Raw genomic sequence first — 111,482 nt, 5'->3', positions numbered from 1 at the left:
ACCTGGCGGGCACCGTCGCCGAACTCGGCGCGGACGTGACGGGTCCGGAGGTCGGTGACCGGGTCGTGGCGATGCTGCCCCTGGACTCCGCAGGCGGCGCCGCCGAGTACGCGCTCGTCGCGGCCGAGTCGCTGGCCCCTGCACCCCGGACGACCGAGCTGGCCGACGCCGCCGCGCTCCCGCTGACCGGCCTCGCGGCCTGGCAGACGACATTCGAGCTGGCCGAGCTGAAACCCGGTCAGACGGTCCTGGTCAACGGGGCAGGGGGCGCCGTGGGCAGCCTCGTGGTCCAGCTCGCCGTCGACGCGGGAGCACACGTCACCGCTGTGGACGCGCCTCAGCACGCCGACCGCCTCCGGGGTTACGGCGCACACCGGGTCGTCGGCCCCCTCGCGCTCGCCGACGGGCCGGCCGCCGTGGGCGGTCCGTTCCAGGTCGTCGTGAACCATGTCCGCGTCTCTCCGGAGGAGCTGGCGCAGCTCACGGACTACGTCGCCGACGGCGGGGTCGCCGCCAGCTCGGCCGGCCCGGTCCCCGAGGACCCCGACCGTGGGGTGCGCAGCGCGAACCTGTGGGTGCGCAGCGACGGAGCCCAACTGGCCGAGCTGGTGGCCAAGGTGGATGCGGGCAGGCTACGGGTCCACGTCGCCGCCCACCGGCCGGTGGCCGAGCTGGCCGCCGTGCACGAGGACGCCGGCGCAGGGCGGCTGCCCGGAAAGACGGTGGTGCTCGTTCCCGGGGTATCACCGAGGTAAGTCCGAAAGGTGCCGTGGGACGGCTCTGAAGCCGCGAGGGGCCGGGGTTCGAGCCTGCTCCTGCCGGGCGGTCGATGTCCTCACGCACTCGATGCGTACCGCAAAACCGCTGTCCGATTGTCGGAACGCGGTGATAAAGAGGCGAGGTGACAACGACACTTGAGTTCCCCGCTCTGCTGCGCCTGATCGACGAACGGTCGACCGCCTTCCGCGCCTCGGTCGCCTCCGCGCCCAGCCTCGGCGTACAGGTGCCGACCTGCCCCGAGTGGACGCTGTTCGATCTGGCGCAGCACATCGGCGAGGGGCGCCGCGACTGGGCCGCCACCGTCGCCGCAGGGCCGGCTCCGGCCAAGTCCGCAGCGCAGGGCGCCCCGGCCGCGCCTCAAGAGCGGGAGGCCCTGCTGGCCTGGTTGGCGGAGTCCACGGAGCAACTGCTGGACGCATTGAGGAAGGCCGGTCCGGACCTCGGTTGCTGGACCTGGTGGAGTGACTCGCAGTCGCCGCGGACCTCCGGCGCCGTCGCCCGGCACCAGCTCCAGCAGATGGCGGTACACACGTACGACGCCCAGATCACCGTAGGTGCCCCGCAGCCGCTCCCGGACGACGTGGCACTCGACGGTGTCGAGGAGTTCCTGTTCACCTGCGTCGCAACGACGAGTGCCTGGCCGCACAAGCCCGCTGCCGTCGACTTCCACGCGTCCGAGGGCCGCTCCTGGCGCCTCTCCCTCTCCGCCGACGGCGCCCGGACCGCCCCTCTCCCCGGGCCCGGCGCCCGGCCGGCCACCGCTGCGGTCCAGGACCCGGACGCGGCCGACGTCTCCGCCCGGGGCACGGCGAGCGAACTGGTCCTCATGCTGCACGGCCGCATCCCGTTCGACTCCGTGGAGCTCGGCGGCGAGCAACGCATCCTCGACCAGCTCGGCTCCTGGGACCCGGATGAGTAGGACGTGACGGCGCGCCACCTCGTACGCCCCGAGGCTTGCTCCCGCCCGTAGATGACTCGGTCAGGTACGGCGATTCAAGACGAACACGTACGACACGAACACGTACGACACAAACGCGTACGACGCGAACGCGTTCGGTCCGAACTTGTTCGCCCTCAGGCCGTTCATTACGGTGGGCCGCATGGGAACTGACAGCGGCCCACCGCGACGCAGCCGCCGGGAGCGGCCCGCCAAGCCCGCCCTGTCGCGGGACGGGATCGTGGCCGCGGCGGTCGGGATCATGCGGTCCGAGGGGCTGGGCAAGGTGACCATGCGCCGCCTGGCGCAGGAGCTGGACACGGGTCCGGCCTCGCTCTACGTGTACGTCGCCAACACCGCCGAGCTGCACGCGGCGATCCTCGACGAGCTGCTGGGACCGCTGCGCGTCGCGGACGGCGGCGACTGGCGCGAGCGGCTGGAGGGGCTGCTCACCTCGTACACCGCGACCCTCTTCGCGCACCCCGGCCTGGCCCGCGCCGCACTGGTGATCCGGCCCACCGGCACGCACTACCTCCGGCTGGTCGAGTCAGTGCTCGCGCTGCTCGACGAGGGCGGCATCGCGCCCGCCCAGGCGGCCTGGGGCGTGGACATACTGCTGCAGTACACGACGGCGACGGCGGCCGAGCAGGCGACGCGGGACCAGTCCGCCGACACGCAGGCCGAGTGGGACTCCCTCACGGACACCCTGCACGGCACTTCCGAGCGCACCCACCCGCACATCGCGGAGCTGGCCTCGCAGTTGGTCTCCGGCACGGCCGAGCAGCGCATGGCGTGGGGCATCGCGACCCTGATCAACGGCATCCGGGCCACCCCCGTACCCGCAGAGGACGTCTCCGCCGAGGGCACGGGGATCTGACCGCGTCGGGCACGGGGATCTGACCGCATCGGGCGCTGGGGTCTGGCCGCGTCGGAGGGCTACCCTGCGGCGTGCTCCCTCAGCACGCAGAACTCGTTGCCCTCGGGATCCGCCAGGACCACCCACGACTCGTCCCCGGACTGGCCGACATCCGCAGGGCGGGCGCCGAGCTCCAGGAACCGTGCGACCTCCGCAGCCTGGTCCTCGGGGCGGAAGTCCAGGTGGAGGCGGTTCTTGCCGGCCTTCCCCTCCGGTACGCGGATGAAGAGCAGACCGGGCATCCGGTCGGGCTCCGGCCTGATCTCGTACTCCTCGAACGTGTCGGTCACCACGGCCCAGCCGAGCGCCTCGGCCCACCAGCGCCCCAGGGCGCCCGGGTCGGCGGCGTCAACGGCGAGCTGTTCCCAGATAAGTCCCATGCGACCAGAGGCTATCCCCGAGACCGTAACGGACGGGAGGGACGCGGCGGGAGGCAAGTTGCCCGCATGCGGCGTTCTTGACGCTGCCCGCTCTCCTGGGTGACGCTCGTGCAACAAGACGCAACCGAGTAGGCAGGGGTCACGGTCATGGCTCTACTGTTCTTCGGCAAGGACCCGAACACCAACGGCGACAACTGCCCCACCGTGTGGGTGGACGAGACGTCGGCCGACATGGTGTTCCAGGGGTGGAAGGCGGACGACGATACGGAAGCGGAGTGCCTGACGATCGGGCACATCCCCGACTCCGAGGCAGTGATCCGTGTTCCAGCGAGCATGGTGCATCTGATCAGGAAGGCGTGCGATGAAGCCGAGCAGCGTTCCACCGTTCAGTGAGCTGATCGGGGACTGTCACCGCTCCGCCGTGCACCTCGAACTGCGGGACACGTACGAGGGGTACGACGACGGGGGCCGCTTCGCCGATTGGAAGCGGGCAGGCGCGATCACTCCAGCCTTTGCCGAGGACTTCCGGTCGTGGACCGATCTGGTGCGGGGAGCAGTTGACCGTGGCGTGGAGATGCGCCGGGCACGAGTGATCTCCGAGCCAGTCACGGACTACATCCGGTTTGAGCACGAGGCGACGCATCTCAACCAGGAAGCCGGGGAACAGGTGCGGTGGCTGGCGCGCAGGGACGCCGCAACACTTCTCCTGCCGGGCGCTGATCTGTGGATCTTCGATGACCGGTTGATCAGGTTCGGGCATTTCACCGGAAACGGCGCGCTGGACTGCAACGAGATGTGCGATGACCCGTCAGTGATCAAGAAGTTCAGCGAGGCGTTCGAAACCGTGTGGCAGCGCGCCACCCCGCACGAGAGGTACGCGGTCTAGCCGTTCCAGCTCATGCCCCGGTACCAGTCATCAAGTGTCGAGAGTGCCCGCAAGGCTGTTGCGGCACGGCTCCGGGAAGTGCGCCTGGATGCCGGCTTGAAGGGGCATGAGCTGGCAGCCCGTTGCAACTGGCACAAGTCCAAGACCTCTCGCATCGAGAGCGCTCGTACGCCCCCGTCCGACGCGGATGTCCGCGCATGGTGTGCTGCCTGCGGGGTGAGTGATCAGGCGGCCGACATAGTGGCCGCATCGCGTACGGCGGACTCCATGTATCTGGAGTGGAAGAGACTGCAGCGCACCGGCCTGCGTAGGCTGCAAGAGGCCCGCATCCCGCTGTACGAGCGCACCGAGCTGCACCGGGGCTACGCCTCGCACGTCGTGCCGGGGCTCTTCCAGACGCCCGCCTACGCCGCTGCTCTGCTCTCGTCCATCAGCCGGTTTCACGGCACCCCCAACGACGCAGAGGAAGCGGTAGACGCCCGTATGGCCCGCGCCCGCGTCCTGCACGAGGGAACGCACCGGTTCGCCCTGTTGGTCGAGGAATCGGTGTTGCGCTACCAGGTGGGCAACTCGGAAGCCATGGCAGGTCAGTTGGGGCATCTACTGTCGATCATGTCGCTACCCTCCGTCTCGCTGGGGATCATCCCGTTCACCACGCGAGAGCGGAGCATGTGGACACTTGAGACGTTCGACATCTTCGACGACCGGCGCGTGCACGTGGAATTGCTGACGGCTCAGGTGACTCTCACCGCACCGGGCGAAGTCGGGATGTACGTCAAGGCGTGGGCAGATCTCAAGGAGCTGGCAGCATACGGCCCGGACGCTCGCGTGCTAGTGACGGCCGCACTTGATGCTGTGCGGTAGAAAGTCGCGTGCAACAAAGTAGAACTGACTAGGAGCCGGGGCTTCAGTCGCCCTAGCGTGGCCGTCATCGGACCACGCTAGGGGGACGCAGGCATGAAGACGCAGACAACACAGGGAAGTCCGGTACACCTCCCCTTGAGACTGGCCCCTGACCCCACACCCGTCGCTGGGTGTGTGTTCACTGCGATCACGTCACTATCGATCGAGACCGGGCCCAGGCGAACGGCGACGGTAGCGGCGTGAGTGACTGCAACGTCAAGTTGCGGCGGCACCTTGAGGACGCGCACTGATGCGGGCCGTGCTGCGGTACGTGGACCACACGATCACACACGCGCCCGAGGGCGGCGTCACGGCGGAACTGCACTGCACGGCCTATGGGTGCGAGAAGTCGTCCGGCCCCCAGGGCGGCCCCGAGGACGCGCAGGACTGGGCACTGCGGCACACGGGCATGAACCCCGGCCACGATCTCTACCGGCGCGAGTACACCGACCATGCGCGCGTGACCCGCGCCGGCTGAGACTCCGGCGTGTGGCCCGACCCGGCAGCCGCGCCGAACGAGTACCCGGACCGGCTCCGTCGGCAGGCCGCAGGAGGGCGACTTCAAGGCAGGGGTCCATGTGCAAGAGACGGAGCGCAGAACAGATGACGCAGACACCCGCACCATGGGGCACGCAGCGAATGGGCCCATATGCGGCAACCAGCTCGGCTCCACAGTCCACACCCGTGATCGACCCCGAGACGCAGATCGCGGTGATCGTGGACGCGCACGGCCGGACGGTCGAACTGGGCAGCCACGGAACCAGCACGAGCGGGCTGACGCCCACGACGACCACGCCTGGTGACGGGGCAGGTCCGGGCGGCGCGACCGACGCGGACAGCACCGAGTCCTACGACCAGGACCAGAGTTCCGGCTGATGACTGATGGCTGACAGCAGATCCGCACTGGTGCTGACCAACCCGTACGACGTCACAGCGGACATGGTGTTGCGGCTCCTCTCCGAACGCCAGGTCCCCGTAGTCCGCCTCGACCCCGGCGCCGACCTGCACGCGGGTGCCTCGCTGACCGCCACGTACCGCACGGGCGAGCAGCGTGGCACCCTGCGCACGGCAAGCCGGATACTCGACACCACCCGGGTGCGGTCGGTCTGGGTACGTCGACCCTCGCCCTACGGGCCGCCGCCCCGGTTGTGCGACCGGTTGGGCGACCAGGACCGCCGGTTCGCGGCAGAACAAGCGCTCTGGGGCGCGGGGGGTATCCTCGCGTCCTTGCCCGGAGCACGCTACGTCAACCACCCGTGGAACAACCGGGCCGCCGAGTTCAAGCCGGCGCAGCTCGCCATCGCGCAGCGCTGCGGCTTCCTGGTACCCAGCACCGTGATCACCAACGAACCGGAAGAAGCACGGAAGTTCGTCGCTTCGCACCACGGCGGAGTGGTCTACAAGCCGCTGTGGAACACGGAGTACCGTGTTGACGACCAGCCGCACAGCATCTGGGTCCGCGACGTGCACGGGGACGAGATCACCGATGCCGTGTCCGCGTGCCCCCACTTGTTCCAGACCAGGGTGGACAAAGCATTCGACGTACGGGTGACCGCCGTGGGCGACCGGACGTTCGGGGTCCGGATCGACAGCCCGGATCTCGACTGGCGCCGCCGCCAGGATCTGATGACGTGCACACCGGTCGAGATACCGGCAGCGGTCACCCGGGCGGTCACCGCCTACCTGACCGAACTTCGTCTGGTATACGGCGCGTTCGACTTCGCCGTCACCGCCTCCGGCGACTGGTACTTCCTTGAGTGCAACCCGAACGGCCAATGGGCGTGGCAGCCGGGCGGGACTACCGCAGCCATCGCCCACGCCATCGACGACCAGTTGGAGAAAGGGCCCCGCACGTGAACACAGCGATTCAGCTCCGCGCCGCTCTCGTGGACAAACTCACCGAGAACGGCACTCTCACGGAGCCCGAGTGGATCAGCGCCGCCAGGGCGGTGCCCCGCGAGCTGTTCACGGGTTCCTACTTTGTGGCGGTCGCCGGCAGTGTCCCGACCGCCTACCGCCCCGTCCGCGAGGGCCTGCCCCAGTGGTTGGAGGGGGTCTACTCCGACGAGACCCTGATCACTCAACTCGACGGGCGGACCAGCCCCGGTGACGTGGCAGAGACCACCGTGACCGGGTCCCCCTCGTCTTCGTCCACCCTGCCGTCGCTCGTACTGCGCATGTGGCATCAGCTCGGTGCCGGGGCCGGACACCGGGTGCTGGAGATCGGCACGGGCACGGGCTACTCGACCGCCCTCGGCGCGCATGGCCTCGGGGACGCCTACCTCACCAGCATCGAGTACGACCCGGTGGTGGGTGGCGGCGCGGCCACCGCCCTCAAGGCGGCCGGTTTCGCGCCCCGGCTGATCATCGGTGACGGGCTGCGCGGCGACCCGGACGGCGGACCGTACGACCGGCTCATCGCCACCTGTTCGGTCCGGTACATCCCGCTCCCGTGGCTGCACCAGGTGAGGCCGGGCGGACGGATCCTGACCACCCTGTCCGGATGGGGCTACGCCAACGCCCTCGTTCTGCTCGATGTCACCGGCCCCGGGCTGGCCACGGGCCGGTTCCTGCCCGGGTACACCAGTTTCATGATGGCCCGGACCCACGACCGACCGCCCCGCCCCGCACCGGCCCTGCTGCCCGGCGAGGAGCGCCCGAGCCGGATCGACCCTGCGAAGCTCGACAACTGGACCGGCGGCTGGGTCGCACAGCTCGCCGCGCCCTCGGCCGAACGCATGGGGGCGGGAGCGGAACAACTCCTCTGGGACGTGTCCACCGGCTCCCAGGCCCGGACGGTGCCCAACGCCTGCGGAGGTTGGAACGTCGTGCAGCGCGGGCCCGTACGCCTGTGGGATCGAGTCGAGGGAGCGGTACAGCACTGGCAGGACGCCGGCGAGCCCCACCAGGAGGAATTCGGCATCACGGTCTCGGCCGCAGGTCAGCGGGTGTGGCTCGGCACCGAGGACGGGGCCGGCTGGGACCTGCCGATCTGACGCCCCGGACTGACCGACGTCCGCAGGGGCGGGCGCCGAGTGCCAGGAAGCGTTCGATCTCCGCGTCCCAGTCCTCGGGGCTGAAGTCCAGGTGGAGGCGGCTCCTGCGCGGCGATCGCACCAGGAACCGCCCCGGCCGGCGCGGCGTCCCCTCACATGACAGGCATGGGAGGGGAGGCAGCCGTGATGGTTGCGATGTCACTGCTGGCAGGTCTCGCCGTCCTCGGGTTCGGCACCTCCGAGGCCGTGTTGCAGCACCGCCTCCGGCGCAAGGGCATCCGCGTCGGCGGCCTGGTGGTCCGCCACAACTTGCGCGGCGCCGGAAAGGAAGGGGGCCCTCCCTCCCGCTTCGCGGTGATCGAATTCGTTGACGCGCACGGCAGCCGGCACACGTTCCAGGCCGGTGCCTCCGGAGTCAGGGGCCTTCCCGTGGGCGGCGGCGTCCCGGTGAGATACCTGCCGCACGACGTTCCCAAGAGCGCGCGAATCGACCTCACCCGGCGACGGATCTGGGATATCGGGGGGCTTCTCGCGATCGGCACCCTGTTCACGGCCATCGGGATCTGGATGCTGGCCACCGGCCGTTGAGCCCGGGGCTCAAGCGTCGAGTTCCGAGCCCTCTTTCAGCGGAATGGGTGGAGGGTCTGAATGCCCACCCACCCACCCTGACCGGCAAGTTGACCGTTTGTGACCGACTTGCGACGGACGGTAGCAACGCTCTAGCGTCAGCCGAATCACGTCGGCCCCCACCGGTGCGATAACACCGAGCAGGGGCCTGACCACTTCGATCGTCAGGACCGATCTCATGGCTGTCAGCCAGCTTAACGCCGCCCCCTCCCCCGTTCCCGTACCGCCGCCCACGCTTGACCACCCGATGGCCAATCCCGGGTACGGCAAGCGCTCCGCGCCGGGCCAACGTCCGCGTACCACCTCGGATTTCGCCCATCTGCTTCCCCGCGACGCCGCCGTCGCCGCGTACGTCGACGGCTTGTGCGACGGCGCCGACATCTCCGTGAATACCCTGGCCAAGACGCTCCCGTACGGCCAGTGCGCCCTGCGGACCACGCTGAACCGGCTCCAGGAGGCTGGTCATCTGCGCAGGGGCAGCGAGTGCGTCGCGACCGAGGAAGCGCTGATCTGGGTCACGCGCACGTTCTTCTCCCGTACCTCGCGCGGCGACGAGTGGTGGGACGCCTTCACCCGGGGCGACGTACCCCCAGAGCAGGCGCCCCAACGCCCCACCCGTTCCCGGTCGTTCATCCTGCTCGCCGCCCTCGGACGCCACACACCCGCGCTCACGCTCTCCCAGGCCGACTGCGTGACGCTCGAACCACAGGTCAGCGAATGGTTCGAACGCGGCGCCACCGAACCGGAGATCCTGCACGCCCTGACCGAGGGCCTCCCACCCCGCATCCACCACGCCGCCGCCCTCGTACGCCGACGCCTGCTGGACAAGCTCCCGCCCACCCGGGTCGCCGCTCCGCCGCCCCGCGCGGTCGTGCTGCGGACCCTGGAGTGCGGCGAATGCCGTGCACCGGCCGCACCGGAGGCGTTGACGGGCGGGATGTGCGGCCCGTGCCGGGGCAGCGGTCCCGACCCCTCCGCCACCAGGGGCCCCGAGGGCGCCGTGCCCGTGCAGGGCGTACGGGCCAGGATGAGCGCCGTACGCGCGGGGCTGGTTCCCCGGGCGGACCGCACCCGGCGGTAGCGGTAGGAGTCGGCGGTGAAGGCGGTACGCCGACTGCCCGTTGCCCCCGCCGGCGATGGTGTCCGGCGGGGTACGCGTGGCCGGGCCGCGCCGCCCCTCAGTCGAGGACCGCGGTGGCCTCGATCTCGACCAGATGGGCGGGAACGTCCAGTGCCGCCACGCCCAGCAGGGTGGCCGGTGGGGCCGAGGTGATCGCCAGCTTCGCAGTCGCCCGGGAGATCCCTTCCAGGAGCTGGGGCATCTTGTCGGGGGTCCAGTCGACGACATGGACGGTCAGCTTCGCCACGTCGTCGAAGGTTCCACCGACTCCGGCCAGAGCGGCGGCGACGTTGCGGTAGCACTGCTCGACCTGCGCGGCGAGATCTCCTTCGCCGACCGTGGCCCCCTCGGCATCCCAGGAGACCTGTCCGGCGACGAAGACGAGCTTCGACCCGGATGCGACCGACACCTGCCGGTAGACGTCGACCTGGGGCAATCCATCGGGGTTCACCAGCGTGATGGCCATGCTGCCGCCCGCCTTCCTGTCGTGATCGCGAGAGACGCGTTCGCTCTCTTGTGGTTACTCAGGAACCGTAGGAGAGTGTGCGCTGACTTGGAAGAACGCACTTTTCGGTGACTGGGGAACCTCATGGTGACCAAGCAGTTCAAGGGCTCGCCCAAGGACGAAGCGGACCTGACACGCGCGGACTCGCTGGCGCGGGAGATCTTCTCGGACGTCGCCAACAAGTGGGCGCTCCTGATCATCGAAGCCGTCGGGGAACGCACCCTGCGCTTCACCGAGCTGCGCGACGCGGTCGACGGCATCAGCCACAAGATGCTCACGCAGAACCTGCGCATGCTGGAGCGCAACGGCCTGGTCGACCGGTGCGTGCACCCCACCGTCCCGCCACGCGTCGAGTACACCCTCACGGAGCCGGGCCGGGCCCTGCGCGCGACGGTGGACGCGATGTGCGACTGGACCCACCGGTACCTCGGCCACATCGAGACCGCGCGCCGCGGCTTCGACGCCTGACAAGGCTCGGTCTCGACGCCTGACAAGCCGCCCGGAGAGCCGCGCGGCCCGGTCCGGGCGTGGTCCCTCGGCAGCGGCAAACCACTGGCGGTCACGCCCCCTCGCGGACGACCATGGAACGCATGAGCGACCAACCCGCACGATGGACCCAGGCCACCGTCTACCCCGACATGTGGGCCGACCCCGACGACGACCCCCGCAACAGCGAAGGAGTCAGCCCGGACGGCGAACTGGCCACACTCCAGGACTTCATGAAGGACTACCGGCTCACCCTGCGGATGAAGTGCGAGGGACTGGACGCCGAACAGCTGGCCCGCAGGGCCGTTCCGCCGTCGACCATGTCGCTCCTCGGCCTGGTGCGGCACCTCGCCGAGGTCGAGCGGGACTGGCGCAACTGGATCACCGACGGCGAACCGCAGCCGAAGATCTACGGCAAGCGCGACGCCGACTTCGAGGGAGCCGTGGCCGACCCGGCCGTGGTCGACGCCGCCTACGCCGACCTGGCCCGTGAACAGGCCGCGACCGACGCCGCACTGTCCGGACATCCGGACCTGGGCACCCGCCTGGGCAAGGACGGCATCGCGGTACGGGAGTTGCTGGTCCACCGGATCGAGGAGTACGCCCGCCACTGCGGCCACGCCGACCTGCTGCGCGAGTGCGTCGACGGGCGGGTGGGGCAGTAACGGCCGGCCCGTAGCGATCGTTCGGCCGACGGCGGCCGGCCGGCCGGCAGCCGTGGCCGGGTGCGGCTTCAGCCCTCGTTGATGGCGCAGGCGAGGTAGAGGTCCACCCGGTCGCGGGCGACCGCGAGATCGCGGCCGGTGAGCTGCTGGACGCGGCCGATGCGGTAGTGCAACGTGCTGACGTGCAGGTGGAGTTCGGCGGCCGCCCGGCGCCAGGACCCGTTGGTCTCCAGGAACACCCGCAGGGTGTGGACGAGGTCCGCGCCGTGCTCCGCGTCGTACGCCGCGATCGGGCCGAGCAGCCGCTGCCGGTACGCGGCACGGACCTCGGCCGGGACGCCCGCGAGCAGCAACAGGTGCGAGTCCAGCTCGTACGCGGTGACCAGCGCGAGCCGCTCCGGCCGCAGCGCAGCGAGGCGGGCGGCGTGCTGGGACTCCTCGACCGCGCGCGCCAGTCCCGTCGCCTCCGGGGCCAGGGCGCCGAGACCGAACGCGATCCGCCCCCCGTCCACGGCCGGTTCGAGCCTGGCGAGCCGCACCCGCAGCCGCTCGGCCAGCCGTACGTCGTCCAGCCCCGGGGCGGGTGAGGCGAGGATCGTGAGTCCGTGTTCGCCGCCCGCCACGACGGTGGTGGTGCCGGGGTTCTCGTCCAGGGCGCTCTCGACCAGGTCGGAGGCCAGGTCCCAGGGCTGCGGCGCTCCCCGGGTCAGTGCGGTGACGGCCAGCAGCGGCCGGCCGGGGGCGAGCCCCGCGGTGCGCAGCCGGGCGGCCAGGGCGGCGGCCGGGACGCCCTGAGCGATGAGTTCGACGAGCTCGGCGTGGAACTTCTGCTCGGTGCGCCGCCGTTCGTCGCGACGGGCCCCGCCCAGGGCCATGAGTTCCGCCGTCTGTTCGGCGGATTCGCGGGCGGCCGGGTCGGTGAGCGGATCGCGGACGACGAGAAACCCGGCTCCGGCGCTGCGGCGGCCTATCGGCAGCACGGTGCAGCCGTCGGCGGCCTGCTCACCACGCCGGAGCGCGGCGGGGAGCGAGGCGGCGGGACCGGCCAGCGGGCGGCCCGCGATGCTCACGGCCCAGCAGTCGTGGCCGAGTTCGGCGGCGAGCATCGCGACGAGCCCGCCGAGGTCGGCGCCCTCCACCAGGGCGGCGACGAGCCTGCGGTGCCGGCCCAGCACATCGACGAGTTCCTGGCCGCGCTCACGGTTGACGCGCTCGATGACCGTGCGGGACAGGGTGCTGTAGCTGATCTCGGGCGCGGCGGCCAGCACGGGGATGCCGAACCCGGCGCAGGCCTCGACCAGGGCCGGTGGCACCTCGCCGAGCAGGATGTCCCCGGCCACCAGGGCGACCGCGCCGCCCGCGGCGAGGGAGGCGGCGAAGGTCACGCAGTCGGCGGGCGTGCGGTACCAGCCCTCGCTCGTCAGCACGAGCTCTCCACCGTTGAGGAACGCGGCGGGCTCCAGCAGATCGGTGGCGTACACCCACCGCACCTCCCGCTCCAGCGCCTCGCCGGTCCCGGCGCCCTCGGTACCGCGTTCCCCCGTCAGCAGCGTGAGTCCCAGCTCCGGCATACCCAGCACATCGGCCACACGCATACGTCACCCTCCTCGGCTCTCCGACGATCGTACGAAGCCACGGCGTGATTCGGCCGCCCTTTCGCATTCTGCACGCCTGCCTGAGGGCGGCAACAGGGGTGTGTACTGCCGTTGCTGCAGCATTCCCGCCTTCCCAGGCTTCCTACGAATGATGGGAGGGGGCTCGTCGTGACCCAGCCCCAGACCCAGAACCAGAGCCAGCCCCAGAACCACCCGCACACCCCACCGCGCACCCACACCAACCGGCTCGTCCGAGTCCTGCGGAACGCCACCGCCGTGGAGACGTCCGGGATCGAACCCATCGCCGCCGACGCCCGCAGCGGCGGACCCGGATCGTCCTTCACGCTCTGGTTCAGCTCGAATGTGCAGTTCTCCAGCCTCTCCAGCGGCATGCTCGCCACCGCGGCCTTCGGCCTCGGCTGGGTGCAGGCGCTGCTCGCGATCATGCTGGGCAGCGCGGTCGGCGCGGCCGCGATCGGGGCCATGTCCACCTTCGGCCCGCGCTCCGGCGTGGGCCTCCTCGTCCAGACCAAGGGCCCGCTCGGGCGGATCGGGGCCGCTGTCCCGGCCGTCCTGGTCTTCTTCAAGGCGTGCGCCTGGTTCGCCGTGAACTCCGTACTCGGCGCGTTCGCCGTGCAGACGCTGCTCGGTACGGGCTTCGGGCCGGCGTTCGCGATCGTCACGGTCAGCCAGGTCGCCATCGCGCTCGTCGGCTACGGCTTCATCCACCTCGTACAGAAGACGATGGCGGTGGTACTGCCGCTGCTGTTCATCGTCGTGTCCGCCTACGCCCTCACCAAGAGCGACCTCGGATCAGCTTTCGACGCGGACCGGGCCGGGGCGCTCGGCTTCGGCGGAGCCTTCGCCCTCACCATCGCCGTCCAGGCGGCTCGGGCGCTGAGCTTCTCCTCGTACGCCGCCGACTACACCCGCTACATGCCCGTCGACACCTCGCCGCGCAGGCTCTTCACGTACGCCTTCACCGGCACCTGGCTCGGTTCCGTGTGGATCGCCGGACTCGGCGCGGCGATCGGCACCATCGCGTTCATCGGCACCCCGACCGACCTGGTCGGCCAGGTGCTGCCCGGACTGTTCGCCACCGTCACCATGCTGGCGCTGGGCATCTCCACCATCACCTCCAGCTGCCTCGACTGCTACTCCGGCGCGCTGGCCTGGCTCATCGCGGGCGTCAGGATGCGGCGCTGGCAGGCCGTCCTCGTCGTCGGCGCCCTCGGCGGGACCCTCGGCTGGCTCGCGGGGCAGGGCGACTACTGGAAGTCGTTCGAGAACTTCCTGATCCTGCTCGGCAACTGGATCGCCCCCTGGCTCGCCGTGATGCTCGTGGACCGCTACCTGGCCAGGCGCCCCGCCGGACCGGCCGGCCCGGGGGCAAGGTTCGGCCCCGGCTTCCTCTCCTGGCTGCTCGGCCTGGCCGCCGCTGTCCCCTTCATGAGCCAGCCGGGCATCCTCGTCGGCCCCATCGCCAAGGCGCACCCGCCACTCGGCGCGGCCGCCGCCGCAGTCGCGTTCCTGACCGCCGGACTCATCCACTACGCGCTCACCCGCCGCACCGGCGGGCGGGCCCTTCCCGCCGCACAAGACCCGTCCCACCCCACAGAGGAGATCACCGCATGACCAGCACCACCGCTCAGGCGACCACCCCCCGGGCCGCGGCGGCCGCCGTCGCCACCGACGCCGACACCGCCCACCTGCACACCGCCGTCGCCGTCGCCCGCCGCTCCCGCGCCGCCGGCAACCACCCCTTCGGCGCGCTGCTCGTCGGCCCGGACGGCACGGTCCTGATCGAGGCCGAGAACACCGTCACCACGGGCCGGGACGCCACCGGGCACGCCGAGACCAACCTCGTCCGCCTCTCGACGGCGAAGTACGACACCGAGTTCCTGCGCACCTGCACGCTCTACACCAGCACCGAGCCGTGCGCGATGTGCTCCGGCGCCATCTACTGGTCCAACATCGGCCGGGTCGCCTACGCCCTGGGCGAGGACGAGCTGCTGGACATGACGGGCGCCAACGAGGAGAACCCGACCATGGCGCTGCCCTGCCGCGTCGTCTTCGCGGCCGGACAGCGCGACCTCCCCGTCATCGGCCCGGTGGACCTGCCGCAGGCCCGCGAGGTCCACGAGGGCTTCTGGAACTGACGGGACCGAGAACCCCGGTCCTGACAGGGGTGAGCGGCGGGGGGGGGGGGGGGGGGCGGGGGCCCCCCCCCCCGGGGCGGGGGGGGGGGGCGGCGCCCCCCCCCCCCCCCGGGGGGGGGGGGGGGGCGGGGCGGCCGGGGGGGGGGGGGGGGGGGGGGGGGGGGGGGGGGGCGCGGGGGGGGGGGCCCCCGCCCCCCCGCCCCCCCCCCCCCCGCCCCGCGCCCCCCCCCCGGGGGGGGGGGGGCCGCCCCCCCCCCCCCCCCCCCCCCCCCCCCCCCCCGCCGCTCCGTCGTACGGCGTTCAGTCCTGCCTCACCACGCGCCCGGCGCCGGCGGCGGGACGACGTCCGGCCGGTCGTCGCAGGTGATGGTGTTGGGGAGCAGCCAGGGGGCCAGCCAGTCCCCGTCGTTGCCGCCCAGGTCCGTCAGGGCGAACTCCGAGCCCGTGGAGGGGAAGTTGAACGAGCCGCAGTTGTTGACGCCGACCGCGCCCACGTTGCGCGCGTCCACGTTCTCGAACGTGGCGCCGCCCGCCGCGCGGGCGCTCAGCACCGAGGTGCCGGTGCCGTCCACCTTGATGTCCTTGAAGTGGACGCCCTTGATGACGTACTGGTCCTTCACGGCCCAGTCGGAGACGAGCATGATCGCGTTGTAGGTGCTGTCGAGGAAGTTGTTGCCGGTGACCCGGATGTCCGCGTCGATGCTCTTGTCGAGGGCGAAGATCCAGAGGGCGCCGAGGCCGATGTTCCAGTTGAGCTCGTACGTACCGGCGCGGACCGTCGTGTTGGCCGTGAGGTTCAGCTTCCCTGCGAACGGCTCGGCGCCGAAGCGGGAGCCGACGTGCAGCGCGCTGCCCTCGCGGATCGGGTCGGCCACCAGGTTGTTCGAGACGGTGTTGTCGGTGCCGCCGTAGATCGCGATGCCGTTGGCCAGGACCGGGGTCTGGACGGTGTTGTGGTCGAAGGTGTTGCGGGCGTTCGCCGTCTTCTCGGACCACATGGCCAGTCCGTCGTCGCCCGAGTTGCGTACGAAGGTGTGAGCGACGCGTGAATCGGTGACGCCCGTATGGAAGTTGATGGCGTCCGCGATCTGGTCGACGATGATGTTGCCGGTGATCCGCAGGTTCTTCATCGGACCGTCGAACCACATGCCGACCTTGGTGTGGCTGATGTGCAGGCCCTCGATGGTGGAGTCGCTGAACGCGCCGCCGATGCCGTTGACCTGGTCGGTGTCGACGCGCTCGCGCACGTCGCCCTCGATGGCGAAGCCGGACAGGTGGACGTTGCGGCTGCCGCCGTCCGCCGCGTCCTTGCCGTAGAAGCCGACGCCGGTGTGGACCGAGCCGTCGGCGGCCGGGGTGTCGAGTGCGACCTCGTGGCCCTTGATCTTCGTGTACCAGTTGCCCGCGCCGACGATCGTGACGTCGTCGACGACGATGTGCCGGTTGACCTGGTACGTGCCCGGCGGGATGTACACCTTGAGGTGGGTGCGCTTCGCGAAGGCGATGGCCTTGTCGATCGCGGTCGCCGAATCGCGGCGGCCGGTGGGATCGGCCCCGAAGGCGAGGACGTTGGCGGCGAGCAGCTCGATACGCGGGAGGCCGACCAGCTCCGAGTCCATCAGGTCGATGGTCGTCGTCGCGGCCCGGCTGCCGGCCGGGACGGTGAGCCGTACGGTGTCGCCCGCGCGGTAGGTGCGGCCGAGCAGGAGGCGCTGCTCGTCGTAGAAGTGGCTGGGCCGGTACGGCTTGGCGATGACCGGGGCCGGGGTCGTCTCGCTGGGTACGCAGGAGCACTCGGTGATCCACCAGTCGGGGTGGAGCAGCCCGGCGCCCGGATCGTTGGAGAACGGGTACTGGTTGTACAGCCAGGAGTACTGCGAGGTCAGCGTCATGGTGGAGCGCTTCTTGCCGTTCACCGAGACGTCCAGCGGTGCGGTGATCCCGCCGCCGTTCGGGGCGTCCGGGATGCTGTAGCGCACGGTGATCGCGTTGGCGGCGCGCGGCAGCCTGAACTCGACGTGCCGGCCCGGCTCCAGGCTGACCGCCTTGCGGCCGGACGCCTCGGCGGGGAGCGTGTACGCGGCCCGGCCGGGGCCGATGACCGTGCCGTTGGTCGCGGCGCTCTCGGCCTCCTGCTCGACGAACGGCACGTCCGCGCCCCGGCCCGCCACGAGCGCCGGGTCGAGGGCGGCGCGGGTGACGGCGGGAGTCGCGGCGGAGGTGGCGGAGTCGGTGACCACGGAGGCGCGCTGGGCGGCCGGTGCGGGCGTGCCCGTCAGCACGCCCAGGCCGACAGCGGCGACGGTCATCGAGGCGACCGCCGCCGTGTGCCACGCCGTTCGCCGCGGTCTTCGCGGGCTCACTTCATCAGTGCCGGTGATCTTCCGTGACATCGCAGGCCCGTTTCTCTGAGGAGCGGCCGGAGTGGCCGGAGTGGCCGATTTCGGCCGGAGCAGCCGCCGGGGAGGTGAGGCGACAGTAGGACCCGGACATCGCGGGCCACAAGACTCCTGCGAGACGTTTCCGTCAGATTGCCGTTCAAGTACAGATCTTCGTAGGAATTTTGCGTAGCCAGGGCATTTCATTGCGGGATCGCAACCGGCTCACCGGACCCGGTTCAGCGGACCCGGCTCAGCGCGCCGCCGCCTCCGCACCGCGCCGCACCGCCCCGTGCGCCAGCAGGCTGCGGCCGCAGTCGACGACCGTCTCGCGGGCGGGCCTGGGCCACCACTGAAGGATCTCGGCCGCCTTCGCGGTGGTGTGGCGGTTGCGGCGCCCCAGGGCGGGGGTGATGTCGCGCAGCGACGGGTCGCGGAAGCGGGCGGCGAGGCGGACGGCGAAGTCGGGGATCTGTCGGGTGGAGACCCGGTCGGCGTCCTGGCCCAGCTCCTCGCGCAGGGCGCGGGCCATGTCCCGCATCCAGGTGAACTCGCCGGTGGCGAGGAAGCGTTCACCTGCGGCCCGGGGCGAGGTCATGGCGCGGATGTGGATGTCCGCGAGGTCGCGGACGTCGACGATCTCCAGGCCGATGCGCGGCACACCGCTCATGGATCCGGCGAGCATCCGCTGGACGATGCCGACCGACCCGATGGTCCCGGTGGCGAGGATCGGGCCGAAGACGGCGCCGGGCAGGACCGTGGCGAGCTCGGTGGGCCCGTCGTAACCGGCCATGAAGTCCCAGGCCGCCCGCTCGGCGAGGGTCTTGGAGCGGCGGTAGGGGATCAGTGTCGGGTCGTCGGGGTCGGTCCACAGGGTCTCGTCGGTGACGCCCTCGGTGGCGTAGGACGAAGGGCTGGCCGTGTTCGCCGCGGACGTCATCACCACGCGCCGCACCCCCGCCCCGGTGGCCGCGCGCAGGACCCGGAGCGCACCGTCGCGCGCGGGGGCGATCATGGCGTCGGACCCGTCGGCCACGGCGCCGCCCAGGGGGGAGGCGACGTGCAGGACGTGGTCGACGCCCGCGACGGCCGCGTCCCAGCCCTCGTCCGCCGTGAGGTCCGCGATCGCGAACTCCAGCCGCTCTCCCGGGTCCACCTCGGCGGCGACGGCCTCGCGCACCGCCCGCGCCCTGCCGTCGGCGCGCACGGTGGCGCGGACGCGGTAGCCGCGTCGCAGCAGCTCGACGGCGCACCAGCCGGCGACATAGCCGCTGCCTCCTGTGACCAGGACCGTTTCTGACATGGCCGTCCTCCGTGAAGGTGTGGCAAGATTAAACGGAAGCCCTTCCGTATTGCTTTTCGAACGTAACGGAAGCCCTTCCGCTTTGCAACCGGACCGATCGGACCAGCCATGACGCCGCCCCCCTCCCGTGCCACCCGCACCGACGCGCTGAACAACCGGGCCCGCATCCTCGCGGTGGCCGCCGAGGCCTTCGCCGCTTCGTCGGGGGCCTCCATGACGGCCATCGCCAAGCAGGCCGGGGTCGGCGTGGGGACGCTGTACCGGCACTTCCCCACCCGCGAGGCGCTGATCGTGGAGCTTTACCACCAGGAGATCCAGAAGGTCATCGACCTCGCCCACGCCCTCGCGGCCGACCTGCCCCCGCTCGACGCGCTGCGCCGCTGGTTCGAGGAGGTCGCGCACTACGGGAAGCTCAAGTACGGCGTGTCCGAGGTCATCCACGCGGCGACGAACGGCGGGCTCGACGACGAGAACTACCAGCCCTTCCTACGTGCCATCGCCGTCCTCCTCGACGCCGGCGCCGCGTCCGGCGACCTCAAGCCGGGCACCGACCCGGAGGACGTCCTCCTCCAGCTCAGCGTCCTGTGGCGCATCCCCCCGGGCGACGACGCCGATGCCCGCGCCGCCCGCATCCTGAACCTCGTCCTCGACGGACTGCGCACCCGGCCCGCCGGGACCTGAGCCGACGGGCTCCAAGACCGGCCCAGTTGATGCTCAGCCGCTCGGCGTTCCGCCTGCGGCCCGGAGGTGATCGGATGGACGGCATGACGATCCTGTCCGCACTGAACGCCGCCGCCTACCGCTACGTCCTCGTCGACGGCCGCCACCTCGAACTGCTCCACGGCAACCTTCAACGGCAGGAACCAGCGGCACGCACCGCGTTCCTGCGCGAGCTCATCGCGGACTCCGGACGGGCCGACGACGAGGAGTTCACCACACTCCTCGGAATCAGCGCCGGCTGGCGCGAACGCCTCGTCGCCGCCTGGATGGCCGGAATCGGCGGACGTACGCGGCAACGCCGACGCATCGGCGAGCTGCTCATCGACAGCAGCCAGACCTTCGCCGGTCAGGGCCACTGCTTCGCGCTGGCCTGCTTCGCCACACCGGCGGACGCCCGGATCCTGTCCGACTACCTCGACACGTACCTGCCTCGGCGGGACCTCACCTACGACCAGGACTGGGCGATGGGGGCCCTGCTCGACATCGACACGCAGCTCGGCAGCGACTACGCCGGACGCTTCACCGCCCCGGACGGGCCCTGGTGGCGGTGGACGCACGACACGTCTCCCGGCCATCTCGAATCCCTGGGGGCCCGTATCGGCGAACTCCGCGCGCTCGTCGAGAACGCACGACAGGCACGCCCGGCAGTAACCGACATACGGGCCGTCCGCCTGCCGGCCGGCTGGACCCCCGCCTCTCCCGCCGACAGTGCCGCCATCGAGGCCGGACTCGCCGCGGCACTCGCAGCCGACCCCGACGAGCGCCTGCCGCTCACCGACCGCCCCGTGACCGTGGTCGCACACTGCGGCCGACGCGACCACGCGCTCCTCGAAATCACCGGGGACCCGAACCGCTGGGTACTGTCCCGGCCGCTCGACCCGTGGCACCCGGGCCACGACACCCGGCTCGACTTCGTGTTCTTCGCCTCGACCGAGACCGCGGCGGCCGGGCTTCGGGAACACCCCCGATAGGGCTCTCGGCTTCGTTCACGGCACGAGATGCCAAGGGCCGCCCCTTGGGCCGGCCGCGAGTCCAGGACCGCCCGGGGCGGCCGACGACGATCACGCAATCGCTTCCGTCACGCTTTCCAACTTCATGGTTGGAGTTTCGTGGTCGCGCGTGCTAACTTCCAACCCATCAGTTGGAAATGATCAGTGCTCGCCGCCCCGACAAGGAGTTCGACGTGTCCCACACACAACCCACCGAACCGTCCCGGCTGTCCGAGGGTCTGGACGTGCTGAAGGTGATCGGCGGCTCCGCACCCACCCCGCTGGAGGCGCTGTCCGACATCGCTCCGGACCTCGCCCGCTACGCCGTCGAGTTCGCGTACGGCGATCTGTACACCCGGCCCGGACTGACGCTGCCCCAAAGGCAGTTGGTGACCGTCGCGGCGCTCGCCGCCCTCGGGAACGCCGAACCGCAGCTGCGCTTCCACATCGCGGGCGCGCTCAACGTCGGCTGTACCCGGCGCGAGGTCGTCGAGGTGCTCATGCACACACTCGTCTACGCCGGATTCCCCGCAGCCCTCAACGGGATCGCCGCCGCGCGCGCGGTGTTCGCCGAGCACCCGGCCGCGCCCGGCACCCCTGACGCTCCCGGCGCCCCCGAACCGGCCGCCGAGGGTGCGTCCGAGCGCTTCGCCCGAGGGCTGCGCGCCCTGGCGGAGGTCGACGGACACTCGGGGCAGCAGGTGGTGGACTCCCTCAACGACATCGCCCCCGAACTGGGCCGCTACCTCGTCGAGTTCGTCTTCGGCGACGTCTACCAGCGCACCGGGATCGACCTGAAGACCCGCGAGATGGCCACGATCGCGATGTGCACCGCCCTGGGCACCGCGGGCCCCCAGCTGCGCGTACACATCCACGGATTCCTCAACACCGGCGGCACCCGGGAGGAGGCGACCGAGGTGATCACCCACCTGGCCGCCTACGCCGGTTTCCCCGCCGCACTGAACGGCATCACCGCCGCACGCGAGGTCTTCGCGGCACGGGACGCGGCACGGGACGCCGCGTAAGGGCACGGGCAAGAACACCGACAACGACAAGGATCCGGACATGGCCTGGGACACCGCACGCACCAAACGCCTCCTGCTCGAAGCCGCCGTCGAGGAGTTCGCCGAGCACGGCCCGACCGGCGCGCGCGTCGACCGCGTCGCAGCGGCGGCGAAGGTCAACAAGGAGCGCATCTACCAGTACTTCGGCGGCAAGGAGAAGCTGTTCACCGCCGTACTGGCATCCGAACTGGCCAAGGCCGCCGAGGCCGTGCCCCTGCCCGCCCCGGGGGAGGGCGACCTCGGTGACTTCGCCGGACGGCTGTACGACTACCACGGCGCCCACCCGCACCTGCTCCGCCTGCTCTCCTGGGAAGGGCTGCGCGACGGACGGGCACCGGTGGCCGCCGAGACGGAGCGCGCCGCCCACTACGCCGACAAGGCCGCGCAGATCGCCGCCCTCCAGCTCGACGGCGCCGTCACCGCCGACTTCGAACCGGGCCGGCTGTTCGGGGCCGCCTTCGCCCTCGCGACCTGGTGGCTCACCATGCCCCAGCTCGCCCGCATGGCCCTGAGCGGTGCCGACGGCTCCCCCGAGGCAACGCGGGACGCGCTCGTGCGGATGGTCCGGGCCCTCACCGACCCCGGTGCGCCATCGCGGTGACCGCCCGGACCGGCGGAGCGCCTGGCATCCGGGGCAAACCCGCAGCTCAGGCGTTTACGCAGGTCAGAATGGGTGGCGTAACTTCGGCGTAACCTCGCGCGGGGTGCCCGGCGGGTAGCGTGGGGGCCGAGAGGAGGTGACGAAACGCTCATGCGAGACGAACCGCCACCGCACCGCGAGAGGCCGCCGCTCCCCCGCGCCGAACGCGCGCGACAGATCGCGGACACCCTGCGCCAGCGGATCACCTCCGGCCGCTACGAGGACGGCATGCTGCCCGACGAACGCGCCTTGGGCCAGTTGCTCGGCACCTCCCGCAACACCGTCAGACAGGCCCTCGGCCTGCTGCGCGACGAGGGGCTGATCACCCGCAGGCGGGGCATCGGCACCCAGATCGTGACGGCGAAGTACGGGCACGGCCTCGACCGCCTCACCGGCCTCGCGGAGACCCTCATCGACTACGGCACCGTGGCGAACACGGTCCGCGCGGCCCGCGTCGTACCGCAGGCGCCGAAGGCCGTCACCGAGCGGCTCCAACTGCCGGACGGCTCCGAGGCGGTGTACCTGGAGCGGCTGCGCAGCCTGGACGGGCGCCCGCTCTCCGTCGACTCGACCTGGCTCGCCCCCGACATCGGGCGCCCCCTCCTCGACTGCGACCTCGCCGGCCGCGACGTCTTCACGCTCATCGAGGAGACCACCGGGACCCGGCTCGGCAGCGCCGAGGTCACCGTGCACGCCGTCACCGCCGAACCGGACACCGCGCGGCTGCTCGGCATCCCCGCCGGCGCGGCCCTGTTCGTGATCGACCGGCTCACCCGGCTCGCCGACGGGCGCCCCGTGGACACCGAGTCCCTGCGGGTGCGCGCCGACCGGTTCGCCCTGCACACGCTGCTCCACCGAGGCGACTCCCCGCCCAGCGCCCTCGCCTGACCGAGGCGACTCCCCTCCCCTCGCACCGCCCTCGGAGGCACCCCCATGTCCTGGACCCCCGACACGCTCACCCTGGTTCTGCTCGCCCTGTTCGGCCTCGCGGGAGGCATCGGGATCACCGCGATCGGGCCCGGCGGTGTGCTGCCCACCATCGGCATGTTCCTGCTGACCGGCCTCACCCCGGCCGGCGTCGCGGGCACCGCCATCGTCACCCACGTGGCGACCGGCGTCCTCGGCACCGCCGCGTACACCAGGTCCGGGCAGCTGCGGGACCCGGACACGCGGCGCACCGCCGTGGTCCTCGCCGCGAGCGCGCTCGCCGGCACCCCCGTCGGCGTGCTGCTCAACACCCACGTTTCGGGGCGGCTGTTCGGGATCCTGCTGGCGTGCGCCGTCACGGTGACCGGCCTGCTGGTGTGGCTCCGCGAGCGCCGCGCGGCGACCGCGCCGACGCCCGGCACCCCGGTGCGGGTGCCGCTCGCGCTCACCGTCGCGGTGGGGGTCACGGTGGCCGTCGCGGCGGGGCTGTTCGGGCTGGGCGGGCCGATGCTGAGCGTGCCGCTCCTGGTCGTCTGCGGGCTCCCGGTGCTGTCCGCGCTGGCCGCCGCGCAGGCGCAGTCCGTGGTGATCGCGAGCGTGGGTACCGTCGGCTACGTCCAGCACGGCTCCGTCGACTGGACGCTGGCCGCGGTGGTCGGCGTGCCGGAACTGGTGGGGGTGATCGTGGGCTGGCGCATCGCCCGTTCGGTCCCGGCCCGCCGCCTCAAGTACGCCATGGCCGCCATGCTCCTGGCGCTGGCCCCGTACCTCGCGTTCCGCTCCTGAGGCGGGGGTACGGATCCCGCCCTACCGGACGGTCTCGATGCTCAACTGCGCGCCCAGTTCCGTGAAGCCCAGTGCGGCCGCGACCCGCCGGGACGCGAGAGGCCGCGCACGCCACTGCGGCAGCAGCCCGGCGGCTCCATGCCCCCGGAAGTCCTGACGGCGGCGGCGATCCCCTACCCGGGTACCAGTCGCCACGCCTCCGAATGAGCACCTGGGTATCACGCGCCGGGCGGGAGCCGGGAGGCATCGTGGAGGCGTTCGCACACGTCGCCCGCCACCCGCGGCACCGCAGACCGTGCCGTGCGTGCCGCACCGCCCGAACGGGGAGTTCCAGGTGCTCGCTGTCCCGCGTACCCGTACCCACAACCGCCGGCAGGTCCTCACCACCGCCCTCGCCGCGTCCGCCCTGCTGGCCACCGGCGCCATCCCGTCCTTCGCGGCCGGCGGCCGGCGGGCCCGCACCCCCCTGCCGACCGCGCGACTGCCCCGGCCCACCGGACCGTTCGAGGTCGGCACCACCGTGCACCACCTCGTCGACACCTCCCGCGCGGAGCCCTGGCTGCCGGGGACCGCGGCCCGCCGCGAGCTGATGATCAGCGTCCGCTACCCGGCCGCGCCCGGCGGACCGGCCCGGCGCGAGCCGCAGATGACGGCCTCGGCCGCCGCGCACTTCGGTGGGCCGGAGGGGGCCGCCGCCCTGAACCTGGGCATGGCACCCGGGTCCGTCGACTGGGCCGCCACGCTCAGCCACGCCCGCCGCGACGCACCCGTCGCCGCACGGGCCGGCCGGCTGCCCGTCGTGCTGTACTCCGGCGGACTGGGCGACCCGCGCACCTGGAACACCGCCCTGGTCGACGACCTCGCGAGCCACGGGTACGCGGTCGTCACGATCGACCACACCTACGAGGCGACCGAGGTGGAGTTCCCCGACGGGCACCTCGCCACCATGCGGATCTTCGACGGCGCGCCGCCCAGCGATCCGGACGCGGTCAGCGCCCTGCTGCGCAAGGTCATGGCGGTCCGGGTGGCCGACACCCGGTTCGTGCTCGACCGGCTCCCGGAACTGAACCGGACGCGCTTCGCAGACGTACTCGATCTGCGCCGGACCGGCATGTTCGGCCACTCCGCAGGCGGGTTCACCGCCGCCCAGACGATGCACGACGACCGGCGGATCCGGGCGGGCATCAACATGGACGGGCAACTGGACTACGTGGGCGGCGCACAGCCGGACGGCAGCCGGCTGAGCACGGTCGCCACGGACGGGCTTGACCGGCCGCTGCTCCTGATGGGGACGGCCGGCGAGGGCTCGGGCGACTACCGGCAGCAGCCGTCCTGGGCGGCGTTCTGGAAGAACACCCGAGGCTGGCGGGCCGACGTCACCCTGACCGGCTCGCGCCACGCCTCCTACACCGACGCGCAGTCGCTGCTCCCTCAACTGGCCCGCCAGGGCGCGGAACCGGACGGCGGACTGGCCGGGGCCGTCGGGACGGTGCGGCCGGACCGGGCGGCGGCCGCGAGCCGGGCGTACACGGCGTCGTTCTTCGAGCGGTGGCTGCGCGGACACGACGACTGCCTGCTGCACGGCCCCTCGGACCGCTTCCCGGAGATGGTGTTCACGCCGTGAACGGGACGGCCCGAGAGCTCAGCCCACCTGCTTGTGCATGACGACGCAGGGCCGGCCGTGCCCCCGGTCGGCGCGGCGGTCGATCTCCTGCCGGACCGGGGAGCTCAGGCAGGGCGTGGGCGTGCCCTCGTCCACGAACGACGCCGGCCCCCGGGGAGCGATCCCCGGGGGCCGGCGTTGTAACGCTGTGCTGGAGCTACCGATCCGTCAGGATCAGAAGTCCATGTCACCGCCCGGCATGCCGCCCGGAGCGCCGCCGGCAGCGGCCTTCTCCGGCTTGTCGGCGATGACGGCCTCGGTGGTGAGGAAGAGCGCGGCGATGGACGCGGCGTTCTGCAGGGCGGAGCGCGTGACCTTCGCCGGGTCGAGAATGCCCTCGGCGATCATGTCGACGTACTCGCCGGTCGCGGCGTTGAGGCCGTGACCGATCGGCAGGTTGCGCACCTTCTCGACGACGACTCCGCCTTCGAGACCACCGTTGACGGCGATCTGCTTGAGCGGGGCCTCCAGCGCCAGCTTGACGGCGTTGGCGCCGGTCGCCTCGTCACCCGAGAGCTCGAGCTTCTCGAAGACGGCCGAGGCCTGGAGCAGAGCCACGCCACCACCGGCGACGATGCCCTCCTCGACGGCGGCCTTGGCGTTGCGCACCGCGTCCTCGATGCGGTGCTTGCGCTCCTTGAGCTCGACCTCGGTGGCGGCACCGGCCTTGATGACGGCCACGCCGCCGGCCAGCTTCGCCAGACGCTCCTGGAGCTTCTCGCGGTCGTAGTCCGAGTCGGAGTTCTCGATCTCGGCACGGATCTGGTTGACGCGACCCTGGACCTGGTCGCTGTCACCGGCGCCGTCGACGATCGTCGTCTCGTCCTTGGTGATGACGACCTTGCGGGCACGGCCGAGCAGGTCGAGACCGGCGTTCTCCAGCTTGAGGCCGACCTCCTCGGAGATGACGGTGCCACCGGTGAGGATGGCGATGTCGCCGAGCATGGCCTTGCGGCGGTCACCGAAGCCCGGGGCCTTGACGGCGACGGACTTGAAGGTGCCACGGATCTTGTTGACGACCAGGGTCGACAGGGCCTCGCCCTCGACGTCCTCGGCGATGATCAGCAGCGGCTTGCCGGACTGCATGACCTTCTCGAGCAGCGGAAGGAGGTCCTTCACGTTGCTGATCTTCGAGTTCACGATCAGGATGTACGGGTCGTCGAGCGACGACTCCATGCGCTCCATGTCCGTGGCGAAGTACGCCGAGATGTAGCCCTTGTCGAAGCGCATACCCTCGGTGAGCTCGAGCTCCAGACCGAAGGTCTGGGACTCCTCGACGGTGATGACGCCTTCCTTGCCGACCTTGTCCATGGCCTCGGCGATGAGCTCGCCGATCTGGGTGTCAGCGGCGGAGATGGAGGCGGTCGAAGCGATCTGCTCCTTGGTCTCCACGTCCTTGGCCTGCTCCAGGAGGGCGGCGGAGACGGCCTCGACGGCCTTCTCGATGCCCCGCTTGAGAGCCATCGGGTTCGCACCCGCGGCCACGTTGCGCAGGCCCTCGCGGACGAGCGCCTGAGCGAGAACGGTGGCGGTGGTCGTACCGTCGCCGGCGACGTCGTCCGTCTTCTTGGCGACCTCCTTGACCAGCTCCGCACCGATCTTCTCGTACGGGTCCTCCAGCTCGATCTCCTTGGCGATGGAAACACCATCGTTGGTGATCGTGGGGGCGCCCCACTTCTTCTCAAGGACGACGTTGCGACCCTTGGGGCCGAGGGTGACCTTGACGGCGTCGGCGAGCTGGTTCATGCCGCGCTCAAGACCGCGCCGGGCCTCCTCGTCGAACGCGATGATCTTGGCCATATGAAGTGGTCCTCCCGGACAGGGGTGGATTTCTCCGGACCGAGTGGCGCCCGCGACGGACGGCCTGCCGCCTGCCGGTTCCTTGCCCCGACAGACCTGCGGGCCTCACCGGCCCGGTCCAAGTTTCTGTCACTCTCACCCGGAGAGTGCTAAGCCCAATGATTAGCACTCGACCCCCGAGAGTGCAAGCGTCCCCCTCCGGAGTGTGGACAACGAGCGCCCCTGCGGAGCGTGGACGACCGGAGGGCCGCAGCGGGCTCCGGACGCACGGAGGGCCCGTACCCCAGGGGTACGGGCCCTCCGTGCGTGAGTAGTGTCGTTGGCCGACCGCGCCGAACTCAGCCGACGGCGAGCTTGACCATGTCCGCCTGCGGCCCCTTCTGGCCCTGCGAGATTTCGAATTCAACTCGCTGACCCTCTTCGAGGGTGCGGTATCCGTCCATCTGGATCGCGCTGTAGTGGACGAAAACATCCGCACCACCGTCGACCGCGATGAAGCCGTACCCCTTCTCCGCGTTGAACCACTTGACGGTGCCCTGAGCCATGCCTAACTCCCCTATTACTGGCCCTTGCACAGGACCGCACTTCGCGGGCCCGGGTCAGAACTCACCCTCCGACAGGAGAGGGTGCGTGCGCCGGAACGCGTCGACCGCGGCCGAATGTATCTGCCCAACTGCCCTCTGCAACAGGTCAATCGGACGAGAATTCTGGGCATCGCCGAACGCCCGAATATGAGGAACTCATGAGATTCCAGGGCAAGTCGGGCCAGGCAAAGGCGACTTATGGCGCAAGAGGCTCAGGCACTTTGGCTGCATCTTGTCGTGGCCGGGCGCATTCTCATATGCGGGGGGCACGGGCAGCGGAGGGGGCTTCCCACACTCTACCGCGCTCAACCATGCAGAATTGCCCCCTCCGCTTCTGTCGCGGAGAGGGCAATCGCGGTGACTCGTCGAAGCGGGACCGCTCGGGTCCCGGGGCTCAGCAGCCGCCGGCGACGGCCGGGATGATCGAGATGCCGGCGCCGTCCGGGGTGACCGCTTCCAGGCCTCCCTGGAAGCGCACGTCGTCGTCGTTGACGTACACGTTGACGAAGCGGCGGAGCTTGCCCTGGTCGTCCAGGACGCGGGCGGCGATGCCCGGGTGGTCCTTCTCCAGGGACTCGATGACCTGGGAGAGGGTCGCGCCCTCTGCCGGGACCTCGGCCTGGCCGCCCGTGTAGGTGCGGAGGATGGTGGGGATACGGACCTTGACGCTCATGGTGGGAGCCCTTCCTGGAGTCACGGGTGGCCGGAGGCTGCGGCAGCCTCTCAGCTGGTGCGGCGGACCGCTCAGGCGGTACCGAGGCCGGCGGCACGGAAGGCGTCCAGGCTCGGCCTGATCGTCGCCGTCGCCTGCGAGGTGGCGGCCACCGCGTCGAGCGTCTTGAGGCCGTCACCGGTGTTCAGGACGACCGTGGTGAGCGACGGGTCGAGCAGACCCGCCTCGATCAGCTTCTTCGTCACGCCGACGGTCACCCCGCCCGCGGTCTCGGCGAAGATGCCCTCGGTGCGCGCCAGCAGCTTGATCGCGTCGACGACCTGCTCGTCGTTGACGTCCTCGACGGCGCCGCCGGTGCGGCGGGCGATGTCCAGGACGTACGGGCCGTCGGCCGGGTTGCCGATCGCCAGGGACTTGGCGATGGTGTTCGGCTTCTGCGGCCGCACCACGTCGTGACCGGCCTTGAAGGCGGTGGAGACCGGCGAGCAGCCCTCGGCCTGGGCTCCGAAGATCTTGTACGGCCTGTCCTCGACCAGACCGAGCTTGATCAGCTCCTGGAGACCCTTGTCGATCTTCGTGAGCTGCGAGCCGGACGCGATCGGGATCACGATCTGGTCGGGCAGCCGCCAGCCGAGCTGCTCGCAGATCTCGTACGCGAGCGTCTTGGAACCCTCGCCGTAGTACGGGCGCAGGTTGACGTTGACGAAGCCCCAGCCCTCACCGAGCGGGTCACCGATGAGCTCCGAGCAGAAGCGGTTGACGTCGTCGTAGTTGCCCTCGATGCCGACCAGCTCACCGCCGTACACGGCGGCCATGACGACCTTGCCCTGCTCCAGGTCGTGCGGGATGAACACACAGGAGCGCAGGCCGGCGCGGGCGGCGGCGGCGCCCACCGCACCGGCGAGGTTGCCGGTGGAGGAGCAGGAGAGCGTGGTGAAACCGAAGGCGCGGGCGGCTTCGACGGCGATCGCGACGACACGGTCCTTGAAGGAGTGCGTCGGGTTGCCGGAGTCGTCCTTGACGTACAGGCCACCGGTGACGCCCAGCTCACGGGCGAGGTTGTCGGCCTTGACCAGCTTGGTGAAGCCGGGGTTGATGTTCGGCTTCTCCGCGACGTCGGAGGGGACCGGCAGCAGCGGCGCGTAGCGCCAGATGTTGTCGGGTCCGGCCTCGATGCGCTTCTTCAGCTCGTCCGGGGAACCGGTCGGCAGGTCGTAGGCCACTTCGAGCGGTCCGAAACAGCTCGAACAGGCGAAAAGGGGACCGAGTGCGAATCGTTCTCCGCACTCGCGGCAGGAAAGTGCCGCGGCGGGACCGAGGTCCACAGAAGATTCGGTAGATGTTGCAACAGTCTCAACAGCCATGATGGCGAGGCCCTTTCTCCTCATCTTCCTCGTGACGCGTTTCGCCACAAGACGGAATTGGCACCTTCCCCACCCGACCTCGCGGAAGGGGGTCCCCCCTGCTCGAGCGAAGTCGAGAGCTTGGGGGTGGGATGGTTGCCGGGACTTCAACGGGCCGTTCCCTCTGTCCCTCTGGATGAGCGCTATGGCACTGGATCATCGATCCAGGCGTTTATCGGCGGACGGACCCCGGCATGCCACGGCCATCTGCGTTGTTCAAGACTGTAACCGAAGCACCGGACTGTTGAGATAGTCGTCCGAACCGCGAGATGGATCACATACAGGGAGTATCGACCGTGCTGGAAGAGGTCGAACGCTGGCTGACCAGGCGTTCCTGGTCGTGCGCCGACCGCCCGCTGGAGCAGCTCCTGGCCGCCAGGGGAGGCGACCCGAGGCGCAGCCGCGTGAGTGTCGTACTGCCCGCGCTCAACGAGGAGGCGACGGTCGGGGACATCGTCCGCACCATCCGGCGCGAGCTCATGGAGAAGGTCCGGCTGGTCGACGAACTCGTGGTGATCGACTCCGGCTCCACGGACGCGACCTCCGAGGTCGCCCGCGAGGCGGGCGCCCGGGTGATCCACCGGGACGCGATCCTGCCCCGGCTGCCGGCTGTCCCCGGCAAGGGCGAGGTGCTGTGGCGGTCACTGCTGGTGACCGGCGGTGACATCGTCTGCTTCGTCGACGCCGACCTGAAGGACTTCTCGGCCGACTTCGTCTCCGGCATCGTCGGCCCGCTGCTGACCGACCCCTCGGTGCAGTTCGTCAAGGCGATGTACGACCGTCCCCTCGGGGACACCGCCGGTCAGGGCGGGCGGGTCACCGAACTGGTGGCACGGCCGCTGCTCAATCTGCACTGGCCGCAGCTGGCCGGCTTCGTCCAGCCGCTGGGCGGCGAGTACGCCGTACGCCGCTCGCTGCTCGAACAGCTGCCGTTCCCGGTCGGTTACGGAGTGGAGCTGGGGCTGCTCGTCGACGCCCTGCACACCGTCGGACTGGACGCGCTCGGCCAGGTCGACGTCGGCGTCCGCGTCCACCGCCACCAGGACGGCCGGGCGCTCGGCCGGATGGCGGCGGCCATCTACCGGACCGCCCAGCTGCGGCTGTCGCGCGGACATCTGGTCCGCCCCGCGCTGACCCAGTTCGAGCGCGGCGAGAACGGCTTCGTGCCGCACACCTACCCGGTGGACACCGAGGAGCGGCCGCCGATGCGCGAGATCGAGGAGTACGTCGCACGCCGGGCGGCATGACGCGGGACGGCGCGAAGCGGCGGCGGCTCTGCGGGACGACACCGTACGCACGTTTGGACGGTTCGGGATCGGGCTAGATTCCGCGCATGGTCTCCGAGCACGCCCCCCAGTCCGCCGCCCAGGTTCTCGTCGCGTCCAACCGCGGCCCGGTCTCGTACACCCTGCGCGACGACGGCTCGCTCGACGCGAAACGGGGCGGCGGCGGGCTCGTCTCGGGGCTGAGCGCGGTGGACGACAAGATGTGGGTCTGCGCCGCGCTCGGTGACGGCGACCGCGAGGCGGTACGGCGCGGGGTCGGTGAACCGGGCGTACGGATGCTCGACATCGACGCGGGCGTGCACGCCGACGCGTACAACGGCATCGCCAACTCGGTGCTCTGGTTCGTCCACCACATGCTCTACCAGACCCCGGTGGAACCCGTCTTCGACGCGGAGTTCCGCCGCCAGTGGGCGTCCTTCGAGGCCTACAACCTGGCCTTCGCCCAGGCGCTCGCCGAGGAGGCGGGCGTGGGCGCGGCGGTCCTGGTGCAGGACTACCACCTGGTGCTGGTGCCCGCCATGCTCCGCGACCTCCGCCCCGACCTGCGGATCGGCCACTTCTCGCACACCCCGTGGGCGCCCGTCGACTACTTCCGGATGCTGCCCGACGACATCGCGGAGCAGGTGCTGCGCGGCATCCTCGGCGCCGACCGGGCCGCGTTCCTGACCCGCCGCTGGGCGGACGGCTTCATCGGCTGCTGCACGGAGATCCTGGGCGGCACCGGCCGCACCCGCGTCGGCGTGCACGGGCTCGGCGCCGACGGGGACTTCCTGCGCCGGCGCGCGCACGAGGCGGACGTGGACGAGCGGATGGCGGCGCTGCGCGAGCAGGTGGGCCCCGGCCGCAAGACGGTCGTGCGGGTGGACCGCACGGAGCTGTCCAAGAACATCGTCCGGGGGATGCTCGCCTACCGCTCCCTGCTCGACGAGCGGCCCGAGTGGCGCGGCCGGGTCGTCCACGTCGCGTTCGCCTACCCCTCGCGGCAGGACCTCGCGGTCTACCGGGAGTACACCGCCGAGGTCCAGCGTGTCGCCGACGAGATCAACTCGGTGTACGGGACGCCGGACTGGACCCCGGTCGTCCTGCACGTCAACGACGACTTCGCCCGCTCGCTGGCCGCCTACCGGCTGGCCGACGTGGCGCTCGTCAACCCCATCCGGGACGGGATGAACCTGGTCGCCAAGGAGGTCCCGGTCGTCTCCGACCACGGCTGCGCGCTGGTGCTGTCGCGGGAGGCGGGGGCGTACGAGGAGCTGGCCGACGACGCGATCGCGGTGAACCCCTACGACGTGTCCGCCACCGCCGACGCCCTGCACGAGGCGCTGACGATGGCGGACGACGAGCGCGCCGAGCGCACGGAGCGCCTGGCCGAGGCGGCCACCGCGCTGCCGCCGCAGCAGTGGTTCCTGGACCAGCTAGAGGCGCTGCGCCAGGGCTGACAGGAATCCGACGACCGCTCCCGGCCCCGGCAGCAACAGGTCGGCGCGCGATGCCAGTTCGGGCACCTCCGCCTCGCCGCTGCAGATCAGCAGGCCGGGGGTGCCGTCGGGGCCCTCGGTGCGGAGCTTCTCCACGGCGGCGTACGCGGCCAGGTCTCCCAGGTCGTCGCCGGCGTACAGCACGGACTCGGCGCCCGTCTCGCGCACGTACTGGGTGAGGGCGACGCCCTTGTCCATGCCCGAGGGCCGCAGTTCCAGGACCATCCGGCCCGGTTCGACGATCAGGCCGTGCCGGGCGGCGAGCTCACCGAGGGGGCCGCGCAGGGCGTCGAAGGCGGCCTGCGGGTCCTGGGCGCGGCGGGTGTGGACGGCGAGCGCCTGCCCCTTCTCCTCTATCCAGGTGCCGTGCCAGGAGTCGAACCTGTCGAGGAAGCCGGGGAGTTCGGCCCGCACGGCGGCGACGCCGGGGTGCGGGGCGGGGGCGTGGACGGTGCCGGACACGGCGTCCCAGCGTTCGGCGCCGTAGTGGCCGAGGACGACGAGGTGGTCGAGGCCCGGCACTCCGGCGAAGCCGCCGTAGCGGACCGCGACGCCGGCCGGGCGGCCGGTGATCACGGCGATCGACGCGACCTTGGGGGCCAGTGCGGCGAGCGCCTCGACGGTCCCGGCGTGGGCGCGGGCCTGTTCGGGGTCGGGAACGATGTCCGCGAGGGTGCCGTCGAAGTCGAGCGCGATGACGGCGCGGTCGGGGCGGCCGAGGAGAGCGGCGAGGCCCTCCCGGCCGGCGGGGGTCGTCGGGGTCGGCAGGGATGGGGTGTGCGGGTGGCTGCCCATGGGCCGAGCCTATAGGCGGCGGCCCGCGCGCGCGGGCCCGACCGGGGCTCCGCCCCGCACCCCGCTCCTCAATCGCCGGAGGGGCTGGAAATGGCCGACCCCTCCGGCCCGCCACCCCCGCGCTCATCGCCGGCCGCGGCGCGCCTCTCGCACCCGACGCAGGCGGTTGACGGTGACCGGGTCCTCCGCCAGGGCCCGCCGGTCGTCCAGGAGGGCGTTCAGCAGCTGGTAGTAGCGGGTCGGGGAGATGCCGAGCCGCTCCCGGATCGCCCGCTCCTTCGCCCCCGGGCCCGCCCACGACTGCCGCTCGACCGCGAGCACCGCGCGGTCCCGGTCGGAGAGACCGGGGGCGGGCGGGCCGGGCTCGTCGGGGGCGTCCGGGGGGAGGGCGGTCATATCAGCCAATATATGGGGCGCCCGGCGGACCGCTACTCCGCGCTCTCCGCCGCCGTGGACTCCTGGGCTATGCGCTCCAGCACGCTCTCCGGCTTCGCGCCCGGCTCGACCGCCTCACCGATGTTCTTCTTGATCGACTCGCTGGCCTTGGCCCAGGACGTCTTGCCGACCGGGTAGAACTGCGCGTTCGGCAGAGCGTCCAGGAACTTGTACAGCGGCTTGTACTTGGGGTTGGTCTCCATCGAGGCCGAGGCGCTGTCGGTGACCGGCAGCAGGTCGTAGGTGTCCGCGAAGTCGATGACGTTCTTGTCGCTGAACATGAAGTCGAAGAACTTGCCCAGCTCGACCCGGTGGTCGTTCTGCTTGAAGCCCATGATCCAGTCGGCGACACCCATCGAGCTGTTGGTGGGCCCGGTGACACCGGGCAGCGGCACCATGCCGACGTCCACGCCCTTCTCCTGGGCCTCCTGCATCAGCGTCGGATGGCCGTTGAGCATGCCGACGTCACCGCTGGTGAACGCGGCGAAGGCCTTCGCCCGGTTGAGCTTGCCGGGGGCGACGGGGCCGACGAGGTCCTTGTCGACGAGGTGCGACTTCAGCCAGTCGAACGTCTTGATGTTCTCTTCCGAGTCGATGTTGTACGAGCCGACGTCGTCGGTGTAGCCACCGCCGCCGCTGAGCAGCCACATCAGCGTCTCGGCCTGGGACTCCTCCTGGCCGAGCGGCAGCGCGAAGGGGTACTTCACGCCGCGCTGCTTGAGCGCGACGGCGTCGGCGTCGATGTCGTCCCAGGTCTTCGGGGCGTTCAGACCGGCCTGGCTGAACAGCTTCTTGTTGTAGAAGAGCAGCCGGGTGCTGGCCACGAACGGCAGCCCGTACTGGATCTGGTTGACCCGGCCCGCGTCCGCGAGGACCGGCAGGAAGTTCGCCTGGGTGCGGACGCTGAGCATCTGGTCGGCGGAGTAGAGCTTCCCGGCCTTGGCGTAGTCCGCGTACGCGCCGATCTGCGCCATGTCGGGGGCGTTGCCGGCCTTCACCATCTCCGCGACCTTGCGGTCGATGTCCGTCCACGGCAGCACGGTCACGTCGACCTTGATGCCGGGGTGGGACGCCTCGAAGCTCCTGGCGACCCCGTCCCAGTACTTGTCGGACTTGTTCGCCTCGCCGGTGCCGTAATCGGCCGCGACCAGCTTCAGCGTGACATCGCCCCCGCCGCTCCCGCCGCCGCAGCCCGCCAGCGTTGCCGTCATCCCCAGAGCGGCGACAGCCGCCGTAAGTCCCAAGTAACGCCGCTGCACAGCCCAGTCCGTCCTCGTCGATCGCGTCATCCGTGGCACCCACGTCCGCGTGGGTGCGCTCCGGATGAGCTGCGATTTTGCCCCACCGCTTCCGAGGAGGTCTACACCACCCCGGTATCGCTTCGGCAACGCAGCAGCATTGCACGGGACGCAGAGTCACTGCTAAGTAGGTCTCGGTCAACCAGGGCCCGCCGCAAGGCCCTTAACCCTCTAATGGTCCAGACCTTTATACGCGCCCACGCCGCGAGGAGCCGTACCGCATGTCCCGTACCGCATCAGAAATTGCCACCCAGCCCAGCTGCTGGCGGCGTGCCGCCGAGGCGGGCGCGGTGGCCGAGGGGCTGCCGCGTCCGGGCGAGCGGGTCGCCGTCACCGGGTGCGGCACCTCCTGGTTCATGGCCATCGCCTACGCGGCGCTGCGTGAGGCGGCCGGGCAGGGCGAGACGGACGCGTACGCCTCTTCGGAGTTCCCGGCCGGGCGGTCCTACGACCGGGTCGTGGCCATCACCCGCTCCGGCACCACGAGCGAGGTACTGGCGCTGCTGGCCGCACTGCGCGGGAAGACGCCCACCCTCGCACTGACCGCCGACCCGGCGACGCCGGTCATGGACGCGGCCGACACGGTGGCGGTCCTGGACTGGGCCGACGAGGAGTCGGTCGTGCAGACCCGGTTCGCCACCACCGCACTCGCCTTCCTGCGGGCCGGCCTCGAAGCGTCCGGCCCGCTCCCGGCCGGCGTGAAGACGGTGGCCGAGGCCGCCGTGGACGCGGAACTGGCGGTGACCGAGCCGCTGGACGAGGCGGTGGTCGCGGCCGAGCAGTGGACGTTCCTGGGGCGCGGCTGGACCTACGGCCTGGCGCAGGAGGCCGGGCTGAAGATGCGCGAGGCGGCGGGCGCCTGGACGGAGTCCTACCCCGCGATGGAGTACCGCCACGGCCCGATCGCGATCACCGGGCCGAACCGGGTGGCCTGGGTGTTCGGCACCCTGCCGGAGGGGCTGGCGGGCGAGGTCGCGGGGGTCGGCGGGACGCTCGTGGCCCGTACCGGCACCGACCCGATGGCAGACCTGATCCGGGCCCAGCGGCTCGCGGTGGCGCTCGCGGAGTCGAAGGGCTACGACCCGGACCACCCGCGCAACCTGTCGCGCAGCGTGATCCTGCCGGGCAACCCGTAGGGGGCCGTCGGCCCCGTCGCCGCCGGGCTGCGGGGCCGATTTTGTATGGATGCGCAACAAACAGCGATAGTGGACTAGACCTTTTGGGGTCCGTCGGGCGAAACTGTTTCCCGTGAAACACGTCATCGCCCTCGATGTGGGCGGCACCGGAATGAAGGCCGCACTGGTCGGGGCCGATGGCGCCCTGCTCTACGAGGCACGGCGCGCGACCGGCAGAGAGCGCGGCCCCGACGCCGTCGTGGAGTCGATCCTCACCTTCGCGGCGGATCTGCGCGCGTACGGCGAGGAGCACTTCGGTGAGAGCGCTCTCGCCGCCGGTGTCGCCGTGCCCGGCATCGTCGACGCCGACAACGGCATCGCGCTCTACGCGGCCAACCTGGGCTGGCGCGACGTCCCCCTGCGCCGGCTGCTCGGCGAGCGGCTGGGCGGCGTCCCCGTCGCCCTCGGCCACGACGTCAGGACCGGCGGACTCGCGGAGGGCCGGATCGGGGCGGGCCGGGGCGCCGACCGCTTCGTCTTCATCCCGCTCGGCACCGGGATCGCCGGGGCCATCGGCATCTCCGGCTCCATCGAGGCGGGCGCCCACGGCTCGGCGGGCGAGATCGGCCACATCGTGATCCGGCCGGACGGCCCGGACTGCCCCTGCGGCCAGCGCGGCTGCCTGGAGACGCTGGCCTCCGCGGCCGCCGTCAGCCGGGCCTGGGCCGCCGCGTCCGGCGACCCGAAGGCCGACGCCGCGGACTGCGCCAAGGCCGTGGAGTCGGGCGACCCGGCGGCCCTGGCCGTCTGGCGCGACGCCGTCGACGCCCTCGCCGCCGGGCTGGTCACCGCGCTCACCCTGCTGGACCCGCGCACGCTCATCATCGGTGGCGGTCTCGCCGAGGCGGGGGAAACCTTGTTCACACCACTCCGTGCGGCCGTCGAGGAACGCATCACGTTCCAGAAGCTGCCCCACATCGTCCCCGCAGCCCTCGGGGACACCGCCGGATGCCTGGGCGCAGGGCTGCTCGCCTGGGATCTTCTCTCCACGGAGGTATCCGCCTGATGGCCGGACGCGCAGACAGCACGGTTCTCGCAGGTGCCCGGGTGGTACTCCCCACCGGCACCGTCGAGAACGGCCGGGTGATCGTCGAGGGCAGCCGCATCGCCGGCAGTGCGGCGGACGACGCACCCAGCATCGACCTCTCCGGCCACTGGATCGTCCCCGGCTTCGTGGACATGCACAACCACGGTGGCGGCGGCGGCTCCTTCACCTCCGGCACCGTGGAGGACGTCCTCACCGGCGTCCGCACCCACCGCGAGCACGGCACCACCACCCTGGTCGCCTCCACCGTCACCGGCGAGATGGACTTCCTCGCCGAACGCGCCGGCATCCTCTCCGAGCTCGTCGAGCAGGGCGACCTGGCCGGCATCCACTTCGAGGGCCCCTTCATCTCGCCGTGCCGCAAGGGCGCCCACAGCGAGGGCCTGCTGCGCCACCCGGACCCGGCCGAGGTCCGCAAGCTGATGGACGCCGCCCGGGGCACCGCGAAGATGTTCACGCTCGCCACCGAACTGCCCGGCGGCATCGAGTCCGTACGGCTGCTCGCCGAGCACGGCGTCATCGCCGCCATCGGGCACACCGACGCCACCTACGAGCAGACCGTCGAGGCGATCGACGCGGGCGCCACCGTCGCCACGCACCTCTTCAACGCGATGCCGCCCCTGGGCCACCGCGCGCCCGGCCCGATCGCCGCCCTCCTGGAGGACGAGCGGATCACGGTCGAGCTGATCAACGACGGCACGCACCTGCACCCGGCCGCCCTGCAACTGGCCTACCACCACGCGGGCGCCCACCGCGTCGCCCTGATCACCGACGCCATGGACGCGGCCGGCTTCGGTGACGGCCAGTACCAGCTGGGCCCGCTCGCCGTCGAGGTCAAGGACGGCGTCGCCCGGCTCGTCGAGGGCAACTCCATCGCCGGCTCCACGCTCACCCTGGACACCGCCTTCCACCGGGCCGTGACCGTCGACCGCATCCCGGTCGCCGACGTGGTGCGGTCCATCTCCGCCAACCCGGCCCGGCTGCTCGGCGTGTACGACCGGGTCGGCTCGCTGGAACCCGGCAAGGACGCCGACCTGGTGGTCCTGAACGCCGACTTCACGCTCAAGGGCGTCATGCGCAAGGGCGAATGGGTCCGGCAGCCGGTGCCCGTGGCGGTGTGACGGCCACCGGCCCGAGCCACTGACCCGAGCCGGCGGCCCGAGCCGGCGGGCCGGAAGCGGCGGGCTCATGCGGCGGTACGTAACGAAGAGACGGCGGTTGTCCCCCGGGTCTGGGCCCGCCGCCGGCTCTTTGGCATGATCGTCCGCGAACCAACCAGGAACAGCGCATTCCGCAAAGGAACGCGCGCGCAACACGTATCGAGGGGGCGGCCGAGGTGATCCTCACGGTCACGCTGAACACGGCACTCGACCTGACGTACGGCGTTCCCGCCCTCGTCCCGCACGCCAGCCACCGGGTCACCGATCTCTCCGAGCGCCCCGGCGGCAAGGGCATCAACGTCGCCCGGGTCCTCACGGCCCTCGGTCACGACAGCGTCGTCACCGGCTTCGCGGGCGGCGCCACCGGCTCCGTACTGCGCCGGCTCCTCGCGGACCTCCCGCCCGGCCGGGCCAAGCTCACCGACGCGCTCGTCCCGGTGGCCGGCGACACCCGCCGCACCCTGGCCGTCGTGGACGGGACGACCGGCGACACCACCCAGTTCAACGAACCGGGACCGCACGTCACCGCCGACGAGTGGACCGCCTTCCTCCGCAGTTACGAGGACCTGCTCACCGGCGCCGAAGCGGTCGCCCTGTGCGGCAGCCTGCCCCCCGGCATCCACGTCGGCGCCTACGCCGAACTGATCCGGCCGGCCCGCGCCGCCGGCGTCCCCGTCCTCCTGGACACCAGCGGCGAACCGCTGCGCCGGGGCATCGCCGCCCGCCCCGACCTCATCAAGCCGAACGCCGACGAGCTCGCCCAGCTCACCGGATCCCGCGAACCCACCCGCGCCACCCGCGACGCCCGCCGCCGCGGCGCGCACACGGTGATCGCCTCGCTGGGCCCGGAAGGCATGCTGGCGGTCACCCCCGACGGCAGCTGGCAGGCGTCGCCGCCGGCCGCCGTCAAGGGCAACCCGACCGGAGCCGGCGACTCCGCGGTGGCCGGACTGCTGTCCTCCCTCGTCGAGGGCCTGAGCTGGCCGGACAGGCTGCGACGGGCGGTGGCACTGTCGACGGCGACCGTGCTGGCCCCCACAGCGGGTGACTTCGACCGCGCGGCCTACGAGGAGCTGCTGCCGCGCGTCGCCATCGAGGAACACGCAGACGGAGCGGCCTGAGCGCCGCGCCCCCACCGGACCCTCACCGGGCCCGAGGAAACAACAGAGGTCAGCAATGCCGCTCGTCAGTACCGGTGAACTCGTCTCCGCCGCACAGGCCCAGGGACGCGGGATCGCCGCCTTCAACGTCATCACGCTGGAGCACGCGGAGGCCATCGCCACCGGTGCCGAGCGGGCCGGGTCCCCCGCCATCCTCCAGATCTCCGAGAACGCCGTGAAGTTCCACGGCGGCCGGCTCTCCGCCATCGCGGCCGCCGCCGCGGCCGTCGCCCGCACCTCCACCGCCCCGCTCGCCCTCCACCTCGACCACGTCGAGTCCGTGGAGCTGCTGCACCAGGCGCACGACGAGGGCTTCGGCTCGGTCATGTTCGACGCCTCCAAGCTCAGCTACGAGGAGAACGTCCGGACCACCGCCGAGGCCGTCGCCTGGGGCCACGAGCGCGGGATCTGGATCGAGGCCGAGCTCGGCAAGGTCGGCGGCAAGGAGGGCGAGACCCCGCTCGACGCCCACGCCCCCGGCGTCCGCACCGACCCGGCCGAGGCCGCCGCGTACGTCGCCGCGACCGGCGTGGACGCGCTCGCCGTCGCCGTCGGCTCCTCGCACGCCATGACCGAGCGCACCGCCGCCCTGGACCACGCCCTGATCGGCCGGCTGCGCGACGCCGTCCCCGTACCGCTGGTCCTGCACGGCTCCAGCGGCGTCCCGGACGACGAGATCCGCCAGGCCGTCGCCGCCTCCGGCATGGTCAAGATCAACGTCGGTACGGCCCTGAACACCGCGTTCACCGGCGCCGTCCGCGCCCACCTGGCCGAGAACACCACGGGCGTCGACCCCCGCAAGTACATCGCCCCGGGCCGCGAGGCGATGGCCGCGACGGTCGCCGGCTTCCTGGCCCTGATGGGCTGAACCCGTACACACGACGGCCCCCTCACCCGAAGGCGAGGGGGCCGTCGTGCGTACGGGTGGGGCGAGTCAGCGCGTCTGGTGACCGGCCTTCAGCGACAGCTGGTCCAGGTTGGCATCGCACTGGTCGCCGTCGTTGCAGGAGATCATCAGGGTGTTCGCACCCTTGCTGAGGTTGACGTAGGCGTACGTCTCCGTCCAGCCCTTCTCCAGATCGCCCTCGGGGGCGTTGGCGAAGTTCTTCATGTTGATGTCGCGGGGGTCCTCGGCGTTGACCGTGAGGGACGTCTTGGCGTCCTTGCCCGGCACGCCGTACGTCACGAACAGCGTGTACTCACCGGCCTCCGGCACCTCGACGGACCAGGTCGCGGACCGGCCGACGGCGTTGAGGTTGATGTACTGCCCGTTGTTGCTCTTGGCGCCCTTGACGGTGTTGTCGAGGCTCGCGTCGCCGCCGAGCTTGAGCGACGCCGCGTCCTGCTTCGGGAGCTCGGGGGGCGCCTCGGAGGTCTTGGACTGCTCGGGCTTCGGCGACTCCTCGACCTCACCGGCCGCGCCGGAGGAGGAGGACGCCGTGTCGTCGTTCTTCTTGTCCTTGTCGCCGTCGCCCGTCATCAGGGCGGCGGCGATGCCGATGAGCACGACCGCGACGACCGCGACGGCGCCGATCAGCAGGCCCTTGGTGTTGGGGCCGCCCTTGCCGGGACCGCCGCCGTTGCCACGGCCGCCCTGGTGCGGGACCTGGGTGGTGGGGGCACCGGGATACGTCTCCGGGGCCGCGTACTGCGCGTTCGGCTGGCCGTACTGGCCCTGGCCCTGCTGTGCGTACTGGCCCTGCTGCTGCCCGTACTGGGCGTTCTGCGCCTGCGGCGGGTAGCCGTAGGCCCCCTGCTGCGGCACCTGCTGGCCGTACTGGCGCTCACCGACGGTCCGCACCTGGTTGTACGAGGTGCGCGGCACACCGGGCTGCGCGGCGGGACCCGGGTAGCCGTAGCCGCCCTGACCCGGCGGCTGTGCGCCGGCCGCCCGCCCGTCCTCGTAGAGGTAGCCGAACGGGTCGTCGTCCTCGGGTGTGCTCGCGCCGTTGTTCCCGGCCATCCCTGGGTCACTCCTCACCATGTCGTCGGCCACTCGCCGTATACCGTCAGCCCACGCCGACCGGCCGAGCCTACCCCGAACGGACCAGCCCAAGAATTGCCGGAGGCGCCGCGGGAACCTGGGTGGGGTAAGCGCGCGACGGCCCGGCGAACCTCAGCCGGCCCTGCGGTGAACCTTCGACCGGGACCGCTTCTCGATGTACATCCGCTGGTCGGCGGAGCGCAGCACCTCTTCCGCGGTCATCCCGCAGGCGGCCCAGCCGATGCCGAAACTCGCCCCGACGCGCACCGCCCGGCCGTCGACCCGAATGGGCGGAATGATGGCGTTACGCAGGCGTACGGCCAGGTCCGCGGCGTCCGCCGAGCCCAGTCCGTCGGCGAGCACGACGAATTCGTCACCCCCGAGCCGGGCGACGGTGTCGCCGTCGCGGACACAGGTGGTGAGCCGGCGGGCGACCTCGATGAGGACCGCGTCACCCGTGTGGTGGCCGAAGCGGTCGTTGATCGACTTGAAGCCGTCCAGGTCGCAGAAGAGGACCGCGAGCCCCTTCGAGCCGTCGTCCTTCCCGGTGTCGGGTGCGACGGAATGCACATGGTGGTCGTACGGGCCGACGCCCGTCGCGGCGTCGAACCCGTCGACGGGGAAGCCGTGCACCCGGGCCTCGTCCACGTCGCCGTAGGCCGCGTCCAGCGCCTGCACGTCCGTGGACGCCATCGCGTGCGGGCGCTCGCAGAGCCGGGCGCTGAGCCGGGAGCGCAGCTCGGCGCTGTTGGGCAGGCCGGTGAGCGCGTCATGGGAGGCGCGGTGCGCGAGGTTCAGCTCGTGGCGCTTGCGCTCCTCTATGTCCTCGACGTGGGTGAGCAGGAAGCGCGGCCCGTCCGCGGTGTCCGCGACGACGGAGTTGCGCAGCGAGACCCAGAGGTAGGTGCCGTCCCGGCGGCCCAGCCGCAGCTCGGCCCGGCCGCCCTCGGCGGAGGTGCGGAGCAGGGTGCCGATGTCCTCGGGGTGGACCAGGTCCGCGAAGGAGTAGCGGCGCAGTACGGAGGCGGGGCGGCCGAGCAGCCGGCACAGGGCGTCGTTGGTGCGCAGCAGCCGGCCGTGCTGGTCGCCGCCCATCTCCGCGATGGCCATGCCGCTGGGGGCGTACTCGAAGGCCTGGCGGAAGGATTCCTCGCTGGCCCGCAGCGCCTGCTGTTCCCGCTCCAGGCGGACCAGGGCGCGCTGCATGTTGGCCCGGAGCCGGGCGTTACTGATGGCGATGGCCGACTGGGAGGCGTACATCTGGAGGGCCTCGCGGCCCCACGCGCCGGGGTGGCGGCCGTTGCGGGGGCGGTCGACGGATATGACGCCCAGGAGGTCGGAGCCGCCGCCGGAGGCGTACATCGGGGCGTAGAGCCGGTCCTGCGGGTGCCACTCGTCCTCGAAGCGGGGCTCGGGGCCCTCGGTGTGCCACTGCGGGACGTCGTCGTCGAGGAGGACCCAGCCGTCGGTGTGCGGTATGAAGCGGAGCTCGTCCCATATCTCGCCCATGGCCAGCCGGCGCTCCCAGGAGGTGCGGGAGCCGACGCGGCCGGTGATCAGGGCCTCGGCGGCGCTGTTCCCGGCGAAGGCGGCGACCACGAGGTCACCGTCGGGACGGACGAGGTTGACGCAGGCCAGCTCGTAGCCGAGACCAGCGACGATTCCGTCGGCCACGGTCTGCAGCGTGTCGGCCAGGCTCCGCGCCGTGTTGAGATCGGCCACGGCCTGGTGCAGCTGCCGCATCGTCGCAAGGCGGACGTACGGCTCCGACTCGGCCTCCATCGCTCGCACTCCCCGAGACCTCGACAGCACTCCAGGTTTCATATCGGCGTACTTAACGTACTTACTGCAGTGTCACGGCCACTGAATCACAGTGAGCTGTGCACCCGGTACACAGGGTCAACAAATATCGCGCTCTGTGAGACAAGTCACAACAGATAGTAAAGGACTCCATGCCGGTCCTAGGACCCGGCTGGTCCCCTGGCCCGATGCGCCGCCGTCCCGTGCACGACTAGCGTGCCCGGTGTGTTGCAGACGAAGCCCTCCACCCCGCGTTCCCGGCCCGTCCCCCATGCTGAGGGGGTGAGCAACGACGAGTTCCGTGGTGCCCTCGCCCGGCTGGCCGCCGGCGTGGTGCTGGTCACCGCACAGGAGCCGCCGCTCGACGAGCACGGGCGCGGCGAGGACGTCGGCATGACCGCGACCGCGTTCATGTCGGTGTCGCTGGATCCGCCGCTGGTCATGGTGAGCCTGCGCAACGACTCACGGATGGACGACCTGCTGGCCGAGCAGCCGCTGTGGGCCGTCTCGGTCCTGTCGGAGAGCCAGCGGCACATCGCCGGACGGTTCGCCATGAAGGGCCGGATCAGTGACCGGCTGCTGTTCGAGGACATCCCGCACGTGCGCGGGGAGATCAGCGGGGCGCTACTGGCCGACGGCGCGCTCGCCACGCTGGAGTGCCGCACGGAGCAGCGTGTCGTGGCGGGTGACCACACGCTGGTGATCGGACGGGTGCTCGGTGCGCAGCTGCCGGCCCAGGAGGGCGGCCCGCTGACGTACTTCCGCGGGCGCTACCGGCAGCTGGGCTGACCGCCCCGCCGGCGGACGGCCCGTTCACCGGTCGCGGCCGGTGTTCACGGTGCCGCGGCCCGTTCACCAGTCGCGGCCCGAGCGGCCGCGCTTGGTGTCGCCGCGCTGCTTCTTCTCGCGCAGCCTGCGCTCGTTGATGCCGCGCGGGATCTTGCGCTTGCGACGCGGCTTGGGGGGCGGCGCCGTGGCCTCGGCCAGCAGGGCGGTGAGCCTTACGGCGGCCGTCTCGCGGTTGCGCCACTGCGAGCGGTGCTCCGAGGACCGTACCGACACCACCCCGTTGACCAGCCGGCTCTCCAGCCGCTCCAGGGCGCGCTCCTTCCACACCTCGGGCAGCGACTCGGTCGCCGCGAGGTCGAAGCGGAGCTCGACCTGGGAGTCGGTGGTGTTGACGTGCTGCCCGCCGGGCCCGGAGGACCGCGAGAAACGCCACATGAGCTCGGCCTCCGGCAGGGAGACCGCACCGCGGATGACATAGGGCCCGGACATGACACCCATGTTCCCCGGCCCACCGGGTGTTCGTCACCTTCTTTACGGACTGTCCCGCAGTCGCGCCCAGCCGCGCCCGGCGCCGGTTCGGCAAAGAAAGCAAAGGCGGAAGGAACCTCTCGGTCCCTTGTCCGCGTTATGGAGGGTGACGGTAGCTTCGTGACGACACGAAGCCCGCACACGACAGATGAAAGGGACTTCCCATGGCAGTAAGCCTGTCCAAGGGCGGCAACGTCTCCCTCACCAAGGAGGCCCCCGGCCTCACCGCCGTCACGGTCGGCCTCGGCTGGGACGTCCGTACCACCACCGGCACGGACTTCGACCTCGACGCCTCCGCGATCGCGGTCAACACGGCCGGCAAGGTCTTCTCCGACGGCCACTTCGTCTTCTTCAACAACAAGGCGACGCCGGACCAGACCATCGTGCACACCGGTGACAACGTCACGGGTGAGGGCGAGGGCGACGACGAGCAGATCAACGTCAACCTGGCGGGCCTTCCGGCCGACATCGACAAGATCGTCTTCCCGGTGTCGATCTACGACGCCGAGACCCGCAGCCAGAACTTCGGCCAGGTGCGCAACGCCTACATCCGCATCCTCAACCAGGCCGGCGGCGCCGAGATCGCCCGCTACGACCTGAGCGAGGACGCCGCCACCGAGACCGCCATGGTCTTCGGCGAGCTGTACCGCAACGGTGCCGAGTGGAAGTTCCGCGCCGTCGGCCAGGGATACGCCTCCGGCCTGCGCGGCATCGCCTCGGACTTCGGCGTCACTCTCTGACGCTCCGTCCCACCGCTGCACGGGAGCCCCCGGCCGAACGTCCTGCGGCCGGGGGCTCCCGCGCGTCCGCGTACCACTGACCGAGACCAATGGGGCGTACGACACGCGGTGTTGCCCAACTGCCGGAAGTCCGCCGGATAGCGGACACAGACGTACCCCAGTCGGACAAGAACTGGTCAAAGAATTGTGAGGTAATTGTTGGTACACCGTCAATGTCGGTCATTCGGTGGCACGCTCTCCGCTCGTAACCCCCCACGGAACGAGCAACGGAGAACCCATGACCCCCCACATGAACACCCGTCGCGCCGCAGCCCTGGCCGCCGTGGCCGCGATGGTCGTCGTCGGAGTGCAGACCGGTACCGCGAACGCCCGGCCGGCCGCTCCCGACAACGGCTCCTCCGCCTCATCCCCCGCCTTCAGCGCCGCCGCCGCGCGCACCACGGCCATCAAGTCGGCGCAGACCGACGCCTCTTCGACCGCCGCCACGCTGAAGCTCGGCGGCAAGGAGAAGCTGATCGCCCGTGACGTGATCAAGGACGCCAAGGGCACCGTCCACACCCGCTACGAGCGCACCTACGCCGGACTGCCCGTCATCGGCGGCGACCTCGTCACCCACACCGCGAGCAACGGCAAGCTCAAGAGCGTCACCAGGGCGACCGACGCCAAGATATCCGTGCCGTCCACGACGGCGAAGATCAAGACGGTGGCCGGTGCCCGCAAGGTGATCTGGGCGGGCGGCTCCAAGCCCGTCCTCGCGCTCGAATCCGTGAAGACCGGGGTCCAGAAGGACGGCACCCCGAGCCGCAAGCGCATCCTCACCGACGCCATCACCGGCAAGGTCCTGCACAGCTACGAGGAGATCGAGACCGCCGGCGTCGGCAACAGCCAGTACAGCGGCAAGGTGGAACTGTCCACCACCGAGTCCGGTTCCGGCTTCGACCTGACCGACGGCGACCGCGGCGGCCACAAGACGTACGACCTGAACCAGGGCGAGAGCGGCACCGGCGACCTGGTCACCGACGACGACAACACGTGGGGCGACGGCACCGGCAACGACCGCCAGACCGCCGCGGTCGACGCCCACTACGGCGCCGCCGAGACGTGGGACTTCTACAAGGACGTGCTCGGCCGCGACGGCATCGCGGGCGACGGCAAGGCCGCGTACTCCCGGGTCCACTACGGCGACGCGTACGTCAACGCGTTCTGGGACGACAGCTGCTTCTGCATGACGTACGGCGACGGCGCCGACAACAAGAGCGCCCTCACCGGCCTCGACGTCGCCGGGCACGAGATGAGCCACGGACTGACCTCGTCGACCGCCAACCTCGACTACGTCGGTGAGTCCGGCGGCCTCAACGAGGCGACCAGCGACATCTTCGGCACCTCGGTGGAGTTCTTCGCCGACAACGCCACCGACGTCGGTGACTACCTCATCGGCGAGAAGATCGACATCAACGGCGACGGCACCCCGCTGCGCTACATGGACAAGCCGAGCAAGGACGGCGGCTCGGCCGACTACTGGTCCAGCAGCGTCGGCAACGAGGACGTGCACTACTCGTCCGGTGTCGCCAACCACTTCTTCTACCTGCTGGCCGAGGGCAGCGGCGCGAAGACCATCAACGGCGTCGACTACGACTCCCCGACCTCCGACGGCTCCACCGTGACCGGCATCGGCCGGGACAAGGCCATCCAGGTCTGGTACAAGGCCCTCTCCGAGTACATGACCTCCTCCACCGACTACGCGGCCGCCCGCACCGCGACCGAGAAGGCCGCGACCGACCTCTACGGCGCGGACAGCGCCGAGCTGAAGGCCGTCGACGCCGCCTGGGCCGGCGTCAACGTGAAGTAACAACCGCCACGTTGCTCCAGGGAGCCGGTCAGCCGTCCGCGGCGGGCCGGCTCCCGCCGTACAGCCAGTCCTTCCACAGCTCCGTCAGATCGAGGCCGGTCGCCTTCTCCACGTACGCGGTGAAGTCGGCCGTGGTGGCGTTGCCGTGGTGGCGGGCCTTCGTCCAGCCCGCGAGCAGTGCGAAGAACCGCTCGTCGTCGTCCACCGCCTCACGGACCTTGTGGATCACCATGGCGCCCCGCCCGTACACCGGCGGGTCCGAGATGTTGGACGCGGACGGCGGATCGGCGGGCGGGAAGGCCCAGTTGTCGTCGTCCGCATAGGCCTCGTCGAACGACTCCTGCGCCGGGGTGTCCTCCTTCTCCTCCTCCCACAGCCACTCCGCGTAGGTCGCCAGACCCTCGTTGAGCCACATGTCCCGCCAGCTCGCGGGCGTGACCGAGTCGCCGAACCACTGGTGCGCCATCTCGTGGACGAGCAGCCCGACGCTCGGCGGCCCGGGGAAGAACGGCCGGTTCTGCGTCTCCAGCGCGTACCCGGCGTCCCCCTTGCGCTCGACGATCGCGCCGGTGGCGGAGAACGGGTACGGGCCGAAGTGCGCCGCCTCCCACTTGACGACCTCGGGGACCCGGGCCAGCGTCGCCGCGCTCGCCTTCGCCGACTCCGGGTCCACCGCGGTGAACACCGTGATGCCGCCCGTCATCGTCGATGTCTTCGTCTCGAACCGGCCGACGGCCAGCGCCGCGAGATAGCTCGCCATCGGTTCGGCGGTGTGCCAGCGGTAGGTGGTGCGGCCGTCCGCGGTGGCGGGCCGGCCGGCGAGCACACCGTTGGAGACCGCCGTGAGCCCCTCGGGCACGGTGACCGACAGGTCGTACGTGGCCTTGTCGCTCGGGTGGTTGTTGCCCGGGAACCAGGCCATCGAGCCGGTCGGCTCCCCCAGCGCCACCGCTCCGTCGGCGGTCGGCAGCCAGCCCTCCTCGGAGCCGTCCGGGTCGGTGATGGTCTTCGGGGTGCCGGAGTAGTGCACGACCGTACGGAAGGTGCGGCCCCGGCGCAGCCGGTCCTGGACCTCGATGTCCGGACGCAGCGTCAGCTCGTCGGCCGCCCGGCTGACGGCGGCGGGGCGCCCCTCGACCGAGGCCGACTCCACCTTCAGCCCGGCCAGGTCGAGGTTGAACGAGCTGAGGTCCTGGGTGGCCCGCGCGGTGATCCGGGCCGTACCGCGCAGCGTCTTCGCGTCCTTGCCGACATCGAGCGTGAGGTCGTAGTGCGTGACGTCGTAGCCGCCGTTGCCGAGCCTGGGGAAGTACGGATCGCGCACCCCGGCGGCGCCCGGCTTTCCCCCCACCCCGCTGGCGCCCGCGGTGCAGGCCGGGGCGAGGACCGCCAGGGCGAGGAGCAGCACGGCGATCCTGGCCGTGCGGGGTGCGTGTGCGGCACGGGGGGTGCGTGCCGGGCGGGGTGCGTGTGCGGCACGTGCCGTACGGGGCGTGCGTGCCGGGGCGGCTTGATCCAGATCCAGATCCACGCCGATGATCCTATGTGCGGAATGTCGGAGTAGGGGGATGCCCGGACCGTGCCGTCCGCCGGAGCCCGCCCGTACGGTGCCGGAGTACGCGATCCCCGACGGCGTCGACCGCTTGCCGGGCTCTCACCGGGTGTCCCGCAACAACGCCGCGATCTCCGCGAAGCCCCGGCGCTCCGCGTGCTCCAGTGCCGTGACCCCGTCGGCGTCCGGCAGCTCCGGCGTCGCACCCGCCGCGAGCAGCAGCTCGACGATCTCCCGGTGCGCCCGGCCCCCGTCACCGAGGATCACGGCCTCCAGCAGGGCCGTCCAGCCGAGCCGGTTGACGTGGTCGACGTCGATGTCGGTGGCCCGGAGCAGCTCCCGTACGTAGCCGACATGGCCCCGCTCGCTCGCCGGGATCAGCGCGATACCGCCGAACCGGTTGCGGAGCTTCAGATCGGGCCCGGCCGGCAGCAGCACGCGCAGCATCGGGACGCTGCCGGTGACGCCCGTGGCCAGCCACGGGCTCTCCTCGCGCCGGTCCTGCGCGTTGGGGTCGGCGCCCGCCGCGACGAGCAGCCGGGCCACCTCGACGTGCTCCCCGTGGACGGCGAGCAGCAGCGGGGTGCGCAGCTCCTCGTCGCGGACGTCCACCCGGGCGCCGCCCTCGATCGCGGTCCGCACCCGGTCGGGGTCGCCGGTGCGTGCGGCGTCGAGCAGCTGGTGATCGAGGGCGTTCATATGTGTCTCCCGGGGTTGATCCGACTACGTGGCGGGCTACTTGGTGAGCGCGGCGGCGCCGGCCTGCGCGAACTTCTCGTCGAGGTCGCCGCTGGGCGCCCCCGCCACTCCGATGCCCGCGACCGGAGCACCCTTGACCTGCACCGGGGCGCCGCCCGCGAGGAACAGGGTGCCAGGGATGTCCTTCAGGTTCGGGGTCTGGGCCAGCCGCTTGACCAGCTCGGAGGTGGGCGCGTTCCAGGACACGGCGGTGTACGCCTTCTTCTCGGCCGACTCGTACGCCTGCGGGCCCGCGCCGTCGCCGCGCAGGGTGACGATGGTGTTGCCGTTGCGGTCGACGACGGAGACGGCGACCTTCTGGTGCTCCTTCTCCGCCGCGTCCAGGGCCGCCTGGGCCGCCTTCGACGCGGCGTCCACGGTCAGGTGCGTGGACTGCTGGAGGTTCCGGTTCGCGGTGTCGGCCTTGACGGTGGTGGCGGGCGCGGCGGCCGGGGCGGAGGCGTTCGCGGACACGGCGCCGAGGGTGCCGGCCCCGAGGGCGGCAGCGGCGACGGCACCGGTCAGGACGCGGGTGCGCAGCGACATCTTCATGGTGGGCTCCTCTGGAGTGGCCGTGGGTGTTCCTGCGTTCTGAGATCAATGCTCCGGCCGGTCCCGTGGCCGTACGGTCGGCGTACCGGCTGGACACCGCACGCGGTACGGCTGACGGCCCCATCGGCCGATCGGTTGATGCGGGCCGGGTCCTTCGGGGTGACGATGGAATGTCCGCGCAGGTCAGCAGCGGTGGCGCAGAACGGGGCACGACCCGCAGAAGGGGGTACGAGGTGGAGCAGCGAAGCCGCTCGGCGCGGGACACCCGCCGGGCCGACGACGACGGCACACGCGCCCTCTCCCTGCGGCGAAGCCGGTCTGCGGGCGTTGCCGGGCAGTCCGGCGACCCCGACACCCGGGGCCTCTCCCTGCTCATGCACGCCGCGTTCTTCCTGCTCCTGGGCGCCTCGCTGACCCGGTTCCTGCTGCGCCACCCCGGCGAGGCCCGCACTCCGTGGATCATCGGGCTGTCCGTCGCGCTGGCCGTCCTGTACGTGATCGGGCCGGTGCTCGGGTCCCGCCCGACCCCGCGCAGCCTGCTCTGGCTGGGGGTGCTGGTCGCTGTCTGGATGGTGCTGGTCGTCCTCGCGCCGAGCTTCGCGTGGTGCGCGGTGCCGCTCTTCTACACCGGGCTGCGGATCCTGCCGCCACGGGCCGCGCTCGCCCTGGTCGCGCTGCTCACCCTGTTCGTCGTCGCCGCGCAGCTGCGGCTGGCCGACGGCTTCGACCCGAACCTGATCCTCGCGCCGCCCGCCGTCGCGGCCGTCGCGACCGCCGTGTTCGTCCACATGCAGCGCCAGGCCGTCACGCAGAACGAACTGATCGACGACTTGCTGCGCACCCGCCGCGAGCTGGCCGCCACCGAACGGCGCGAGGGCACCCTCGCGGAGCGCCAGCGGCTCTCCATGGAGATCCACGACACCCTCGCCCAGGGCCTGTCCAGCCAGCAGATGCTGCTCCAGGCCGCCGACCGCACCTGGGACACCGATCCGGCGACCGCCCGCCGCCACATCCGGACCGCCACCGGCATCGCGGAACGCAACCTCGCCGAGGCCCGCCGCTTCGTCCACGACCTGGCCCCCGCCGACCTGGCCGAGGGCGGCGGCCTGGACGCGGCGCTGCACGCCTTGGCCGCCCGCGAGACCGCGCAGGCGCAGGGCCGGCTGACCGTCCGCTGCCACGTCGAGGGCGCACCCCACACCGCGCTGCCCGGCCGGGTGCAGTCCGCGCTGCTGCGGATCGCCCAGGGCGCCCTGGCCAACGTGACCGAGCACGCGGACGCCACCGAGGCCGCCCTGACCCTCACCCACCTCGACGACCGGACCGTCCTCGACATCGCGGACAACGGACACGGCTTCACGCCCACGGAGCCGGGCGGGGCGCCGAGGGGTGTACGCGGCCACGGGCTGCCCGCGATGCGTGCCCGGCTGCGTCAGCTGGGCGGCACCCTGACCATCGAGTCCGCGCCCGGCGAAGGCACCGCGGTGACGGCCACCGTCCCCCTCACCCCCCAGGACCCCGCATGACCGCCACCCACTCGCCCGTCCGCATCCTTCTCTGCGACGACCACGCCGTCGTACGCGCCGGACTCCTGGCCCTCCTCGGCAGCGAACCCGACATCGAGGTCGTGGGCGAGGCGGGCAGCGGCGACGAGGCTGTCGCCCTGGCCACCCGTCTCACCCCCGACGTCGTCCTCATGGACCTCCAGCTCGGCGCGGGCATCGACGGCGTCGAGGCGACCCGCCGGATCGTGGCCGCCGCCGCCGGCGCCCACGTCCTGGTCCTCACCACCTACGACACGGACGCGGACATCACCCGCGCCATCGAGGCCGGTGCCACCGGCTACCTGCTGAAGGCCGAGCGCCCCGAGGAACTCTTCGCCGCGATCCGCTCCGCCGCCCAGGGCCGCACCACCCTCTCGCCGCCCGTCGCCAGCCGCGTCATGGCCCGCATGCGCAAGCCGCTGCCCACCCTCACCGACCGCGAACGCGACATCCTCGGCCAGCTCTCCCGGGGCCTGGGCAACCGCGACATCGCCCGCGCCCTGTTCATCAGCGAGGCCACCGTCAAGACCCACCTGGGCCGGATCTACGACAAGCTCGGCGTCGACACCCGCGCCGGAGCCGTCGCCGTGGCCAAGGAGCAGCGGCTGCTGCCGTGAGGGCTGCGGGCTGCGGGCCGTCCGGCGTCACCCGTGGAGAAGCCCGTTGAGGCAGAGCGGCTACTGCAGCGGGAGCTCGATGCCACGCTCACGCTCCGGTCGTGGGCCGAAGATTCGCCGGTCGGACTCGTGGATCCGTGTGTCGTTGACGCTGGCCTCGCGCCGTTCCATCAGGGCATCGGCGCTGAACTGCCACAGCTCGTTGCCATAGCTGCGCCACCACTGTCCCCTGGCGTCGTGCCATTCGTACTGGAACCGGACGGCGATGCGATTCCGGTGCAATCCCCACAGGTTCTTGCGCAGGGCGTAGTTGAGCTCGCGCTCCCACTTAGCGGTCAGGAATTGGACGATCTCCTCGCGGCCGGTGACGAAGACGTCTCGGTTACGCCATACCGAGTCGGGCGTGTAGGCCATGGCCACACGCTGCGGGTCGCGGGTGTTCCAGGCATCCTCAGCCGCTTGCACCTTCTGGAGAGCGGTCTCTTCGGTGAACGGCGGGAACGGGGGGCGTGAATGGCTCATGACTCCTCCTTGACGGTTGAGAACGGACGTTCTCGATACGTGTTGGACTACCGTAGGGAACGAGCGTTCTCAAGGTCAAGGAGGGTCTCATGCCAGCGCCGATCAGCGAGGAACAGAGGGCACAGGACCGTGCCACACTGCTCGACGCCGCCGAGACGCTGTTCTATGAGCAAGGCATCCAGGCGGTCGGAATGGACACCATCCGAGCCGCGGCAGGGATGCCGTTGAAACGGATCTACGGGCTCTACCCGGCGAAAGAGGATCTGGTCGTTGCCGTGCTGCGACGACGGGATCGCCGGTGGCGAACCAGCCTGATGGAGTACGTGGAGCGGAGCGAGGACCCTACCGAGCGGGTGCTGGCGGTCTTTGACTGGCTCGAACGATGGTTCACCGAGCCCGGCTATCGCGGCTGCGCATGGGTCAACGCCTACGGCGAACTCGGTTCCGCCTCACCGGCGATCCTCGCCGAGGTCCGTGCCCACAAGCACGCGTTTCACAAACAGATCGCAGCGTGGGTCAAAGCCGTCACGACCGAACCGGCAGAGCCAGTGTGCCTCATGGCTGAAGGCGCGATCGTGACCGCCGCAATCACCGGAGACGTCAAGGCCGCCCGCCCCGCTCAGGCAGCCGTCAAGGCCCTCCTCAAGTAGGCGTCAACAGCGTCTCGTCCAGCAACATCCAGCGATGATCAGCTGCACGCCTTCTCGATGGCCTCGAAGATGTCGGCGTCCGTCCCCTGCTGCCAGGACGGCAGGTCAGGCCAGTCCGCCACGTAGGACCGTCCGGCGTCAGTGCCGTCCCCGCTCGGCCCGGGGCACCAGTCCCGCACGTACGGCGCTCATCCGTGCCCGTACGCCTTGGACGGGTACGGCGCCCTCGGGGCCGTTGTGGGTGGGGTCCGGGTCCGGGTTGCCGCGGCAGTTTCCGCAGAGGCCGCCGGGCATGGCTTGCGCGGTGCCGGGTGCGCGGCATTCGGCGCATTCCAGGGTCCGCAGGACGACCCGTGGGGCGGGGGAGGCTTCGCGTACGGGTGGGAGCTTGTCCAGCAGGCGTCGGCGGACGAGGGCGGCAGCGTGGTGGATGCGTGGCGGGAGGCCATCGGTCAGGGCGTGCAGGACTTCCGGCTCGGTGGCGCCGCGCTCGAACCACTCACTCAGCTGAGGTTCGAGCGCGACGCAGTCGGCCTGGGACAGGCTCAGTGCGGGCTTCTCGCGCCCGAGGGCGGCGAGCAGGATGAACGACCGGGAACGGGTGGGCCGTTGGGCCGCCTGCTCCGGGGGTACGTCGCCCCGGGTGAAGGCGTCCCACCACTCGTCGCCGCGTGAGGTGCGGGAGAAGAATGTGCGGGTGACCCAGATCAGCGCTTCCTCGGTCGCCACGCACTCGCTACCCCTGCGCAGATGGCCCGCTTCCTGGAGCCGGTTCAGCGTGGTCCGCAGGGCGCACTGGCCGTACGGGAGCGTCTTGGCCAGGGTCTTCACGGAGATGTCGGCGCCGTCGCACAGGCCGTCGAGGTACGCGGCGACGGCGGCGTCGCGGGGAAGCAGATGGGCGAAATCCGTAGCGGTACGGGGACGTTGGCCCGGCGCGGAGCGCTTTCCGTACCCGGGACTGGCCATCGGGTGATCAAGCGTGGGCGGCGGTACGGGCGCGGGGGAAGCGGCAGCACTAAGCTGGCTGGCAGCCATGAGATCGGTCCTGACGATCGAAGTGGTCAGGCCCTCGTCAGGTGTTTCTGCACCGACGGGGGCCGTCTCGTCCCGGCTGACGCTAGAGCGCGACTACCCTCCGTGGCAAGTCGATCGCGAAAAGTCAACCCTCAAGGCAGGGAGGGCGGGTGGGTGTTCAATCCCTCCACCCACTCCGCTGAAAGAGCGCTCGGATCTCGACGCTTGAGCCCCGGGCCTGAGCTGCGAAAAGGCGCTGCGGAGAGGGCGCGGCGGCCACGACGAGATAAGCGCGACGGGCTCCGATCCCGGGCAGTACGCCGAAAGCCCCACCACACCCCCCCGGCTCGGGGGCACGGCAGGGCTTTCGACGATACGACGCGCGCGGGACCGAAGTACGCCGGTCGGGCAGTCAGACGGTGCCGAACTCTCCGGCCTTGACACCCGCCACGAACGACGCGAACGCACCTGCGGGGAAACCCAGAGCCGGGCCGCACAGATCCTTGGAGTCACGGACGGGGACCACACCACGCGCGGAGGCGAGGTTGGTGGCCACCTCCACGCACTGGCCACCGTCGGAGCTGTAGGAGGACGTGAACCAGTGGAAGGAATCGGTAGTCACGAGGTGCCCTTTCGTACCTGGTTGATCAGAGCCACGGAGTCAGCCTGCGAGAGCGCTTCGGCCTGTAGCTGATGGTAGGACGTGAGCAGGGGCCCGACGAACCGCATGTCACGCTCCAGATGCCCGGCGTGCGCTGACTCCGCGTAAGCCATGCACGACCGGTCCACCATCATCACCAGAGTCACCGGCTTGTTCAGCGCGCGGCGCTCACCGAGCAGGAACGGGGCAACCTGCACGACGGTGTTGGGCATGCCAGCGATCATCGCGAGATGATCCAGTTGCTCCGCCATGACTCCGGGCCCGCCCACGTGCTGCCGGATGCAGCTTTCGTCGAGCACGGCATACGCCTGCGGAGGCGGAGTACGGGCGAGTGACTGCTGACGCCCGGCTAGCAGCGCGAGTCGTTCCTCTGCCTGCACTTCAGTGATCGCACCGCGTCGCACCGCACCCATGGTGACGGCAGCGGCGTATGCCGGAGTCTGAAACAGACCCGGCACAAGGCCCATTTCAAACAGCCGGATCTCCGTGGCCTGCCCCTCCTGGACGACGAACTCGGGGAAGCCGTCGAGTATCGCGCTGTCGCGCGCCGCCGCGCCGTGCCGGGTCAGCGCCTCACCGGTCCCGAGGGCTCGGTCAGCACTTGCAGTGAACGCGGAGGTTGGAGTTCGGGATCCGGTTTCGACGCCGGAAATATGCGATGCGGAGTACCCCGAACGGTCAGCCAGATCATCCTGGGTCCACCCGTGCTCCTCGCGCAGTCTGCGCAGACGCTCCCCGAACGCTGCGCGGGGACTCACCGATGGGTCCAACTTCTTGCGGTTCGCCACCTGTTGCCTCTCCATCATTCGATCTCGCGGAGGTTGAAGGTACCGGCAGAGTAGTCCACGCTGAGCGCTCCGCGTAGCGAAAGCACTACGGAGAGGAGTGACGGTGACTGTGCAGGACGTCCCCCCGGACGGACACGAACACGCCCCCGTCCCCACCACCCCGCCCGCCCCCGGCACGCTCATGGTGGACACCGGTCACGACAACCGTGTCGGAGAGTTCCGAGGGGTCGCGGGCCCGTACTGGGCACTGCGGCCGGCATGCGGCGGGCAGGAATGGGAAGCCGAACCCGAGCACGTACGCCTCGCGGACCCCATAGAGCGGCTGCACGCACAGAACGCGCGGTGCAACGCCCGGAGCCGAGGTGATGTGCTGTGAGAGCCACGACCCGCCTGCCCCGGCTCATGGCCGCCCGCACCCATCTGCCGACGAGCACCTCGTGACCGGCCCCCTGCATGGCTGCGACGCCGCGACCCGCGCGCCCTGGTACGAGACCGCGCACGCGTACGGGGGGCGGCACGACCCCGAACTGTCCGAACCGCTTACCTGCGAGCTGGCCGAGGGGCACCCCGGTGACCACACCGACCAACTGGGAGACATGGGGCGGGGCAATTTCGAGGTGTGGATGCGCTGGGGCGCGGACCACGTGACGTACGTCGCCGCCCCCACGTGCGGAATGACGGACCCTGCCGTCGACCCCGTGCGGCAGGACGTGTGCACGCTGTACGCGGAGCACCCGCCGGGCCACTCCTGGGAGATCCGAGAACTGTTCGACTGACGCTTGTGCCCAAAGGGCCGACACCGACAAGCCGTTGACGCCTGTGCTCCGCGAGGCAGGGTTCGCCGTCGATGCCGAGATCTGACCCAACGAGGGCGCGGCGGAATGCTCGCAGTGTCACGCCGGCTGCACCGACAGCCCCGTCGGCGGGAAGAAGTAGCAGCGCACATCCAGTCGGCTGGCCGCGCCCGTGAATGAGAACGAGAACGGAAGCGACGTGTCCGACACCCGTAATGCCGCCTGGGATCAGTACGCGCAGACCAAGCCCCAGAGGCGCCCGACGAACGCCCGTGGCGAGTCCACCTGGTTCAACTGGACGCAGTACGCCGACCACGGCCCCGGAGCCGAAGTGCTTGGCCTGAAACCTGGTGAGGCCGTGCTTGACCTCGGCTGTGGCGCGGGCGGGAACGTGGCCCATCTCGCCGGCCTCGGCATGCGGGCCTGCCGGATCACGGAAGCGGTGACCGCTCTACGTACCGGAAACCGCCTGCCCTTGCTCCAGCACGGCGAACGGGTCACTGCCTGACCCTCATGTCCGTTTCGTCTTCTCAGCAGTCGTCCAGGTGGACGGTGACGAAATGCGTGGGGAAATGCCTCCTCCGCCTGACCTCCCCACGCTTCGCCGTTGAGTGAGACGGCGCGAAACCAAGACCGCTTCGGGACCGAATTTCGGCCGAACTCCGAAGTCGCCCTCTCTCGGCTGCACGTTTCCGCCCGCAGGACATGCAGTCCTGGCTAGCGTCCTGGCTGACCCACTGCCGAGTTGCGTACCGCAAGCATCAACATCCCGACAGACACAGGTAAGCGGATAACTGGCCGGGCGACGTGTCCTGCCCCTGGCCGACAGCCTGATCACCCGAGACGACACGGAGGAAGCAGCCCATGACCGATGCGATTGGGACACCGCAGGCGTCCGAAGTGGGGACCCGAATCCACCCGCAGGAGCACGACATCCTTCTCCGGACCTTCTACTCCGTTCCGCGGGCAGGGCAGGGCCTCAGCGATGGCGGGGGTCCCTTCGGATTCGATATCACCACCGCGCTTCAGGTCGACTTTCTTATGCGGGCCTATGGGTGCGACGGAGTGGTTGAGAGCGGTACCCACTGTGGTGACACAACTGAGTACCTGGCTCGAATGTACCCAGCTCTTCCGATCCGCACCTGCGAGATCGACACAACGTACGCAGCAGTCGCCAAGTACCGCTTACGTGATCTTCCCAACGTAGAAGTACACATCGGCGACTCAGCCCTCTTGGTTCCGGAACTGGTCCGGGGGCTCGACCGACCGTTGGTCTTCCTCGATGCCCACTGGCGCGCCGAGTGGCCCCTCCGTACGGAACTGTCAGCCGTGGAGCGCGGGGTCGTTGTGGTCGATGACTTCGACATCGGGCATCCCCGCTTCGGCTACGACCACTATCAGGGCGTCGTGTGCGGGCCCGAGTTGATTCGCGAAGTGCTTGAATCGACCACCCGCATGTACATCGGCAACCCGCTCGCTGACTACCCCTTTCCTTGCCTCCAGGTTGGCCGTCGATCCGGTACCGGGTATCTCCTTCGAGACCTGAACGACGCAGCGGTGGCCGGCAAAGCATGGTTTGCACCAGTGCTCCTACGACCTCGACTGGTCATTCCCGACTGGAACGTTCCGGCCGTGGATGAGGAGTGGCGATGAGTGACGGGGCACTCGAACTCATCAACGGAGTACCGTTCCTGGACGACGGTTTCGCACCCACGCATCTGACGGCAGCAGTTGTAGCCGTGCGGCAGAACCGCGCCGCCCGTATCGGCCTGCCGAACCCGGCTGACCCGCGTCGTTGGCTCACTCCTGACCACGCTTGCCTCGTCCGATTCGAAGCCAGTGAAGTGCCTTCGATTCCGTTGACCCAGGACGAGGACAGGAAAGTCTCCGACTCTTTGGTCCGCCTGGAAGAGGCGGTGCCGGCCTGGGCCCCTCTGCTGTGGTCCTTGCCGATGAGATACGCCCGGATCGCATCGGGCGAGTCCCTGTCGGCATCTTCATTCTGGTGGCCGCAGCACATTCTCCTGGGAACGGAGACGTTAGCCAGCGACCTCGAAATGCGGGAGCACGTGCTTCATGAGCACTGCCATCAATGGCTCTACCTCATAGAGGAACTCTGGGACATCGATCGCCCGGAAGCCCCTACCTTCACGCTTCCGTCCGGGACATCGAATCGTTCTCCGAGAGAGGTTATCGGCGCTGCACATGTGGCCGCCGCACTCATCCGGATGTACAGGGCAGTCGGCGAGAAGCAACACATCGAGCCGCTGAAGCAATACGGCCTGGGATGCATCAAGTTGCTTGAATCCGCCACTCGGTACCTGACCCCGGTCGGAACCCAGATCACCCAACGCATCAAGGAGGAGCTGTGACCGAATCCGGTACCGGAATCGTGGAACTATGGCCGACCCCTCTCTATATCGCAGACCAGGCCGAACAGTCCGGTAGAGAAGAGGTCGCGGAAATGAATGCGCAGCTGCGCGACCTGATCCTCAACGCTGAGGCACGGGATGATGGCGCCTTCAACTTCGGCATGATCGGGGCACAGAAGAGCAGCATCGACCTGCTGCGCTGGGAGCATCCGGCGGTGGAATGGCTTCGAAGCCGGTTGCTTTCCGCGGTTCGTGACCTGAGCAGGGCTACTCTCGGTGGCCAGGCCGAGACCGCGACGTCCTATCCCGTCCAGGCTGAAGGTTGGGCCGTCGTCTATCACGAAGGCGCCTCACACAAGCAGCACACGCACCACGACTCGGTGTGGTCGGGTACCTATTACGTGGCTACCGGCGGGGTTGATGCTGGGGCCGGCCATCTTCAGCTATTGGATCCTCGTCCCGGCGCCATTGCACGTTCGGCATCACCTGGCGTCGGATACGTACGCCCGTTCCCGGGTTTGCTCGTCGTCTTCCCGAGCTGGCTGCCGCACTCCGTGAAAGCCACCCTCAGCGCCACTGGCGAACCGAGGATCGGAGTCGCCTTCAACGTCACCTACGACCTGGAGCCGGCCGCATGATCCTCACCGCTACATCCCACACGGTCCAGCACGTCTGGAGCACCGCTGTACTGGTCCGGGAACTCAACGTGCAGAGCCTGGTTCGAGAGAGCCCGGCGCCTACGCACCCAGACGGTCGGCCGCATACTCAGCTGCCGGCCGAGCAGCTTGTCCCCGACGTCAGCTCGCTGCGCGATGAGATCGTCAGCGGCATGCACCAGCTGTACCGACGCGCGAACGAGTCCGGAATCAGCGTTCGCCCGGTCACAGGTGTTGGCATCGTCGCCGAGATCTGGCGTGCCGGGTATGAGATGCCGATGATGGCCAGCGACAGCGACTGGGTGTGCTGGGTCGTGCTCGAAGCGTCTCCCCCTCAGCACGAGGAGTCCGGCGTGATCGCCGTCTACGACCCTCGCGCCGGCAGCGGGATGACGGCGTCCCCAGGACTGCCCTGGGGACGCCAACTCAGCCTTCGCCCTGTTCAGGGGCTCATGGCGATAGTCCCAGGTTGGTTGACCTCCGCTGTGCAGCCCGTCGAGGACAAGCAGGTGGTCACGGTGCTGCGCGCCAGCTCCACTCACTGATCTCCTGGGCGCGGCCAGCGTTCGGCCGACCCACGCCCAGGTGTTCCACACCGATCTCAACCGAGAGGACACACGATGGATGCAACGCAATCCCCCAAGGCCCAGACGTTGACGCTGGACGAGCCGGGGATGGGTGCGAAGGCGGACGACCCTGCGGCGTACATGGACCTGGTCAACAAGGGCCTGATCGGCGCTGCAGGTCGCGGGTGCAACGCCGTTCAGGACGACGTGGCCATGCGCGCGGAGACCCGTACCTCGCTCGGCACCACGGCGGTCTGACCGTCCACTGCACAGGGTGGCCCGGCACAGGCGATTCATCCTGTACCGGGCCACCGGTCTACGTGGCGCCCTTGGTCGAGTCAGGCGCGACGACGGTTGGAGTCTTCCCCCGCAAGAGCGTTCGTGTTCGCTTGAGGACCGTCGTATGGGAAATCCCGAGATCCGCCGCAATGCTCCGGGCTGACTCACCAGCCGATCGCCGTGCCGCCATGGCAGCGTCCGAGAGTTCGAGGCCGCGGTGTCCGACGGCCCGTCGGACGCCCTGCTCGTCCAGCCGCTTTGCCACGGTGTGCCGGCTCACGCCGAGATCCTTGGCGATGTCCTGGATCTGCTCACGCCCCTGCGTGTAGCGCAGGGCGATTTCTGCGTTCGACAGCGGTAGTACCAGGCGACTGCCACGACGCGGTACGTCATGTCTGCTCAGAACGCGAAGAATCGTCTGCTTACTCACTCCGTACTCCGCGCTCAACACGCGTACGGGCTCGTGGTCCTCGTAGCGATCGATGATGTCCTGCACCGGCAGTTCGGACACCTGAGGTGCCCCCTCCCGCCCATTCATCGTTGGTCGCTGCCAGCGGGCTTCTTCACAGCTCACCTCGCCGGAATTGCTCCTCCTGTGCTGCCAATTCAGCGGTGTCCACCCGTCGCTTCCGCACGTCCTCCACCCAGACGCCGAGGAGTTCGGAAAACACCTCGGCGTTCGCCATGTCCAGCTGCCCGTCAACCGCGAAGAAGGCCAACAGGTTCTCTGCTGATGGCGCTCCCCTCTCGCACCGCGGGCACAGCAGCGCCTCACGCCTGCCACTGACCTCCTGGCCGCGCGCGTTATTCCAGGAGCTGGGGAAACTGACACGGAGCATTGGCGGCTGCCCGCACACACCGCATGCCGGCAGTCCGTCCACCTGGACATCGATCTCTTCGAGGCCGGTCATACAACACCGACCCAGACGTCCGCACCGAGCGTGCCCTTGATGTCCGATGCCACCTGCGTGGGGTCCACCTCGAAGCCGAGGGCGTAGACGACCGTCTTGCCGGGGCCTAGCACCTGAAGCCGAACTGGGCTGTCTCCCTTGTGTGCCGAGAGGATGCGCTTCAGCTCATGGACGGTGGGTTCGTTGACCCGGTGGGAACGCAGCTGGAGACGAACAGGAGGCTTGCCACCGCTCTCGGCCGACGACACATCCAGGACTTCCAGCTCCTGGCCCGCGATGCTGACCGCGCCGTCACGGTCGTTGAGCCGGCCGGCGACGGACACGACGCTGTCGGGGATCAAGGCGTGCTGCACCAGCGTGTACGACGCCGGGAAGTAGAGGACTTCCATCTCTCCGTCACGGTCCGCGAGGTTGACGATCGCCCAGGCGTTGCCCTGCTTCGTCATGCGGCGGTCGACGCTCGTGATGAGCCCGGAGAGCTTCACGATGCCCTCGGTCCGGCCCGATCCGAGCAGCTCACTGATCGTGGTGTCCCGGTGGCGGGAAAGGATGTGCTCGGTGCCGTCCAACGGGTGGGCCGACACGTACATGCCGAGCATCTCCCGCTCGGTGGCCAGTAGTTGCTTTCGCGGCCACTCCGAGTCGTCGATCTTGAAGTCCAGGCCGAAGGCCGGGGTGTCGTCGCTGCCGCCCATGTCGCCGAAGAGATCGTCCTGACCGATCGCCGCCTGCTTCTTCACCGGGATGATGGAGTCGATGGCATCCTCGTGGACGGCAGACAGTCCCTTGCGGGTGTGGCCGAGCGAGTCGAAGGAACCTCCCTTGATCAGAGATTCCACGGCACGCTTGTTGAGCGCGCCGATGTCGGCCTTGTCGAGGAAGTCCGCGAAGGACGTGAACTTCCCCTGCGCCTTCCGGGTGGCGACCAGGGACTCGATCACGTTCTCGCCCACGTTTCGGATGGAGCGCAGACCGAAGCGGACACTGTCACCGATGGCCGTGAAGTTGCCGATCGACTCGTTCACGTCCGGGGGCAGTACCTGGACGCCCATCTTGCGCGCGTCCGCCAGGTAGATGCCGGCCTTGTCCTTGTCGTCGCCCACGGAGGTGAGGAGCGCGGCCATGTACTCGGCCGGGAAGTTCGCCTTGAGGTAGGCCGTCCAGAACGACACCAGCCCGTAGCCGGCAGTGTGACTCTTGTTGAACGCGTAGCCCGAGAAGGGCAGCATGACGTCCCACAGAGCCTTGATCGACTCCTCGGAGTACCCGTTGTCCCTCATGCCGCCGTGGAACTTCTCCCACTCGGCGGCGAGTACCTCGGGCTTCTTCTTACCCATGGCCCGGCGCAGCAGGTCCGCTCCGCCGAGGGTGTACCCGGCGAGCTGCCGGGCGATGGCCATGATCTGCTCCTGGTAGACGAGCAGGTGGAACGTGTTGCCGAGGATGGGCTCCAGCGCGTCCTGCAGCTCGGGGTGGATCGGCGCGATCTCCTGGCGGCCGGTCTTGCGGTGCGCGTAGTTGGTGTGCGCGTTGGCCGCCATCGGGCCGGGCCGGTAAAGCGCGAGGGCTGCCGCGATGTCTTCGAACCGGGTCGGTTCCATCAGCTTCAGGAGCGTGCGCATACCGCCGCCGTCGAGCTGGAAGACGCCGAAGGTGTCGCCCCGGGCCAGGAGCTTGTAGGTGGTGGCGTCGTCCAGTGGGATCGGCTGGTCGCCGTTCTGCGGAACGGTGTCCGTCGTGATGTTCAGGCCGCGGTTCTCGCGGATGTTCTGGAGCGCGTGGTCGATCACACCGAGGTTCCGCAGACCGAGGAAGTCCATCTTGACCAGCCCCATGTCCTCACAACTGGGGTAGTCGAAACCGGTGATCTTCACGCCGTCCTTGGCGCGCATGTGCAGGGGGATGCGGTCGGTGAGCCGCGTCTTGGAGAGAATGACCGCGGCCGCGTGCACACCCGTGTTGCGGATCAGGCCTTCGACGCCCTTCGCACCTTCCACGACCTTCTTGACATCAAGCTCGTTCTCGTAGAGAGCCCGGATTTCACCGGCTTCCCCGTAGCGAGGGTGCGAAGCATCGAAGATCCCGTTGATGGGAATCGACTTTCCCATCACGTCCGGCGGCAGTGCCTTCGTGATGCGCTCGCCGTGGCTGAACGGATATCCCAGGAGTCGGGACGTGTCCTTGATCGCGTTCTTCGCCTTCAGCTTTCCGAAGGTGTTCACCATCGCCGTGAACTCATCGCCGTACTTTTCCACGACGTAGCGCACCATGCGGTCGCGATGGCGGTCGTCGAAGTCGAGGTCGACATCCGGCGGGTTGATGCGCTCGGGGTTCAGGAACCGCTCGAAGAGCAGACCGTGTTCCAGCGGGCACAGTTCAGTGATGCGTGTGGCGTAGGCGACGATCGAACCGGTCGCGGATCCACGTCCGGGGCCGACGGGGATCTTGTTGTCGCGGGCGTACTGGCAGATGTCGGCGACGACGAGGAAGTAGCTGCTGAAGCCCATCGGACCGATGACCTTCATCTCGGTCTCGAAGCGCTCCATGACGTGATCGGGAACGGGAGCGCCGTAGCGCATCTCCAGGCCCTTGATGCACTCGCGGCGTAGGTAGGTCTCCTGGGTCTCGCCCTCGGGGACCTCCGGGTACTGCGGCATCTCGTCTTCCGGCGCGAAGACTTCCTCGTACGACTCGATGCGTTCCGCGATCAGCAACGTGTTGTCGCACGCCTCGGGGATCTCCGAGAAGAGCTGCCTCATCTGAGCTGCGGTCTTGAGGAAGTAGCCGCTTCCGTTGAACCGGAACCGCCCCGGGTCGTCCTTGTTCTTGCCCACGCCGATGCACAGGAGGTTGTCGTGCGCGTCGGCGTGCTCCTCCAAGACGTAGTGGGCGTCGTTGGTGGCCAGCAGTGGGATGTCGAGGTCCTTGGCCAGCCGCAGGAGGTCGGCCCGGACGTTGCGCTCCAGGTCCAGGCCGTGGTCCATCAGCTCCAGGAAGTAGTTTTCCTTGCCCAGGATGTCCTGGTAGGAGGCCGCCACCTCCCGCGCTTCGTCGTACTGGTTCAGCCGCAGCCTGGTCTGGATCGCTCCGGACGGGCAGCCGGTCGTTCCGATGATCCCCTCGGCGTGCTCGGAGATCAGCTCCATGTCCATCCGGGGCTTGCCCGCGGGGAACTGTCCCGTGTAGCTGGCCTCGGTCGACAGGAAGAAGAGGTTCCGCAGCCCCTGGACGTTCCGCGCCCACATGGTCATGTGGGTGAACCGGCCACCACCCGAGACGTCCTTCGAGCCCTCGCCATCGTCGGACATCGCCCTGACGCCCCCGGGGCCCCAGAACTCCTGCTTACGGTTGCGACGCGAGGAGGGGGCGACATACGCCTCGATGCCGATGATTGGCTTCACGCCATCGAAGCCCTTGGCCACCTGCTGAAACTCATACGCACCGAACATGTTTCCGTGATCGGACATCGCGATCGCCGGCATCTCCTGCCGGGCGACCTCCTCGAACATCGGCTTGAGCCGCTGGGCCCCGTCGAGCATCGAGTATTCGGTGTGATTGTGCAGGTGAACGAAGGAATCAGGCACCGGGGCGCACCTCCAAGGGGGACACGGGGAAGCGCCTAGTTTATCTCCGGAACCGCGTCTATCAGGCGCTTGCTCCAGCTCCCTGAGGTGATTCAGCGCGGGCTGAAACGATGACCTGCTCGTATGACCAGAAGTGGCCGCTCCGATCCTTTGTGTAGTCCGCGTTTCGGATGGGCAGAGCGTGATCGCGCAACCGGATCAAGGGCCGTGCGGAGCGCGTGGGTGCCACGTCGGCGCGCCCCGGGTCCCGGCCCTGGCCCCGGTCCCGCCGGGGCGCAAGCGACACGCCGGGCATGACACCATCGAACCGTGCTCGACATCGGCTACTCCCTCTCCCGGCGCTTCCCCGATCCCCCGCAGACCGACTACCGCCGGGCGGACGTCCGCTCCCTGCGCCACGATCTGTTCTCCGGGGACGTCTACCTCGCGGACACCAAGGAGGACCGCGAGGTATCCACAGGCTGGGGATGGGTGCCCGTGCTCGACTTCGCCTGGGCCCTGTGCGACATCGTCGAGCAGCTCGACCAGGACCCCCGGGGCAACCGCTCGCACCGCCGCCAGTTCGCGGAGCTCGACTTCACCGAGTCGTCCGACCGGATGCTCTTCGAGCGCCGCTTCGGCTGGGTCGACGTCGAGGCCGACTGGATGCCCGCCGAGGAAGCCCCGCTCACCTTCAACCACGCGCTGCTGCGCCGCGAGGCCCGCGACTTCCTGCACGACCTGATCGCGGACCTGGCCGACATGCACGAGGGCCTCGCCGACAACCCCGTGGTCTGGGACCTCCAGACCCGCTTCCCCCGCCTCTGACCGGGCCCCCTCCTCAGCGCGTGCTCACGCCTCCACCCGCACCCCGATCTGCGCCGCGAACGCCGGAGCCAGCTCCATCAGCTGCGACGGGCTGATCACCGCGCCCGCCAGCCGCTCCACCCCGCGCGCGATGTCCAGCTCGGCGACCGTCCGCAGATCCACCGACTCCATCCGCACCGCACTGAAATCGGCCCGCTTCAGCACACAGTCCCGGAACTCCACCCGGTCCAGCTGCGCGCCCCCGAAATCCGGCTCGGACAGCACACAGCCCTCGAACACCACGTCCTTCAGCCGCGCCTTGCGCAGATTCAGGTAGTCGATCTTCCCGCCCCGCACCAGCACCCGCTCCAGCACCGCGCCGTGCATCTGCACCCCGCCCAGGCGCGCGTCCACCAGCTCCACGTCACGCAGCGACGCCCCGGCGAGATCCGTGCCCACCCCCCGTACGCCCGTCAGCACCGAATCGATGAAACGGGCCCTGACCAGCTCCGTACGGTCCAGCGCGCAACCCTCCAGCGAACAGTCCATGAACCGGGCACCCGGACCCGACTCGTCCGCCAGATCCACGGACTCGAAGCGCACCCCGTCGTAATCCCCGTCCGGCTCAAGACCCTCGCCGCCGTACGGTTCGAGCGGCGGCAGCCGCACCTCCGGGCGCCGCGCCACCGCGACCCCGTCCTTACCGACCCGGCCCCTGCCGCTCCCCTGACCACTACCGCTGCTACGCACCATGCCCCCATCGTGACGCACCCCACTGACAACGCCCCGCCGCCGATGTCACACCCGGCCCCCCGCCGCCCGTCATATACGCGAAGGAACCTCCAGCGAAGGAGACGGGGACCATGCAGCGCATCCACATCATCGGCGGGGGCCTCGCCGGACTCACCGCGGCCATCACCGCAGCCGAATCCGGCGCCCTGGTGACCGTCCACGAGGCCCACCACACCCTCGGCGGACGGGCCAGGACCGCCGAGGGCCCCTACCGCACCAACGAGGGCCCGCACGCCCTCTACCGCCGCGGCCCCCACTGGACCTGGCTCGACCGGCGCAACCTCCTCGGGCCCACCACCACCGTCCCTCCCCTCGAAGCCGCCCGGCTCCGCTTCCGCCACCGCTCCGCCCTGCGCCGCACCCCGCCCCTCGCCCTCCTCCGGCTCAGCCGCCGCAGCGCCGCACGGGCGCCGTCCGACCTGGACTTCCGCACCTGGGCCACCGCGCAGACCGGCGAGGAGGGCGCCCGCATCGCCGCCCACTACACCGCCGTCGCCCTCTTCCACCACGACCCCGGCAGCCTCTCCGCCGCGTTCGTCCAGGAACGGCTGCACCGGGCCGGGGCCCTGCCGCCGGAAGCCCGCTACCCCATCGGTGGCTGGGCGCAGATCACCGACCGGATGGCGTCACACGCCTGGAACCTCAGCGTCCGCATCGAGACGGCGACCCGTATCGACACCGCCGCCATCGACACCCTGGCCCGCACCGGCCCGGTCGTCGTCGCCACCTCCCTCGACGCCGCCCGCACCCTCCTCGGCGACCCCACCCTCACCTGGGCCTCCGGCCGCACCGCCCTCGTCGACCTCGCCCTGCGCACCCGCCGCGGCGACGCGTTCGCGGTGTCCGACCTCGACGCCCCCGGCTGGATCGAACGGTTCACCGCGCAGGACCGCACCCTCGCCCCCGCCGGCGAGCAGCTCCTCCAGGGGCAGTTCCCCCTCGCCCCCGACGAGTCCCGGTCCACCGGAACCGCCCGCGCCGAGGAACTCCTCGACCTCGGATACCCCGGCTGGCGCGAGCGCACCGTGTGGCGGCGCGAGGCCCTCGCCACCGGCCGCACCGGAGCGGTCGACCACCCCGGCACCACCTGGCGCGACCGCCCCGCCATCGACCGGGGCGACGGCGTCTACCTCGCGGGCGACCAGGTAGCCGCACCCGGCCTGCTCAGCGAGGTCTCCTTCAACAGCGGCATCGAAGCGGCCCTCCTCGCCCTCCGGGCCACCGAGAGGAACGCCACCGCACCCACCCCGTCGAGCCCGCCGGAAGCGTCACCCGCGACCGGCAGGCCCTAACGCCCCCGCCCGCCCCCCAGCTCCGCCAGCGCCCCGTCCGTCAGCCGGTACACCGTCCACCCGTCCTGCGGCCGAGCGCCCAGCGCCTCGTAGAACGCGATCGACGGAGCGTTCCAGTTCAGCACCGACCACTCCAGCCGCTCGTAGCCGCGCTCCACACAGATCCGCGCCAGCTCACCCAGCAGCGCCTTGCCGTGCCCGCCGCCCCGCCGCTCCGGACGCACGTACAGGTCCTCCAGATAGATCCCGTGCACACCACGCCAGGTGGAGAAGTTCAGGAACCACAGAGCGAAGCCCACCACCTCACCGTCCTCGTCGTCCTGCGCGATGTGCGCGAACGCCGCGGGCCGCTCACCGAACAGCGCCTCGCGCAACTGCTCCTCGGTGGCGTGCGCCTCGTGCAGCGCCTTCTCGTAGTCGGCCAGCTCACGGACCATCGCGTGAATGGCGGGGACATCGGCAGCGGTAGCGGTACGGATCATGGGGGCAGCGTAAGCAGTATCGCGTCGCCCGCCACTACCGGCCCAGCAGCCGCCGTACGATCTCGGCCTGCTCCGGCACCAGCCGCCGCGCCCCGTCCTCGGCGCCCCAGCACGCGTTCTGCAGCACCCGTCCCAGCGTCCACGCCCGCGCCCGTCCCCGGTCGAGACCCAGCGTCGCCGTCAGCAGATCGAACCGCCACTCCACCGCGTCCGCGTCGAACCGGTCGGCCAGCGCCGGCAGCAGCTCGAACCCCGGATCACCGGCCAGCGGCTTCGGGTCGATCGCCACCCACCGCGGCTCCTGATCCACCGGCCCGCCCCGCCCGTCCCGCGCTCCCCCCGCGTCCCGCCCGGCCAGCACATTGCCGAAGTGCAGGTCCCAGTGGAGCAACCGGTCCCCCGGCTCCCCCGCCACCTCGCGCACCGCCGCCGCGCAGTCCGCCAGCAGCCGCCGCTCCGGCGCGTCCGCCAGCAGGTCCACCGTCCCCGGAGCCGCCGCCAGCATCCGCGCCGCCACCTCGCCAAGACCCCGCAGGCCGCTCCCCACGGGAGCCCGCACCGCTGTCAGTCCCGCCAGGAGACCGGCGACGACCCGCACCGTGTCGCGCGCGTCGGGCATGCCCGACAGCGGACGCAGCCCGTCCAGCCGCTCCAGCAGCATCGTGCCCGTCGCCGGGTCGTGGTCCAGCAGCTCCACCGCACCCGCCGACGCCTCGCCCCACACCCGCAGCGCGAGCGGCTCCCCCGCCGTCTCCGCGTCCACCGCCTGCAACTTCAGCGCGGCCGGGCGCCCGTCCGCCACCCGCACCACCGGCAGCACCAGCGCACACACCCCGTACAGCGCCTCGCCGTCCCGGCGCAGCCCCCACCGCTCCAGGAACTCCTCGGCCAGCCCCGGCAGCGCGGCGAGGAACGCCCGCCCGGCCGCACCGTTGTACTTGGACTGAGTGGCGATCAGCGCATCCGGAATGTCAATCACGCCCCCGATCGTAGGAGCGTGCGTCAATCGGATATGACCCCGAGCCACCCCGCCCCGCCCACGCGGCCCCGCCCGGCACCCGTCACGTGGCTCCGCGGCGCCGGCTCATGGATCCGCAGCGCTCCCGGCACCTACGTCTGGCTGCTGGTCCTCTTCGTCACCACCGTCATCGTCCACCAGATGTCACCGGACTTCGAGGAGGACTTCCTCCGCCAGCGCTCCACCAACATCCACGAGCTGTCCCAGAACCCCGTACGCGTCCTGATCAGCAGCGCGTTCTGGATCGACGGCGGCCAATGGCTCCCCTACGCCGTGCTCTACACCGTCTTCCACGCCCCCGCCGAACGCCGCCTCGGCACCCTGCGCTGGCTCACCGTCGTCGCCGCCGCGCACGTCCTCGCCACACTCGTCAGCGAGGGCGTGCTGGCCTGGGCCATCCGGCACGGCCACGCGCCCGAGACCGCCGCGAACACCCTGGACGTCGGCGTCAGTTACGCACTCGCGGGCGTCGTCACCGTCCTCACCTACTACATCCCGCGCCCCTGGCGGTACGTCTACCTCTTCGCCGTCCTCGTCATCTACGGCGTCCCCCTGGTCACCGGCGCCACCTTCACCGACATCGGCCACTTCACCGCGGCGCTCATCGGCCTCGCCTGCTACCCGCTGACCCGCCGCCACCACAAGACGAAACCGCCCCCCGCCCAGTAACGTCCAGCCACGCAGAACACCGCACTCCACACCGCATTCCACACCGCGCCGCACAGCCGGCGCCGGCCACACGGACAGCAGGGGCAACATGAGCACCGTCAGCACAGTCAACGGCGGCATATCCTTCTGGTACGCGGACCAGGGCACCCCCCTCCCCCGCGAACCCCTGCCCGGCGACGCCACCGCCGACATCTGCATCATCGGCGGCGGATACACCGGCCTGTGGACGGCGTACTACCTCAAGAAGGCCGTCCCCTTCCTCAACATCACCGTCCTGGAAGCCAAGTTCTGCGGCTACGGCGCCTCCGGCCGCAACGGCGGCTGGCTCTACAACGGCATCGCCGGCCGCGACCGCTACGCGAAGCTCCACGGCCACGAGGCGGCCGTCCGCCTCCAGAAGTCGATGAACGACACCGTCGCCGAGGTCATCCGCGTCGCGGACGAGGAGAAGATCGACGCGGACATCCACCGGGGCGGCGTCCTCGAAGTCGCCTGCACCCCGGCGCAGCTCGCCCGCCTGAAGGACTTCCATTCCGTGGAGATCGCCTTCGGTGAGACCGACCGCACCCTGCACGGCGCACGCGAGACCGCCGAACGCGTCCGCGTCACCGGGGCCATCGGCTCCAGCTGGACCCCGCACGGCGCCCGCCTGCACCCCGCGAAACTCGTCAAGGGCCTCGCGGACGTGGTGGAGGCGCTCGGCGTCACGATCCACGAGTCGACCCCCGTCACCGAGATCAAGCCCAAACACGCCGTCACCCCCTACGGCACGGTCCGCGCCCCGTACATCCTGCGCTGCACCGAGGGCTTCACGGCGGGCATCAAGGGCCAGAAGCGGACCTGGCTCCCGATGAACTCCTCCATGATCGTCACCGAGCCCCTGTCCGAGTCCCTCTGGGACACCATCGGCTGGGACGGCCGCGAGACCCTCGGCGACATGGCCCACGCCTACATGTACGCCCAGCGCACCGCCGACGACCGCATCGCCCTGGGCGGCCGCGGCATCCCCTACCGCTACGGCTCGGCCACCGACAACGACGGCCGCACCCAGCCCGCCACCATCGAGGCCCTGCGCGACCTGCTCGTCCGCCTCTTCCCCACCACCGCGGGCACCCGCGTCGCCCACGCCTGGTCCGGCGTACTCGGCGTCCCGCGCGACTGGTGCGCCACCGTCACCCTGGACCGCTCCACCGGCCTCGGCTGGGCCGGCGGGTACGTCGGCTCCGGCGTCGCCACCACCAACCTCGCCGCCCGCACCCTGCGCGACCTGATCCAGCAGGACTCGGGCCAGGGCGGCCCCACCGAGCTCACCGCCCTGCCCTGGGCCAACCACAAGGTCCGCCGCTGGGAACCGGAACCCCTGCGCTGGCTCGGCGTCCACAGCATGTACGCCGCCTACCGCGCCGCCGACCGCCGCGAACTCACCTCACCCCGCGCGGGAACCGACCCCATCGCGAAGATCGCGGACCGGCTGGCCGGGCGGGGCTGAGCCGGACCGGGAACGGCTGGCGGAACGCCCGACGGACCGGGGGGGCAGCCGGACTGCCTCTCCGGGCAGACCATTGCGTGGACCGGCCGTCCGAAGCACGCGACGCCCTAGCGTGGCACTGCACTGGTCCCGGCTCAGGGGCAACGGTCTCGGCTGAGGGGCGTCCATGAAATCCCACGACAGGAAGCGTTCCACCGCCCCGGCCGGCCAGGAGAGGACAGTACGCGTGGCCGCACCCACCGGATTGATGGGTGTGCAGGCCAGCAGCGGCAACCAGGTGGTGCTGGAGATGATGCGCCGCGGGCACGAGCCCACCACGGTCCAGCGCACGGGACCCACCGGGCAGGAGGGCGCCGAGGCCGCCGGACCGGCGCAGGAGGCGGACCCGAAGGGCAAGGAGATCATCGCCCGGCTCAGCCAGTCGATCGAGCAGCACACGACCCAGACGAGTTCCAAGGCGAACGTCTTCGCGCCCGGCACCTGGTGGCCCGAGCAGTGGATGACCAACGGGCCCGCCCGGCTGAAGAAGACCCTGGACCGGCGGGTGATGCTGGGTGAGGCGTTCAACGGCCAGGATCTGGACGACATCAGGCAGCTGTCCTCGGTCAACGCGAAGTGGCTGAAGGACGTGGGCATCGGCACCTACGAGGAGGCCTCGTCGTACGCCGACGGGACGTTCAAGGACTGGTTGCAGCTGGAGGCCGGCAAGCGGGTACTGACCGCGACCCTGGCCATCGGCAAGCGTCCCGACATCGTGGCGAACGTGTCCGCCGCCCGCGCACCGACGGACCCCGCCTACACGCTCGGCCGGTTCATGCTCACCCAGACCGCCGGCACCGGCCCGGACAGGCGGGCGAACCTGGAGGCGGAGCGCGACCAGCAGATCCGCGACACCGCCGTGGACACGCTCCACCCGGCGGGCATGGACCCCGGGCGCCTGCACGAGGGTTCCGTCCCGGCGGAGGGCACCCCGGTGGGCAAGGACAAGAAGCAGGCCCCCGACTACGTCGAGAAGGACGCCCAGGGCCGCGAGATGCTCACCAGGATCCTGCTCGTCCTGCGTCACGGGCTCCAGCTCTACGACCCGGCGCAGAGCCGGCACGTGGCGGACCACGAACAGGACGTCATCCGCGCCCTGTCCCACGGCGGCCGCGTCAACGTGCGCATCCCCGCGCTCAGCTCGAAGGGCGACCCGGCGTACGCGCTGCCGCACTTCCTGGGCGTGACCAAGAGCGCCACCGAGGGCGAGGCCGCGGAGCACGTGTCCGAGCGGGGCTTCGCCACCCACCGCACAGATATCGGCCCCAACAAGGGTGACAAACAGGGCGAGTTCAAGGAGAGGGGTGGCGTCGGGGCATCTCTCACGAACAAGCTCGCCGTCGGCGCCGCCAGGCCGAAGCTGTGGGGCCAGGACATCTCCGGCGGCGGACTCGGCTCCAAGGACTGGAACGGCGACATGGTCCTGCCGAACGGCTCGTACGGCCACGTCCTGCTCGTCTACCACCGCCCGACCATGGAGAAGGACGGCTCCCTCCAGATCGGCGTCGAGACCATCGCGCCGCACGCCGACAGCCCGGTCGGCTACCAGCACGACTTCCGTTCCACCGAGGCCACCTCGAACCCCGAGTCCATCCTGCACGGCCACAAGAAGGACAAGATCGGTTCGGGCGGCCTCAGCAAGAACGAACGCTACGTCGACCTGCGGGAGATGGGCGCGCGTTCCGACGACGGCTGGCAGGGCTACCTGGACGGGATCAAACAGGAATGGGACCAGGACCTCGCCAGGACCGAGGACGACCCGGACGGGCGCCGCGCGCTCTACGAGGAACTGGTCGGCAAGCGGCCCCCGGTGTGACACAAGCGGGAGGCCTGGTCACCCCGACGTGACACAAGGGCGAGGCCTGGTCACCCCGACGTGAGGCAGGAGCTCGGCCTAGTCGCCCCCGCCGCCGTCACCGCCCCCGCCGTCACCACCGCCGCCGTCGCCGCCCCCTGAGTCCCCGCCGTCTCCGCCGTCCGATCCCCAGCCGTCGCCGCCACCGGGTTCGTTGTCGTCACCGCCGTTGCCGAGGTTGCTGAACCAGGGGCGGTCCCAGGAGCCGTCGGCGGCGATCGGCTCGCCCCCGCTGCCCCCGTGCCGGACCGACCGGAACCGCGCGGTCCCGGTCGTGTCACCTATCCCGAACGCGGCGGCGAAGACGTGGGCCATGACCGCGTCCAGCGGGTCGGCGCTCTCGTGACGCACCGGGGCCAGCGGCCGCAGCACCGTATCGGGCGTACCGGCCGGCCTGCGCGGAGGGCGCGTGAGCAGTGCGACACGCTGGTCGCCTCGCAGCAGCCACGAACTCGTCGCGTCCTCCCGGCGCAGCACCCAGTGCGCTCCGGGAAGCCGCACCTCGACCAAGCTCTTCGACTTGCGCAGCTTCTTCTTCAGTACGAGCTCCGCCGTGGCGTCGCCGACGGTCAGGAGCAGGCCCTGCGACGGCTCGGGCACCTCGCCCTGGAATCCGCGGGGCGCGCGTATGCGTACCGCGGGGGCCTGCGGGCCCCACACGTCCACGCGCACCAGGCGCCGGTCCACGGCGACGGCGACCGGCCCGGCGGGCCCGTCCGCGAGCCTGCGCGCGATCCACAGCGGTACGCCCTCCGCCTCCGCCCGGACTGCCAGCGCGGCCACCTGCTCGGGCCCGCCGCACAGCCGTACCGCCAACTCCCCCAGCGCGCGGGCGAACTCGGCGGTCTGCCGCACCTTCACCGGGACGGTGGTCCCGGTGACCCGGGTCAGCGGAACGGTCCCCGAACCCTCCGGAAGCCGGTCAAGCGGACGCTCGGCCCCACCGCCGCCCAGCCAGCAACCGCGCAGGTACGCCTCCGCCATCGCACCGAGGTTCAGCTCCCCCATCGGCGTGCTCCGGCCACCCCTGCGCAACCGTCCCTCGGTCAACTCCACAGTCTGCGCGAGCGGATTCCAGGTCCGCTCGCCATAGAGCACCTGGCTCACGACTACCCCCCGTGTACGTGTGTGTATCGGCCGAAGACACCCTCACACACCCCCAATCGCTCACCGGGGGCGGGGCGAGGGAGGATGCGCTGCCGCTGCCACGTCTCCACCGAGCAGCCGTAGGATCACGCCATGCCTGCCACCCCGGCCGTCGTTCTGGCCGCCACCGCCGTGACCGGCTCGATGCTGACCGGATGCTCCGTCGGCGACGCGGCCGGGTGCGGACCGGCTCCGACGGCGAAGGTCAGCCAGGCCGATCTGTACGGGAGTTACTCCGGCCCCCACGGAGCGCGCCTCGACCTCACCGCCGTCGGCGGCACGTCGGTCACGTTCTCCGTGAAGGACTGGCCCAGGAAGGGCGGCACCGAGATCCTGGCGGAGGATGTCCCCACGTTCGACGGCGGTGGGGTCTGGAAGCTGCTGAACTCGCCGGGACAGGACGGCAGAGTCGGGCTCGACTTCGACGGTCTCGCCAAACACGCCGGCAGCGCCCCCGTCAACGAACTCCTCGTGGGCAAGGAGGACGGGCACATGGTGCTCTTCGCCAAGCTCGGAGACCCGGATGTGTGCCGGACCTTCAAGCTCGCCCGGTAGGCAACGGCAGCCGCGCCCACGGGGGCGCGGGGCTCACAGCAGGGAATCGAGGAACTCCCGCATCTGCCCGTCGCTGTGCGGGCCGATCTTCTTGGCGACGACGGCGCCGTTCTCGAACAGCAGCATCGCCGGAATCGCGGTCTCCTGGTACCGGGGCAGCGTCGCCGGACTGGAGTCGATGTTGAGGGCCGCCACGGTGAGCCTCCCCGCGTAGTCGACGGAGATCTCCTCCAGCTCGGACTTCATCATCATGCAGGCCCCCGACCACTCCGCCCAGAACAACGCCAGCACCGGTTCGGCGGCGTCGACCACCTTCGCGTCGAACGTGGCGTCGGTGACGGTGACAAGGGCCATGACGGGACTCCGATCCGATTCGGTCAGCCGGGACAGAGGCCGGCCCGCCAAGCCTTTCGTGCGGGAGGCGCCTGTCAAGAGCGCGTACCGGTTCCGGCGCGGTCCGACGCGATCCGGGCGCGATCTGGCGCGATGTGATCTTGCCCCCGCCCGAGGCAGGCACCGTAGGGTCGCCTCGGCAGCCTGACGTGCACCGCTCGGCGTACGGGGGTCACTCGTATCGGCGCGAAGGGATCGTCAGGATGAAGACAACGTCCGGTCCGGAGTTCCGCAACTACGTGGACATCGTCCTCGGCGGACTGTCCGGCGGCTCCGGGGACGAGGTGCTGGTCAGCGGTGAACGCCGCCTGGGCGCAGCAGAGTTCCGGTCCATGGTGTACCGCCTGGCCAGAGCGCTGCGGGAGCAGGGTGTCGGGCCGGGCCGTGCGGTCACGCTGCTGTGCGGGAACCTGCCGGAGACCATCGCCGTGCGGTACGCCGTCAATCTGCTCGGCGCGCACTTCAACCACCTGTACAACCGGCTGGCGCCGGACGTGCAGGCGCAGATGATGGCCGACGTCGAGACGTACGCGCTCGTGGTCGACCCCCGCCTCGGAGAACGTGCCGTACAACTCCTCGGCAAGGTGCCACCGGTGGAGCACGTCCTCGTTCTGGGCCCGGTCCCCGGGGCCGGGAGCGAACCGCCCCTGGGCCAGGACCTGCTGGCGCTGGCGGACAAGCAGCCGGGCACCCCCCTGCCCAGCGCCGCGCACCCCGACGACCTGTGCTTCATCCGGCACTCGGGCGGGACGACCGGACACCCCAAGGGCGTACGCAGCACCTTTGGGCGGATGGAGGGCAGCATCGCCCTGACCCAGGAGTTGTTCAGCGGAACGGGACGGCGGGACCTGGTGTGCACACCGCTGTCCCACGCGGCCGGGTTCATCGCCGACGCGACGCTGGCCGCGGGCGGCACCGTCGTCCTGCACTACGCCTTCGAGCCCGCCGAGATCCTCGCCACCGTCGCCCGCGAACGCATCACCAACATCATGCTGCTGCCCCCGTTGCTCTACCAGGTCCTCGACCACCCGGACGCCGCCCGCGCCGACACCTCCAGCCTGCGGCAGATCACCTACGGCGGCACCCCCTCCTCCCCCACCCGTATCGCCGAGGCGGTGCGCCGCTTCGGCCCCGTCCTGCAGCAGGGCTACGGCCAGTTCGAAGCGGGCGCGGTCAGCGTGCTGCCCGCCGCGGAGCACGATCCCGACCGGCCCGACGTACTGCGCACGGCCGGACGCGTCGTCCCCGGCGTCGAGGTCGAGATCCGCGACGGGACCGGCGCCGCCCTGCCGGCCGGCCGGGTCGGCGAGATCTGTGTCCGCTCCGGACAGGTGATGGAGGGGTACTGGAAGAACCCCGAACTGACCGCCCAGGTCATGAAGGACGGCTGGGTGCACACCGGCGACCTCGGCCACCTGGACGAGCGCGGCTACCTCAGCGTCGTCGACCGGATCAAGGACATGATCGCGGTCGTCGGCGGCCACGTGTACACCACCGAGCTGGAGGACTTCCTGAACACCCACCCCGCCGTCCGGCACAGCGCCGTCTACGGGGTCAGGGGCGACGGCGGCCACGAACGCATCCACGCCAGCCTCGTCACCACCTCCGGCGCGGCGCCCACGGCCCAGGAGCTGCGCACGTGGGTGCGCGAGGGCCGAGGCGCGATGTACGAACCCGACCAGATCCACTTCACCGACGCACTGCCGCTCACCGACGCGGGCAAACCCGACAAGAAGGCCCTGCGCGCCGCCCGCACCGACCACGACACCCACCGCGTCTGACAGCCGTCGGTCGCGGGAAGGCGGCACATCTCCCGACCGGACGGGCCGCTCCGGCAGCGGCCGCTTCGAGGACCCGGCCACGGACCCGGACCTCCCGCCGATCCGCCCCCACGATCCTCGCAACGGGACAACTCCAGGTCACAGCCCTGTGGCACTCGTGCGAGAGCGTCGCGGATTTCCTTGCAGGCGGTCTGGCCAGCCGACCGTTGATCGCCACGGCAGCGAGGCTGGAGCGTGACGGAGGGGGCGCAGGTCGGCATTCGGCCATCTCCTCTTCGTGAAACGTTCGAGCAGTGCCGGGTAGGGGAACACCCACGACTACGAGGGGGCTTTGTGACGGACTCTGAGAAGCCGGTGGACGCGAAGTCGGATGTGTACGAGGAACGGGGAAGTGCGCGCCGCCGACATGCGAAGCGGTGGCTCACCCCGTCCTTGACACTCCTCGCTCCCGTCATGCTGTTCGGCATGCGCGCTCAGTGGCTCGTCGACCGGGGCCTCTGGCCCTGGACGGTGATGGGCTGGTGCGTTCTCACTGCGCTCGGCTTCGTGGGCAATCTGAGCGCCCTCCGCGAGGAACGTGCGCGTCGCGCGTCCCTCGGCGACGACGAACACGAACTGAGCGTGTACCAGGTCCGTTCGGCCGAGGCCTCACGAGCCGGGTCGCCCCGGCAGACGTCCGTGCTGCGGACGACGACCCAGGCCGTCGAGATCTGGCACGGGCGGGAACGTCGATGGCGACGGCCTTGGGTTGAACTGGCCTTCTCTCGAGCCGAGGCGGATCGGCGGCTCGAAGTCCTGGTCATCGAAGCCGCTCCTCCTGCGTCCAGCCGTCCTCTGCGCCTGGGACTGGCCGGGAGGGGCTGCGTCACGGAGCTGCTGCTCGCCGCGCGACGCAAAGGGGCGACCGTGCGCGATGAGACCTGACCGGCCCCTCTCTCCGCGCCTGGTCCGGCCAGGAAGCCTGTCTCGGAGCGGAGTTGATGATGTCCCACCGGCAACGCCATCACGTGCTGGAGCACTACGCATCCCCCGTGAAGCTGCGGCGTTATCTCATCAAGGACTGGGACGTCCTGCTCACCCTGCGGACCAACGAGTTCACCGAGCAGGCGTACGTCGGGCAGCTGCAGGACCACGACCACCGCATGGGCCATGTCCCGAGGCCACGGCGACCGTGCAGGTCTCCTCGTGCCAGGGGTCCGGACTGGCCTCAGGTGGCTCCGCTCCACTCATGACCGCCAGGAGTTCCTGAGCTTCGGTGCGGGCCTCAGGCTGCGCCGATCCAGGAATGACAGCGGCCTCTCCGACGCGGCCGGCACATCGGCCGGCCATTGAGACTTCGTCACTGCGCGGGGAACGGCCAGGACGATTCTTTGCTTCCGCCACCTCGCCGACAGTCACACAAAGGGACCCGGGCTCTGCCTGCACTGCACACACGGGCTCGTCACCCATCCATTCGGGGCAGTTCGGGTTTTCGGATCTCACGTAGATAAGTAGATCCGACTGGTGCGAGCTGGTTGGGGAACAAGTTATTACGGCCGCCCTCATGAACGCGGCGGATGCAAATTTCAGGGTTACTGTGCGATGCCATTCGGTGATCTTCCGTCTGATGAAGCACAAGGAATCCCATGGGTGACTCGCAAGACCAGGGCCCGAGGCCCGAGGAAGCCGGGCATGGAAGCGCGGACGGCCCCGATGCGTCCGGCGCCGATGAAACGCCGCCCCGGACCGGAGCTTCAACGGCCGGCGGTCCCGGTCGGGCGGGGAAATCGACCCCGCCCCGCAGCGGAAACGCAGAGGAACCTCACAGCGAAAGCGGCGCCCTCTCTTCAGGTGGTCCTCCGAAGGAGGGTGGGAATGCCCCGCCTGGCTACGCGTCCTCCGCTCCGAGGACCGGCTCGTCCGCGCGGCCGGCGGCCTCGAGCTCGCCGCGTGCGCGTCTGGAGGGGCTGTTGCGGGACGGGCCGCCGGTCGGTCCGACCCGGCGGGGTTTCTGGCGCAGCCCGCTGCGCGGGCCCTGGCTGACGTCTGTACTCGGCGCCGCACTGCTGGTCGGCATCACGCTGATGTTCGTGACGGGCCTGCTCTCCTATGCCGCCTACAACCCCGACCTCGGTGCCAATGACAAGACGCCGGACCGGGGCTGGCTGGGGTTCTACCTGTTCTCGTGGCCCACGCACCCGTACTGGCTGTACCGGCTCACGCAAGGCGTCCACGTCACGCTCGGCATCGTGCTGATCCCGGTGCTGCTCGCGAAACTGTGGTCGGTGATCCCGAAGCTGTTCTCATGGCCCCCGGTCAAGTCGGTCAGCCATGCGCTCGAACGGCTTTCGCTGCTGCTGCTGGTGGGCGGTGTGCTGTTCGAATTCGCCACCGGCGTGCTCAACATCCAGCTGGACTACATCTTCCCCGGCTCCTTCTACCCGCTGCACTTCTACGGGGCCTGGATCTTCATCGGCGCCTTCGTCGTCCACGTCGCCTTCCGCATCCCCCTCATGCTCAGAATGCTGCGCAGCGGCGCTCTCCGCGAAGAGCTGCGCCGGCGGCCCAGGACCGGTGAGACCCCCCTTTCGGATTCCACGGGTCTGATCAGTCCTCGCCCTGCCGCACCCACCATGTCCCGCCGGGGTGCGCTGGGAATGGTGGGGGCCGGCTCCCTGGCGCTGCTCGTCGTGACGGCGGGGCAGAGCATCGGAGGCCGGCTCCGTCCCACCGCGCTGCTCGCTCCCCGCGGTCAGGATCCAGGACCGGGCCCCAACGGCTTTCAGATCAACAAGACCGCTGCCAGTGTGGGCGTCCGTGCCGTCGACATGGGTGCGGCCTGGCGTCTGGTCGTTCGGGGCGGGGGCCGTGAGCGGATCCTCACCCGTGGTGAGGTCCTGGCACTGCCGCAGCACACGGCGTCGTTGCCGATTGCCTGTGTGGAGGGCTGGTCCACCGAGGACCAGGAGTGGAGCGGCGTCCGGCTGGCCGATCTGGCCGAGCTCGTCGGGTTCACCGACCGGCCGCCCGGTGTCTTCGTGCAGTCCGCCCAGCTCAGCGGCTCCTTCCGCTCGACCACCTTGCGCGACAACCAGGTCCGCGACCCCCGCTCACTGCTGGCTCTGCGGGTCAACGGAGCCGATTTGTCGCCGGATCACGGCTACCCGGCACGGATCATCGTCCCGGCCAACCCGGGCGTCCACAACACCAAGTGGGTCACCCGGCTGACCTTCGGGGAGAACGTATGAGCCGCTTCCGCAATCTCTATGGGGCCTCGCCGCTGCACCTGCTCCTGGTGCTCTGCTCCTTCGCGCTGACCGGCTACGCCGGGGTCCGGCTGCTGGCCGGTGCCGAGCCCTGGAAGGTGGTGCTCTGGTTCGTCGGAGCGGCCCTGCTGCACGATTTGGTGCTGCTGCCCCTGTACACCGTGACCGACCGCGCCGCCCAGACCCTGCTGGGCGAGCGTCGGGAACCTGCTGCACCCGGTGAAGCCGCCCGCCCGTCACTGCGCTGGATCAACTACGTCCGGATCCCGGTCTTCCTCTCGGGCGTGCTGTTCCTGACCTACTTTCCCCTGATCCTGGGGCGGGTCAGTCACCGCTTCACCTTGTACACAACGCTCACCACGGACGGGTACCTCGGCCGCTGGCTGCTCATCACCGCTGCCCTGTTCGGAATCTCCGCGCTCACCCTGCTGATCCGTATGGGGCGGTCCCGCCCCACACCGGAGCCGGGTGTGAAACGGTCCGGCGCGGCACGGACGGGGCCTGACAACGGCACTCCTGGCCAGGAGCCCGCCCCGTGACCCGGCGAATGGGACCGGGCCCCGTCCGCGCTCGGCAGGCAGAACCGACGTGAGCACGCGACCGATCGGTGACTACGCGCTCCTCTCCGACTGTCGTTCGGCGGCGCTGGTGTCCACGGCAGGTTCCGTGGACTGGCTCTGCCTGCCGCGCTTCGACAGCCCGGCGGTCTTCGGCCGCCTGCTCGACGAGGAGGCTGGGCACTGGACGATCCGGCCCCGTGGACCGAGTGAGGTCACCCGGCGCTACGTACCCGAGACCCTGGCCCTGGAGACCACTTTCCGCACCCCCTCGGGCACGGTGGTTCTCCTCGACACCCTGGCCATGGGATACCGCGAGCGCGGGCACGCACTGGGAGCGTCCTCCCCCGGCGTCCTGCTGCGCCAGATCACCTGTGTCAGTGGATCGGTGGCAGTGGAGACCAGCTTCGCGCCCCGCCCTGAGTTCGGCCTCGTCCACCCCGTGATGTCTCTCGTGCGGGGTGGACTCAGCGCGTACGGAGGCGCGCAGCGCCTCGTGTTGTCCGCACCGGTCCCGCTGAGGATCGACGGCTCGACGGCACACGGTGAGACCGTACTGAGGGCGGGCAGGCGGCTCGGGTTCGCGCTGTCGTCCCTGCCCGCCTGGGGCGAAGCGCACCCGGAACCCTGGCGAGCCGGGCGCATCCACCGGCGGCTGAACGACACGATCAAAGGATGGAAATCCTGGACGCGGATCCATCGGGGCTATCAAGGCCGGTGGAAGGACCAGGTTGCCCACAGCGGGCGCGTGCTGCAAGCGCTGACCTTCACACCCACCGGCGCAATCGTCGCGGCCGCCACCACCTCGCTCCCGGAAAGCATCGGAGCCGACCGGAACTGGGACTACCGCTACACCTGGGTACGCGACGCCAGCTTCACTCTCCAGGCCCTGTCCACCTCCGCCTGCGACAGGGAGAAGGCCGCCTACTTCGGATTCCTCGCGCAGGCGGCGGCCACCCAGCTGGAACGAGGCGTCGACCTGCAGGTCATGTATGGCATCGGCGGCGAAAGAGACCTCAGCGAACGCACCCTGCCCCACCTCTCGGGATGGCGGGGCAGCAAACCGGTCCGCACCGGCAACGACGCCTGGCACCAGCACCAACTCGACGTATACGGCGAACTGCTCGACGCCGCACACCAGACCCACCCCCGCACCGAGTGGTTCGACCAGCCCACCCGCACCTTCCTCCTGCAAGCCGCCGAGACCGCTGCTCGACGCTGGAAGGAGCCCGACCAGGGCATTTGGGAAGTGCGAGGCCCCAGCCGGCATTTTCTCTACTCGAAACTGATGTGCTGGGTCGCCCTGGACCGCGCCATCGACCTCGCGCCCGCGCTCGGCGCGACGACCGAACGCGTCGCAGCCTGGCGCCGAACACGCGAGATCATTCGCACAGCCATTGAATCCGAAGGGTGGAACCAGCACCTCGGCGCCTTCACCCAAGCGTTCGGATCCGACGAGCTCGATGCCTCCGTCCTCATGCTTCCCCTCGTCGGATTCCTTCCCGGCCACGACCCCCGCATTCGCTCCACGGTGTCAGCGGTCGCGGACCAGCTGTCGGACACACGCGGACAGGTACGCCGCTACCTCCGGGACGACTTCGCATCCGACGAAGGGGCGTTCGTGCTCTGCACCTTCTGGCTCGCCCATGCCCTGGCCCTGATCGGCGATGTGCGGCGCGCCCGCACGGTCTTCGAAACCGCCCTTGCCTGCGCCAACGACGTCGGCCTCCTCGCCGAAGAGATCTCCCCCGCCTCCGGGGAGGCCCTTGGGAACTATCCCCAGGCATTCAGCCACATCGGCCTCATCAACGCGGCCCGAGCCATCCACCACGCCGAACAGGCGGGAAAGAAACGTTGACGCCAGGACTCGTCGTACTGGCTCGGCCTCACCGACGCCCACCTCGACGGAGGCAGAACAGACAGGCACGGTCCCGACGACGACCCGCCGCGCCGTGACCTGGTCCCGCATCCTGCCGCCGGACTACTCGCCCAGCCCAAGGCCGGCGCCTCACTCGTCATCGCGAAGCTCGTCCCCTCCAGCGCAAGGCCGAGGCCGAGAAGCAGGTCCCCGAGCGGCTCCGCTCACGCAGGCAGAGCCACAGCACCCCGACCGTGTGACCCGTCAAGCCCTGACCAACAGAAAACCCAGGTCACGGGCTATGTGACCTGGGTTTTCACGGAGCCCCCTATCGGATTCGAACCGATGACCTACGCATTACAAGTGCGTTGCTCTGGCCAGCTGAGCTAAGGAGGCGCGTTGGGGATCAGTGTAACCAACCCCGCCCCGGGGCCGTGCAGGGATTTCGCTCCCCAAGAACTACAGACAGATCCGAAATGGCCAGGTAGCGTCGCTGATGGTTCACCCAGGTGGACCAGACCACTCCCTTTACAACGGATCGTCCGGCACGTTCCTGCCGGTTGAGGAGAAGATTCAGCATGGCCAGTGTCACGTTCGACAAGGCGTCCCGCGTCTACCCCGGCTCCACGAAGCCCGCGGTTGACCAGCTCGAGATCGACATCGAGGACGGCGAGTTCCTCGTCCTCGTCGGTCCCTCCGGTTGTGGCAAGTCGACCTCCCTGCGCATGCTCGCGGGTCTCGAGGACGTCAACGGCGGCGCGATCCGCATCGGTGACCGCGATGTCACGCACCTGCCGCCGAAGGACCGGGACATCGCCATGGTGTTCCAGAACTACGCGCTGTACCCGCACATGTCCGTCGCGGACAACATGGGCTTCGCCCTGAAGATCGCCGGTATCAACAAGACCGAGATCCGGGCGAAGGTCGAAGAGGCCGCCAAGATGCTGGACCTCACCGACTACCTCGACCGGAAGCCGAAGGCGCTCTCCGGTGGTCAGCGTCAGCGTGTCGCGATGGGCCGTGCCATCGTCCGTGAGCCGCAGGTCTTCCTCATGGACGAGCCGCTGTCGAACCTCGACGCCAAGCTCCGTGTCTCCACCCGTACGCAGATCGCCTCGCTCCAGCGCCGCCTGGGCATCACGACCGTGTACGTCACCCACGACCAGGTCGAGGCCCTCACCATGGGCGACCGCGTCGCGGTCCTCAAGGACGGTCTGCTCCAGCAGGTCGACTCGCCGCGCAACATGTACGACAGGCCGTCGAACCTCTTCGTGGCCGGCTTCATCGGCTCCCCCGCGATGAACCTGGTCGAGGTCCCGATCACCGATGGTGGCGTGAAGTTCGGCAACAGCGTCGTCCCGGTCTCCCGCGAGGCGCTCACCGCCGCCGCGGACCGCGGCGACACGACCGTCACGGTCGGCATCCGCCCCGAGCACTTCGACATCGTCGAGCACGGCGGCTCCGCCGCGAAGTCCCTCACCAAGGACTCCGCCGACGCCCCGGCCGGTCTGGCCGTCTCGGTCAACGTCGTCGAGGAGCTCGGCGCCGACGGCTTCGTCTACGGTGCGGCCGAGGTCGGCGGCGAGCACAAGGACCTCGTCGTCCGCGTCGGCGGCCGCGCGGTTCCGGAGAAGGGCACCAAGCTGCACGTCGTGCCGCGCCCGGACGAGCTGCACGTCTTCGCGACCTCGACCGGTGAGCGCCTCACCGACTGATTTCGCACCGCCCGCTGTACGACGTCGGCCCCGCACGCTCTCCGTGCGGGGCCGACGCGCGTTTCCGGGGGTTTGGGGCGGCCACCTCAAAACCCCCGGCACAACGGTCATTTCGCTCCGGTTCGTCAACACGGGATTCGAAAAACACTCTCGAACCATCCCTCGCGCGAGTGACGTAATGTCGCCAAGTCATCACTGCCCGCTACGCTCACTGCGTGACCCACACCGCGCGCCGCATCGGCCGAACTCTCGCTTTCGTACTGCCTGTCTTCATGGTTCTGTCCGGGACCCTCGCGGTCACCGCCGTGCCGTGGGCAGCCAGCAACTCCGACTCGCAGATGCTCACCGCCTCGGCCCAGACCGTCTCCAAGCGCGCCAAGCCGCGCACCCCGCAGGACATCCTGCGCGACAAGCTCCTCCTGGAGCTCCAGGAGAAGGACCCCGCCGCCGCGTTGACGGATCTCCAGCGTGCCGTCGAGGGGCGTCCCTCACTCGCGAGGCACTGCATGTCCATCGCGAAGGCGCTGGGCAAGGCCGCGGTCGAGCAGTACGGCCCGACCCGGGCGCACCGCTTCTCGCGTCCCGTCTGCGACACGTCGTTCGCCTCGGGGGTCGCGCAGTTCAGCTGACCGGCCCCGTACGGGCACGGCATATCGTGCCTGGCATGCATACGTTTCCGACGCAGGCCGTGATCCTGGCGGGTGGCCAGGGGTCGCGGCTGCGCCCGTACACCGATGACCGCCCCAAGCCGATGGTCGAGATCCCTGGTACCGGGACTCCGATCATCGGCCATCAGCTTTCCTGGCTGGCCGCCGAGGGCGTGACCGACGCCGTGGTGTCGTGCGGGCACCTCGCCGAGGTGCTGCAGGAATGGCTGGCCGCGGCGGTGCTGCCGCTGCGGGTCACCACCGTCGTGGAGTCCGAACCGCTGGGGCGCGGCGGCGGGCTGAAGTACGCGGCGGCCCGGCTGCCCGATCCGGAGCAGCCCTGGTACGCGACCAACGGTGATATCTGGACCCGTTTCTCGTTGCGTGAGATGGCCGCGTTCCATGCGGAGCGTGATGCGACCGCGACGCTGGCGCTGGCCCGTCCCCGGATTCCGTGGGGTGCGGTGGAGACGGACGCGTTCGGGCACATCACCGACTTCATCGAGTCGCCGCCGTCGCCGTATCTGATCAACGCGGGGGTGTACGTGTTCTCCCCGGCGTTCACGGACATGCTGCCGGACCGGGGCGACCATGAGCGGACGACGTTCCCCCGGCTCGCGCGGGAGCGCAGGCTGGCCGGCTATCCCCTGCCGCACGGGGCCTACTGGCGGGCCATCGACACCGCCAAGGACCTCACGGAGGCGGCCAAGGAGCTGGACGGGCGGTAGGGCCCCCCGCCTCCGGGGGCGCGTGGAGGCAGGGAAGACAGTGCGAGGGGCGGGCACCGGAATCGATCCGGTGCCCGCCCCTCGCTGTGCTGTGCCGTGTGCTCCTGGAGGCGCTCAGCCCAGGAGACCGCCGAGGGGGTTCTTGCCCCCTCCGCCTCCGCCCGAGGAGCCGTCGGGGGCGCCGTCCGCGCCGGGGGCCGGGTCCGCGCCGCCCGCGGTGGTGCCGCCGGCGCCTCCGGTGGGTCCGGCGGAGCTGGGGCCGGCGCTGGTGGTGCTCGGGGGCTGCTGGGGGGTGGTCTGCCGCGGGGGCTGCTGGCCGGTGCCCTGGGTCTCGCTGGGCCTGCCCGTGCCCGCCGTCGCCTGGCCCGACTCGCGGACCGTGCCGCCGGTGGTGGCCGGTGTGGAGGCCTGCGCGGACGGGGCCTTGGGGGCGGTGCTCCGGGACGGGGCGGGCTGCTGCCCGGCCGGGGAGCGCGAGGCCTTGGCGCCGCTGCGGGACTTCTCGGGGAGCGGGGAGCCGGGGAGCTGGTTGGTCGGGACTCCGTTGGGTCCGGGAACGGTGACGACTCCGGAGGAGCGGACCGCCCCGCCGAGCATGGAGCCGATGAGCAGCGTGAGGCCGACGACGACCGTGGCGACGACAGCGCCCCGGCGCAGTACGCGGCGGCGGAGGTCCCAGATCTCGGAGCGGGGGCCGAGCTTGCGCCAGGCCTCTCCGGCGAGGCGTCCGTCGACGGAGTAGACGGGGGCGCCCGCGATGATCAGGGGGCTCCACGCCGCGAGGTAGATGATGTCCGGCGCGTCGTAGACGGGGACGGTGCGCCAGCTGACGGTGACCAGGAGGGCGGCGGAGAGGAGCGCGCCGACCGAGGCGGCCACGCGCTGCCAGAGGCCCAGGACGGTGAGGACGCCGACGACGACCTGGAGGAAGGCGATGCTGAGTCCGGCGCCGACGGGGTGGGAGAGCGCGAATTCGCGCAGCGGCTCGGCGAGCGCCCAGGGGTGCAGCGAGTTCAGCCACTTGACCATGGAGCCCCGGTCGCCGCCGTCGAAGTAGACGGGGTCGCAGAGCTTGCCCATGCCGGCGTAGATCGAGATGAAGCCGAGGAAGACGCGCATGGGCAGCAGGACGACGCCGAGGTTCATCCGGCGGCCGGGGTAGTACGCGTGCCGGACGGAGTCGCCGCTCTGGCGGCGCTCGCGGTCGTCGTCGTCGAAGTCGTCGAAGTCGTCGTCGCGGTCGGCCCCGTCCGGGCCGTATCCGTCGGCGCGGTACGCGTCCGTGCGGTATTCGTCCGAGGCGTACGGACGGTCGCCGGTCTCGACCGGGTCGAACGCGCCGACGGCCTGCCGCATCGGCGGCAGCAGCGGCCCGCCGGAGCGGGGGCCGCCCACGAGCGGGGTGGGCTGGGTCTCTTCGAGGCGCGGGATGACCTGGGTGCCGGCGCCGCGTCCGCCCTCGGGTTCGTACGAGGCGTACGGGTCGTAGGGGTCGTACGCGGGGTCGGGGCGGCCCGGGACGCCCGGCCGGCCCGCGGTGGAGTTCCGTACGGCCTGGAGCAGTCCGGTGGCACCGGGGTCGCCGGGGGCGGACCTGCCGCTCCACACGACGGGGGCGCGCCGGCCGCGCCCCGCTCCGGAACCGCTCATGGCGGGGATCCTGGGCGCAGCGGCGGGGGTCACACCGCGCAGCCGTGCGCGCTGGCCGGGTGCGAGCTGCACGCGGAAGCTGGCGTGGTTGACGATGACCTGCGCAGGGTCGCAGTCCACCTTGGTCATGCTCAGGGCGGGTTGTTCGTCGAACCGAGGCGTTCTGGTGTCCACACTCATCTAACCGAGTGATGTGTGTTTAGGACACTGCTTTGACGGCGTCTAAGTGTCCGAGGCCCGTCAACCGGTGGTGGCGGGGCGCGGTGGGGCGTACGCGCGCTCCGGTGCGCCCCCGCGTACGGTCGCGCACGGCCGCGCACAGGGGGCGGACGGCGGAGGGTCTGCTCCGTCGGCCGCCGCCCGTGCGGGTGGTCCTGCCGGGGCCTGCCAGGTCCTGCCGGGCCGGTCAGGCGCGGCGGCGGGCGACCTCGTACATCACGATGCCGGCCGCGACACCGGCGTTCAGGGACTCGGCGCCGCCGGGCATCGAGATGCGGACCCGGTAGTCGCAGGTCTCGCCGACGAGGCGGCCGAGGCCCTTGCCCTCGCTGCCGATGACGATGACGACGGGGCCGCCGAGGGCTTCGAGGTCCTCGACGGTGTGCTCGCCGTCGGCGGCCAGGCCGACGATCGCGATGCCTTCCTTCTTGTACGCCTCAAGGGCGCGGGTCAGGTTGGTGACGCGGGAGACCGGGGTACGGGCGGCGGTGCCGGCGGAGGACTTCCAGGCTCCGGCGGTCATACCGGCGGCACGGCGCTCGGGCACGACCACGCCGTGGCCGCCGAACGCGGAGACGGAGCGGACGATCGCGCCGAGGTTGCGCGGGTCGGTGACGCCGTCGAGGGCGACGATCAGCGGGTCCTGGCCGTTGTCGTACGCGGCGGCGGTGAGGTCCTGCGGGTCGGCGTACTCGTACGGCGGGACCTGGAGGACGAGGCCCTGGTGGTTCAGGCCGTTCGTCATCCGGTCGAGCTCGGGGCGCGGGGCCTCCATCAGGTTGATGTTGCCGCGCTGGCCGGCGAGCTGGAGGGCCTCGCGGACCCGCTCGTCGTTGTCGATGAACTGCTGGACGTACAGGGTGGTGGCGGGGACGCCGTCGCGCAGCGCCTCGAAGACCGGGTTGCGGCCGACGACCATCTCGGAGGTGCCCTTGACGCCGCCTCGGCGGGGGGCCGGGCGGCGGCTGGCGGCCTGCTTGGCCTTGGCGGTCGCCATGCGGTTCTTCTTGTGCTTCTTGCGGTCCTCGGCGGGCGGCGTCGGGCCCCGGCCTTCGAGAGCACGGCGTCGGTTACCGCCGCTGCCGACCTGCATGCCCTTCTTGTTGGACGTGCGGCGGTTCCTGCGCTGGCTGTTCCCGGCCATGACCTACCTGTTTCGTTGCTTCAGACGTGCATGCGTATAAGTGAGAGTGTGCCGCCCGGCGGGCCGGGCGGCACTCGGGAGGACTACTGGCGCGGGCCGAGTGTCCACCGTGGTCCGGCCGGGCTGTCCTCGATGACGAGCCCGGACTGGTTGAGCTGGTCGCGGATGGCGTCGGCAGCCGTCCAGTCCTTGCGCTCGCGTGCCGACTGGCGCTGGTCCAGGACGAGCCGTACGAGGGTGTCGACGACGCCGTGGAGGTCGTCGCCCCGGTCGCTCTCGCCGGCCCAGTGTTCGTCGAGCGGGTCGAGGCCGAGCACTCCGAGCATCGCACGTACTTCCGCGAGGCGGGCGACGGCGGCTTCCTTGTCGTCGGCGGCGAGCGCGCTGTTGCCCTGGCGGACGGTGGTGTGGACGATCGCGAGGGCCTGCGGGACACCCATGTCGTCGTCCATCGCCTCGGCGAAGGCGGGCGGCACCTCGGCGGCGGGCTCGACCGTCTCGCCTGCCTTCTCGGTGACGCGCTGGACGAAGCCCTCGATGCGGGCGAACGCCGACTCGGCCTCGCGCAGGGCGTCCTCGCTGTACTCGATCATGGACCGGTAGTGCGGGGTGCCGAGGTAGTAGCGCAGCACGATGGGGCGCCAGGTCTTGACCATCTCGCTGACGAGTACGGAGTTGCCGAGCGACTTCGACATCTTCTCGCCGGCCATGGTGACCCAGCCGTTGTGTACCCAGTACTTCGCGAACTCGTCGCCGAAGCCCTTGGCCTGGGCGATCTCGTTCTCGTGGTGCGGGAAGATCAGGTCGATGCCGCCGCCGTGGATGTCGAAGGCGGTGCCGAGGTACTTGTGCGCCATCGCGGAGCACTCCAGGTGCCAGCCGGGCCGGCCTCGGCCCCAGGGGGTCTCCCAGCTGGGCTCGCCGGGCTTGGACGCCTTCCACATGGCGAAGTCGCGCTGGTCGCGCTTGCCGGTCTCGCCGTCGCCGGAGGGCTGGCGCAGATCGTCCAGGTCCTGGTTGGAGAGCTCCAGGTAGCCGGGGAACGAGCGCACGTCGAAGTAGACGTTGCCGTCGGCCGCGTAGGCGTGTCCGCGCTCGATGAGGCCGCGCATCATCTCGGTCATCTCGGTGATGTGGCCGGTGGCGCGGGGCTCGTAGGTGGGCGGCAGGCAGCCGAGCGCGGCGTAGCCGTCGTTGAACGCGCGCTCGTTCTCGTAGCCGATGGCCCACCAGGGGCGGCCCTGTTCGGCCGACTTCCGGATGATCTTGTCGTCGATGTCGGTGACGTTCCGGACGAACGTCACGTCGTAGCCGCGGTGGGCGAACCAGCGGCGCATGATGTCGAAGTTCAGTCCGGACCTGATGTGCCCGATGTGCGGGGCGGCCTGGACAGTAGCGCCGCAGAGGTAGATCGAGACACAGCCCGCTGTGAGCGGGACGAAGTCACGGATCTGCCGGGCGCTGGTGTCGTACAGGCGAATAGTCACGCCTCAAGGGTAGTGGGCGCGCACCAGTGCCCCGCGACCCCTTGGGGGAATGCGGCGGCAGTTGTCGGGGTCCGTCGTCACGGTACGGGCCGGACCGGCTCCCCCGGCCCGGGTCCGGTCGCGTTCCGCTTCGTCTCCGCGCCCGCCGGGAGGGTCAGCGCGAGGGCGGCGCCCGCGAGGGGGACGGCGGCGAGCACCGCCCACCGGACGGGTGCGGGGGCGCCGAGCAGCGCCCCGGTGGCGGCGCTGCCCGCGAGTACGGCCACGCCGGATACGGAGGACAGCGCTCCGGTGGCGAGTCCGAGGTGCCGGTCGTCGACGAGGTCGGGTACGAGGCCGCGGGCGGCCGGCACCAGCAGCATCTGCCCGAGGGTGAGCAGGACGACGAACACGGCCGAGGGCAGCAGTCCGGCGGGCCCGTCCGGGGTCAGTGGCACGGCGGCGAACCCGGCGGCGACGGTGGCGAGCCCGGCGACGAGTGCGGTGCGGGGTGCGAGGCGGTGGGCGGCCCAGCGGGTCACCGGCAACTGGGCGCAGACGACGAGCAGCGAGGAGAGCGCGAACAGCGCGCCGAGCGCGGCCTGCGATCCGGTGGCGCGCCGCACCTCGGCGGGGAGCGAGAGGTAGAGCTGGTTGTAGGCGACGAGGTAGCTGCTGTACGTGAGGCACAGCAGCAGGAACGGCCGGTTGCCGAAGACCTCGCGCACGGAGCCCCGGTTGCCTGCCGTACGGGCCACGGGCGCCCGGCGCGGCATCAGCCGGGCGTGCGCGGCGAGTACGGCGACGAAGACGAGGACGCCGGCGAGGGCGGCGGCCCTGAGCCCGCCGCCCAGGAGCAGGAGTGCCGAGCCGAGGAGCGGTCCGATGAAGGCCCCGGCCTGTCCGGCGGCGGAGAACCGGGCGAGCACCTGGGCGCGCGGGGTGCCGGTGGCCCGCTCGTGGCGGACGGCCTCGCGAGCGGTCTCGGACTCGACGGCGGGTGAGAACAGCGCGGCGGCGAGTCCGGTCAGCAGGACGGCGCCGATGACGGTCGCGGTGGAGCCGGCGAAGGCGAGCCAGCCGAATCCGGCGATGCGCAGGGCGCAGCCGGCGAGGACGACGGGGCGGGGCCCGTAGCGGTCGGTGAGTGCGCCGCCGATGACGAAGAGGCCCTGCTGGCTGAAGGTGCGCAGCCCGAGGACCAGGCCGACGAGCCAGCCGGCCATGCCGAGGCCGGTGCCGAGGTGGGTGGCGAGGTAGGGCAGGACGGCGTAGAAGCCGGTGTTGAAGGCGAACTGGGTGGTGGTGAGGAGGCGGAGGTAGCGGTCCGGGGCGTGGGCTGCGGGGGGCGGGGCGGCGTTCACGCGGCACCCTTGCGGTGCCGGACGGCGGCGGCCGCGAGGACGGCCGTCGCGCCGAGGGCGGCGAGCGCGGCGGCGGGGGCGAGTACGGCCCAGGGGGCGCGCTCCGCGTAGGGGAGGTTCTCGGAGAGCATCCGGCCCCATTCGGGCGACGGGGGCGCGGTGCCGAGGCCGAGGAAGCCGAGGGAGGCGAGGGCCAGCGCGATGGCGGGGACGCGCAGGACGGCGTGGCGGACGACGGGTGGCAGTACGCCCGGCAGCACGTGGCGGCGCAGCAGGTGGGCGCGTCCGGCGCCGAGTGCGCGGGCGGCGGCGATGTGCGGGGCGGCGCGTTCCTGGGCGTAGAGGGCGCCGGTGTGCGCGGCCAGTGGTGCCCAGGCGACGGCGGTGACGGCTGCGGCGGCGCTCCAGGGGCCGGGTCCGGCGATGCCGGCGACGACGAGCCCGGTGAGGATCGCGGGGAGCGCGTTGGCGGTCTCGGTGAGCGCTCCGGCGCGTACGGCTCCGAGGGCGAGGCCCATGAGGAGGGTGGCGGCGGAGACGGCCAGCGCGGTGAGGACGGTGCGGGCGGCGCCGTGTCCGAGGCGGGCGAGGATGTCGCGGCCGAGGGAGTCGGTGCCGAGGGGGTGGGCGGTGGACGGTCCGGCGAGGCGGGCGGCGGCGTCGATCTGGAGGGGGTCGCGCAGCAGTCCGGCGACGGTGACGGCGGCGAAGAGCACGGTGAGGAGGAGTGCGCCGGCGATCAGCGACCGGCGTGCGCGGGCGGCGGGCGGGACAAGCGCCGGCAGGGCGCCGTCGTGCAGGGCGGGGCCGAGCAGGGTGCGGGAGGCGAGGCGGGCGGCGAGTCCGGCCGCGACGCCGAGGAGCAGCAGCATCAGGACGCAGGCCTGGAGGACCGGGAGGTCCTGGGCGAGTGCGGCGGCCAGGGCGGCGGAGCCGAGGCCGGGGATCGCGTAGAGGGTCTCGACGGCGACGGCCCCGCCGGTGAGGCCGACGACGATCAGGCCGAGCTGGGGCAGCAGGCCGGGCAGGGTGCGGCGCAGGGCGTGCCGGGCGATCCGGGTTCCGGGCAGTCCGGCGGCGGTGGCGGCGCGGGCCCAGGGTTCGGCGAAGGCGGCGGGCAGTGCGTCGTCGAGCAGCCGGCCGAGCAGGGCGCCGGCCGGGATGCCCATGGCGAGGGCGGGCAGCACCGTCTGCCCGGGGGTGCCCCAGCCGAGTGCGGGGAGCCAGCCGAGCCGGACCGCGACGACCGCGGCGAGCACGGCGGCGATCAGGAACTCGGGGAAGGCGGCGAGGACGGCCGCACCGACGCCCGCACGGGTGGTGACGCTGCGGCGGGCCGCCCCGCGCCGCAGGGTCCCGGCGGCGAGCGCGGCGGCGAGGACCAGGGCGACGGCGAGGGAGACGCCCATCAGGGTGAGCGAGACGCCCAGGGCGGACATCGCGTCGGGGGCGACGGGCTGCCCGGAGACCCAGGAGGTGCCGAGGTCGCCGCGCGCGAGTCCGCCGAACCAGCGGCCGAGGACGTGGAGGGGGCCACCGTCGAGCCCGGTCCCGGCCCGGATGGCGTCGAGGGTCTCGGGGGTCGGCGGCCGGTCGGCGTACCGGGCGCGCAGGATCGTGCGGGCGGGGTCGGTGCTGGTCAGCCGGGGCAGCAGGCCGATGACGGCGAGGACCGCGAGGAGCGCGGTGAGGCGTCCGGCGAGGTACTTCACCCGGTCATCCGACGCGGGTGTCTGCGGTGATGAGGGTGCGTTCCATCGGGTCGAGCGCGACGCCGTGGACGCGGCTGTCGTCGTACCCCTGGACGAAGCGTTCGTGGAGCAGGGGGACGAGGGCGTCGGTGCCGAGGATGTCCGCCTCGGCCGTCATCGCCGCGCGGTGGCGGGCGTCCGTTCCGGCGAGTGCGGCGGCCTTGTCCACGTCGGCGTCGACGCGCTTGTCGCAGAGCTGCGAGATGTTGAAGCTGCCGTCGCAGGTGAAGTCGGAGGCGAGGTAGGAGACGGGGTCGGCGGTGTCCAGGAGGGTGTTGCGGGCCTGGATGAAGGCGTCGTACTTGCCGGCGAGGGCGTCGGCCTCCAGCTGGGCGTAGTCGCGGACGACCTGCTTGACGGTGAAGCCGCGCTTCTGGAGCTGCTGCTGGACGACGGTGGCGGCCTCGGGGAGTTCAGGCCGGTTGGTGTAGGTGGCCAGCACGATCTGCTTTGCCTTCGCGATCTGCGCCTTGCCGGCGGCCTCCGCCCGGCCGGCCGGGTCCTGGCGGGCTGCGGCGGCCCATGGCACGCCGGGTCCGAGGAGGCCCTGCGCGCTGTCGGCGCGGCCTTCGTAGACGGCCTTGACGAGGGCCTGGGAGTCGATCGCCTCGCGGGCGGCGGCGCGCATCGCGGGGTCGCTGAAGACGCCGTGCTCGGTGTTGAGGGAGAGGCCGTTGGTGCGGGCGGAGGGGAACTCGTGGACGAGCCCGTCGCCGAGGAGGGAGGCCTGCGAGATCGGTACGTACTCGGCGACGTCGACGGCCTTGGTTCGCAGGGCGTTGGCGCGGGCGGTGCCGTCGGCCACGAACGTCACGTCGACGCCGGGGGCCTTGGCCTTGGCACCCCAGTAGTGGTCGTTGCGTTCCAGGGTGGCGCCGACGGCTCCCTTGACCGAGGCGAGGGTGAAGGGTCCGGTGGCGTGTCCGGCGGGGTTCACCTTGCCGTCGCGGTAGGCGGCGGCCGACAGGACGGTGAGGGAGGGGTTGGCGAGGCGCTGGGGCAGCAGCGGATCGGCCTCGGTGGTGACGACCCGTACGGTGCCGTCGCCGCCGGCGGTCGCGGTGATGCCGGTGTCGGACAGGACGCGGGGCTTGGGCGAGGCCTTCTGGGCGGCGTTCAGGGACCGGGCGACGGCGGCCGCGTCGACTTCCGTGCCGTCCTGGAAGGACGCCTCGCGCAGGGTGAAGGTCCACGCCTTCGGGCTCTCGCGCTTCCAGGAGGCGGCCAGCGCGGGCTTCGCGGCGCCTTCGCGGTCGAGGGAGGTGAGGCCCTCGATGACCGAGAGGCGGCTGAGGTTGACGGCGTCGTCGCCGTAGGGGGACATCGCCTGGGCGGGCGGGAAGGCCATGACGACCCGGAGGCGTTGCCCGCCGCCCGACGCGCTCCCGGTGTCGTTCGCGCCGCCGGAGCAGGCGGTGGCGAGCGGGACGAGGAGGGCGGCCGCGGTCAGCGGCAGCGCGGCGCGACGGAGTCGGGACGTGGGCATGGCAACGACCTTATATGAAAACGATTGTCATTTGAAATGGCATGGGGGAAGCGGCGGTGAGCGAACCCGGGGACGCCGGTTCAGCCGGCGGCGGGCATCGGAAGCTCGAAGTGGACGACGCTCTGGCCCCGGCCGGGCAGGGTGCGCTCGTCGCACACCTCCCGCGCAAGGGACCGCCAGAACGGCTCGGCGCCCGGCACTGAGGGATCGGTGTGCAGGTAGACCGCCTCGTACCCGCCGGCCCGCGCGACGAAGTCGCACAGCTCGCGCACCAGCCGCCGCGCCAGCCCGTGCCTGCGATGCTCCGGCGTCACGTAGATCCGGCACAGCTGGGCGGTGCTGCCGGACGGGAAGCGGTCCGCGACCCACTGCGGGTTGGGCGGCGCCTGCGGTCCCCGGTCGCGCACGGCGCCCGTCGCGACGATCTCGCCGTCGCGCTCGGCCACCAGCAGGGTGCAGCGCTCGGGCCGCAGATAACTGGCCTCGGGATCGATGATGTCGGCGTGCCAGCGCGGTACGTAGCCGGACCTCAGGTCGCGGTAGACGGTGTCGAGCATCACGGCCCGCGCCCCGTCGACGTCATGGGCAGTGGCGGTGCGCAGGATGTATCCGTCGGCATCGGCCCGTACCGCGGCCGTCATCGTCGTACTCATCCCGGAGCCTCTCCCGTCCCTCGCATCACCTCATTGCCGTACCAGGGTACGTGCAACCGATGTGCAACAAGGCCACGGGCCCGGCGGTCCGCCGGGCCCGCCGGATCGGCTCCGGGGCAGGTCAGACCAGTCGGTAGACCAGCGCGGTGGCGATTCCCGCGATGCCCTCCGCGCGGCCGGTGAAGCCGAGTCCGTCGGAGGTGGCGGCGGAGAGCGAGACCGGCGCACCCACCGCGGCGGACAGCACCCGCTGCGCCTCGTCACGCCGCTTGCCGATCTTCGGCCGTACGCCGACGACCTGGACGGCGACGTTGCCGATCTCGAAGCCCTCGGACCGCACGATCCGGGCCGCCTCGGTCAGCAGCGTGACCCCCGCGGCGCCGGACCACTCGGGGCGCCCGGTGCCGAAGTGCTGCCCGAGGTCGCCGAGGCCGGCGGCCGAGAACAGCGCGTTGCACGCGGCGTGCGCGACGACGTCCGCGTCGGAGTGCCCGGCGAGCCCCGGGCCCTCGCCCTCCCACAGCAGACCCGCGCACCACAGCTCGCGGCCCTCCTCGAAGGCGTGGATGTCGGTACCGATCCCGACGAGCGGGATCACCGGCGCGGCGCGCCCCCCGGAAACCGCCTGCCCACCGGACACCATCTGCTCCTCAGAAGCCATCGTTCGCCCTCCTGCGCGCGAGAACCGCTTCGGCCAGGACCAGGTCCAGCGGCCGGGTCACCTTGAACGCCTCCTCGTGTCCGGGTACGACCACGACGGGCGCCCCGAGCTGCTCGACCAGGCCCGCGTCGTCGGTCGCGCCCTCGCCGCTGACGGCGACCCGCTCATGGGCCCGCACCAGCGTGTCGCGGTCGAAGCCCTGCGGCGTCTGCACCGCACGCAGCCTGGAGCGCACCGGCGTGGAGAGCACCGGTTCGGGCTCCCCCGGCGCGCCCGGCTCGACCTCCTTGACGGTGTCCGCCAGCGGCAGCGCCGGGACGACGGCGAGCGCCCCGTCCCGTACCGCCTCGACCACCGCGTCCACGGTGTCGACGGGCACCAGCGGGCGGGCCGCGTCGTGCACGAGGACGGCACAGACATCGGCGGGCAGCGCGTCCAGGCCGAGCTTCACCGACTCCTGGCGGGTGTCGCCACCCGGCACGACGAGGAATTCGGTGCGCTCGGGCAGGGCGTGCTCGTCGAGCAGGCTGCGCACCTCGGCGGCGCCGTCGGGCGGAGCGACGACCACGACCAGGGAGACCTGACGGGAGGCCGCCATGGCCCGTACGGCATGGACGAGCATGGGTGTTCCGCCCAGCGCGCGCAGCGCCTTGGGGGCGCCGGGGCCGAGCCGTACACCGCGGCCGGCCGCGGGAATCACGGCGGCGGTGCGGCCTGGAAGCGATTGATCAGACATCGGTTGCACTCCGAAGCATCGGCATGTTTGTCTCCACGGCCGACGTGGGTATGGGCTCAATCGAGCCGGGCGCTACGCCATGACTCGACCGGGACCCCTTCCGTGACCCCGGGCGAGACGAGGACCGCCCCGGCCGCTCGGGATCGGCCTGACACGTCGACTTCACAAGATCGCGAGCAAAGTACCGGGGGATCGTCGCCGAGGCCAACGCGTCGGCACATCGAGAACAACATCCGGGACGCCTGGGCCTTGGCCGTCGGCGTCCTTGCGCCCGGAATCCGGAATATGGCCGGAATCCGTGTGTCCGAAAATCCGCAGTCGGACGCCCGGAATCCATCGCCGGACATGAACTCATGTCCGGGGTCGGACCCATGCCCGGACATGCCGCAGCGCCCGACGACAGGCCGTTCAAACGGCTGGTCAGCGGGCACCGCGGCACATTATTTACGCCTTGGACCGGTGCGATCCGGTTTCAGACATCAGGCACGAGCACTGCACGAGCACTTCAGGACGCGAGGACCTCGTCGAGCAGAGCCTCGGCCTTGTCCTCGTTGGTGTTCTCCGCGAGAGCGAGCTCGCTCACCAGGATCTGGCGAGCCTTGGCGAGCATGCGCTTCTCACCTGCGGAGAGTCCACGCTCGCGCTCACGACGCCACAGGTCACGAACTACTTCCGCGACCTTGATGACATCGCCGGAGGCGAGCTTTTCGAGATTTGCCTTGTAGCGTCGGGACCAGTTCGTCGGCTCCTCGGCATACGGCGCGCGCAGCACCTCGAAGACCCGGTCCAGCCCTTCCTGACCGACTACGTCACGCACACCCACGAACTCCGCATTGTCCGCCGGCACACGCACCGTCAAGTCGCCCTGAGCGACCTTGAGCACCAAGTAGGTCTTGTCCACGCCTTTGATCTGGCGAGTTTCGATAGCCTCGATCAGCGCGGCCCCGTGATGGGGATAGACCACGGTGTCGCCAACCTTGAACGTCATGTGACAGGTACCCCTTCCGTGGCTATCAAGAGTAACACGAGAACGGCTTCTCCTGAATGGCGTTTTCGCAGGTCAGGGCATATCTCGGGGCTTGACAACTGCAACACGTACGTGCTGCGGAAGGCTCCTCGGGGACGGTATTCGCAGGTCGGAGCGGCTGTACGGGCGAGGAGAAACGCGGACGTTACACCCGTCGGAACTTGCTCGGAAGGGACCTAACGTCCCGTTTTGCCGGGTTCAGGATGGTGAACTTTCCGTACTCCGTTCGAGGATCGATCACCCGTACGGCGGTAAGTGCCGATGGTCAATGAAATTGATCAACGGTCGGCCGTCGCGTGGATGTCGCGGGATTATCCGCAATGAATGCGCCGGAGCACGCCGGGGCCGGTGGAACTCCCGGGAACTCCTGCGGGAAGCACGGGGAACTCCTGGAGGAAGCACGGGCTGAACGTCCGGCGGAATTGATCAAGCCTGTTATGTGAACGGCTTGCGAATGATCACGTCCGGGCCGGCCGCGATCCCCGGGGCGTCCGGGGGGCGGGTCGGTTGCGGGCCGGGGACAGCGGCTCGGTAACCTGACCGCTGTCACACCGCTCGGGGCGACTTCGACACGACTCGCCCGACCCCGTCCGTAAGTCCGCTCGTCCAAGGAGTTGCCCCCGCCGTGAGCCGCAGCCTTCGACACGGCGCTCTCGCCGCCACCGCCATCGCGTTCTCGATCGCCGCGCTCTCCGCATGTGGTGCGGGCAAGAACGCGCAGACGCTCGAAGTCAGGCCCGACAACGCCGCGACCTCGGTCGGCGCCATCAAGATCCAGAACGCCAATGTCGTCACCCAGCCGGAACGCGGCGCCAAGGGCCCGGCCGTGGTGATCGCCACGCTGTTCAACAACAGCGCCAAGGCGGAGACCCTCAACGGCATCGCCCTGACCGGCACCAGCGCCTCCGTGCAGCTGCACCCCGCCAAGGGCACCGGGCCGCTCGTCGTACCGGCCGGCGGCCGGGTCGTGCTCGGCGGCAAGGGCAACGCGGCCGCCGTGATCGAGAACGGCAGCGAGGCCGCGCAGAACGGCAACGTCCAGAACCTGGTCTTCAAGTTCAGCGAGTCCGGCGACATCCCGCTGGGCGCCACCGTCGTCCCGGCCACCAGCTACTTCAAGGGCTTCGGCCCCAGCGCGCTCCCGGAGCTGCCGAACGCGACGGCCTCGAACCCGGCCGACGCGACGCCCTCCGGCTCCGCCACCGAGACGCCGGGCACCCCGTCCGGCACCCCGTCCGGATCGGCCTCGTCGAGCGACACGGCCACCCCGACCGACGCGGCGTCCGACTCGGCACAGCCGAACACCTGACCCGCGAGCACACGCGGACCATCGCGCGAGCACACGCGGACCCGTTCGAGTACACGCGAAAGCGCGCATACGGCTGAGGCGCCTCCCGGCTCGGGAGGCGCCTCAGCCGTATGCGCGCTCGCGGCGGGCCGCGGGCCGGTTTACGGCTCGAACTTGTACCCGAGGCCCCGCACCGTCACCAGGAACCTCGGCGCGCCCGGGTCGGGCTCGATCTTGGCGCGCAGCCGCTTGACGTGGACGTCGAGCGTCTTGGTGTCGCCCACGTAGTCGGCGCCCCAGACCCGGTCGATCAGCTGCATCCGGGTCAGCACCCGCCCGGCGTTGCGCAGCAGCATCTCCAGCAGGTCGAACTCCTTCAGCGGGAGGTCGACCTTGCCGCCGGAGACCGTGACGACGTGGCGGTCCACGTCCATCCGGACCGGGCCGGCCTCCAGGGCGGCCGGGGTGACCTCCTCCGGCTCGCCCCGGCGGCGCAGCACCGCGCGGATGCGGGCGACGAGCTCACGCGAGGAGAAGGGCTTGGTCACATAGTCGTCGGCTCCTATTTCCAGGCCGACGACCTTGTCGATCTCGCTGTCCTTGGCCGTGACCATGATCACGGGGACGTTGGACTTGCTGCGCAGCTGCCTGCACACCTCGGTGCCGGGCAGTCCGGGCAGCATCAGGTCGAGCAGTACGAGGTCGGCGCCGTTGCGCTCGAACTCGTCCAGGCCGTCGGGACCCGTGGCCGCGATGGCGACCTCGAAGCCTTCCTTGCGGAGCATGTAGGACAGGGCGTCGCTGAAGGATTCCTCATCCTCGACGACAAGCACTCGGGTCACGGAAGAGCCTCCGGGGCAGGGAATGAATCAAGAGTGTCGGGGGCGGCGGCCGGGTACGGCCCCTCGTCGCCGTTGACGATGAGCGGTCCGCCGGATGTACGGTCCCGTTCCCTCACGGCGCCCGCTTCGGGCAGCCGCAGGGTGAAGGTGGAGCCCTGTCCCTCCGAGCTCCAGACGGTGACCTCCCCGCCGTGCGAGGCGGCCACGTGCTTGACGATGGCGAGGCCGAGGCCGGTGCCACCGGTGGCCCGTGAGCGGGCCGGGTCGACGCGGTAGAAACGTTCGAAGACCCGCTCGCGGTCCTTCTCCGAGATGCCGATGCCCTGGTCGGTCACGGCTATCTCGATCTCGTCCCCGCCGGACACGGCCACCCGGCGGGCGGCGATGCCGACGCGGGTGCGGGCGGGGCTGTAGTTGACGGCGTTCTCGACGAGGTTGCCGAGAGCGGCGGCGAGCTGGCCCCGGTTGCCCCAGATGCGGAGCTCGGCGGTGCCGCCCGCGGCCATGGTGATCTGTTTGGAGCCGGCCTGCTGCCGGCAGCGGTCGATGGCCTCCGCGACCAGTTCGTCCACCCGGACCGGTTCGGCGTCCTCCAGCGGGTCGTCGTTCTGCACCCGGGAGAGGTCGATGAGCTCCTGTACGAGGTTGGTGAGCCGGGTCGCCTCGATCTGCATCCGGCCCGCGAACCGTTCCACCGCCTCCGGGTCGTCGGAGGCGTCCATGACGGCCTCCGACAGCAGGGACAGCGCCCCGGTCGGGGTCTTGAGCTCGTGGCTGACGTTGGCGACGAAGTCGCGCCGTACCGCTTCGATGCGACGGGCCTCGGTGAGGTCCTCGACCAGCAGCAGCACCAGCCTGGAGCCCAGCGGGGCGACCCGGGCGGAGACCGCGAGTGCCTCGCCCCGGCCGGTGCCGCGGCGCGGGAGGTCCAGTTCGACCTGGCGTATCTCACCGTCGCGGCGGGTGTCCCTGGCCATGTTCAGCATCGGTTCGACGGCGAGCCGCCCGCCCCTGACCAGCCCCAGCGCGTACGCGGCGGAGCTGGCCTTGACGACACTGTCGCTCTCGTCGAGCACGACGGCCGAGGAACTGAGCACGGACAGGACCGTATCGACTCCGGGAGGCAGGGGGGTATTGCTGTCGGGCCGCAGGGAGGTACGCGTCGGCTTCTTCTGGTCGCGCTCGCTCCAGCGGAACGCCAGCATCGCGATCACGCCGGTGCACAGCCCGGCCATCGCTGCAGCTGCGGCGACCGCCGCGTTCACGTCCATGGCTCCAGGTTATGCGGCCGGGCGGACACTCTCCCAGCCATCCGAGTGCCTACTCGAACACTCGTCGCCCAGAGTTCACCGAGGAGCAAGCACCGGTTCACTTGGCAGGTCGGAACCCGACGCGTACGGCCGTCACGGTGGCAACGTGGGGTTCAGAGCTGGCCCCGGCCTCGGTTAAGGACTGGAGAGGGACTTCCCATGCGTGACGCGTACCACGAGGAACTCGACTCGATCGGCGAGGGGCTGGTCGAGATGGCCAGGCTCGTCGGGTCGGCGATCGGCCGGGCGACGACGTCCATGCTCGATGCCGACCTGAAGCTCGCGGAGACCGTGATCGCCGCGGACCAGAAGGTCGACGACCTCCAGCACGACCTGGAGGCCAGGGCCATCGCGCTGCTGGCCCGCCAGCAGCCGGTGGCGACGGACCTGCGGATCGTGGTGACCTCGCTCCGGATGAGCGCCGACCTGGAGCGCTCGGGCGACCTCGCCCAGCACGTCGCCAAGCTGGCCCGGCTGCGCTTCCCGCAGTCGGCGGTGCCGCACGACCTGCACGCCACCATCCTGGAGATGGGGCAGCTGGCGCAGCGCCTGATGGCCAAGGCCGCCGAGGTGATCATCACCAAGGACGTCGATCTGGCGCTCCAGCTGGAGCAGGACGACGACGAGATGGACCTGCTGCACCGCACGCTGTTCCAGCACCTGATGGACGACCGGTGGAAGCACGGCATCGAGACGGCCGTGGACGTGACGCTGCTGGGCCGCTACTACGAGCGGTTCGCCGACCACGCCGTGTCGGTGGCCAAGCGCGTCGTGTACCTGGTGACGGGCGAGCACGCGGACGATATCCAGCAGGCGGCGCCGGTCGAGGGCGCGTAGCCGGAAGCGGCGGGCGTACGACGGCGCACTTCTTCGCACATGCGTTCCTGCGCGTGTGCGCCGTTGATGCGCCTGCCCGGGTGGGCATGCAATGGGGTGGGGCGGCACGACTTGTCCGTACGCCCCGGTCGTGGGCCCTGTGCGGGCGTACGGCCCTGTCGTACGCCTTGAGGAGGAACCATGGCCGATTCCCCCACGACCGAACCCCAGCAGGAGACACCCGCCGACGTGGCGCACGGAGCCGTCCTCGGCGCCTGCGGCTGCGGCTCGGGCTGCGGGTGCGGATGCCAGTCCGGAGCGCCGTGCCAGTGCGGCGGCTGCTCGGGCTGACGGACACGGAGCAGCGGCGGGCACCCCACGCGGGGAGCCCGCCGCGTACGACTGTGCGAGTCAGACCGTGCGGGGCGGCGGTGAACTTGTGGCGGGTGCCGCACTGGTGCCGGCCCCGGTGGCCTCGACGGAACCCTGGCCGCTCTCCACCGTCGCGCCCGGCTGCGGCAGGTTCCGCATCAGCAGCCAGTACCCGAACGCGGCGACGGTGCCCAGGACCGCGCACATCCCCCACAGCCACCCGGCCCCGAAGTGGTCGATGACCACCCCGGACAGCAGCGGGGCGACCAGCGCGGCGGCGGCCCAGGAGAGCGTGTACATCCCCTGGTAGCGGCCCCGGCCGTGGGCCGGTGAGAGCTGGACGACCAGCCCGTTCTGCACGGGCGCGTTGACGATCTCGGCGACCGTCCACACGCAGATCGTCAACGCGTACACGGCGACGGACCCGGCGAACGCGGTCAGCCCGAACCCGTACCCCGCCAGCAGCGACGAGACGATGAGCAGCCGGCGCGGGTCGCGGTGCTGGATGAAGCGGGTGACCGGGATCTGGAGGACCACGATCAGCACACCGTTGACGGCGATGGCGGTACCGAAGTCGGAGCTGCTGAACCCGTCCGTCCCCATGGCCACCGGCAGCCCCACGTACCCCTGCTGGAAGATCAGGGCGATGACGAAGGACAGCCCGGCGATCCCCATGAACCGCCCGTCGCGCAGCACCGTGCCGAGCCGCACGTCGTCGGCGTCCGGGACCCCCGGCGCACCGGCGGCCGTGGCGGCCTTCTCCGGGCGGGACTCCGGCACCTTCAGGAAGACGACGACGGCGCAGAACAGGGTCATCACCGCCTCAGCGACGAAGCCGGCGCGATAGCTGTACTCCGCGATGAACCCGGCCCCGGCCGAGGAGACCGCGAAGCCCAGATTGATCGCCCAGTAGTTGAGCGAGAAGGCCCGGACCCGGTCCTTGGCCGGGACGATGTCAGCGATCATCGCCTGGACTGCGGGCCGGGAGGCGTTGCTCGACATGCCGACGAAGAAGGCGACAGCGGCGATGGCCGCGGGATGGACCATGAAGCCGAGCACCGCCACCGAGACGGCCGTCGAGACCTGCGCGGCCAGCATCGTGGGCCGCCGCCCGAACCGGTCGGCCATCACCCCCGCCCCGAGCGAGGCCACGACCCCGCCGAGCCCGTGCAGCGCGGCGACCAGCCCGGCGTACGAGGCGGAGTAGCCCCGGTCCAGGGTCAGGTACAGGGCCATGAACGTGGCGACGAACGCCCCGAGCCGGTTGACCAGGGTGCTGGTCCACAGCCACCAGAACTCCCTGGGGAGCCCGGAGACGGTGTCACGGGTGGCCCGTCTCAGCGCGGTGACAGACATGCGGGTTCCCCCCGGGACGTAAGAAAGCGCATCGGCGACGTCAGGAATCGGATCAGCGACGCAAGGAATCGGATCGGCGGCGGCCCTCGGCACACCGGGCCGTTCCACCACCGGGACGAACACTACGAACCCCGGATTCCGCCCTGCCACCCAATTGACGCCTGCCGTCAATCGAAGCCGCACCGCCCCTCCCGGCCCCCGCCCGGCTGTCCGCTCCGTGGCCGGGCGCGCGCGGCCCGCACGGGTTCGATTACGCTCGGACGCATGGCCGACGCACCGTACAAGCTGATCCTCCTCCGCCACGGCGAGAGCGAATGGAACGCGACAAATCAGTTCACCGGTTGGGTGGACGTCAACCTGACCCAGAAGGGCGAGAAGGAGGCGGTCCGCGGCGGTGAGCTGCTGACGGAGGCCGGCCTGCTTCCCGACGTCGTGCACACCTCGCTCCAGAAGCGCGCGATCCGCACCGCCCAGCTCTCGCTGGAAGCGGCGGACCGCCACTGGATCCCCGTGCACCGCTCCTGGCGGCTGAACGAGCGCCACTACGGCGCCCTCCAGGGCAAGGACAAGGCCCAGACCCTCGCCGAGTTCGGCGAGGAGCAGTTCATGCTCTGGCGCCGCTCGTACGACACCCCTCCCCCGGAGCTCGCCGACGGCGCCGAGTACTCGCAGAGCGGCGACGCCCGCTACGCGACGATCCCGCCGGAGCTGCGCCCGCGCACGGAGTGCCTCAAGGACGTCGTCGTGCGCATGCTGCCGTACTGGTACGACGGCATCGTCCCGGACCTGCTGGCCGGCCACACGGTCCTGGTCGCCGCGCACGGCAACAGCCTCCGCGCCCTGGTCAAGCACCTCGACGGCGTCTCCGACGCCGACATCGCGGGCCTGAACATCCCGACGGGCATCCCGCTCGCCTATGAACTGGACGCGGACTTCCGCCCGTTGAAGCCGGGCGGCACCTACCTCGACCCGGACGCGGCGAAGGCCGCCATCGAGGCCGTGAAGAACCAGGGCAAGAAGAAGTAAACAGAGCTGAGGAAGCCCCCTACCTGCGGGTTCTCCGCCGGTAGGGGGCTTGTTGTTGTGCTGGGGCCGTCTCTGGGCCGTCAGCTGGTTGACCGGGCCGTACTCAGCGCTTCAGGAAGTCCGGCTCCGGCTGTTCTCTCGTCTCTGCCCGGGCTCCCGCATCGCGGAGGGCCGAGACGGCCGCCGCCGCGGCTTCCTCGGAAATGCCGGTGAGGATCACGGCGGGAGCCTGTGTCACCAGAACCTTGCTGTGCCAGAGGCTCAGCCTCTTCAACCGACGCACGACCTGGACGACGTCCATCACGCGCAGACCGGCTTCGATGAGCACCACGTCATGAGGCACGTCGTCGCACACCAGCAAGAAGTACTCGTCTGCCAAGGCCCTCCCCACCCCTCTCCGGTTCGGAGCGTACGAGCCCTCAGCCGCCATGTCGCACCGTTTTGGTCTAGCCGAAGACAGCAGCCACGGCTTTGCGGGTCCGCTCCTGGCTGGACGGCATCAGGTGCGCGTACACGCAGAGCGTCAGACCGGGGTCCGAGTGGCCCAGGTACTCGGCCAGGGCCTTGATGTTCTCCCCGGCGTCGAGGAGCACCGAGGCGTAGAAGTGCCGCAGTGCGTGCATGCCGTTCTCGCGGGACTCGGCGTACGGCTGTCCATGCTCGGGGACCGGGATCACCCCGGCGCCGGCCAGCGCCCGCTTCCACGCTTCCTCGTTGAGCGACGTGCGCCAGACATGACCTCCGCGCGGCCCGGTGAAGATCAGTCGCTTGGTCACCGGGGGACCGTCCGCGACCTTCCACGGCAACGTGATCTCGACCGGCGGGAACTCCTTCATGTGCGCCCGGAGAGCGTCAGCGACCGGCCTGGGGAGCGGCACGTCCCGAAGCTTGCCGCCCTTCGGCGGAGCGAATACGGCCTTGCTGCGGCTCAGTTTTAGTTGCTGGACCACGTGGAGCGTGTCCGACGTGACGTCGATCGCGTCGACGGCCACGCCAAGAATCTCGCCCTGCCGGAGCCCACAGCCGGCGCCCAGATCGACCATCGCTCGGAAGCGTTCAGGCATGGCCGCACGAACAGCTGAAGACCCGATTCGGCATCCACGGTGTGACGCGCTTGGTGTCGACGGTCGGCGGTCGGACAGAACGAGCCGCACACGGATTGCGGGGGAGATGCCCGTCATCCACCGCCGCGCTCAAGGCGGCCCGCACGTTGGAGTAGATCGTCCGGGCGTACGAGCCAAGGATGCCGTTCGCCTGGAGTTGCCGTACCCAGTCGCGGATGTGCGCGGGTTGGAAGGAGCCGAGTGGGCGCGTACCCAGGTACGGGAAGGCGTGCAGCCGAAGCTGCGACTCCATCGAGGCTTGGGTGTTCGGGTCGGAGCCCTGGGAGGTGACCCAGTTCTCCGTGTACTGCTGGAACGTGATCCGGGCCGCGCGAGGGTCGATGTACTGACCCCGCGCCATGTCAGCCTCGATGTGCGCGAGCCACTGATCGGCAAGCCGCTTCTGCCTATCGGGGAAGCTCTTGGCCTTCTCCGTACCGTCCGGGCCGACGTAGCGAGCCCTGTAGCGAAGCCCGGAGGCGTAGCGGTCGCTCTTGACCTTACGGACCTTGCCGTCTGGGCCGGACTCGCTTTTGTACCACCGGTCCTGAATGTGCCCGGCCATCAGGCAACCGCCCTATTCATCAGGGACTCGACCCAGGCCCGAACGTCGTTGGGGTCGTAGCGCAGGTGCCGGCCGACCCGGAAGCCGCGGGGACCGGTGCGCTTACGGCGCCACTGGTAGACCGTCTCGATCGGCACGCCCAGGAGTTCGGCGACGTCCAGAGGAGTCAGGTACCGCGCCGGGAGGGGGCGCGGTCTGTCGGGGACCTGCGCCACGGTGAGACGCCGCTCAGCCACGGGTTGGCTCTCCTTCCGTTCCGGGGGCGGGTGCGAGGGATGCGGTGAGCCAGGCTTCGGCGGAGGACAGGCCGGTTCCGGCGAAGACCCAGTGCGAGACGACGAGGGTCGTGTCCATCTCGCCCTCGGTCGCTGCCGCGGTTTGCGCGCGACGCCATTCGGCGCGGGCGGTGCGGAGGGCGCCGAGGGTGGTGGAGTAGCGGCGGGACTTGGTGGAGAAGTGGCCGCGGAAGCCGAGCATGTGAGCCCAGGCCCGGAGCCGAAGGTCCTCTAACTCCTTGCGTGCGCCGAGCGTCCAGGCCGTTCGGATCAGTCGGAGGGTGTGGTCGCTGATGTCGAGCTGGGCGAGTTCGGCGAGGAACTTGAGCGGGCGGTCGAGAGCTCCCGTGGCGGTCTCGGCACCCTTGGTGGCGTACTTGGCGATGTAGGAGGCAACGGCCCGTTCGGTCAGTTCTTGGCCGCCGTCGAAGTCGGCTTTGCGGCCCCCCAACCGCTCCGCCGACCGTCAGGACGAAGGAGAATGCAAATCGCCCGTCAGGGAAACATTGACAATCCTAACGTCACTCTCTAGGCCTGAAGTAATCTCATGCTTCAAAGCCTTAGATTCCCTCACACCCGTGACCGAGCCATCCGGTCCGAGCGACAGGCTGAGGGTGAAACGACTCTTATCCATGAACGGACTAACGTCAATCTCCCCGCTGAAACCACCCACCGGCCGGACACTGAGATGCCGAAGGTTATTAAATTCCGCAAGCTTACCCAGGTCGCAAGATTCGAACCGTCCCCGAATCGTAAGATGATGCAGACCGGAGGCCAACGAAAGGGCACGATAAAGCTCCGGATCAAAATGCCAAACAGAAAGCCGTTCAAGCTTCTCCATTTCTTGCAGATTTGAGAAATCCGGAACGGAGTATGGCCCCAATGTTAGCTCTTTCAGGTTTCGGCAGGCCGACGCAATGTTGGCGACATCAACGTGACCTTCACCGTGAAACTGAAAGGAGGTCAAGGATTCCATTTTCGGGATCCGGGAAAGATGAAGCCCTTCGGAAACGAAAGCCGCGAATTCCTGCAAGTGGGTAAGATCACCCAGTGCCTCCACGCTCCCGGACGCTGTGAAGGCCGTTATGACCAGTCGCGACAGATTCGGACACTTGCGCACAGAATCAAAGGAGAAGTTTGTCACTGCTCTCCGAAGGACCAAGGATTGCAGCCTACTACTCTCCGGAAGCCAATCCATGGAATCGGCTGAGCAGAATACATCCAATTGCTCAAGATTCGGCAAATGCCTCACAGCGCTAAGTATCTCCGGCACGCCGATTGTAATCTCTTTCCAGGCTTCATGGTTCTGCCCCAGCACTCTTTCCGCATATTCCTCGGCTTCGAAATATTGCCAAGCGCGCTCGATCTCCCGCCTGACTTTAAGTCTCTTGTCCAGTGCGAACCTTGATACAAGTGACAGTGCACCGTCGCCTCCAATGATGGACGCCATTCGAATTGTGGCAGCGGCTTCCACGGCAGCCAGGCGTCGCTCTGGAATCAGCGGAATAACCATTTCGCCTGCAGATGCAATCTCTTTGGCGTCGGCCATGGTTCGAGGAGGGATCAGTCGAGCCATCGCCTTCTTGACCCGCTCGTGAACCTCTGGGTCACACTCTCCAGCTGTCTCAAGGCAGGCTGCCGCCAACAAATGCAGTTGGCTTCGATATGCCAGCTCCTTCTCTCCGCGCTCGAGGAGTCTACTGAGGATCCATGAGCGCTCCTTCGGTCTTGCATGCCCAACAGCCATTACCACAACTTCATGCCATTGATCCAGATGAGCGTTGGTCACCAAAGCTTCGAGATCGTCAACTTCTACGATCCGAGCAGCCGCTAGGAACTCTTGGAATGTACGGTGCACGAAATCGACGCGCCCTGGAACAGGGCGTCGCAGACATCCGCTTCGCACTAGGAGATAGTCAAAGACTTCGTCCGGGGAAGCAACGACAGAAGGCATAGATTCCAGCGAAATGAAAACCTGATTCACCGCTTGCTCTTGAGCGGAATCAGTAAGCCCGTTGCGAATCAACCAATACGCAAATCCTCCGAGGATTGATTTCTTCTGAGAGTCGCTGATATTGGGGGGCTCAGGGTATTCGATCCGCCGCTCTCGGTCACGCCTTAGTAGCAGCATGTCTAGGGCTGCCCTGTACAGCTCCATGCGATCCTTGGGCAGCTGTGAATGCCTATCTCGATTCAAGGTGCAGAGCAGTGCGCAGAGAAGCGGGTTGGAAGCCAAACGCTTTAGCTGCCGCTCCTCTTTGATGGACCCGATTAGATCGATCTGCCCTTGATTCAGAGAGGTGATCTCAGCGGCATCATTTTCCGCCGCACGAGCTGCATCATGCCAATGCTGAACGAAATTCTCAACATCCTTACTACTCATTGGCAGCATGTCGAGAGTCGCGAATTCGTCTTGTGAAAGCCAGCCTGATTCTGCGGCGGCAGGCCGAGACGTTACGAAGTAGTGAGCACTGGGGTAGGTTCGAATCAAATCACGCAACCACTTGCGGGCTTCTTCCCGCTGATTGCTCGGCAATTCATCAACACCATCGATCAGGACAAGAGCACGTCCAGTCCTGAGGATTCGGCTAACCCACTTATCGGGCATTTCGTCGGCAAGGTGCGTTCCAACCTCGGGGAAAAATTCTGCTGGTGAAGGGAGCTGCTTGTTCGCAAATCTCCGTAGAGGAAGAATGAATGGCACAAGTGTATTCCATTGCGCCAGTTCCCCTTCAAGGCTCCTCCTGGCTACGTTGACCGATAGCCACTGGAGGAGCGTTGTCTTCCCAGACCCCGCGTCGCCTCGAAGCAGAATGCGCTTAAGGGATGAAATTGCGTTCTCTGCCTTCATTCCGGCTGGCGCCAATGATGACCCAGCCTTGCCTACCGAGCCGCTCAGCTCGTCGTCATTCCCCATACTTTCCCTGAACAAATCCGGGTTCTGACTGTTGGTCCCTTGGGCAGGCGAGACGCTGAGTGTGATGTAAGCGGTCGTCAAACTATAAGAACGGTTAGAGCGTTCGGCTAGATCAAGCCCGAAGATTTGGAGGTGATCGAGCGACTCCTCTACAAGCGAACAGTAACGTGCCTCAAATTCAACGTCGGCGGCTCGAAGGTCCTGCCCCAAACGGTCCTGAATCTTTTCCACTGCCTCGGCAAGCAGTTTCATACGCTTAAGGAGGTCAATGTCAACCCGCGCCGAAAATGTTGGCCACGTGGAGATGAATTGAACTACCTGCAACGAGATTCGATAGACAAGGATTTCATAGAACGCGTCCGCCGAGGAGGAGAGGGCGGCACTCTTTCGGATTTTGGTACTCTGTCGAAGTACCTCTGTGGCGTACAGTTGCGAGTCGAGCGCACACTCCCAGATATCTACTTTCGCATTACCGAAACTGTCGCCAGCTAGTTCAAGTGCCGATTGTTTCTCGTTTTCGGCAATTTCGCGCAGCTCATGACGCAAGTAGGCGTCAAGCCCTTTTTCGACATGTTTGGCAAGTTGCTTGATATCGGCTTCCTCGACCGAAGTCGGCCTAGTCGACCTCAGGCGCGGAATGCGCGGACCGCGAGCCACGCCGGCTCCCTGGCCCGGAATAACCGAACGCACCGCAGCGCCCACTACTGTACCGAGGATGGCGGTTGCAATTTTAGAGGCGACTATGTCAAGCATTTTTGAACCTGCTCCAAACTTTATTGAACTAATTGCAAGATGAGGTGTCCAGTGAATTCGCTGACGCTTGGTTGGTACGGTACCGAAACATGCGGTACCAGGTTGCCAATTCGTCAGATTTTTGTCGTGTGAGACTTCTGGATCACGCGAGGCCACGTGCGGGTACCGAACCTGCACAGGTAGATCCAACTCAAGGTCAGCCCTGAGTAAGCCCTGGATGCCCTCGACTCCCCGGCTGGGAGCTGCGACCGTTGTCACGGATCCCGCCGTGTCCTATTGCTCTGGTCGACGACAAACCTCGATAGCTTGGCTGAGGCCGGTGGGGGTGCAGCGAGGCCACGCGCGCCTAGCCTCGAAGTTTCGTGACGGTCCGCCGACGGTGTCGGTGGACCGTTTTCGTGTCGTGGGCCGAGAGTGGGCAGGTTGAGGGCCCGAGTGTCGTCTC

General features: G+C 70.1%; 110 protein-coding genes, 1 tRNA gene, 3 pseudogenes and 1 riboswitch (1 of these 115 running past the window's edge). Of the genes and pseudogenes, 64 read left to right on the top strand and 50 right to left on the bottom strand.

Annotated elements, in window-relative coordinates; genetic code table 11:
* The 3 genes from ACGFU6_RS22375 to ACGFU6_RS22365 all read left to right on the top strand — a co-directional run.
* On the top strand, positions 1-755 hold the 3' portion of the coding sequence (locus tag ACGFU6_RS22375) for an NADP-dependent oxidoreductase (protein ID WP_393613188.1). It extends 196 nt beyond the left edge of the window; 755 of the gene's 951 nt are visible here — the last part of the coding sequence; its start codon lies beyond the left edge, outside the window; the stop codon is at positions 753-755.
* Between the two features lie 146 nt (positions 756-901).
* Positions 902-1,699, top strand: coding sequence for a maleylpyruvate isomerase family mycothiol-dependent enzyme (locus ACGFU6_RS22370; RefSeq protein WP_393613186.1), 798 nt, complete (start codon positions 902-904; stop codon positions 1,697-1,699).
* A gap of 181 nt (positions 1,700-1,880) precedes the next feature.
* On the top strand, positions 1,881-2,594 hold the full coding sequence (locus ACGFU6_RS22365) for a TetR/AcrR family transcriptional regulator (RefSeq protein ID WP_393613184.1): 714 nt from the start codon (positions 1,881-1,883) through the stop codon (positions 2,592-2,594).
* A 59-nt stretch (positions 2,595-2,653) separates the two neighbouring features.
* Here ACGFU6_RS22365 and ACGFU6_RS22360 read toward each other — a convergent pair whose 3' ends face one another.
* Positions 2,654-3,013 carry a VOC family protein gene (locus ACGFU6_RS22360; protein WP_393613183.1) on the bottom strand — a complete coding sequence of 120 codons (360 nt, stop codon included), beginning with the start codon at positions 3,011-3,013 and terminating at the stop codon, positions 2,654-2,656.
* A 147-nt stretch (positions 3,014-3,160) separates the two neighbouring features.
* On the opposite strand from ACGFU6_RS22360, the gene ACGFU6_RS22355 reads away from it, so the two are divergent.
* From ACGFU6_RS22355 to tgmC, 8 genes and pseudogenes are all read left to right on the top strand, one after another.
* Positions 3,161-3,406: a hypothetical protein gene (locus ACGFU6_RS22355; RefSeq protein ID WP_393613181.1), complete on the top strand. Its 246-nt coding sequence runs from the start codon at positions 3,161-3,163 to the stop codon at positions 3,404-3,406.
* A 28-nt stretch (positions 3,407-3,434) separates the two neighbouring features.
* Positions 3,435-3,899, top strand: a complete 465-nt coding sequence (locus ACGFU6_RS22350; RefSeq protein WP_393613179.1) for a DUF6879 family protein — start codon at positions 3,435-3,437, stop codon at positions 3,897-3,899.
* 12 nt (positions 3,900-3,911) lie between these two features.
* A pseudogene (locus ACGFU6_RS22345) lies at positions 3,912-4,115 on the top strand (helix-turn-helix domain-containing protein); the annotation flags it as partial.
* A gap of 51 nt (positions 4,116-4,166) precedes the next feature.
* Entirely contained in the window at positions 4,167-4,763 is a 597-nt protein-coding gene (locus tag ACGFU6_RS22340) for a DUF5753 domain-containing protein (RefSeq protein WP_393613377.1), read from the top strand.
* 289 nt (positions 4,764-5,052) lie between these two features.
* Positions 5,053-5,280, top strand: coding sequence for a hypothetical protein (locus ACGFU6_RS22335; RefSeq protein WP_393613177.1), 228 nt, complete (start codon positions 5,053-5,055; stop codon positions 5,278-5,280).
* 125 nt (positions 5,281-5,405) lie between these two features.
* On the top strand, positions 5,406-5,678 hold the full coding sequence (gene tgmA / locus ACGFU6_RS22330) for a putative ATP-grasp-modified RiPP (protein ID WP_393613176.1): 273 nt from the start codon (positions 5,406-5,408) through the stop codon (positions 5,676-5,678).
* 6 nt (positions 5,679-5,684) lie between these two features.
* A complete protein-coding gene (tgmB, locus tag ACGFU6_RS22325) occupies positions 5,685-6,659 on the top strand; it encodes an ATP-grasp ribosomal peptide maturase (RefSeq protein WP_393613174.1) in 975 nt (324 codons plus the stop codon).
* A complete protein-coding gene (gene tgmC, locus ACGFU6_RS22320; RefSeq protein WP_393613172.1) occupies positions 6,656-7,798 on the top strand; it encodes an ATP-grasp peptide maturase system methyltransferase in 1,143 nt (380 codons plus the stop codon). Before tgmB ends, tgmC begins: the two co-directional genes overlap by 4 nt.
* Here tgmC and ACGFU6_RS22315 read toward each other — a convergent pair.
* Entirely contained in the window at positions 7,725-8,000 is a 276-nt protein-coding gene (locus ACGFU6_RS22315) for a VOC family protein (RefSeq protein ID WP_393613171.1), read from the bottom strand. The two genes, tgmC and ACGFU6_RS22315, sit on opposite strands and share 74 nt — an antisense overlap.
* On the opposite strand from ACGFU6_RS22315, the gene ACGFU6_RS22310 reads away from it, so the two are divergent.
* Both ACGFU6_RS22310 and ACGFU6_RS22305 read left to right on the top strand, forming a co-directional pair.
* The gene (locus tag ACGFU6_RS22310; protein ID WP_393613169.1) at positions 7,985-8,386 is read left to right on the top strand and encodes a DUF3592 domain-containing protein; all 402 of its coding nucleotides are present in this window, start codon (positions 7,985-7,987) and stop codon (positions 8,384-8,386) included. The two genes, ACGFU6_RS22315 and ACGFU6_RS22310, sit on opposite strands and share 16 nt — an antisense overlap.
* A 286-nt stretch (positions 8,387-8,672) precedes the next feature.
* Positions 8,673-9,506, top strand: coding sequence for a hypothetical protein (locus ACGFU6_RS22305; RefSeq protein ID WP_393613375.1), 834 nt, complete (start codon positions 8,673-8,675; stop codon positions 9,504-9,506).
* A 97-nt stretch (positions 9,507-9,603) separates the two neighbouring features.
* Here the strand turns inward: ACGFU6_RS22305 and ACGFU6_RS22300 are convergent, their stop codons facing one another.
* Positions 9,604-10,011 (bottom strand): RidA family protein, encoded by a 408-nt coding sequence (locus ACGFU6_RS22300; RefSeq protein ID WP_393613167.1) that lies wholly within the window; start codon positions 10,009-10,011, stop codon positions 9,604-9,606.
* 123 nt (positions 10,012-10,134) lie between these two features.
* Here ACGFU6_RS22300 and ACGFU6_RS22295 point away from each other — a divergent pair, with 123 nt between their 5' ends.
* Complete coding sequence (locus ACGFU6_RS22295) at positions 10,135-10,518, top strand: winged helix-turn-helix transcriptional regulator (protein WP_393613166.1); 384 nt, start codon at positions 10,135-10,137, stop codon at positions 10,516-10,518.
* Between the two features lie 122 nt (positions 10,519-10,640).
* Positions 10,641-11,201 (top strand): DinB family protein, encoded by a 561-nt coding sequence (locus ACGFU6_RS22290; RefSeq protein WP_393613164.1) that lies wholly within the window; start codon positions 10,641-10,643, stop codon positions 11,199-11,201.
* A gap of 68 nt (positions 11,202-11,269) precedes the next feature.
* Here the strand turns inward: ACGFU6_RS22290 and ACGFU6_RS22285 are convergent, their stop codons facing one another.
* Positions 11,270-12,796, bottom strand: coding sequence for a helix-turn-helix domain-containing protein (locus tag ACGFU6_RS22285; protein ID WP_393613162.1), 1,527 nt, complete (start codon positions 12,794-12,796; stop codon positions 11,270-11,272).
* A gap of 168 nt (positions 12,797-12,964) precedes the next feature.
* Between ACGFU6_RS22285 and ACGFU6_RS22280 the strand changes: the two genes are divergently transcribed.
* Both ACGFU6_RS22280 and ACGFU6_RS22275 read left to right on the top strand, forming a co-directional pair.
* A complete protein-coding gene (locus tag ACGFU6_RS22280) occupies positions 12,965-14,431 on the top strand; it encodes a purine-cytosine permease family protein (protein WP_393613160.1) in 1,467 nt (488 codons plus the stop codon).
* Complete coding sequence (locus ACGFU6_RS22275) at positions 14,428-14,955, top strand: nucleoside deaminase (protein ID WP_393613158.1); 528 nt, start codon at positions 14,428-14,430, stop codon at positions 14,953-14,955. Before ACGFU6_RS22280 ends, ACGFU6_RS22275 begins: the two co-directional genes overlap by 4 nt.
* Positions 14,956-15,266: 311 nt before the next feature.
* On the opposite strand, the gene ACGFU6_RS22270 is transcribed toward ACGFU6_RS22275, so the two are convergent.
* Both ACGFU6_RS22270 and ACGFU6_RS22265 read right to left on the bottom strand, forming a co-directional pair.
* Entirely contained in the window at positions 15,267-17,264 is a 1,998-nt protein-coding gene (locus tag ACGFU6_RS22270; RefSeq protein ID WP_393613157.1) for a glycosyl hydrolase family 28-related protein, read from the bottom strand.
* Between the two features lie 322 nt (positions 17,265-17,586).
* Positions 17,587-18,636, bottom strand: coding sequence for an NAD-dependent epimerase/dehydratase family protein (locus ACGFU6_RS22265; RefSeq protein WP_393613156.1), 1,050 nt, complete (start codon positions 18,634-18,636; stop codon positions 17,587-17,589).
* Between the two features lie 108 nt (positions 18,637-18,744).
* On the opposite strand from ACGFU6_RS22265, the gene ACGFU6_RS22260 reads away from it, so the two are divergent.
* The 7 genes from ACGFU6_RS22260 (at position 18,745) to ACGFU6_RS22230 (ending at position 25,386) form a co-directional block, all read left to right on the top strand.
* Entirely contained in the window at positions 18,745-19,317 is a 573-nt protein-coding gene (locus ACGFU6_RS22260; protein ID WP_393613154.1) for a TetR/AcrR family transcriptional regulator, read from the top strand.
* 74 nt (positions 19,318-19,391) lie between these two features.
* Positions 19,392-20,327: a DUF6000 family protein gene (locus ACGFU6_RS22255; RefSeq protein WP_393613153.1), complete on the top strand. Its 936-nt coding sequence runs from the start codon at positions 19,392-19,394 to the stop codon at positions 20,325-20,327.
* 212 nt (positions 20,328-20,539) lie between these two features.
* Positions 20,540-21,370 carry a carboxymuconolactone decarboxylase family protein gene (locus ACGFU6_RS22250; protein WP_393613151.1) on the top strand — a complete coding sequence of 277 codons (831 nt, stop codon included), beginning with the start codon at positions 20,540-20,542 and terminating at the stop codon, positions 21,368-21,370.
* A 40-nt stretch (positions 21,371-21,410) separates the two neighbouring features.
* Complete coding sequence (locus ACGFU6_RS22245) at positions 21,411-22,010, top strand: TetR family transcriptional regulator (RefSeq protein ID WP_393613149.1); 600 nt, start codon at positions 21,411-21,413, stop codon at positions 22,008-22,010.
* Between the two features lie 150 nt (positions 22,011-22,160).
* Entirely contained in the window at positions 22,161-22,937 is a 777-nt protein-coding gene (locus ACGFU6_RS22240; RefSeq protein WP_393613147.1) for a GntR family transcriptional regulator, read from the top strand.
* A gap of 45 nt (positions 22,938-22,982) precedes the next feature.
* Positions 22,983-23,762 (top strand): sulfite exporter TauE/SafE family protein, encoded by a 780-nt coding sequence (locus ACGFU6_RS22235; protein ID WP_393613146.1) that lies wholly within the window; start codon positions 22,983-22,985, stop codon positions 23,760-23,762.
* 304 nt (positions 23,763-24,066) lie between these two features.
* Complete coding sequence (locus ACGFU6_RS22230) at positions 24,067-25,386, top strand: alpha/beta hydrolase family protein (protein WP_393613144.1); 1,320 nt, start codon at positions 24,067-24,069, stop codon at positions 25,384-25,386.
* 213 nt (positions 25,387-25,599) lie between these two features.
* Here ACGFU6_RS22230 and groL read toward each other — a convergent pair whose 3' ends face one another.
* From groL to thrC, 4 genes are all read right to left on the bottom strand, one after another.
* Positions 25,600-27,225 (bottom strand): chaperonin GroEL, encoded by a 1,626-nt coding sequence (gene groL / locus ACGFU6_RS22225; RefSeq protein WP_123524516.1) that lies wholly within the window; start codon positions 27,223-27,225, stop codon positions 25,600-25,602.
* A 338-nt stretch (positions 27,226-27,563) separates the two neighbouring features.
* Positions 27,564-27,770: a cold-shock protein gene (locus ACGFU6_RS22220; RefSeq protein ID WP_003967346.1), complete on the bottom strand. Its 207-nt coding sequence runs from the start codon at positions 27,768-27,770 to the stop codon at positions 27,564-27,566.
* Between the two features lie 433 nt (positions 27,771-28,203).
* On the bottom strand, positions 28,204-28,482 hold the full coding sequence (locus tag ACGFU6_RS22215; protein WP_393613142.1) for a MoaD/ThiS family protein: 279 nt from the start codon (positions 28,480-28,482) through the stop codon (positions 28,204-28,206).
* Between the two features lie 71 nt (positions 28,483-28,553).
* Complete coding sequence (thrC, locus tag ACGFU6_RS22210; protein WP_393613141.1) at positions 28,554-29,846, bottom strand: threonine synthase; 1,293 nt, start codon at positions 29,844-29,846, stop codon at positions 28,554-28,556.
* Between the two features lie 17 nt (positions 29,847-29,863).
* A riboswitch (SAM riboswitch) is annotated at positions 29,864-30,028 on the bottom strand.
* Between the two features lie 153 nt (positions 30,029-30,181).
* On the opposite strand from thrC, the gene ACGFU6_RS22205 reads away from it, so the two are divergent.
* Positions 30,182-31,132 carry a glucosyl-3-phosphoglycerate synthase gene (locus tag ACGFU6_RS22205; RefSeq protein ID WP_393613373.1) on the top strand — a complete coding sequence of 317 codons (951 nt, stop codon included), beginning with the start codon at positions 30,182-30,184 and terminating at the stop codon, positions 31,130-31,132.
* Positions 31,133-31,218: 86 nt separating this feature from the next.
* Complete coding sequence (locus tag ACGFU6_RS22200; RefSeq protein WP_393613139.1) at positions 31,219-32,610, top strand: trehalose-6-phosphate synthase; 1,392 nt, start codon at positions 31,219-31,221, stop codon at positions 32,608-32,610.
* Here the strand turns inward: ACGFU6_RS22200 and otsB are convergent.
* The 3 genes from otsB to ACGFU6_RS22185 all read right to left on the bottom strand — a co-directional run bounded on the left by otsB (position 32,587) and on the right by ACGFU6_RS22185 (position 35,090).
* Entirely contained in the window at positions 32,587-33,444 is an 858-nt protein-coding gene (gene otsB, locus ACGFU6_RS22195) for a trehalose-phosphatase (protein WP_393613137.1), read from the bottom strand. The two genes, ACGFU6_RS22200 and otsB, sit on opposite strands and share 24 nt — an antisense overlap.
* A gap of 123 nt (positions 33,445-33,567) precedes the next feature.
* A complete protein-coding gene (locus ACGFU6_RS22190; RefSeq protein WP_393613135.1) occupies positions 33,568-33,840 on the bottom strand; it encodes a DUF3263 domain-containing protein in 273 nt (90 codons plus the stop codon).
* A gap of 32 nt (positions 33,841-33,872) precedes the next feature.
* Positions 33,873-35,090: an extracellular solute-binding protein gene (locus tag ACGFU6_RS22185; protein WP_393613133.1), complete on the bottom strand. Its 1,218-nt coding sequence runs from the start codon at positions 35,088-35,090 to the stop codon at positions 33,873-33,875.
* Between the two features lie 308 nt (positions 35,091-35,398).
* On the opposite strand from ACGFU6_RS22185, the gene ACGFU6_RS22180 reads away from it, so the two are divergent.
* The 5 genes from ACGFU6_RS22180 to ACGFU6_RS22160 all read left to right on the top strand — a co-directional run bounded on the left by ACGFU6_RS22180 (position 35,399) and on the right by ACGFU6_RS22160 (position 40,585).
* Positions 35,399-36,313: an SIS domain-containing protein gene (locus ACGFU6_RS22180; protein ID WP_393613131.1), complete on the top strand. Its 915-nt coding sequence runs from the start codon at positions 35,399-35,401 to the stop codon at positions 36,311-36,313.
* 112 nt (positions 36,314-36,425) lie between these two features.
* Positions 36,426-37,358 (top strand): ROK family protein, encoded by a 933-nt coding sequence (locus tag ACGFU6_RS22175; RefSeq protein WP_393613129.1) that lies wholly within the window; start codon positions 36,426-36,428, stop codon positions 37,356-37,358.
* Positions 37,358-38,518 carry an N-acetylglucosamine-6-phosphate deacetylase gene (nagA, locus tag ACGFU6_RS22170; RefSeq protein ID WP_393613127.1) on the top strand — a complete coding sequence of 387 codons (1,161 nt, stop codon included), beginning with the start codon at positions 37,358-37,360 and terminating at the stop codon, positions 38,516-38,518. Before ACGFU6_RS22175 ends, nagA begins: the two co-directional genes overlap by 1 nt.
* Before the next feature lie 215 nt (positions 38,519-38,733).
* Complete coding sequence (locus tag ACGFU6_RS22165; RefSeq protein WP_393613125.1) at positions 38,734-39,678, top strand: 1-phosphofructokinase family hexose kinase; 945 nt, start codon at positions 38,734-38,736, stop codon at positions 39,676-39,678.
* 55 nt (positions 39,679-39,733) lie between these two features.
* A complete protein-coding gene (locus ACGFU6_RS22160; RefSeq protein WP_393613124.1) occupies positions 39,734-40,585 on the top strand; it encodes a ketose-bisphosphate aldolase in 852 nt (283 codons plus the stop codon).
* Positions 40,586-40,651: 66 nt separating this feature from the next.
* On the opposite strand, the gene ACGFU6_RS22155 is transcribed toward ACGFU6_RS22160, so the two are convergent.
* Entirely contained in the window at positions 40,652-41,680 is a 1,029-nt protein-coding gene (locus ACGFU6_RS22155; protein ID WP_393613122.1) for a carbohydrate-binding protein, read from the bottom strand.
* A gap of 153 nt (positions 41,681-41,833) precedes the next feature.
* Positions 41,834-43,483 carry a diguanylate cyclase CdgB gene (cdgB, locus tag ACGFU6_RS22150; protein ID WP_393613120.1) on the bottom strand — a complete coding sequence of 550 codons (1,650 nt, stop codon included), beginning with the start codon at positions 43,481-43,483 and terminating at the stop codon, positions 41,834-41,836.
* A gap of 300 nt (positions 43,484-43,783) precedes the next feature.
* Between cdgB and ACGFU6_RS22145 the strand changes: the two genes are divergently transcribed.
* Positions 43,784-44,290: a flavin reductase family protein gene (locus ACGFU6_RS22145; RefSeq protein WP_393613118.1), complete on the top strand. Its 507-nt coding sequence runs from the start codon at positions 43,784-43,786 to the stop codon at positions 44,288-44,290.
* A 63-nt stretch (positions 44,291-44,353) separates the two neighbouring features.
* On the opposite strand, the gene arfB is transcribed toward ACGFU6_RS22145, so the two are convergent.
* Positions 44,354-44,788 (bottom strand): alternative ribosome rescue aminoacyl-tRNA hydrolase ArfB, encoded by a 435-nt coding sequence (gene arfB / locus ACGFU6_RS22140; protein WP_123524532.1) that lies wholly within the window; start codon positions 44,786-44,788, stop codon positions 44,354-44,356.
* Between the two features lie 194 nt (positions 44,789-44,982).
* On the opposite strand from arfB, the gene ACGFU6_RS22135 reads away from it, so the two are divergent.
* Both ACGFU6_RS22135 and ACGFU6_RS22130 read left to right on the top strand, forming a co-directional pair.
* Positions 44,983-45,558: a TerD family protein gene (locus ACGFU6_RS22135; RefSeq protein WP_393613116.1), complete on the top strand. Its 576-nt coding sequence runs from the start codon at positions 44,983-44,985 to the stop codon at positions 45,556-45,558.
* Between the two features lie 277 nt (positions 45,559-45,835).
* Positions 45,836-47,407, top strand: a complete 1,572-nt coding sequence (locus ACGFU6_RS22130) for a M4 family metallopeptidase (RefSeq protein ID WP_393613114.1) — start codon at positions 45,836-45,838, stop codon at positions 47,405-47,407.
* A 28-nt stretch (positions 47,408-47,435) separates the two neighbouring features.
* Here the strand turns inward: ACGFU6_RS22130 and ACGFU6_RS22125 are convergent, their stop codons facing one another.
* From ACGFU6_RS22125 to ACGFU6_RS22115, 3 genes are all read right to left on the bottom strand, one after another.
* The gene (locus ACGFU6_RS22125; protein WP_393613371.1) at positions 47,436-48,815 is read right to left on the bottom strand and encodes a M1 family metallopeptidase; all 1,380 of its coding nucleotides are present in this window, start codon (positions 48,813-48,815) and stop codon (positions 47,436-47,438) included.
* A gap of 246 nt (positions 48,816-49,061) precedes the next feature.
* Positions 49,062-49,658 (bottom strand): ankyrin repeat domain-containing protein, encoded by a 597-nt coding sequence (locus tag ACGFU6_RS22120; RefSeq protein WP_393613112.1) that lies wholly within the window; start codon positions 49,656-49,658, stop codon positions 49,062-49,064.
* 36 nt (positions 49,659-49,694) lie between these two features.
* The gene (locus ACGFU6_RS22115) at positions 49,695-50,249 is read right to left on the bottom strand and encodes a heme-binding protein (RefSeq protein ID WP_393613110.1); all 555 of its coding nucleotides are present in this window, start codon (positions 50,247-50,249) and stop codon (positions 49,695-49,697) included.
* A gap of 170 nt (positions 50,250-50,419) precedes the next feature.
* Here ACGFU6_RS22115 and ACGFU6_RS22110 point away from each other — a divergent pair, with 170 nt between their 5' ends.
* Together ACGFU6_RS22110 and ACGFU6_RS22105 are read left to right on the top strand one after the other, a co-directional pair.
* A complete protein-coding gene (locus tag ACGFU6_RS22110; protein WP_393613108.1) occupies positions 50,420-51,775 on the top strand; it encodes a sensor histidine kinase in 1,356 nt (451 codons plus the stop codon).
* Positions 51,772-52,410 (top strand): response regulator, encoded by a 639-nt coding sequence (locus ACGFU6_RS22105; protein WP_393613107.1) that lies wholly within the window; start codon positions 51,772-51,774, stop codon positions 52,408-52,410. Before ACGFU6_RS22110 ends, ACGFU6_RS22105 begins: the two co-directional genes overlap by 4 nt.
* A gap of 60 nt (positions 52,411-52,470) precedes the next feature.
* On the opposite strand, the gene ACGFU6_RS22100 is transcribed toward ACGFU6_RS22105, so the two are convergent.
* On the bottom strand, positions 52,471-52,932 hold the full coding sequence (locus ACGFU6_RS22100; protein ID WP_393613105.1) for a nuclear transport factor 2 family protein: 462 nt from the start codon (positions 52,930-52,932) through the stop codon (positions 52,471-52,473).
* Between the two features lie 89 nt (positions 52,933-53,021).
* Between ACGFU6_RS22100 and ACGFU6_RS22095 the strand changes: the two genes are divergently transcribed.
* On the top strand, positions 53,022-53,582 hold the full coding sequence (locus ACGFU6_RS22095; RefSeq protein WP_393613103.1) for a TetR/AcrR family transcriptional regulator: 561 nt from the start codon (positions 53,022-53,024) through the stop codon (positions 53,580-53,582).
* Between the two features lie 138 nt (positions 53,583-53,720).
* On the opposite strand, the gene ACGFU6_RS22090 is transcribed toward ACGFU6_RS22095, so the two are convergent.
* The 3 genes from ACGFU6_RS22090 to ACGFU6_RS22080 all read right to left on the bottom strand — a co-directional run bounded on the left by ACGFU6_RS22090 (position 53,721) and on the right by ACGFU6_RS22080 (position 56,048).
* On the bottom strand, positions 53,721-54,551 hold the full coding sequence (locus tag ACGFU6_RS22090) for a hypothetical protein (protein ID WP_393613101.1): 831 nt from the start codon (positions 54,549-54,551) through the stop codon (positions 53,721-53,723).
* Between the two features lie 460 nt (positions 54,552-55,011).
* Complete coding sequence (locus ACGFU6_RS22085; protein WP_393613100.1) at positions 55,012-55,221, bottom strand: DUF397 domain-containing protein; 210 nt, start codon at positions 55,219-55,221, stop codon at positions 55,012-55,014.
* Entirely contained in the window at positions 55,218-56,048 is an 831-nt protein-coding gene (locus ACGFU6_RS22080; protein WP_393613098.1) for a helix-turn-helix domain-containing protein, read from the bottom strand. The genes ACGFU6_RS22085 and ACGFU6_RS22080 overlap by 4 nt, the downstream gene beginning before the upstream one ends.
* Positions 56,049-56,157: 109 nt before the next feature.
* Here ACGFU6_RS22080 and ACGFU6_RS22075 point away from each other — a divergent pair, with 109 nt between their 5' ends.
* From ACGFU6_RS22075 to ACGFU6_RS22040, 8 genes are all read left to right on the top strand, one after another.
* Positions 56,158-56,424, top strand: coding sequence for a hypothetical protein (locus ACGFU6_RS22075; protein WP_393613370.1), 267 nt, complete (start codon positions 56,158-56,160; stop codon positions 56,422-56,424).
* Positions 56,425-56,485: 61 nt separating this feature from the next.
* Positions 56,486-56,824: a hypothetical protein gene (locus ACGFU6_RS22070; RefSeq protein WP_393613096.1), complete on the top strand. Its 339-nt coding sequence runs from the start codon at positions 56,486-56,488 to the stop codon at positions 56,822-56,824.
* 190 nt (positions 56,825-57,014) lie between these two features.
* Entirely contained in the window at positions 57,015-57,350 is a 336-nt protein-coding gene (locus ACGFU6_RS22065) for a hypothetical protein (protein ID WP_393613094.1), read from the top strand.
* A 356-nt stretch (positions 57,351-57,706) separates the two neighbouring features.
* Positions 57,707-58,495 (top strand): hypothetical protein, encoded by a 789-nt coding sequence (locus ACGFU6_RS22060; RefSeq protein ID WP_393613092.1) that lies wholly within the window; start codon positions 57,707-57,709, stop codon positions 58,493-58,495.
* A complete protein-coding gene (locus ACGFU6_RS22055) occupies positions 58,492-59,214 on the top strand; it encodes an aKG-HExxH-type peptide beta-hydroxylase (protein ID WP_393613090.1) in 723 nt (240 codons plus the stop codon). Before ACGFU6_RS22060 ends, ACGFU6_RS22055 begins: the two co-directional genes overlap by 4 nt.
* On the top strand, positions 59,211-59,852 hold the full coding sequence (locus tag ACGFU6_RS22050) for a TIGR02466 family protein (protein WP_393613089.1): 642 nt from the start codon (positions 59,211-59,213) through the stop codon (positions 59,850-59,852). Before ACGFU6_RS22055 ends, ACGFU6_RS22050 begins: the two co-directional genes overlap by 4 nt.
* Positions 59,849-60,415, top strand: coding sequence for a hypothetical protein (locus tag ACGFU6_RS22045; protein ID WP_393613088.1), 567 nt, complete (start codon positions 59,849-59,851; stop codon positions 60,413-60,415). The genes ACGFU6_RS22050 and ACGFU6_RS22045 overlap by 4 nt, the downstream gene beginning before the upstream one ends.
* A 75-nt stretch (positions 60,416-60,490) precedes the next feature.
* Positions 60,491-60,694: a hypothetical protein gene (locus ACGFU6_RS22040; RefSeq protein WP_393613086.1), complete on the top strand. Its 204-nt coding sequence runs from the start codon at positions 60,491-60,493 to the stop codon at positions 60,692-60,694.
* A 58-nt stretch (positions 60,695-60,752) separates the two neighbouring features.
* Here the strand turns inward: ACGFU6_RS22040 and ACGFU6_RS22035 are convergent, their stop codons facing one another.
* From ACGFU6_RS22035 to dnaE, 3 genes are read right to left on the bottom strand one after another with little or no spacing between them, the layout of a single operon-like run.
* Complete coding sequence (locus tag ACGFU6_RS22035; RefSeq protein ID WP_393613085.1) at positions 60,753-61,226, bottom strand: hypothetical protein; 474 nt, start codon at positions 61,224-61,226, stop codon at positions 60,753-60,755.
* Between the two features lie 52 nt (positions 61,227-61,278).
* Positions 61,279-61,626, bottom strand: a complete 348-nt coding sequence (locus ACGFU6_RS22030; protein ID WP_393613083.1) for a DUF6300 family protein — start codon at positions 61,624-61,626, stop codon at positions 61,279-61,281.
* On the bottom strand, positions 61,623-65,210 hold the full coding sequence (gene dnaE, locus ACGFU6_RS22025; protein ID WP_393613082.1) for a DNA polymerase III subunit alpha: 3,588 nt from the start codon (positions 65,208-65,210) through the stop codon (positions 61,623-61,625). The genes ACGFU6_RS22030 and dnaE overlap by 4 nt, the downstream gene beginning before the upstream one ends.
* A gap of 309 nt (positions 65,211-65,519) precedes the next feature.
* On the opposite strand from dnaE, the gene ACGFU6_RS22020 reads away from it, so the two are divergent.
* Complete coding sequence (locus ACGFU6_RS22020) at positions 65,520-66,017, top strand: hypothetical protein (protein ID WP_393613080.1); 498 nt, start codon at positions 65,520-65,522, stop codon at positions 66,015-66,017.
* 24 nt (positions 66,018-66,041) lie between these two features.
* On the opposite strand, the gene ACGFU6_RS22015 is transcribed toward ACGFU6_RS22020, so the two are convergent.
* Positions 66,042-66,749 carry a pentapeptide repeat-containing protein gene (locus ACGFU6_RS22015; RefSeq protein ID WP_393613078.1) on the bottom strand — a complete coding sequence of 236 codons (708 nt, stop codon included), beginning with the start codon at positions 66,747-66,749 and terminating at the stop codon, positions 66,042-66,044.
* Between the two features lie 110 nt (positions 66,750-66,859).
* Here ACGFU6_RS22015 and ACGFU6_RS22010 point away from each other — a divergent pair, with 110 nt between their 5' ends.
* Positions 66,860-68,080 carry an NAD(P)-binding protein gene (locus ACGFU6_RS22010; RefSeq protein WP_393613076.1) on the top strand — a complete coding sequence of 407 codons (1,221 nt, stop codon included), beginning with the start codon at positions 66,860-66,862 and terminating at the stop codon, positions 68,078-68,080.
* On the opposite strand, the gene ACGFU6_RS22005 is transcribed toward ACGFU6_RS22010, so the two are convergent.
* A complete protein-coding gene (locus ACGFU6_RS22005) occupies positions 68,077-68,562 on the bottom strand; it encodes a GNAT family N-acetyltransferase (protein WP_393613075.1) in 486 nt (161 codons plus the stop codon). The genes ACGFU6_RS22010 and ACGFU6_RS22005 overlap by 4 nt on opposite strands.
* A 34-nt stretch (positions 68,563-68,596) precedes the next feature.
* Entirely contained in the window at positions 68,597-69,541 is a 945-nt protein-coding gene (locus ACGFU6_RS22000; protein ID WP_393613073.1) for an aminoglycoside phosphotransferase family protein, read from the bottom strand.
* Positions 69,542-69,574: 33 nt separating this feature from the next.
* On the opposite strand from ACGFU6_RS22000, the gene ACGFU6_RS21995 reads away from it, so the two are divergent.
* From ACGFU6_RS21995 to ACGFU6_RS21985, 3 genes are all read left to right on the top strand, one after another.
* Entirely contained in the window at positions 69,575-70,249 is a 675-nt protein-coding gene (locus ACGFU6_RS21995) for a rhomboid-like protein (RefSeq protein ID WP_393613368.1), read from the top strand.
* An 88-nt stretch (positions 70,250-70,337) separates the two neighbouring features.
* Positions 70,338-71,738: an NAD(P)/FAD-dependent oxidoreductase gene (locus ACGFU6_RS21990; RefSeq protein WP_393613071.1), complete on the top strand. Its 1,401-nt coding sequence runs from the start codon at positions 70,338-70,340 to the stop codon at positions 71,736-71,738.
* Between the two features lie 226 nt (positions 71,739-71,964).
* The gene (locus tag ACGFU6_RS21985; RefSeq protein ID WP_393613070.1) at positions 71,965-73,593 is read left to right on the top strand and encodes a PE-PGRS family protein; all 1,629 of its coding nucleotides are present in this window, start codon (positions 71,965-71,967) and stop codon (positions 73,591-73,593) included.
* Positions 73,594-73,671: 78 nt separating this feature from the next.
* Here ACGFU6_RS21985 and ACGFU6_RS21980 read toward each other — a convergent pair whose 3' ends face one another.
* Positions 73,672-74,640, bottom strand: a complete 969-nt coding sequence (locus ACGFU6_RS21980) for a hypothetical protein (protein ID WP_393613068.1) — start codon at positions 74,638-74,640, stop codon at positions 73,672-73,674.
* Positions 74,641-74,871: 231 nt separating this feature from the next.
* On the opposite strand from ACGFU6_RS21980, the gene ACGFU6_RS21975 reads away from it, so the two are divergent.
* Entirely contained in the window at positions 74,872-75,333 is a 462-nt protein-coding gene (locus tag ACGFU6_RS21975; protein WP_393613066.1) for a hypothetical protein, read from the top strand.
* A gap of 33 nt (positions 75,334-75,366) precedes the next feature.
* Here the strand turns inward: ACGFU6_RS21975 and ACGFU6_RS21970 are convergent, their stop codons facing one another.
* The gene (locus ACGFU6_RS21970; RefSeq protein ID WP_393613064.1) at positions 75,367-75,687 is read right to left on the bottom strand and encodes a thioredoxin family protein; all 321 of its coding nucleotides are present in this window, start codon (positions 75,685-75,687) and stop codon (positions 75,367-75,369) included.
* Between the two features lie 242 nt (positions 75,688-75,929).
* Here ACGFU6_RS21970 and ACGFU6_RS21965 point away from each other — a divergent pair, with 242 nt between their 5' ends.
* The 6 genes from ACGFU6_RS21965 to ACGFU6_RS21940 all read left to right on the top strand — a co-directional run bounded on the left by ACGFU6_RS21965 (position 75,930) and on the right by ACGFU6_RS21940 (position 83,167).
* Positions 75,930-77,507, top strand: coding sequence for an AMP-binding protein (locus ACGFU6_RS21965; RefSeq protein WP_393613062.1), 1,578 nt, complete (start codon positions 75,930-75,932; stop codon positions 77,505-77,507).
* Between the two features lie 453 nt (positions 77,508-77,960).
* A complete protein-coding gene (locus ACGFU6_RS21960; RefSeq protein WP_393613060.1) occupies positions 77,961-78,431 on the top strand; it encodes a hypothetical protein in 471 nt (156 codons plus the stop codon).
* 107 nt (positions 78,432-78,538) lie between these two features.
* Complete coding sequence (locus ACGFU6_RS21955; RefSeq protein WP_393613058.1) at positions 78,539-78,739, top strand: hypothetical protein; 201 nt, start codon at positions 78,539-78,541, stop codon at positions 78,737-78,739.
* A 705-nt stretch (positions 78,740-79,444) separates the two neighbouring features.
* Positions 79,445-80,734: a molybdopterin-dependent oxidoreductase gene (locus tag ACGFU6_RS21950; RefSeq protein WP_393613366.1), complete on the top strand. Its 1,290-nt coding sequence runs from the start codon at positions 79,445-79,447 to the stop codon at positions 80,732-80,734.
* Positions 80,731-81,291 carry a hypothetical protein gene (locus ACGFU6_RS21945; protein WP_393613057.1) on the top strand — a complete coding sequence of 187 codons (561 nt, stop codon included), beginning with the start codon at positions 80,731-80,733 and terminating at the stop codon, positions 81,289-81,291. Before ACGFU6_RS21950 ends, ACGFU6_RS21945 begins: the two co-directional genes overlap by 4 nt.
* Before the next feature lie 49 nt (positions 81,292-81,340).
* Positions 81,341-83,167, top strand: coding sequence for a glycoside hydrolase family 15 protein (locus ACGFU6_RS21940; RefSeq protein WP_393613055.1), 1,827 nt, complete (start codon positions 81,341-81,343; stop codon positions 83,165-83,167).
* A 322-nt stretch (positions 83,168-83,489) separates the two neighbouring features.
* Here the strand turns inward: ACGFU6_RS21940 and ACGFU6_RS21935 are convergent.
* Positions 83,490-83,563 (bottom strand) — tRNA-Thr (locus ACGFU6_RS21935).
* 182 nt (positions 83,564-83,745) lie between these two features.
* On the opposite strand from ACGFU6_RS21935, the gene ACGFU6_RS21930 reads away from it, so the two are divergent.
* The 3 genes from ACGFU6_RS21930 to ACGFU6_RS21920 all read left to right on the top strand — a co-directional run bounded on the left by ACGFU6_RS21930 (position 83,746) and on the right by ACGFU6_RS21920 (position 86,257).
* Positions 83,746-84,882, top strand: coding sequence for an ABC transporter ATP-binding protein (locus ACGFU6_RS21930; RefSeq protein WP_393613053.1), 1,137 nt, complete (start codon positions 83,746-83,748; stop codon positions 84,880-84,882).
* Positions 84,883-85,097: 215 nt separating this feature from the next.
* On the top strand, positions 85,098-85,511 hold the full coding sequence (locus ACGFU6_RS21925; protein ID WP_393613051.1) for a hypothetical protein: 414 nt from the start codon (positions 85,098-85,100) through the stop codon (positions 85,509-85,511).
* Positions 85,512-85,546: 35 nt separating this feature from the next.
* The gene (locus ACGFU6_RS21920; protein ID WP_393613049.1) at positions 85,547-86,257 is read left to right on the top strand and encodes an NDP-sugar synthase; all 711 of its coding nucleotides are present in this window, start codon (positions 85,547-85,549) and stop codon (positions 86,255-86,257) included.
* 114 nt (positions 86,258-86,371) lie between these two features.
* Here the strand turns inward: ACGFU6_RS21920 and ACGFU6_RS21915 are convergent, their stop codons facing one another.
* The 10 genes from ACGFU6_RS21915 to ACGFU6_RS21870 form a co-directional block, all read right to left on the bottom strand.
* A complete protein-coding gene (locus tag ACGFU6_RS21915; RefSeq protein ID WP_393613047.1) occupies positions 86,372-88,087 on the bottom strand; it encodes a DoxX family membrane protein in 1,716 nt (571 codons plus the stop codon).
* 226 nt (positions 88,088-88,313) lie between these two features.
* Entirely contained in the window at positions 88,314-89,270 is a 957-nt protein-coding gene (rlmB, locus tag ACGFU6_RS21910) for a 23S rRNA (guanosine(2251)-2'-O)-methyltransferase RlmB (protein WP_393613045.1), read from the bottom strand.
* A gap of 83 nt (positions 89,271-89,353) precedes the next feature.
* Complete coding sequence (gene cysS / locus ACGFU6_RS21905) at positions 89,354-90,757, bottom strand: cysteine--tRNA ligase (RefSeq protein ID WP_393613043.1); 1,404 nt, start codon at positions 90,755-90,757, stop codon at positions 89,354-89,356.
* A 77-nt stretch (positions 90,758-90,834) separates the two neighbouring features.
* Positions 90,835-92,100 carry an MFS transporter gene (locus tag ACGFU6_RS21900; protein ID WP_393613042.1) on the bottom strand — a complete coding sequence of 422 codons (1,266 nt, stop codon included), beginning with the start codon at positions 92,098-92,100 and terminating at the stop codon, positions 90,835-90,837.
* Complete coding sequence (locus tag ACGFU6_RS21895; RefSeq protein ID WP_393613040.1) at positions 92,097-93,812, bottom strand: ABC transporter permease subunit; 1,716 nt, start codon at positions 93,810-93,812, stop codon at positions 92,097-92,099. The genes ACGFU6_RS21900 and ACGFU6_RS21895 overlap by 4 nt, the downstream gene beginning before the upstream one ends.
* Before the next feature lie 4 nt (positions 93,813-93,816).
* The gene (locus ACGFU6_RS21890; protein WP_393613038.1) at positions 93,817-95,337 is read right to left on the bottom strand and encodes an ABC transporter substrate-binding protein; all 1,521 of its coding nucleotides are present in this window, start codon (positions 95,335-95,337) and stop codon (positions 93,817-93,819) included.
* An 80-nt stretch (positions 95,338-95,417) separates the two neighbouring features.
* Positions 95,418-95,990 carry a GNAT family N-acetyltransferase gene (locus ACGFU6_RS21885; RefSeq protein ID WP_393613037.1) on the bottom strand — a complete coding sequence of 191 codons (573 nt, stop codon included), beginning with the start codon at positions 95,988-95,990 and terminating at the stop codon, positions 95,418-95,420.
* A gap of 121 nt (positions 95,991-96,111) precedes the next feature.
* Positions 96,112-96,651, bottom strand: coding sequence for a 2-C-methyl-D-erythritol 2,4-cyclodiphosphate synthase (gene ispF, locus ACGFU6_RS21880; RefSeq protein ID WP_393613035.1), 540 nt, complete (start codon positions 96,649-96,651; stop codon positions 96,112-96,114).
* On the bottom strand, positions 96,641-97,387 hold the full coding sequence (gene ispD / locus ACGFU6_RS21875) for a 2-C-methyl-D-erythritol 4-phosphate cytidylyltransferase (protein WP_393613033.1): 747 nt from the start codon (positions 97,385-97,387) through the stop codon (positions 96,641-96,643). Before ispD ends, ispF begins: the two co-directional genes overlap by 11 nt.
* Before the next feature lie 505 nt (positions 97,388-97,892).
* The gene (locus tag ACGFU6_RS21870) at positions 97,893-98,375 is read right to left on the bottom strand and encodes a CarD family transcriptional regulator (RefSeq protein WP_006380568.1); all 483 of its coding nucleotides are present in this window, start codon (positions 98,373-98,375) and stop codon (positions 97,893-97,895) included.
* A 664-nt stretch (positions 98,376-99,039) separates the two neighbouring features.
* Between ACGFU6_RS21870 and ACGFU6_RS21865 the strand changes: the two genes are divergently transcribed.
* Positions 99,040-99,723 carry a DUF461 domain-containing protein gene (locus tag ACGFU6_RS21865; RefSeq protein WP_393613031.1) on the top strand — a complete coding sequence of 228 codons (684 nt, stop codon included), beginning with the start codon at positions 99,040-99,042 and terminating at the stop codon, positions 99,721-99,723.
* A 140-nt stretch (positions 99,724-99,863) separates the two neighbouring features.
* On the opposite strand, the gene ACGFU6_RS21860 is transcribed toward ACGFU6_RS21865, so the two are convergent.
* Together ACGFU6_RS21860 and ACGFU6_RS21855 are read right to left on the bottom strand one after the other, a co-directional pair.
* On the bottom strand, positions 99,864-100,544 hold the full coding sequence (locus ACGFU6_RS21860) for a response regulator transcription factor (RefSeq protein ID WP_123524569.1): 681 nt from the start codon (positions 100,542-100,544) through the stop codon (positions 99,864-99,866).
* Positions 100,541-101,815: a sensor histidine kinase gene (locus ACGFU6_RS21855; protein WP_393613029.1), complete on the bottom strand. Its 1,275-nt coding sequence runs from the start codon at positions 101,813-101,815 to the stop codon at positions 100,541-100,543. The genes ACGFU6_RS21860 and ACGFU6_RS21855 overlap by 4 nt, the downstream gene beginning before the upstream one ends.
* 198 nt (positions 101,816-102,013) lie before the next feature.
* Here ACGFU6_RS21855 and phoU point away from each other — a divergent pair, with 198 nt between their 5' ends.
* A complete protein-coding gene (gene phoU, locus ACGFU6_RS21850; RefSeq protein WP_123524571.1) occupies positions 102,014-102,691 on the top strand; it encodes a phosphate signaling complex protein PhoU in 678 nt (225 codons plus the stop codon).
* A 180-nt stretch (positions 102,692-102,871) separates the two neighbouring features.
* Positions 102,872-103,021: a hypothetical protein gene (locus ACGFU6_RS21845; RefSeq protein ID WP_393613027.1), complete on the top strand. Its 150-nt coding sequence runs from the start codon at positions 102,872-102,874 to the stop codon at positions 103,019-103,021.
* 60 nt (positions 103,022-103,081) lie between these two features.
* Here ACGFU6_RS21845 and ACGFU6_RS21840 read toward each other — a convergent pair whose 3' ends face one another.
* Positions 103,082-104,398 carry an MDR family MFS transporter gene (locus tag ACGFU6_RS21840; RefSeq protein ID WP_393613025.1) on the bottom strand — a complete coding sequence of 439 codons (1,317 nt, stop codon included), beginning with the start codon at positions 104,396-104,398 and terminating at the stop codon, positions 103,082-103,084.
* Positions 104,399-104,662: 264 nt separating this feature from the next.
* On the opposite strand from ACGFU6_RS21840, the gene ACGFU6_RS21835 reads away from it, so the two are divergent.
* A complete protein-coding gene (locus ACGFU6_RS21835) occupies positions 104,663-105,424 on the top strand; it encodes a phosphoglyceromutase (RefSeq protein ID WP_123524573.1) in 762 nt (253 codons plus the stop codon).
* Positions 105,425-105,527: 103 nt separating this feature from the next.
* Here ACGFU6_RS21835 and ACGFU6_RS21830 read toward each other — a convergent pair whose 3' ends face one another.
* The 5 genes and pseudogenes from ACGFU6_RS21830 to ACGFU6_RS21810 form a co-directional block, all read right to left on the bottom strand.
* Positions 105,528-105,803 (bottom strand): ribosomal protein L7/L12, encoded by a 276-nt coding sequence (locus ACGFU6_RS21830; protein ID WP_393613023.1) that lies wholly within the window; start codon positions 105,801-105,803, stop codon positions 105,528-105,530.
* Between the two features lie 67 nt (positions 105,804-105,870).
* A pseudogene (locus tag ACGFU6_RS21825) lies at positions 105,871-107,092 on the bottom strand (tyrosine-type recombinase/integrase).
* Positions 107,092-107,328 (bottom strand): helix-turn-helix domain-containing protein, encoded by a 237-nt coding sequence (locus tag ACGFU6_RS21820; protein WP_393613021.1) that lies wholly within the window; start codon positions 107,326-107,328, stop codon positions 107,092-107,094. Before ACGFU6_RS21820 ends, ACGFU6_RS21825 begins: the two are co-directional and overlap by 1 nt.
* A pseudogene (locus ACGFU6_RS21815) lies at positions 107,321-107,809 on the bottom strand (replication initiator); the annotation flags it as partial. The pseudogene ACGFU6_RS21815 and the gene ACGFU6_RS21820, both read right to left, overlap by 8 nt.
* 24 nt (positions 107,810-107,833) lie before the next feature.
* Positions 107,834-111,037: an NACHT domain-containing protein gene (locus tag ACGFU6_RS21810; protein ID WP_393613019.1), complete on the bottom strand. Its 3,204-nt coding sequence runs from the start codon at positions 111,035-111,037 to the stop codon at positions 107,834-107,836.
* Positions 111,038-111,482 lie beyond the last annotated feature (445 nt).

The sequence above is a fragment of the Streptomyces sp. NPDC048462 genome, assembly GCF_043200175.1.
Taxonomy (GTDB): Bacteria; Actinomycetota; Actinomycetes; order Streptomycetales; family Streptomycetaceae; genus Streptomyces.
This window is presented reverse-complemented; position numbering and strand designations above follow the sequence as displayed.

What these genes read in the sequence shown, in the direction of transcription:
- ACGFU6_RS22365 (WP_393613184.1), top strand. Translation starts at nt 1,881, where the DNA reads ATGGGAACTGACAGCGGCCCACCGCGACGCAGCCGCCGGGAGCGGCCC.
- ACGFU6_RS22360 (WP_393613183.1), bottom strand. Translation starts at nt 3,013, where the DNA reads ATGGGACTTATCTGGGAACAGCTCGCCGTTGACGCCGCCGACCCGGGC.
- ACGFU6_RS22355 (WP_393613181.1), top strand. Translation starts at nt 3,161, where the DNA reads ATGGCTCTACTGTTCTTCGGCAAGGACCCGAACACCAACGGCGACAAC.
- ACGFU6_RS22340 (WP_393613377.1), top strand. Translation starts at nt 4,167, where the DNA reads ATGTATCTGGAGTGGAAGAGACTGCAGCGCACCGGCCTGCGTAGGCTG.
- ACGFU6_RS22335 (WP_393613177.1), top strand. Translation starts at nt 5,053, where the DNA reads ATGCGGGCCGTGCTGCGGTACGTGGACCACACGATCACACACGCGCCC.
- tgmA (WP_393613176.1), top strand. Translation starts at nt 5,406, where the DNA reads ATGACGCAGACACCCGCACCATGGGGCACGCAGCGAATGGGCCCATAT.
- tgmB (WP_393613174.1), top strand. Translation starts at nt 5,685, where the DNA reads ATGGCTGACAGCAGATCCGCACTGGTGCTGACCAACCCGTACGACGTC.
- ACGFU6_RS22310 (WP_393613169.1), top strand. Translation starts at nt 7,985, where the DNA reads ATGGTTGCGATGTCACTGCTGGCAGGTCTCGCCGTCCTCGGGTTCGGC.
- ACGFU6_RS22305 (WP_393613375.1), top strand. Translation starts at nt 8,673, where the DNA reads ATGGCCAATCCCGGGTACGGCAAGCGCTCCGCGCCGGGCCAACGTCCG.
- ACGFU6_RS22300 (WP_393613167.1), bottom strand. Translation starts at nt 10,011, where the DNA reads ATGGCCATCACGCTGGTGAACCCCGATGGATTGCCCCAGGTCGACGTC.
- ACGFU6_RS22295 (WP_393613166.1), top strand. Translation starts at nt 10,135, where the DNA reads ATGGTGACCAAGCAGTTCAAGGGCTCGCCCAAGGACGAAGCGGACCTG.
- ACGFU6_RS22290 (WP_393613164.1), top strand. Translation starts at nt 10,641, where the DNA reads ATGAGCGACCAACCCGCACGATGGACCCAGGCCACCGTCTACCCCGAC.
- ACGFU6_RS22285 (WP_393613162.1), bottom strand. Translation starts at nt 12,796, where the DNA reads ATGCGTGTGGCCGATGTGCTGGGTATGCCGGAGCTGGGACTCACGCTG.
- ACGFU6_RS22275 (WP_393613158.1), top strand. Translation starts at nt 14,428, where the DNA reads ATGACCAGCACCACCGCTCAGGCGACCACCCCCCGGGCCGCGGCGGCC.
- ACGFU6_RS22270 (WP_393613157.1), bottom strand. Translation starts at nt 17,264, where the DNA reads ATGACCGTCGCCGCTGTCGGCCTGGGCGTGCTGACGGGCACGCCCGCA.
- ACGFU6_RS22265 (WP_393613156.1), bottom strand. Translation starts at nt 18,636, where the DNA reads ATGTCAGAAACGGTCCTGGTCACAGGAGGCAGCGGCTATGTCGCCGGC.
- ACGFU6_RS22260 (WP_393613154.1), top strand. Translation starts at nt 18,745, where the DNA reads ATGACGCCGCCCCCCTCCCGTGCCACCCGCACCGACGCGCTGAACAAC.
- ACGFU6_RS22255 (WP_393613153.1), top strand. Translation starts at nt 19,392, where the DNA reads ATGGACGGCATGACGATCCTGTCCGCACTGAACGCCGCCGCCTACCGC.
- ACGFU6_RS22245 (WP_393613149.1), top strand. Translation starts at nt 21,411, where the DNA reads ATGGCCTGGGACACCGCACGCACCAAACGCCTCCTGCTCGAAGCCGCC.
- ACGFU6_RS22240 (WP_393613147.1), top strand. Translation starts at nt 22,161, where the DNA reads ATGCGAGACGAACCGCCACCGCACCGCGAGAGGCCGCCGCTCCCCCGC.
- ACGFU6_RS22235 (WP_393613146.1), top strand. Translation starts at nt 22,983, where the DNA reads ATGTCCTGGACCCCCGACACGCTCACCCTGGTTCTGCTCGCCCTGTTC.
- groL (WP_123524516.1), bottom strand. Translation starts at nt 27,225, where the DNA reads ATGGCCAAGATCATCGCGTTCGACGAGGAGGCCCGGCGCGGTCTTGAG.
- ACGFU6_RS22220 (WP_003967346.1), bottom strand. Translation starts at nt 27,770, where the DNA reads ATGGCTCAGGGCACCGTCAAGTGGTTCAACGCGGAGAAGGGGTACGGC.
- ACGFU6_RS22215 (WP_393613142.1), bottom strand. Translation starts at nt 28,482, where the DNA reads ATGAGCGTCAAGGTCCGTATCCCCACCATCCTCCGCACCTACACGGGC.
- thrC (WP_393613141.1), bottom strand. Translation starts at nt 29,846, where the DNA reads ATGGCTGTTGAGACTGTTGCAACATCTACCGAATCTTCTGTGGACCTC.
- ACGFU6_RS22200 (WP_393613139.1), top strand. Translation starts at nt 31,219, where the DNA reads ATGGTCTCCGAGCACGCCCCCCAGTCCGCCGCCCAGGTTCTCGTCGCG.
- otsB (WP_393613137.1), bottom strand. Translation starts at nt 33,444, where the DNA reads ATGGGCAGCCACCCGCACACCCCATCCCTGCCGACCCCGACGACCCCC.
- ACGFU6_RS22190 (WP_393613135.1), bottom strand. Translation starts at nt 33,840, where the DNA reads ATGACCGCCCTCCCCCCGGACGCCCCCGACGAGCCCGGCCCGCCCGCC.
- ACGFU6_RS22185 (WP_393613133.1), bottom strand. Translation starts at nt 35,090, where the DNA reads ATGACGGCAACGCTGGCGGGCTGCGGCGGCGGGAGCGGCGGGGGCGAT.
- ACGFU6_RS22180 (WP_393613131.1), top strand. Translation starts at nt 35,399, where the DNA reads ATGTCCCGTACCGCATCAGAAATTGCCACCCAGCCCAGCTGCTGGCGG.
- nagA (WP_393613127.1), top strand. Translation starts at nt 37,358, where the DNA reads ATGGCCGGACGCGCAGACAGCACGGTTCTCGCAGGTGCCCGGGTGGTA.
- ACGFU6_RS22160 (WP_393613124.1), top strand. Translation starts at nt 39,734, where the DNA reads ATGCCGCTCGTCAGTACCGGTGAACTCGTCTCCGCCGCACAGGCCCAG.
- ACGFU6_RS22155 (WP_393613122.1), bottom strand. Translation starts at nt 41,680, where the DNA reads ATGGCCGGGAACAACGGCGCGAGCACACCCGAGGACGACGACCCGTTC.
- cdgB (WP_393613120.1), bottom strand. Translation starts at nt 43,483, where the DNA reads ATGGAGGCCGAGTCGGAGCCGTACGTCCGCCTTGCGACGATGCGGCAG.
- arfB (WP_123524532.1), bottom strand. Translation starts at nt 44,788, where the DNA reads ATGGGTGTCATGTCCGGGCCCTATGTCATCCGCGGTGCGGTCTCCCTG.
- ACGFU6_RS22135 (WP_393613116.1), top strand. Translation starts at nt 44,983, where the DNA reads ATGGCAGTAAGCCTGTCCAAGGGCGGCAACGTCTCCCTCACCAAGGAG.
- ACGFU6_RS22130 (WP_393613114.1), top strand. Translation starts at nt 45,836, where the DNA reads ATGACCCCCCACATGAACACCCGTCGCGCCGCAGCCCTGGCCGCCGTG.
- ACGFU6_RS22120 (WP_393613112.1), bottom strand. Translation starts at nt 49,658, where the DNA reads ATGAACGCCCTCGATCACCAGCTGCTCGACGCCGCACGCACCGGCGAC.
- ACGFU6_RS22115 (WP_393613110.1), bottom strand. Translation starts at nt 50,249, where the DNA reads ATGAAGATGTCGCTGCGCACCCGCGTCCTGACCGGTGCCGTCGCCGCT.
- ACGFU6_RS22110 (WP_393613108.1), top strand. Translation starts at nt 50,420, where the DNA reads ATGTCCGCGCAGGTCAGCAGCGGTGGCGCAGAACGGGGCACGACCCGC.
- ACGFU6_RS22105 (WP_393613107.1), top strand. Translation starts at nt 51,772, where the DNA reads ATGACCGCCACCCACTCGCCCGTCCGCATCCTTCTCTGCGACGACCAC.
- ACGFU6_RS22100 (WP_393613105.1), bottom strand. Translation starts at nt 52,932, where the DNA reads ATGAGCCATTCACGCCCCCCGTTCCCGCCGTTCACCGAAGAGACCGCT.
- ACGFU6_RS22095 (WP_393613103.1), top strand. Translation starts at nt 53,022, where the DNA reads ATGCCAGCGCCGATCAGCGAGGAACAGAGGGCACAGGACCGTGCCACA.
- ACGFU6_RS22090 (WP_393613101.1), bottom strand. Translation starts at nt 54,551, where the DNA reads ATGGCCAGTCCCGGGTACGGAAAGCGCTCCGCGCCGGGCCAACGTCCC.
- ACGFU6_RS22060 (WP_393613092.1), top strand. Translation starts at nt 57,707, where the DNA reads ATGACCGATGCGATTGGGACACCGCAGGCGTCCGAAGTGGGGACCCGA.
- ACGFU6_RS22055 (WP_393613090.1), top strand. Translation starts at nt 58,492, where the DNA reads ATGAGTGACGGGGCACTCGAACTCATCAACGGAGTACCGTTCCTGGAC.
- ACGFU6_RS22045 (WP_393613088.1), top strand. Translation starts at nt 59,849, where the DNA reads ATGATCCTCACCGCTACATCCCACACGGTCCAGCACGTCTGGAGCACC.
- ACGFU6_RS22040 (WP_393613086.1), top strand. Translation starts at nt 60,491, where the DNA reads ATGGATGCAACGCAATCCCCCAAGGCCCAGACGTTGACGCTGGACGAG.
- ACGFU6_RS22030 (WP_393613083.1), bottom strand. Translation starts at nt 61,626, where the DNA reads ATGACCGGCCTCGAAGAGATCGATGTCCAGGTGGACGGACTGCCGGCA.
- ACGFU6_RS22015 (WP_393613078.1), bottom strand. Translation starts at nt 66,749, where the DNA reads ATGGTGCGTAGCAGCGGTAGTGGTCAGGGGAGCGGCAGGGGCCGGGTC.
- ACGFU6_RS22010 (WP_393613076.1), top strand. Translation starts at nt 66,860, where the DNA reads ATGCAGCGCATCCACATCATCGGCGGGGGCCTCGCCGGACTCACCGCG.
- ACGFU6_RS22005 (WP_393613075.1), bottom strand. Translation starts at nt 68,562, where the DNA reads ATGATCCGTACCGCTACCGCTGCCGATGTCCCCGCCATTCACGCGATG.
- ACGFU6_RS21995 (WP_393613368.1), top strand. Translation starts at nt 69,575, where the DNA reads ATGACCCCGAGCCACCCCGCCCCGCCCACGCGGCCCCGCCCGGCACCC.
- ACGFU6_RS21990 (WP_393613071.1), top strand. Translation starts at nt 70,338, where the DNA reads ATGAGCACCGTCAGCACAGTCAACGGCGGCATATCCTTCTGGTACGCG.
- ACGFU6_RS21980 (WP_393613068.1), bottom strand. Translation starts at nt 74,640, where the DNA reads ATGGGGGAGCTGAACCTCGGTGCGATGGCGGAGGCGTACCTGCGCGGT.
- ACGFU6_RS21975 (WP_393613066.1), top strand. Translation starts at nt 74,872, where the DNA reads ATGCCTGCCACCCCGGCCGTCGTTCTGGCCGCCACCGCCGTGACCGGC.
- ACGFU6_RS21970 (WP_393613064.1), bottom strand. Translation starts at nt 75,687, where the DNA reads ATGGCCCTTGTCACCGTCACCGACGCCACGTTCGACGCGAAGGTGGTC.
- ACGFU6_RS21965 (WP_393613062.1), top strand. Translation starts at nt 75,930, where the DNA reads ATGAAGACAACGTCCGGTCCGGAGTTCCGCAACTACGTGGACATCGTC.
- ACGFU6_RS21960 (WP_393613060.1), top strand. Translation starts at nt 77,961, where the DNA reads ATGCTGTTCGGCATGCGCGCTCAGTGGCTCGTCGACCGGGGCCTCTGG.
- ACGFU6_RS21945 (WP_393613057.1), top strand. Translation starts at nt 80,731, where the DNA reads ATGAGCCGCTTCCGCAATCTCTATGGGGCCTCGCCGCTGCACCTGCTC.
- ACGFU6_RS21930 (WP_393613053.1), top strand. Translation starts at nt 83,746, where the DNA reads ATGGCCAGTGTCACGTTCGACAAGGCGTCCCGCGTCTACCCCGGCTCC.
- ACGFU6_RS21920 (WP_393613049.1), top strand. Translation starts at nt 85,547, where the DNA reads ATGCATACGTTTCCGACGCAGGCCGTGATCCTGGCGGGTGGCCAGGGG.
- ACGFU6_RS21915 (WP_393613047.1), bottom strand. Translation starts at nt 88,087, where the DNA reads ATGAGTGTGGACACCAGAACGCCTCGGTTCGACGAACAACCCGCCCTG.
- rlmB (WP_393613045.1), bottom strand. Translation starts at nt 89,270, where the DNA reads ATGGCCGGGAACAGCCAGCGCAGGAACCGCCGCACGTCCAACAAGAAG.
- ACGFU6_RS21890 (WP_393613038.1), bottom strand. Translation starts at nt 95,337, where the DNA reads ATGCCCACGTCCCGACTCCGTCGCGCCGCGCTGCCGCTGACCGCGGCC.
- ACGFU6_RS21885 (WP_393613037.1), bottom strand. Translation starts at nt 95,990, where the DNA reads ATGAGTACGACGATGACGGCCGCGGTACGGGCCGATGCCGACGGATAC.
- ispF (WP_393613035.1), bottom strand. Translation starts at nt 96,651, where the DNA reads ATGGCTTCTGAGGAGCAGATGGTGTCCGGTGGGCAGGCGGTTTCCGGG.
- ispD (WP_393613033.1), bottom strand. Translation starts at nt 97,387, where the DNA reads ATGTCTGATCAATCGCTTCCAGGCCGCACCGCCGCCGTGATTCCCGCG.
- ACGFU6_RS21870 (WP_006380568.1), bottom strand. Translation starts at nt 98,375, where the DNA reads ATGACGTTCAAGGTTGGCGACACCGTGGTCTATCCCCATCACGGGGCC.
- ACGFU6_RS21855 (WP_393613029.1), bottom strand. Translation starts at nt 101,815, where the DNA reads ATGGACGTGAACGCGGCGGTCGCCGCAGCTGCAGCGATGGCCGGGCTG.
- phoU (WP_123524571.1), top strand. Translation starts at nt 102,014, where the DNA reads ATGCGTGACGCGTACCACGAGGAACTCGACTCGATCGGCGAGGGGCTG.
- ACGFU6_RS21845 (WP_393613027.1), top strand. Translation starts at nt 102,872, where the DNA reads ATGGCCGATTCCCCCACGACCGAACCCCAGCAGGAGACACCCGCCGAC.
- ACGFU6_RS21840 (WP_393613025.1), bottom strand. Translation starts at nt 104,398, where the DNA reads ATGTCTGTCACCGCGCTGAGACGGGCCACCCGTGACACCGTCTCCGGG.
- ACGFU6_RS21835 (WP_123524573.1), top strand. Translation starts at nt 104,663, where the DNA reads ATGGCCGACGCACCGTACAAGCTGATCCTCCTCCGCCACGGCGAGAGC.
- ACGFU6_RS21810 (WP_393613019.1), bottom strand. Translation starts at nt 111,037, where the DNA reads ATGCTTGACATAGTCGCCTCTAAAATTGCAACCGCCATCCTCGGTACA.